Annotated in this window: 97 protein-coding genes, 1 tRNA gene, 1 pseudogene and 1 riboswitch (1 of these 100 only partly in view); of the genes and pseudogenes, 36 read left to right on the top strand and 63 right to left on the bottom strand. The window is 36.6% G+C overall.

What is annotated here, in order from left to right:
* From ULVI_RS13675 to ULVI_RS13650, 6 genes are all read left to right on the top strand, one after another.
* On the top strand, positions 1–1,987 hold the 3' portion of the coding sequence (locus tag ULVI_RS13675; RefSeq protein ID WP_068593486.1) for a polyribonucleotide nucleotidyltransferase. It extends 236 nt beyond the left edge of the window; the window shows 1,987 of its 2,223 coding nt (coding positions 237–2,223); its start codon lies beyond the left edge, outside the window; it ends in the stop codon at positions 1,985–1,987.
* A gap of 183 nt (positions 1,988–2,170) precedes the next feature.
* Complete coding sequence (locus ULVI_RS13670) at positions 2,171–4,900, top strand: ATP-binding protein (RefSeq protein ID WP_068593358.1); 2,730 nt, start codon at positions 2,171–2,173, stop codon at positions 4,898–4,900.
* A gap of 283 nt (positions 4,901–5,183) precedes the next feature.
* Entirely contained in the window at positions 5,184–6,047 is an 864-nt protein-coding gene (locus ULVI_RS13665) for a sigma-70 family RNA polymerase sigma factor (protein ID WP_068593357.1), read from the top strand.
* A 169-nt stretch (positions 6,048–6,216) separates the two neighbouring features.
* Entirely contained in the window at positions 6,217–6,615 is a 399-nt protein-coding gene (locus ULVI_RS13660; protein ID WP_068593356.1) for a BLUF domain-containing protein, read from the top strand.
* Between the two features lie 3 nt (positions 6,616–6,618).
* Positions 6,619–7,275 (top strand): ribulose-phosphate 3-epimerase, encoded by a 657-nt coding sequence (rpe, locus tag ULVI_RS13655; RefSeq protein ID WP_068593355.1) that lies wholly within the window; start codon positions 6,619–6,621, stop codon positions 7,273–7,275.
* Between the two features lie 65 nt (positions 7,276–7,340).
* Positions 7,341–8,333, top strand: a complete 993-nt coding sequence (locus ULVI_RS13650) for a YpdA family putative bacillithiol disulfide reductase (RefSeq protein WP_068593354.1) — start codon at positions 7,341–7,343, stop codon at positions 8,331–8,333.
* Here ULVI_RS13650 and ULVI_RS13645 read toward each other — a convergent pair.
* From ULVI_RS13645 to ULVI_RS13635, 3 genes are all read right to left on the bottom strand, one after another.
* Positions 8,330–9,163 (bottom strand): zinc-dependent peptidase, encoded by an 834-nt coding sequence (locus ULVI_RS13645; RefSeq protein WP_068593353.1) that lies wholly within the window; start codon positions 9,161–9,163, stop codon positions 8,330–8,332. The genes ULVI_RS13650 and ULVI_RS13645 overlap by 4 nt on opposite strands.
* Positions 9,164–9,264: 101 nt before the next feature.
* Positions 9,265–9,975 carry a Bax inhibitor-1/YccA family protein gene (locus ULVI_RS13640; protein ID WP_068593352.1) on the bottom strand — a complete coding sequence of 237 codons (711 nt, stop codon included), beginning with the start codon at positions 9,973–9,975 and terminating at the stop codon, positions 9,265–9,267.
* A gap of 50 nt (positions 9,976–10,025) precedes the next feature.
* Positions 10,026–10,556, bottom strand: coding sequence for a hypothetical protein (locus tag ULVI_RS13635; RefSeq protein WP_068593351.1), 531 nt, complete (start codon positions 10,554–10,556; stop codon positions 10,026–10,028).
* A gap of 352 nt (positions 10,557–10,908) precedes the next feature.
* On the opposite strand from ULVI_RS13635, the gene ULVI_RS13630 reads away from it, so the two are divergent.
* The 4 genes from ULVI_RS13630 (at position 10,909) to ULVI_RS13615 (ending at position 20,079) form a co-directional block, all read left to right on the top strand.
* Positions 10,909–14,124, top strand: coding sequence for a SusC/RagA family TonB-linked outer membrane protein (locus ULVI_RS13630; RefSeq protein WP_068593350.1), 3,216 nt, complete (start codon positions 10,909–10,911; stop codon positions 14,122–14,124).
* Positions 14,125–14,128: 4 nt separating this feature from the next.
* Positions 14,129–15,694, top strand: a complete 1,566-nt coding sequence (locus tag ULVI_RS13625; RefSeq protein ID WP_068593349.1) for a SusD/RagB family nutrient-binding outer membrane lipoprotein — start codon at positions 14,129–14,131, stop codon at positions 15,692–15,694.
* Positions 15,695–15,825: 131 nt separating this feature from the next.
* Positions 15,826–18,831, top strand: coding sequence for a PEP/pyruvate-binding domain-containing protein (locus tag ULVI_RS13620; RefSeq protein ID WP_317039844.1), 3,006 nt, complete (start codon positions 15,826–15,828; stop codon positions 18,829–18,831).
* A 3-nt stretch (positions 18,832–18,834) separates the two neighbouring features.
* Positions 18,835–20,079, top strand: coding sequence for a serine hydrolase (locus ULVI_RS13615; RefSeq protein ID WP_068593347.1), 1,245 nt, complete (start codon positions 18,835–18,837; stop codon positions 20,077–20,079).
* Here the strand turns inward: ULVI_RS13615 and ULVI_RS13610 are convergent.
* Positions 20,066–22,912, bottom strand: a complete 2,847-nt coding sequence (locus ULVI_RS13610) for an Npt1/Npt2 family nucleotide transporter (protein ID WP_068593346.1) — start codon at positions 22,910–22,912, stop codon at positions 20,066–20,068. The two genes, ULVI_RS13615 and ULVI_RS13610, sit on opposite strands and share 14 nt — an antisense overlap.
* A 20-nt stretch (positions 22,913–22,932) precedes the next feature.
* A complete protein-coding gene (locus ULVI_RS13605) occupies positions 22,933–23,826 on the bottom strand; it encodes a serine hydrolase (RefSeq protein ID WP_241780996.1) in 894 nt (297 codons plus the stop codon).
* 359 nt (positions 23,827–24,185) lie between these two features.
* Between ULVI_RS13605 and ULVI_RS13600 the strand changes: the two genes are divergently transcribed.
* From ULVI_RS13600 to ULVI_RS13560, 10 genes are all read left to right on the top strand, one after another.
* Positions 24,186–24,644, top strand: coding sequence for a GbsR/MarR family transcriptional regulator (locus ULVI_RS13600; RefSeq protein ID WP_068593344.1), 459 nt, complete (start codon positions 24,186–24,188; stop codon positions 24,642–24,644).
* A 68-nt stretch (positions 24,645–24,712) separates the two neighbouring features.
* Positions 24,713–26,083 (top strand): TolC family protein, encoded by a 1,371-nt coding sequence (locus ULVI_RS13595; protein ID WP_068593343.1) that lies wholly within the window; start codon positions 24,713–24,715, stop codon positions 26,081–26,083.
* A 72-nt stretch (positions 26,084–26,155) separates the two neighbouring features.
* A complete protein-coding gene (locus ULVI_RS13590; protein WP_068593342.1) occupies positions 26,156–27,223 on the top strand; it encodes an efflux RND transporter periplasmic adaptor subunit in 1,068 nt (355 codons plus the stop codon).
* Positions 27,224–27,227: 4 nt separating this feature from the next.
* Complete coding sequence (locus ULVI_RS13585) at positions 27,228–30,359, top strand: efflux RND transporter permease subunit (protein WP_068593341.1); 3,132 nt, start codon at positions 27,228–27,230, stop codon at positions 30,357–30,359.
* 86 nt (positions 30,360–30,445) lie between these two features.
* Positions 30,446–30,811, top strand: coding sequence for a DUF805 domain-containing protein (locus ULVI_RS13580; RefSeq protein WP_068593340.1), 366 nt, complete (start codon positions 30,446–30,448; stop codon positions 30,809–30,811).
* A 31-nt stretch (positions 30,812–30,842) separates the two neighbouring features.
* Positions 30,843–31,076, top strand: coding sequence for a hypothetical protein (locus ULVI_RS13575; RefSeq protein ID WP_068593339.1), 234 nt, complete (start codon positions 30,843–30,845; stop codon positions 31,074–31,076).
* Entirely contained in the window at positions 31,076–32,242 is a 1,167-nt protein-coding gene (locus ULVI_RS13570; RefSeq protein WP_068593338.1) for a mechanosensitive ion channel family protein, read from the top strand. Before ULVI_RS13575 ends, ULVI_RS13570 begins: the two co-directional genes overlap by 1 nt.
* Positions 32,243–32,347: 105 nt before the next feature.
* Complete coding sequence (locus ULVI_RS15465; protein ID WP_157632633.1) at positions 32,348–32,518, top strand: hypothetical protein; 171 nt, start codon at positions 32,348–32,350, stop codon at positions 32,516–32,518.
* Positions 32,490–32,861 carry a SpoIIAA family protein gene (locus ULVI_RS13565; RefSeq protein WP_068593337.1) on the top strand — a complete coding sequence of 124 codons (372 nt, stop codon included), beginning with the start codon at positions 32,490–32,492 and terminating at the stop codon, positions 32,859–32,861. The genes ULVI_RS15465 and ULVI_RS13565 overlap by 29 nt, the downstream gene beginning before the upstream one ends.
* A gap of 20 nt (positions 32,862–32,881) precedes the next feature.
* Positions 32,882–33,868, top strand: coding sequence for a C2 domain-containing protein (locus tag ULVI_RS13560; RefSeq protein WP_068593336.1), 987 nt, complete (start codon positions 32,882–32,884; stop codon positions 33,866–33,868).
* Positions 33,869–33,968: 100 nt separating this feature from the next.
* Here ULVI_RS13560 and ULVI_RS13555 read toward each other — a convergent pair whose 3' ends face one another.
* A complete protein-coding gene (locus ULVI_RS13555) occupies positions 33,969–37,226 on the bottom strand; it encodes a CHAT domain-containing protein (RefSeq protein ID WP_068593335.1) in 3,258 nt (1,085 codons plus the stop codon).
* A gap of 57 nt (positions 37,227–37,283) precedes the next feature.
* On the opposite strand from ULVI_RS13555, the gene ULVI_RS13550 reads away from it, so the two are divergent.
* Both ULVI_RS13550 and ULVI_RS13545 read left to right on the top strand, forming a co-directional pair.
* Positions 37,284–38,060, top strand: coding sequence for a hypothetical protein (locus ULVI_RS13550; RefSeq protein WP_068593334.1), 777 nt, complete (start codon positions 37,284–37,286; stop codon positions 38,058–38,060).
* Entirely contained in the window at positions 38,047–39,228 is a 1,182-nt protein-coding gene (locus tag ULVI_RS13545; RefSeq protein WP_068593333.1) for a hypothetical protein, read from the top strand. The genes ULVI_RS13550 and ULVI_RS13545 overlap by 14 nt, the downstream gene beginning before the upstream one ends.
* Before the next feature lie 26 nt (positions 39,229–39,254).
* Here ULVI_RS13545 and ULVI_RS13540 read toward each other — a convergent pair whose 3' ends face one another.
* The gene (locus ULVI_RS13540) at positions 39,255–40,133 is read right to left on the bottom strand and encodes a hypothetical protein (RefSeq protein WP_068593332.1); all 879 of its coding nucleotides are present in this window, start codon (positions 40,131–40,133) and stop codon (positions 39,255–39,257) included.
* 307 nt (positions 40,134–40,440) lie between these two features.
* On the opposite strand from ULVI_RS13540, the gene ULVI_RS15460 reads away from it, so the two are divergent.
* From ULVI_RS15460 to ULVI_RS13515, 6 genes are all read left to right on the top strand, one after another.
* A complete protein-coding gene (locus ULVI_RS15460) occupies positions 40,441–40,587 on the top strand; it encodes a hypothetical protein (RefSeq protein WP_157632632.1) in 147 nt (48 codons plus the stop codon).
* A gap of 186 nt (positions 40,588–40,773) precedes the next feature.
* A complete protein-coding gene (locus tag ULVI_RS13535) occupies positions 40,774–42,678 on the top strand; it encodes a tetratricopeptide repeat-containing sensor histidine kinase (protein WP_068593331.1) in 1,905 nt (634 codons plus the stop codon).
* Positions 42,679–42,688: 10 nt separating this feature from the next.
* Positions 42,689–43,357 (top strand): response regulator transcription factor, encoded by a 669-nt coding sequence (locus ULVI_RS13530; RefSeq protein ID WP_068593330.1) that lies wholly within the window; start codon positions 42,689–42,691, stop codon positions 43,355–43,357.
* A 237-nt stretch (positions 43,358–43,594) separates the two neighbouring features.
* Positions 43,595–44,173: a DUF6252 family protein gene (locus tag ULVI_RS13525; RefSeq protein ID WP_157632631.1), complete on the top strand. Its 579-nt coding sequence runs from the start codon at positions 43,595–43,597 to the stop codon at positions 44,171–44,173.
* A 35-nt stretch (positions 44,174–44,208) separates the two neighbouring features.
* The gene (locus ULVI_RS13520; RefSeq protein WP_068593328.1) at positions 44,209–44,637 is read left to right on the top strand and encodes a hypothetical protein; all 429 of its coding nucleotides are present in this window, start codon (positions 44,209–44,211) and stop codon (positions 44,635–44,637) included.
* 18 nt (positions 44,638–44,655) lie between these two features.
* Complete coding sequence (locus ULVI_RS13515) at positions 44,656–45,570, top strand: tetratricopeptide repeat protein (protein WP_068593327.1); 915 nt, start codon at positions 44,656–44,658, stop codon at positions 45,568–45,570.
* Between the two features lie 203 nt (positions 45,571–45,773).
* Here ULVI_RS13515 and ULVI_RS13510 read toward each other — a convergent pair whose 3' ends face one another.
* The 17 genes from ULVI_RS13510 to mraZ all read right to left on the bottom strand — a co-directional run bounded on the left by ULVI_RS13510 (position 45,774) and on the right by mraZ (position 63,006).
* The gene (locus ULVI_RS13510; RefSeq protein WP_068593326.1) at positions 45,774–46,034 is read right to left on the bottom strand and encodes a GIY-YIG nuclease family protein; all 261 of its coding nucleotides are present in this window, start codon (positions 46,032–46,034) and stop codon (positions 45,774–45,776) included.
* A gap of 38 nt (positions 46,035–46,072) precedes the next feature.
* Positions 46,073–46,146: transfer RNA gene (locus ULVI_RS13505), tRNA-Arg, on the bottom strand.
* Positions 46,147–46,168: 22 nt separating this feature from the next.
* Positions 46,169–46,621, bottom strand: a complete 453-nt coding sequence (locus ULVI_RS13500) for a GatB/YqeY domain-containing protein (RefSeq protein ID WP_068593325.1) — start codon at positions 46,619–46,621, stop codon at positions 46,169–46,171.
* A 149-nt stretch (positions 46,622–46,770) separates the two neighbouring features.
* On the bottom strand, positions 46,771–48,906 hold the full coding sequence (ftsZ, locus tag ULVI_RS13495; RefSeq protein WP_068593324.1) for a cell division protein FtsZ: 2,136 nt from the start codon (positions 48,904–48,906) through the stop codon (positions 46,771–46,773).
* A 93-nt stretch (positions 48,907–48,999) separates the two neighbouring features.
* On the bottom strand, positions 49,000–50,355 hold the full coding sequence (ftsA, locus tag ULVI_RS13490) for a cell division protein FtsA (RefSeq protein ID WP_068593323.1): 1,356 nt from the start codon (positions 50,353–50,355) through the stop codon (positions 49,000–49,002).
* Positions 50,356–50,359: 4 nt separating this feature from the next.
* The gene (locus ULVI_RS13485) at positions 50,360–51,076 is read right to left on the bottom strand and encodes a cell division protein FtsQ/DivIB (protein ID WP_068593322.1); all 717 of its coding nucleotides are present in this window, start codon (positions 51,074–51,076) and stop codon (positions 50,360–50,362) included.
* A complete protein-coding gene (gene murC / locus ULVI_RS13480; protein ID WP_082830878.1) occupies positions 51,073–52,437 on the bottom strand; it encodes a UDP-N-acetylmuramate--L-alanine ligase in 1,365 nt (454 codons plus the stop codon). Before murC ends, ULVI_RS13485 begins: the two co-directional genes overlap by 4 nt.
* The gene (gene murG, locus ULVI_RS13475) at positions 52,434–53,531 is read right to left on the bottom strand and encodes an undecaprenyldiphospho-muramoylpentapeptide beta-N-acetylglucosaminyltransferase (protein WP_068593321.1); all 1,098 of its coding nucleotides are present in this window, start codon (positions 53,529–53,531) and stop codon (positions 52,434–52,436) included. The genes murC and murG overlap by 4 nt, the downstream gene beginning before the upstream one ends.
* A 31-nt stretch (positions 53,532–53,562) precedes the next feature.
* A complete protein-coding gene (locus tag ULVI_RS13470; protein WP_068593320.1) occupies positions 53,563–54,753 on the bottom strand; it encodes an FtsW/RodA/SpoVE family cell cycle protein in 1,191 nt (396 codons plus the stop codon).
* A gap of 73 nt (positions 54,754–54,826) precedes the next feature.
* On the bottom strand, positions 54,827–56,200 hold the full coding sequence (gene murD, locus ULVI_RS13465; protein WP_068593319.1) for a UDP-N-acetylmuramoyl-L-alanine--D-glutamate ligase: 1,374 nt from the start codon (positions 56,198–56,200) through the stop codon (positions 54,827–54,829).
* Positions 56,201–56,214: 14 nt separating this feature from the next.
* The gene (locus ULVI_RS13460; protein ID WP_068593318.1) at positions 56,215–56,574 is read right to left on the bottom strand and encodes a four helix bundle protein; all 360 of its coding nucleotides are present in this window, start codon (positions 56,572–56,574) and stop codon (positions 56,215–56,217) included.
* A 55-nt stretch (positions 56,575–56,629) separates the two neighbouring features.
* On the bottom strand, positions 56,630–57,862 hold the full coding sequence (gene mraY, locus ULVI_RS13455; protein WP_068593317.1) for a phospho-N-acetylmuramoyl-pentapeptide-transferase: 1,233 nt from the start codon (positions 57,860–57,862) through the stop codon (positions 56,630–56,632).
* A gap of 3 nt (positions 57,863–57,865) precedes the next feature.
* Positions 57,866–59,329, bottom strand: a complete 1,464-nt coding sequence (locus ULVI_RS13450; protein ID WP_068593316.1) for a UDP-N-acetylmuramoyl-L-alanyl-D-glutamate--2,6-diaminopimelate ligase — start codon at positions 59,327–59,329, stop codon at positions 57,866–57,868.
* Positions 59,326–61,326, bottom strand: coding sequence for a penicillin-binding protein (locus tag ULVI_RS13445; protein WP_068593315.1), 2,001 nt, complete (start codon positions 61,324–61,326; stop codon positions 59,326–59,328). Before ULVI_RS13445 ends, ULVI_RS13450 begins: the two co-directional genes overlap by 4 nt.
* Positions 61,327–61,328: 2 nt before the next feature.
* The gene (locus ULVI_RS13440; RefSeq protein ID WP_068593314.1) at positions 61,329–61,649 is read right to left on the bottom strand and encodes an FtsL-like putative cell division protein; all 321 of its coding nucleotides are present in this window, start codon (positions 61,647–61,649) and stop codon (positions 61,329–61,331) included.
* Entirely contained in the window at positions 61,650–62,546 is an 897-nt protein-coding gene (gene rsmH, locus ULVI_RS13435) for a 16S rRNA (cytosine(1402)-N(4))-methyltransferase RsmH (protein ID WP_068593313.1), read from the bottom strand.
* A complete protein-coding gene (gene mraZ, locus ULVI_RS13430) occupies positions 62,533–63,006 on the bottom strand; it encodes a division/cell wall cluster transcriptional repressor MraZ (RefSeq protein ID WP_068593484.1) in 474 nt (157 codons plus the stop codon). The genes rsmH and mraZ overlap by 14 nt, the downstream gene beginning before the upstream one ends.
* 280 nt (positions 63,007–63,286) lie before the next feature.
* On the opposite strand from mraZ, the gene ULVI_RS13425 reads away from it, so the two are divergent.
* Positions 63,287–64,054: an alpha/beta fold hydrolase gene (locus tag ULVI_RS13425; RefSeq protein ID WP_068593312.1), complete on the top strand. Its 768-nt coding sequence runs from the start codon at positions 63,287–63,289 to the stop codon at positions 64,052–64,054.
* Positions 64,055–64,134: 80 nt separating this feature from the next.
* Positions 64,135–64,749 (top strand): ribosome biogenesis GTP-binding protein YihA/YsxC, encoded by a 615-nt coding sequence (gene yihA / locus ULVI_RS13420; protein ID WP_068593311.1) that lies wholly within the window; start codon positions 64,135–64,137, stop codon positions 64,747–64,749.
* A gap of 9 nt (positions 64,750–64,758) precedes the next feature.
* Here the strand turns inward: yihA and gldC are convergent, their stop codons facing one another.
* Positions 64,759–65,094, bottom strand: a complete 336-nt coding sequence (gene gldC, locus ULVI_RS13415; RefSeq protein ID WP_068593310.1) for a gliding motility protein GldC — start codon at positions 65,092–65,094, stop codon at positions 64,759–64,761.
* Entirely contained in the window at positions 65,087–66,049 is a 963-nt protein-coding gene (gene gldB / locus ULVI_RS13410; protein WP_068593309.1) for a gliding motility lipoprotein GldB, read from the bottom strand. Before gldB ends, gldC begins: the two co-directional genes overlap by 8 nt.
* Before the next feature lie 162 nt (positions 66,050–66,211).
* Here gldB and nadE point away from each other — a divergent pair, with 162 nt between their 5' ends.
* Positions 66,212–67,000, top strand: a complete 789-nt coding sequence (nadE, locus tag ULVI_RS13405; protein WP_068593308.1) for an NAD(+) synthase — start codon at positions 66,212–66,214, stop codon at positions 66,998–67,000.
* A 155-nt stretch (positions 67,001–67,155) separates the two neighbouring features.
* On the top strand, positions 67,156–67,788 hold the full coding sequence (locus ULVI_RS13400) for a response regulator (RefSeq protein WP_068593307.1): 633 nt from the start codon (positions 67,156–67,158) through the stop codon (positions 67,786–67,788).
* A 91-nt stretch (positions 67,789–67,879) separates the two neighbouring features.
* On the opposite strand, the gene dnaG is transcribed toward ULVI_RS13400, so the two are convergent.
* From dnaG to ULVI_RS13375, 5 genes are all read right to left on the bottom strand, one after another.
* Positions 67,880–69,841, bottom strand: a complete 1,962-nt coding sequence (gene dnaG, locus ULVI_RS13395) for a DNA primase (protein ID WP_068593306.1) — start codon at positions 69,839–69,841, stop codon at positions 67,880–67,882.
* Positions 69,842–70,029: 188 nt separating this feature from the next.
* Complete coding sequence (locus ULVI_RS13390; protein WP_068593305.1) at positions 70,030–71,094, bottom strand: hypothetical protein; 1,065 nt, start codon at positions 71,092–71,094, stop codon at positions 70,030–70,032.
* A gap of 74 nt (positions 71,095–71,168) precedes the next feature.
* Positions 71,169–71,987: a hypothetical protein gene (locus tag ULVI_RS13385; protein WP_068593304.1), complete on the bottom strand. Its 819-nt coding sequence runs from the start codon at positions 71,985–71,987 to the stop codon at positions 71,169–71,171.
* Positions 71,974–72,540 carry an RNA polymerase sigma factor gene (locus tag ULVI_RS13380; RefSeq protein ID WP_068593303.1) on the bottom strand — a complete coding sequence of 189 codons (567 nt, stop codon included), beginning with the start codon at positions 72,538–72,540 and terminating at the stop codon, positions 71,974–71,976. Before ULVI_RS13380 ends, ULVI_RS13385 begins: the two co-directional genes overlap by 14 nt.
* Positions 72,541–72,682: 142 nt before the next feature.
* Entirely contained in the window at positions 72,683–73,660 is a 978-nt protein-coding gene (locus ULVI_RS13375; RefSeq protein ID WP_068593302.1) for a polyprenyl synthetase family protein, read from the bottom strand.
* Between the two features lie 97 nt (positions 73,661–73,757).
* Here ULVI_RS13375 and ULVI_RS13370 point away from each other — a divergent pair, with 97 nt between their 5' ends.
* Positions 73,758–74,567 (top strand): T9SS-dependent choice-of-anchor J family protein, encoded by an 810-nt coding sequence (locus ULVI_RS13370; protein WP_068593301.1) that lies wholly within the window; start codon positions 73,758–73,760, stop codon positions 74,565–74,567.
* 93 nt (positions 74,568–74,660) lie between these two features.
* Here ULVI_RS13370 and rlmN read toward each other — a convergent pair whose 3' ends face one another.
* The 13 genes from rlmN to ULVI_RS13305 form a co-directional block, all read right to left on the bottom strand.
* On the bottom strand, positions 74,661–75,701 hold the full coding sequence (gene rlmN, locus ULVI_RS13365; RefSeq protein WP_068593483.1) for a 23S rRNA (adenine(2503)-C(2))-methyltransferase RlmN: 1,041 nt from the start codon (positions 75,699–75,701) through the stop codon (positions 74,661–74,663).
* Positions 75,702–75,780: 79 nt separating this feature from the next.
* Positions 75,781–77,436 (bottom strand): T9SS type A sorting domain-containing protein, encoded by a 1,656-nt coding sequence (locus tag ULVI_RS13360; RefSeq protein WP_157632630.1) that lies wholly within the window; start codon positions 77,434–77,436, stop codon positions 75,781–75,783.
* Between the two features lie 115 nt (positions 77,437–77,551).
* Positions 77,552–78,601 (bottom strand): tRNA preQ1(34) S-adenosylmethionine ribosyltransferase-isomerase QueA, encoded by a 1,050-nt coding sequence (queA, locus tag ULVI_RS13355; RefSeq protein WP_068593482.1) that lies wholly within the window; start codon positions 78,599–78,601, stop codon positions 77,552–77,554.
* Positions 78,602–78,746: 145 nt separating this feature from the next.
* Positions 78,747–79,982 (bottom strand): 3-phosphoshikimate 1-carboxyvinyltransferase, encoded by a 1,236-nt coding sequence (locus tag ULVI_RS13350; protein WP_068593299.1) that lies wholly within the window; start codon positions 79,980–79,982, stop codon positions 78,747–78,749.
* The gene (locus tag ULVI_RS13345; protein WP_068593298.1) at positions 79,979–80,221 is read right to left on the bottom strand and encodes a hypothetical protein; all 243 of its coding nucleotides are present in this window, start codon (positions 80,219–80,221) and stop codon (positions 79,979–79,981) included. Before ULVI_RS13345 ends, ULVI_RS13350 begins: the two co-directional genes overlap by 4 nt.
* Positions 80,221–80,547, bottom strand: a complete 327-nt coding sequence (locus ULVI_RS13340; protein ID WP_068593297.1) for a nucleotide pyrophosphohydrolase — start codon at positions 80,545–80,547, stop codon at positions 80,221–80,223. The genes ULVI_RS13345 and ULVI_RS13340 overlap by 1 nt, the downstream gene beginning before the upstream one ends.
* Before the next feature lie 5 nt (positions 80,548–80,552).
* Positions 80,553–82,604 (bottom strand): DUF3857 domain-containing protein, encoded by a 2,052-nt coding sequence (locus ULVI_RS13335; protein WP_068593296.1) that lies wholly within the window; start codon positions 82,602–82,604, stop codon positions 80,553–80,555.
* Between the two features lie 17 nt (positions 82,605–82,621).
* On the bottom strand, positions 82,622–84,646 hold the full coding sequence (locus ULVI_RS13330; RefSeq protein ID WP_068593295.1) for a transglutaminase domain-containing protein: 2,025 nt from the start codon (positions 84,644–84,646) through the stop codon (positions 82,622–82,624).
* A gap of 5 nt (positions 84,647–84,651) precedes the next feature.
* Complete coding sequence (locus ULVI_RS13325) at positions 84,652–86,553, bottom strand: DUF3857 domain-containing protein (protein ID WP_068593294.1); 1,902 nt, start codon at positions 86,551–86,553, stop codon at positions 84,652–84,654.
* Between the two features lie 64 nt (positions 86,554–86,617).
* A complete protein-coding gene (gene dtd / locus ULVI_RS13320; RefSeq protein ID WP_068593293.1) occupies positions 86,618–87,070 on the bottom strand; it encodes a D-aminoacyl-tRNA deacylase in 453 nt (150 codons plus the stop codon).
* A gap of 20 nt (positions 87,071–87,090) precedes the next feature.
* Positions 87,091–88,038, bottom strand: coding sequence for a ribosome small subunit-dependent GTPase A (rsgA, locus tag ULVI_RS13315; protein ID WP_068593292.1), 948 nt, complete (start codon positions 88,036–88,038; stop codon positions 87,091–87,093).
* Positions 88,039–88,076: 38 nt separating this feature from the next.
* Positions 88,077–89,162: a bifunctional 3-deoxy-7-phosphoheptulonate synthase/chorismate mutase type II gene (locus ULVI_RS13310; RefSeq protein ID WP_068593291.1), complete on the bottom strand. Its 1,086-nt coding sequence runs from the start codon at positions 89,160–89,162 to the stop codon at positions 88,077–88,079.
* Positions 89,152–90,024 (bottom strand): prephenate dehydratase, encoded by an 873-nt coding sequence (locus tag ULVI_RS13305; RefSeq protein WP_068593290.1) that lies wholly within the window; start codon positions 90,022–90,024, stop codon positions 89,152–89,154. Before ULVI_RS13305 ends, ULVI_RS13310 begins: the two co-directional genes overlap by 11 nt.
* A 239-nt stretch (positions 90,025–90,263) precedes the next feature.
* Here ULVI_RS13305 and gldA point away from each other — a divergent pair, with 239 nt between their 5' ends.
* Complete coding sequence (gldA, locus tag ULVI_RS13300; RefSeq protein ID WP_068593289.1) at positions 90,264–91,163, top strand: gliding motility-associated ABC transporter ATP-binding subunit GldA; 900 nt, start codon at positions 90,264–90,266, stop codon at positions 91,161–91,163.
* On the opposite strand, the gene ULVI_RS13295 is transcribed toward gldA, so the two are convergent.
* The 11 genes and pseudogenes from ULVI_RS13295 to ULVI_RS13245 form a co-directional block, all read right to left on the bottom strand.
* On the bottom strand, positions 91,150–91,908 hold the full coding sequence (locus ULVI_RS13295) for a head GIN domain-containing protein (RefSeq protein ID WP_068593288.1): 759 nt from the start codon (positions 91,906–91,908) through the stop codon (positions 91,150–91,152). The two genes, gldA and ULVI_RS13295, sit on opposite strands and share 14 nt — an antisense overlap.
* A 6-nt stretch (positions 91,909–91,914) precedes the next feature.
* On the bottom strand, positions 91,915–93,027 hold the full coding sequence (locus ULVI_RS13290) for an acyloxyacyl hydrolase (RefSeq protein WP_068593287.1): 1,113 nt from the start codon (positions 93,025–93,027) through the stop codon (positions 91,915–91,917).
* 27 nt (positions 93,028–93,054) lie between these two features.
* Positions 93,055–93,807, bottom strand: coding sequence for a head GIN domain-containing protein (locus ULVI_RS13285; RefSeq protein ID WP_068593481.1), 753 nt, complete (start codon positions 93,805–93,807; stop codon positions 93,055–93,057).
* 4 nt (positions 93,808–93,811) lie between these two features.
* Complete coding sequence (locus ULVI_RS13280) at positions 93,812–94,903, bottom strand: acyloxyacyl hydrolase (protein WP_068593286.1); 1,092 nt, start codon at positions 94,901–94,903, stop codon at positions 93,812–93,814.
* A 28-nt stretch (positions 94,904–94,931) separates the two neighbouring features.
* Positions 94,932–95,882 (bottom strand): pyridoxal-phosphate dependent enzyme, encoded by a 951-nt coding sequence (locus ULVI_RS13275; RefSeq protein ID WP_394330943.1) that lies wholly within the window; start codon positions 95,880–95,882, stop codon positions 94,932–94,934.
* 33 nt (positions 95,883–95,915) lie between these two features.
* A complete protein-coding gene (locus ULVI_RS13270; protein WP_082830877.1) occupies positions 95,916–96,554 on the bottom strand; it encodes a phosphoadenosine phosphosulfate reductase domain-containing protein in 639 nt (212 codons plus the stop codon).
* Positions 96,555–96,616: 62 nt separating this feature from the next.
* The gene (locus ULVI_RS13265; protein WP_068593284.1) at positions 96,617–97,039 is read right to left on the bottom strand and encodes an RrF2 family transcriptional regulator; all 423 of its coding nucleotides are present in this window, start codon (positions 97,037–97,039) and stop codon (positions 96,617–96,619) included.
* 192 nt (positions 97,040–97,231) lie between these two features.
* Complete coding sequence (locus tag ULVI_RS13260; RefSeq protein WP_068593283.1) at positions 97,232–97,651, bottom strand: OsmC family protein; 420 nt, start codon at positions 97,649–97,651, stop codon at positions 97,232–97,234.
* A gap of 5 nt (positions 97,652–97,656) precedes the next feature.
* Positions 97,657–98,742 (bottom strand): annotated as a pseudogene (locus tag ULVI_RS15770) (aspartate kinase); the annotation flags it as partial.
* 16 nt (positions 98,743–98,758) lie between these two features.
* Positions 98,759–99,781, bottom strand: coding sequence for an alpha/beta fold hydrolase (locus ULVI_RS15765; RefSeq protein WP_068593281.1), 1,023 nt, complete (start codon positions 99,779–99,781; stop codon positions 98,759–98,761).
* A 64-nt stretch (positions 99,782–99,845) separates the two neighbouring features.
* Positions 99,846–101,138, bottom strand: coding sequence for an O-acetylhomoserine aminocarboxypropyltransferase/cysteine synthase family protein (locus ULVI_RS13245; RefSeq protein WP_068593280.1), 1,293 nt, complete (start codon positions 101,136–101,138; stop codon positions 99,846–99,848).
* 129 nt (positions 101,139–101,267) lie between these two features.
* A riboswitch (SAM riboswitch) is annotated at positions 101,268–101,380 on the bottom strand.
* 287 nt (positions 101,381–101,667) lie between these two features.
* On the opposite strand from ULVI_RS13245, the gene metK reads away from it, so the two are divergent.
* Both metK and ULVI_RS13235 read left to right on the top strand, forming a co-directional pair.
* Positions 101,668–102,921 carry a methionine adenosyltransferase gene (gene metK, locus ULVI_RS13240; RefSeq protein WP_068593279.1) on the top strand — a complete coding sequence of 418 codons (1,254 nt, stop codon included), beginning with the start codon at positions 101,668–101,670 and terminating at the stop codon, positions 102,919–102,921.
* Between the two features lie 84 nt (positions 102,922–103,005).
* On the top strand, positions 103,006–104,676 hold the full coding sequence (locus tag ULVI_RS13235) for an amidase family protein (RefSeq protein WP_068593278.1): 1,671 nt from the start codon (positions 103,006–103,008) through the stop codon (positions 104,674–104,676).
* On the opposite strand, the gene ULVI_RS13230 is transcribed toward ULVI_RS13235, so the two are convergent.
* The 8 genes from ULVI_RS13230 to alaS form a co-directional block, all read right to left on the bottom strand.
* Complete coding sequence (locus tag ULVI_RS13230) at positions 104,673–105,581, bottom strand: DUF302 domain-containing protein (protein WP_068593277.1); 909 nt, start codon at positions 105,579–105,581, stop codon at positions 104,673–104,675. The two genes, ULVI_RS13235 and ULVI_RS13230, sit on opposite strands and share 4 nt — an antisense overlap.
* Positions 105,582–105,704: 123 nt before the next feature.
* Positions 105,705–106,358, bottom strand: coding sequence for a response regulator (locus ULVI_RS13225; RefSeq protein WP_068593276.1), 654 nt, complete (start codon positions 106,356–106,358; stop codon positions 105,705–105,707).
* Between the two features lie 111 nt (positions 106,359–106,469).
* On the bottom strand, positions 106,470–106,721 hold the full coding sequence (locus ULVI_RS13220; protein ID WP_068593275.1) for a hypothetical protein: 252 nt from the start codon (positions 106,719–106,721) through the stop codon (positions 106,470–106,472).
* A gap of 68 nt (positions 106,722–106,789) precedes the next feature.
* Positions 106,790–108,733 (bottom strand): tetratricopeptide repeat-containing sensor histidine kinase, encoded by a 1,944-nt coding sequence (locus tag ULVI_RS13215; protein ID WP_197463516.1) that lies wholly within the window; start codon positions 108,731–108,733, stop codon positions 106,790–106,792.
* A gap of 116 nt (positions 108,734–108,849) precedes the next feature.
* Positions 108,850–110,721, bottom strand: coding sequence for an outer membrane protein assembly factor BamB family protein (locus tag ULVI_RS13210; RefSeq protein ID WP_068593273.1), 1,872 nt, complete (start codon positions 110,719–110,721; stop codon positions 108,850–108,852).
* Between the two features lie 170 nt (positions 110,722–110,891).
* Complete coding sequence (locus ULVI_RS13205; RefSeq protein WP_068593272.1) at positions 110,892–111,413, bottom strand: DUF6252 family protein; 522 nt, start codon at positions 111,411–111,413, stop codon at positions 110,892–110,894.
* Between the two features lie 122 nt (positions 111,414–111,535).
* A complete protein-coding gene (locus tag ULVI_RS13200) occupies positions 111,536–112,501 on the bottom strand; it encodes a GSCFA domain-containing protein (protein ID WP_068593271.1) in 966 nt (321 codons plus the stop codon).
* A 160-nt stretch (positions 112,502–112,661) separates the two neighbouring features.
* Positions 112,662–115,274, bottom strand: coding sequence for an alanine--tRNA ligase (alaS, locus tag ULVI_RS13195; protein ID WP_068593270.1), 2,613 nt, complete (start codon positions 115,272–115,274; stop codon positions 112,662–112,664).
* Positions 115,275–115,343: the final 69 nt, after the last annotated feature.

Here is a 115,343-nt window from a genome sequence, read left to right as displayed (position 1 = left end):
TAAAAGAGAAGCACGGCCAAGTGACGGTGAAGTATTAACCATGCGTTTAGTAGACCGTGTGTTACGTCCATTGTTCCCTAAAGATTATCACGCTGAAACACAAGTGATGATTCAATTAATGTCTCACGATGATGATGTAATGCCAGATGCAATGGCAGGACTTGCCGCTTCTGCAGCAATTCAACTTTCCGACTTTCCTTTTGAATGCGCTATTTCTGAAGCACGAGTAGGACGCGTAAATGGTGAATTTATTATAAATCCTACAAGAGCACAATTAGAAGAAAGTGACATCGATATGATGATTGGTGCTTCCGCTGATTCTGTTATGATGGTGGAAGGTGAAATGGACGAGATTTCTGAAGAAGAAATGACAGAAGCCATTAAATTTGCACACGAGGCTATTAAAGTACAATGCGCAGCTCAAATTCGTTTAGCCGAAGCCTTCGGAAAAAAAGAAGTACGTGAATATCCAGCTGAAAGAGAAGATGAAGAGTTAGCTAAGAAAGTGCACGATATGGCATACGATAAAGTATACGCCATTGCTCAAGCAGGATCTGCAAAGCATGAACGTAGTGCTGCTTTCAGTCAAATTAAAGAAGATATTAAAGCTACTTTTTCTGAAGAAGAACTAGAAGATTTTGGAGATCTAGTTTCTAAATACTACCGCAAAGCTGAAAAAGCAGCCATTAGAAATTTAACCCTAAATGAAGGTTTGCGTCTAGATGGTCGTAAAACAGTCGATATTCGCCCAATTTGGTGCGAAACAGATTACCTTCCTTCCGTTCATGGTTCTGCTATCTTTACACGTGGAGAAACTCAAGCACTGGCTACAGTAACTTTAGGAACTTCAAGAGAAGCAAATAAAATTGACATGCCTTCGTACGAAGGTGAAGAAACTTTCTATCTTCACTACAACTTCCCTCCTTTTTGTACGGGTGAAGCTAGACCTATTCGTGGAACGTCACGTCGTGAGGTTGGGCATGGTAATTTAGCGCAACGCGCACTTAAAGGTATGGTACCAGCAGATTGTCCATACACCGTTCGTGTAGTGAGTGAAGTACTTGAATCTAATGGTTCTTCATCTATGGCAACTGTGTGTGCCGGAACTATGGCAATGATGGATGCAGGAGTACAAATGACCAAACCAGTTTCTGGAATTGCAATGGGATTAATTTCCGACGGTGAATCTGGAAAGTACGCAGTATTGTCCGACATTTTAGGTGATGAAGATCACTTGGGAGATATGGACTTTAAAGTAACAGGTACAGCAGACGGAATCACTGCCTGCCAAATGGATATTAAAGTAAAAGGATTAAGCTACGAAATTCTTGTAAATGCCTTAAAACAAGCAAGGGACGGTCGTTTACATATTCTTGACAAATTAACAGAAACTATTGCCGCTCCTAGAGAAGACGTTAAGTCTTACGCGCCTAAAATGGTTACTACTAGAATTGCTAATGAATATATTGGTGCATTAATAGGACCAGGAGGTAAAGTAATTCAAGAGCTTCAAAAAGAAACAGGATGTACAATTGTTATTAACGAAGATCCTGTAACTGAAGAAGGTATTGTTGAAATCTTAGGAACAGGTCAAGAAGGAATCGATACGGTATTAGCGAAGATCGACTCTATTACTTTTAAACCAGAAGTTGGAAGCGTATACGAAGTGAAAGTAATCAAAATGCTAGATTTTGGTGCTGTTGTTGAATATATGGATGCTCCTGGTAATGAAGTATTATTACATGTGTCTGAATTGGCATGGGAACGTACCGAAAATGTTAGCGATGTGGTAAACATGGGTGACGTATTCGATGTAAAATATTTCGGATTAGATAAGCGTACTAGAAAAGACAAAGTATCTAGAAAAGCTTTACTACCAAAACCTGAAGGATTCAAAGAGAGACCTCCAAGAACCGATAGAAATGATAGAAACGATAGAGGACGCGATAACCGTGGACGTGATAGTCGTGACAAAAAAAGAGATTAATTCTCTTAATAACTAATGTGAAAAAGCCTTCTTTATAAGAGGGCTTTTTTTATACTAAGTGTTTACACGTATTTTTGCAACGTATTTAATCGCAGGCCTCTAGAACGTTAGGAATAATCAAAAAAAAATGTAAATTCGTTTCTTGAAAGAAATTTCTTTCAAAATTAGATAGCCCCTTATTCTATGAACACACTTATGAATCGTTTTTTTTCGAAAGCCGAAGCACCGGTTCTAGAAAAGAAAACCTTAAAGGATCAGCGACATCAGATACTAAATTTTTTAATTGAAAAAGGAACTTCATCTCAAAAACTGAAAGACCTTATCGATGAAATATCTAGGCTGAATTTTCCAGAGAATTCATTCAAAGCAGATCTTCTGTTAGTGCAATGGTATCTTAAACTTGAAACCTACCTTCTACGCCACGATTCTAAATATATTAATACACCTGAAAAACTTAGAAACGAAGTAAAAAGTAAATTTACCGAACTTACAAGTAATACTATATTCGCTGCTTTGATACTGGCTGAGCCACAGCAAGAACTTGCTATTGCTTTAAACTTTATAACTTATTTCGAGCAAAGGCTTACTGAAGAAGCTAAAGAAAGAAAAATTCCAGCACCACCGCGAAGAATAGGATTTTTAAAAAATAAAGTTTCAGAAAATCTCTCTATGATCGAAAGGATTAATAGAAAGAGAAAAATACGGGAGTTTTTTGAGTCCATGTATGCACAATATACAGATGTAAGTGGAGAAGAATTCACTCAAACTGTCTACACAAGTACTTTTAAAATATTTTACGAAGCCTATAGCGAACTAAAAACTGTACAAATATTAAAGGAATTTACTCCTCAAAAATCTATAAATAATAAGCTTTCATCTCCACCTATTGCATCACCAAAGAAAGATATCACCGCAATAACACCAAAAGCATTATCTAACGTTTCTAACAGCAACACTTTAATGAGCGATGTTTTAGAAAATATGTTAGATGGTATTATTATATGCAATCGAAATGGAGATATAATTGCTAGCAACTCAAATGCAGTTTTAGTTTTTGGGTTAACAAAGAAAGTGCTTGCAGAAAAAACCATACATTCTTTAGTGCCACAAGAGCTCTCTCAAGCACTACAGAACGATTTAGCTATCAGAGACCCCTTAATAAAAAAACATGTTGTAGGCACACGTTTTGAAAGCGAAATCACTACAGCTAACGGCAATACTCAAGAGTATGAAATTAGTATTACAAATAATTACACAGAAGGGGATGATACGTTTACATTAGTATTTAAAGATATTACAGGTAAGAAAGAGACCCTTCAATCCATTCAGGATGCGAAGAAAAATGCCGAGAGAATGGCGAATGCTAAGTCTACATTTCTCTCTAATATGAGCCATGAAATACGCACTCCGTTAAATGTCATTTTAGGTCTTTCGGAAATAATTTCAAAGAAAGATATTTCGGATCCCGAAATGCTTCAAAAAAATGTTGAAGGAATAGATTTTTCTGCAAAAAACTTACTTTCAATTGTCAATGATATTTTAGATTTCAGTAAAATTGAAGCTGGAAAACTTACCATTCAAGCAATCGATTTTAATCTTGGAAAAGTTGTAAATAGCCTGGCAAACGGCTTTGAAATTAAAGCAAGAGAAAAAGGCGTTGAGCTGGAAGCGACAATAGATAAGGACATCCCAAACATTATTATTGGCGATCAATACCGGCTTAATCAGATTTTAAATAATTTAATCGGAAATGCTATTAAATTTACGCAAAATGGTAAAATTTCTATTTTGGTTCATAAAGAACATTCAGAAAAAAGTGGAGAAGTTGCAGTACAATTTAAAGTAAAAGATACCGGAATTGGAATTCCAAAAGATAAACTTCAAAACATTTTTGAAAGCTTTTATCAAGTAGACAGTCCCGAAAGTGCTAAAATTACAGGAACCGGATTAGGACTCGCAATTACCAAAGAATTAATCGAATTGCAACATGGTACATTAATAGCTGATAGCGAGGTGGGTGTAGGGTCTGAATTTCAATTTACCCTTCCTTTTAAAATTAGTAAACTTACTTCCTTAGTACAAACTGAACTTACGATAGAGTGCCGCGATGAAAAACTCGCAGGACTTCAAGTTTTAGTTGCTGAAGACAATAAGATGAATCAATTCTATATAAAGCAACTTCTTGGCAGCTTAAAAGTAGAAGTGGATATTGCTGAAAATGGAAAAGAAGCTATTGAGATTTTTGAAACATCAAAAGACAAATATGACCTTATTTTAATGGACATGCACATGCCCATTATGGACGGTCTTGAAGCGATCAAGATTATTAGAAAGTCGAATAAAAATTCATTTAAAAAAGTGCCCATTGTAGCCTGTTCTGCCGATGTTTTTCCTGAGTCTAGAAAAAATGCCATTAAGGCGGGTATCGATTTTTATCTTACCAAACCTCTTAATGAAGATGCTGTAAAAGAAGTATTGTATTGGTTGGTTTCAGACAATGAATTAAATCCGTCGACAGAATTAAAAAACGACACTAATAGCACGTCGGAAGTGACGCATTCTAGTCATGTAAATGTAAATAAGTTACGTGAAACTTTCGATAATGATGATGAATTTATCATCTCATTATTGGAGATATTTATTAAAGAAACCCCTGAGGATTATAAAAGCTTACGTGCCTGCATCGAACGTGAATTTTATGCTAGAGCAAGTAGTTTAGCTCATAAAATGAAGTCTAGTTTTATGAATTTAGGAATGACGCTTCAAGGTTATTATCTTCAACAAATCGAAAGCCAGCTTATTAAATCTGATGGGCTTGAAGATGGAAAAAAACACATGACAGCTTTTAGCAACCTTTATCATAAAACACTACTAGAGGTTAATATCCTTCTAATTGAATTGAAACAAGGGTAAAGAATCTATTTTATATTTCTTTATAAAGTATTTATATTAGAAAATACATTAATTATACGATAGTTAGCTTTTTCTAATGCGATAACGATAGTAATGGAAAGCTTTTTGCTAGCGGTCGCTACCGAGCAAAAACTTGTAATGCATAGCGTGGTTTTGGGTTGCTTTTCGCTATCCAAAAATTGCCCTAAAAAAAAAAATAAATTTTATGTAACCTTTTTTGTTGTTTCTACGTATAAATAGATGCAGCCCCCAAGTTGCAACGTAATAATCCCAATGTACTTACATGAGACAACTTAAAATTACAAAACAGGTTACCAATAGGGAAACCGCATCTTTAGACAAATACCTTCAAGAAATTGGTAAAGTAGACCTTATTACTGCCGACGAAGAAGTTGAACTGGCACAAAAAATTAAGGCAGGTGATCATCTGGCTTTAGAGAAACTAACCAAAGCGAATCTACGATTTGTAGTATCTGTAGCAAAACAGTATCAAAACCAAGGACTCACCCTACCCGACCTTATTAACGAAGGAAACCTAGGTCTTATTAAAGCGGCACAACGTTTTGACGAGACTAGAGGATTTAAGTTCATTTCGTATGCAGTTTGGTGGATCCGGCAGTCGATTCTTCAGGCACTGGCAGAGCAATCGCGTATTGTTCGTTTACCTCTTAACAAAATTGGTAGTATTAATAAAATAAATAAAACGTTCGCATTTTTAGAACAATCACATGAGCGTCCTCCTTCTGCAGAAGAAATTGCAAAAGAGTTAGATATGACGATCAACGATGTGAAAGAGTCGATGAAAAATTCGGGACGTCACGTATCGATGGATGCGCCACTTATTGAAGGGGAAGATTCTAATTTGTACGATGTGCTACGCAGTGGTGAGTCACCAAACCCCGACCGTGCACTGTTGCACGAATCTTTACGAACCGAAATCGAACGAGCTTTAGAAACCTTGACGCCTAGAGAAGCAGATGTAATTAGATTGTACTTTGGTCTTGCAGATCAACACCCCATGACACTCGAAGAAATTGGTGAAACTTTTGATCTTACGCGCGAGCGTGTAAGACAAATTAAAGAAAAAGCAATTCGTAGATTAAAGCATACTTCACGAAGCAAAATCTTAAAAACATATTTAGGGTAGTGAACCTTCCCTTGTAAGGCAACTTACAGTATGAGATATTTACTTTTGTAAATATTAAAACTGTTCGTTTTTTGATTGATGAATGAATCTCCGGCTGATTACCGGAGATTTTTTTTATCTTCAATTAAAAGGATACCGTATCTTTACTCATTAATCTTAAAAAGCACGCATGTCTTATACTATATGCTACTTTAGTAATTCCACTATACCTCTTGAAAAAAAAGCATTAGAACAGTTATTTACAACAACAGTTCACAACAATACCCAACTAGATATTACAGGGATATTGTTGTACGAATCGGGGAATTTTTTTCAGATCCTTGAAGGAGACAAAGAAGCTTTAAAAACGTTATACACAAAAATTAAAATAGACGATCGTCATAATAGTATATTTATTATACTAGATAAAAAGATCGAAAAACGTACTTTTGCAGAATATAAATCAGGTTTTAGTATCGTACAGAATTCAGAGGACCTTAACAATGTTGAACGTTATTTAGAAGCTTCTAAAAACTCGCTTCCAGACTCTGAAATTATTTTGGGATTACTTAAACCATTTTTAATGTAAACTATGAGCACTCTTATTGCCCCTTCTATTCTTGCAGCCGATTTTGCAAATTTACAACGCGATATCGAAATGGTTAATAACAGTGAGGCTGATTGGTTTCACATTGATATCATGGACGGTGTTTTTGTGCCGAATATTTCCTTTGGAATGCCTGTCTTGAAAGCTATTTCTAAACATGCAACTAAAACGGTCGATGTACATCTTATGATTGTTGATCCCGACAGGTATATTAAAACATTTGCTGGTCTAGGAGCCAACATTCTTACCGTACATTATGAGGCATGCACTCATTTACACCGTACCTTACAGGCCATTAAAGCAGAAGGAATGCAAGCTGGTGTTGCTTTAAATCCGCACACTAATATTTCGTTACTTGAAGATACAATACAAGACATAGATCTCGTATGTTTAATGAGTGTGAACCCTGGGTTTGGTGGACAAAGTTTTATAGAGAATACGTACCATAAAGTACGGCAACTAAAAGCACTTATCGATTCTAAAGGAGCTACTACAAAAATTGAAATTGATGGCGGAGTTACTAATAAAAATGCTAAAGATCTCAAAGAAGCTGGTGCCGATGTTTTAGTTGCAGGAAGTTATGTTTTTGGCGCTAAAGATCCAGTAGAGACAATACAAAATTTAAAAGAGATCGTCTCTTAAATAGCTGTTTAAACGGATGCATATCCGTTCTTAAATTCCCTTCTCGTTTTCGTATCTTTACGACTATGAATATTCAAAAAGATGTGCTTATTATTGGCGCAGGACCTATAGGCATAGCCTGTGCTTTAGCTTGCAAAAAAAAGAGGCTAACGTATGTGGTAATTGAAAAAGGTGCACTTACCAATTCACTTTATAATTATCCATTAAACATGCGGTTTTTCTCTACTTCGGAAAAGCTCGAAATAGACCATATTCCTTTTATTAGCAACCAACCTAAGCCAGATCGTGACGAGGCATTAGAGTATTACCGAAGAGTTGCCACTAACAACGAACTTACCATAAGACTTTATGAAAAAGTAATCTCTTTAGAAAAAAAAGAAGCTCATTTTTTTGCAACTACAAAGACCCAAAATAGCGCCGGTACTTTACATACATATTCCGCCAAAAATATCGTTGTTAGTACAGGCTTTTATGATCTTCCGAAGCAACTTAACGTTCCTGGAGAATCGTTACCAAAAGTAACTCACTACTATAAAGAAGCACACCCATATATTCTTCAGAAGGTCGCTGTAATTGGCGCTAGTAATTCGGCTGTAGATGCGGCTCTAGAAATCTGGAGAAAAGGAGGTGATGTTACTATGATTGTTCGGGGTGATTCTATTGGGGATCGTGTAAAATACTGGGTAAAACCCGATATCGAAAATCGGATTGAAGAAGGGAGTATTAAGGCGTATTTTAACACAACAGTTTCAGAAATTACGGAAAACGAAATTACACTTACTTCTTCAGAAAAATCTTTCAGTATTAAAAATGATTTCGTGATTGCTCTTACAGGATATCAACCTAATTTCTCGTTTTTAGAGTCTATTGGAATCGAGCTTTCTAATGACGGAAAAAAAATTCCGAAGTACAATCCAAAAACCATGGAATCGAATGTAAAAGGAATCTATCTTGCTGGTGTAATTTGCGGAGGAATGGAAACCCATAAATGGTTTATCGAAAATTCAACAATACACGCAGATATTATTGCTTCAGACATTGCCAAAAAAGAAAATTAATACCCCGCAAAACGGAAATTTAGCAAATCTTGGGTGTGTGTGTATAATTTCGGAAAATGTGTTTTAAAATCTTGAGGTGACTCAATAAAATATTCTGCGAGAACTGCCATAAATTCATACTGATTGGTAAATGCATACGCTCTAAAATATCGCGTTTCATCCAACTTATCTTTTACATCTTGATCGGTTAATTGTTTTAGAATGTTGTGAAATTGTTTTATAAAACGCGCCGAGTCGGGATCTCCACTTTGCCGCGCTTCTAATTGCATGGCGTGCATAAATTCATGAATACCTAAATTATAATTATCGTTTGAAATTTTATACCCATCTTCGAAGTGTTTCCAAGAAAGCACTAATGACTTTTCTTTGGGATTGAACTCGCCTTTGTGATACGAATCGTTTGCTGCACTATAAAATTTGTCAGGATATATTAGAATAGTTTCAATTAGTGAGTACTCGTAATTTTGTCTACCGAAGCTAAGCATACAACCTGCGGCAGCGATAAGAACTTTCATTTCTTCTGAAGTCTCCACTCCTTCTCTACCAACAAATTTTTTTCGATTTAAAAATGAAGCTACCCGATGCTGAAATTGGCGCTGGTATTTTTTTGAAAGCATCCCGTAGAAAGAAAAGTTATTCTTCAGAATTTCTACCTGTTCCTTATTTAATTTTTTATGAACAAGATAATGTCGGAACAGCGGACGGTTGTAATTTTCAGCATACAAACTTTCAAACACTCTAAAAAAAACGAAAGCAAAGCCTATAATTACAATAGTGTAAGCATAAGGTGCCAACCAAGCTATATTTTCGTCCGGTGATTGTACTAGCATTTTCAGTATTTGGGATTGTTAAGATAGCAATAATTTTAGAACAATCTTTATGCGCTGAACAATAACGAATTAGCCTGTTATTTAGTATGCTCTAGATCATATTAATCTCGGGAAAGTATACTTAAAATATACCAGAACAATAACATGAGTGACGCAAACAATCCTAATGAAGCTGCTACGTATTGATCTTCGCTGTATTTATGTACCATATTCGAGGTTTGATACAGAATGGATCCGGATGCAAGAATGACCATTCCCACGCTAAACCACAATCCTAAATTAAAACCAAATAGAACTCCTGCAACAATAAGTCCCAAGGCAATGAAAAAACCAATTGCAAGTATTGATTTTAAAAATGAAAAATCTTTCTTGGTTAATAAAACTACAGCTGATAATCCTGAAAATAGCGAAAGAGTTAAAATAGCAGCTTGATTAAGAATCTCTAATCCACCATCTTCGGCCATGATCATCGCCATAAAGATTAACGGAATAAATATAAATGCTTCAGCAACTACGTATAGGAGCAATGCTAGATACTGCTTATTTGTATCGTGGCTTTGAAGTGCCATTTTCTCAGCGTAATTTGTAATTAACATAAATCCTCCTAGCATGAGCAACCACAACCAACCATCGGTAAGTGAAAGTGCAAACTCCAAAACCCAAGGAATTTGAAAGAACATCGTTTCAACCAAAATAAAAAGCAATACTGCCAATGCCAGATGTGTATACGTTTTACGGTAAAACGCAACTCTTTTTTCATCTGTAAGTAAAGAGACTGCTAATGGTTGCGATGGTGATTGTAATTCTTCCATTTTTAAAAAAATATTTGGTGCTAAATAATAAGGTATAGATTTTAAAGATATTATTTACTAGAATCCCCCTTAAAATTTTGAGAATTGTTTTTAAACAACACATTAAAGGTAGTAAGGCTTCCGTAACAACGAGTAATATATTGTTGAAGCTCTATTTTATCTTGATCTTCTAATTTTTTGTTGCTATTTATTTTTTGTTCCATTACCCGAAGCCGGTCGCGCAACATCACAATTTTATGAAAAAATGTATTTATGGGAATTTCTTTAGAAGACAATGAAACATCTTTCGGCTGAAGCGTAAGAGTACCGCCTCTATATTTCTCTGCGATAGGAACAATTTCACTAACATCACTCCATCTTTTTAAAATTTCCCGAAGACTCTTTTCAACTTCATAGAAACTCACAGTATCTACATCGTCCTCTGCAGCTTCGATAATTTCAAAATCAGAATCTATTTCGATAGTTTCAAGTCCGTTTTCTATAAAAGTTACCCAATACATTGTTGCGGTAACATTTGTAATTACTCCTTTACCATACTCGGGGTGATTAATTCTGGAGCTAATTCCTAAAATTTTATTCATTATATATTGATTTAAAATCATGTAATATAAACACTCCAGTTTACCTTAATTAAAAACTAATAGAAACGTTAATTAGACCCTATAATGTTAAAACATGGAAATTATACGCTTTCAATCAGAACAAACGATAAACTAAGGAATATTTTTTGTCAACTCATGCCAGTATTGTGAAGTTAATTATTTACTTTTGAAATACTTCAATACTTTCAAATAAAATTAACAGTAATTTATTAAAATAGCAATTAACATGTTGCGTTTATTTTAACATAATGTTAACAAATAGAATCTGCTAAAACTTTTAATTAACTCATTTATTTGAATAGATTTGTAAAACTTAACAAAAATAATATTTATGAGACAAAAACTTAAACTTCTGCTTGTAGTGTTGTGTTTGACTTTAGTTCAAACGGCATTTGCGCAGGAAAAGGCAATCACAGGAACGGTAACAGATAACTCTGGAATACCGTTACTTGGAGTAAACATCATCGTTAAAGGAACCAGTAATGGAACTCAGACAGACTTTGATGGTAATTATAGTATCACTGCATCTGTAGGTGAAACTTTAGCATATAGCTATATTGGCTATTCTTCACAAGAAGCAGTAGTTGGTGCAAGCAATGTTATGGACATCACCTTGGAAGAAGGAGAAGCACTTAATGAAGTTGTAATTACTGCACTTGGTGTTTCTAGAGAGAAAAAATCTCTTGGTTATGCAACTCAGCAAGTTGACAGTGAAGAATTAAATGTTACTCGTCCACAAAATGCTATTAGCTCACTTTCTGGAAAAGTTGCGGGTGTTCAAGTAACTAACAATTCAAGTAACCTCGGTGGGTCTACACGTATCCTTATTAGAGGTGCGAGTTCGGTAACTCAAGACAACCGTCCTTTAATTGTTGTTGATGGTATCCCAATTCGAAACGATAACGTAAACAGCACTACTACTCAAGTAGGAAGTGGTGGTCGTGATTATGGTGATTCAAGTTTTGACATTAACCCAGATGATATCGAAAGTGTAAACGTACTTAAAGGTGGATCTGCAGCAGCGCTGTATGGTAACCGTGGTATTAATGGTGTTATTTTAATTACTACTAAAAAAGGTAAAAAAGGAAAAGGTCAAGTAACCGTAAATTCTGGTGTATCTTTTGAAACAATCAACATTCTTCCTTCTGTACAGAAGAAGTATGGTGGTGGAGGTGGTGACCCTGGTACTATTGGACAGGTTGATTTTGCTACTGCAAACATTGGCGGTACAGATTACAACATTGTTGATTATGGTACTGATGAATCTTGGGGACCTCGTTATGCAGGACAACAAGTACTTCACTGGGATGCTTTCGATCCAGAATTTCCAGAAGATTTCTTAACTCCAAGAGAATGGAAATATCCTGAAAATGACGCTTCTACATTCTTTAATACTGGTATAGCATTGAATAACGGTATTGCTTTCACACAAGGTACTGAAGATTCTCAAATGCGTTTATCTGTAAACAATACACAGATTCAAGGTATTGTACCTAACTCAGAGTTAGATAAAAACACGGTTAACTTCCAAGGAAGTTCTCAAATTACAGATCGTATTAAAATTGATGCTGGTGTAAACTTTACCATTACTGACGGTTTTAACAGACCAGAAACTGGATACGGTTCTAACAGTGTAATACTTCAATTTTACCAATTTGGTCAAACATCATTAGATTACGACCGATTGAAGAATTTCGTATTACCTGATGGTACGCAAAGAACATGGAACAGAGATGCTTTCGATGATCCACGTGCAAGATATACTGACAACCCCTACTGGATTGTTAATAGAAACATTGCAACAGACAAGAGAACTCGTTGGTTTGGTAATGTTGGTTTAAAGTATGATATTAGTGATAAGTTATATGCAACTGGAAAGATTTACGCAGATACTTATAACTTACGTATTAATAACAATATTGTTATTAGTGAAATATCTACACAACAATCTCAACATACTGAAAACGCTCGACAAGTTCAAGAGATTAACTACGAAGCTCGTTTACACTATGATGATACGTTCTTAGATGATAAATTTAGTTTAAATGCTTTCGTGGGAACCAATAGAAGAAATGATGAAACTCATATTCTAGCTGCAACTACACAAGGTGGATTAGTAGTGCCAGGAATTTACAACTTAGGAAACTCTGTGAATGACGCTACTGTTACTGAATTCGATTCTAAGAAACGAGTAAACAGTGTATTTGGTTCTGCATCATTTGGTTTTAACAACTTTGTATACTTAGGTGTTACTGCTAGAAATGACTGGTCTTCAGCTTTACCTGAAGAAAACAACAGCTTCTTTTATCCTTCTGCTAACTTAAGTTTTGTATTCTCATCTTTAATTGATGCAGACTGGTTATCATTTGGTAAATTACGTGGAGGTTATGCTGAGGTTGGTAATGATTTAGGACCTTACAACTTAATTAACTCTTTCGGAGCAAATACTTCTTTTAATGGTGTAATTCGATTCAGTAATCCAAATACAAACAAAAACCAATTTCTTCAACCTGAAAACAAAAGAACTTATGAAATAGGTTTGGAAATGTCTTTCTTTAAAAGAAGATTCAGTTTTGATGTAACGTATTATGATGAACTTACTGAAGATCTTATTACTCCAGTAGATGTAGATCCTTCATCAGGATTTAATGCAACTTTCGCAAATGCAGGAAGTTTATCTAACAAAGGTATCGAGGCTCTTGTTAATATTACTCCAATTCAAACGGAAGACTTTAACTGGGACATCACTTGGAACTTTGCAAAGAATGAGAATGAGCTTCTTAGCTTACTTCCAGGAGTATCTTCATTAAACATTGCTAACTATACTTTTAACGGAGTATCATTAAACGCAGTAGTTGGAGAACCTTACGGAGTAATTAGAGGAACAAACTTTGTATTTGATGACAATGGAAATAGAGTTGTTGATGCTGCCACAGGAACATACCTTTCTACTGTAGAACAGGAAGATCTTGGAACAGTAACTCCAGATTACAACATGGGTATCCGAAATACATTCTCTTACAAAGGAATTAATTTAGGAGTACTTGTAGATATTCAAAAAGGTGGAGCTTACCGTTCACTTACTAACTTCTGGGGACACTCTTCAGGTATTTTAGAAGCTACAGCAGCTGGAAATATTCGTGAAGAAGGTATCGTATTAGACGGTGTGACTGCAGATGTTACTTTTAACGACGACGGAACATATACAGTTGAAAATACACAAGCTAACACACAGGTTGTTTCTGCACAATCTCACTTTCAAACATATGGTTTCGGTGGTATTGACGCCTTTAACGTATTTGACGCTAGTTATGTAAAACTTCGTGAAGTTACATTAGGTTATACTCTTCCTGCTAAATGGTTCAATGATCAATTAGATTCAGTTAGAATTAATGCTTTTGGTCGTAACTTAGCTGTTTGGGGTCTTGACAATGACGATTTCGATCCTGAAGTTGCTAGTTCTGGTAGTGGAAATATTCAAGGAGCTGAAGGTGGATCATTACCTTCAACTAGAACAATAGGATTTAATGTAGAATTAAAATTTTAAAATAATGAAAAAGAACATAATAATTGCTAGTTTAATGTTTGCAATTGCATCCTGCTTTATGTCATGCAGCGACGGAATTGAAGATATTAACACTAACCCGAACGAGCCAGAGGTGGTTCCTACAAATACCGTTTTCAATTCTGCAACAAAGCAGTATATGGACAATATGCGTAGTTCATTTAACAATGGACGTATGTCTTTAGACTGGGTAGAATATTGGGGACAAACTGCATACGGAGACGAAGATCGATATGCATTTAGAGAAGCTACAGCAGAGAACATTTATACAGTGTCTTATCTTGTTGGAACCGATTTAAAGTCTATCATCGAAATTAATGCAGATGAAACTACAGCAGGTGATGCATCGGCTGTCGGAAATAACAATAACCAAATTGCTGCTTGTAGAATTATGCTAGCGTACTTATTTCACCGTTTAACAGACACGTATGGAGATGTACCTTACTACTCTTACGGTTCACCTGAAAACGCTGAGTTTCAAGCACTTAATGCAAGTGAATTTTTATCACCTGTTTTCGCAACACAAGAAGCGATTTACACTGACATCTTAAAAGAGTTACGTGAATCAGCAGACATGATTGTTGAAAGCGCTCCAGTTTTCACAAGTGGTGATAACATCTTTAATGGTGATGCTACGAAATGGAAGAAATTCGCTAACTCATTAATATTACGTATTGCTACTCGTAGTGGTAATACTGCTGCAATTAATGCTGCAATTAGTGATGGTGTAATGACTTCTAACGACGATAATGCTGCTCACTTCTATGAAGACAATGATTTAAATGGGTCACCTTGGTGGGTTGCATATATCAGTAGAACAGATTTCGCTGTAGCTGCACCATTCGTAGATTTATTACAAGGAGAAACAGGAAACTTCTCTCCAGATCCTAGATTATTTGAAATGGCAGCACCTATTAGTGCAAGTATCAATCAAGTTAAAAATGATACTTACGAAGCAAGTACAAATTTCGATGATTATGAAGGAGTGCCTTACGCATGTCAATTCTTAAATCAGATTCCTAATAGTACGTATTCATATCCTAGTTCAAAGATCATAACTCCAACATACCAAGAAGTATTAATGGAATATGCGGAAGTTGCCTTCCTTTTATCTGAGAACAACGGATTTAGTCAATCAGAATACGAAAATGGAGTAAGAGCTTCTATGCAAAAATGGGGTGTGGCTTCTGCTGACATCGATGCTTTCGTAGGGTCTCTTCCTGGTGCTAACCAAGAAAACGTACTAACACAAAAGTATGTTGCTCTTTATATGCAAGGACACGAAGCTTGGGCTGAGTACAGAAGAACTGGTTTCCCTAACGATGATATTTTATTATTGCCAGGAGAAACTTTCCCTCTTCCACCAAACCAACAGCCAGCGGGAATTACAAGCTATACATTTAATGCATTATTAAATGCTACAGACCTTCCTTTTAGAATTACTTATCCAGTATTCTTACAGAACCTTAATGCTGCTAACAGACAAGCTGCTGTTTCAGGTTTAAGTGATGGAGATACTATTAAAAGTAAATTATTCTGGGATAATAACTAGTAATTAATACAAACTCTTATTCGTATTAAAACTTATTTGAGTTAGCCAAGAAAACCGTCTTAATGAAAATTAAGACGGTTTTTTTATTCCTTTTATTTAAATTTTGTTGAATAAAGATAATGACGTCTCATTTGAGTTCAATTTTTATTTCAAACAGTCCTCTATTTACAGAGAATAAGTTACATTTAGTGACACCTATAACATCATTACTACTAATGTATTTACAACGTATCATCCCTATTATAATATTTGGAAGTTTAACACTATTTCCTTTGCGGTTAATTGCACAAGAACTACCAATTAATGCAATTAAAAAACAAATTGAACAGTATAAAGAAGAGCCACGAGGTCCTTACAAAAGTATTAATTGGTTTTGTAAAGATGGAGAAGTACGCGATGCACGAGACCCATGTCCAGAAGATAAAGACGATGCTGTACAACACGCAAGCTATCGGGATGACACAAAATTATTAGCTAGAAAACACCACCTATTTTTTGGTGAAATTCTTGCCAGTACAGACCGAACAGAATTTTGGGATGAGGCTAATAATCATAGTCGAATTAAACAATATCAACTTAATCGATATTTGGAAAGTGTCGATAACGGATGGATACAAAGAAAATCACAGTTTTACCGTGGTGCGATTCAAATTGAAGACGAACAAAAGTGGGGTGTTGAATTTTATCAAAAGTTCCTTCCGAGAGACTCCCGTACTACCAATCAATTTTTCTTTCTTAGGCAATCTTTAAGAGACATTCCACATGACGGAGATACAAATTTAGCACAGCTCATGCGTGCTCAGTCAAAAACCATAGCAGATGCATTTCCTAAATTTATGGATGCTAGAATAAAAATTCATGGTAATCCTACAATAGAGGATATTGTAATGGTTCAAGAATTCGAGAAAAAACACAAAGAAAAACTCCCAAAAAAAGTACAAGAAGACCTTACAGAATTGCAGCAAACAATGGCCGAGGTTTATGCTCCTTTAAATGTCACTTCTATTAAAGACCAAGTACTAAAAATTTCTAATAATAATAAAACCAAAGCCCGACTTTTACAATTTCTAGAAGCTTACGACGATACAGCTGCACCAGAACATAATGTTCCCGATTTAGCAGATATATTATGCGTTATTAGAACCGAAATAACAGATGACACCAATGGGAATGATCGTCTGCTCTTATTAGATCTCTCAAATTCTTTTGAAGATGTATTGCTAAAAAAAACTCAAGAATGGCAACCTGAGGACCTAATGGGGCTTATGGAAAAAATTAGACATTTAAGCCTTGCAGCAGCAGGGACTGGACTAATCGAACTATGGGAATGGGAAAAAATAAAGCCACAACTCGAATTACATTTAACCCAAGAGGATCTCACGCTCGCAGATCTTAACCAATTCTTAAAAACCGCTCGAGGTGTTGTAGAATGGAGTGCTGCAATGGTAAAAGCAACCTACGAAGATGACGTAGCTATCTATACCGAGTTTGAACCATTAACTTACGCATTCATAGACGACAGAATTAGATCTTCTGTAGCACTAGACTTAGGCGAATCTGTAAGTAGATTGGGAAGTATTATCGCTGCAACCTCTAACATTGAAAATAATGCTCTTAACATATCTAATCAGAGTAGCATTCGAGGACTTAATCCGGGATATGCCTTCGGAGAACTTGTGATTATTGAAGGCTCTCCTGAAAATGTAGAAATCGACACCGATAAAATATATATTTTTCAGAAACCTCCCTCCGACCTTAAACCGGTGGCGGGAATTATGACAGTTTCAGAAGGAAATCTAGTATCCCACGTACAGCTATTAGCGCGAAATCTAGGAATTCCAAATGCAGCATTATCGGGTGATAACTTAAAAGCTCTTTCAAAGTTCGACGGTGAAAAAGTATTTTATGCCGTTTCAGAAAAAGGAAATGTTATTCTTAAAAAAGAGAAAGACATGACAAATGCTGAAGAAGAACTTTTTAAAAAACAAGAACGTTCTTCAGAAAAAATAGAAATACCAGTCGGACAGATTCGGTTAGACGTTTGCGAAGTTTTAAATATGGGAAATGTTAATGCTTCCGATAGTGGTAAACTATGTGGTCCAAAAGCAGCTAATTTAGGACAACTAAAATCGATGTTTCCAAAAAATGTTGTCGACGGAATTGTGATTCCCTTCGGAATATTTAGAGAACACATGGATCAAGAAATGCCTGGTCAAAATATGAGTTACTGGACGTTTTTAAATAATACCTTTTCTGAAGCTGAAATTCAACGTCGTGCAGATATCGATGAAAAAGAAGTAGAAACCTTTCAGTTAGAACGGTTAACAACACTTCGTAATGCTATCGAAGGTATGGAGTTGTCTAATGAGTTCGTTACAGATCTAAAACAAAACTTTCAGAACGCTTTTGGGAATTCTATTGGTAATGTACCCGTATTTCTTAGAAGCGATACGAACATGGAGGACCTTAAAGAATTTACTGGTGCCGGACTCAACTTGACATTGTTTAATATACTTTCCGAAGAAAATATAACCGAGGGAATTAAAAAAGTTTGGGCATCTCCCTATACCGAAAGAAGTTTTAAATGGCGACAAAAATATTTATTAAACCCCGAAAATGTATATCCGTCTATTCTTATTATTCCTAGTGTAGATGTAGAATATTCTGGCGTACTTATTACAAAAGGGATTAATTCTGGAAACGACGAAGATCTCACCGTAGCTTTTAGTCGTGGTGCCGGTGGCGCAGTAGACGGGCAATCTGCAGAAACCCGACTTATTACTGAAAGCACAGACATGTTATTGGCTCCAGCTCGAGAAGAGGGTTTTCTTAGACTTCCAAAAACAGGAGGAACTACAAAAAACACGACAACGTTCCAAAACCCTATTCTTAATCAAACGAACATTCAAACCATTCGAGAGATTGCTGAGCAAATTCGCACTACGATTCCCAACGAGACTGGATCTGATTACAAAGGAGCTTGGGACGTGGAACTTGGTTTTGAAAATGATAAACTTTGGCTTTTTCAAATTCGACCTTTCGTTGAAAACAAACGAGCTAAAAGCTCAGAATACCTTCAATCGATAACTCCTGTCATCGATTATACTCAAAAGATTGATCTTACTACAAAATTATAAAACATGAAAAATTTAATTGCTATTGCTATTGTCTTCGGAATTGTGCTTTCATTCGGCTTCTACCCTATCGATGGGTATGAACGAACGCGTATTGAACGTCTTTTAGATATTAAGAACACATTGGACAAAGGTGAAAAATATACACGTATTCCAGCGGGTGCTTTTGGAAAAATGGAAGATATTAAATTGAACCTTCCAGATATAGCTTCAAAAAATATAGATACTTTACTTAAAGAGAATGACGCTTTTTCAAAAAAAATGAATCGTTTATTTCCTGGAAGTGGTTACTCGGCAACTGTATTAGACATGACCGATCCTGAAAATTTAAAATATGCAGCGTACCGTGAAAATGTAGGATACCAACCGGGAAGTGTTGGTAAAATAGCCGTACTTAATGCATTATTTGCGGAACTTGCCAAAATATACCCCGACGAATTTGAGGCACGAATTGCTTTGTTGTGCAACAAACGAGTACGCTCAGGCATTTGGGGTACGGGAGATCACCACACAATTCCGGTATATAATTCAGAAAAAAAATCGTTGGTTAAACGCCAGGTTGTTGCTAGCGACGAATTTACTCTATTCGAATGGTTAGACCATATGGTATCGGTTAGTAACAATGGTGCTGCAAGTGTTGTATATCGTGAAGCAATGCTCATGGCTGCCTTTGGATTAGATTATTCTAGACTGAGTAATGAAGAGGCTGAGACCTATTTTAAAGATACTCCTCGAGATACACTCACTTTATTAGCAAATAAAGTTGTAAACGATCCACTTCGAGAAATTGGAATTACAGAAGATGATTGGCGTCTTGGTGGCGTATTTACAAATGGTCCCAGCAAATATGTTGGAAGAATGGGTGGAAGTATTGGTACTCCAAAAGGGTTAATGAAGTATATGGTACAATTAGAACAAGGAAAAGTAGTAGATTCTGCTTCAAGCTTAGAAATGAAACGCTTACTATACAGTACAGACCGTCGCATTAGATATGCAAGATCACCTCGATTAGATAGTGCTCGCGTATACTTTAAATCGGGAAGCTTTTATAGCTGTGACAAATCAAAATCAACGCCCTGTGGTGAATATGCAGGTAATAGATTTAATTATATGAACTCGGTAATTACAGTAGAACACCCAGGTGGGAAAAAATATATCGTTTGTTTAATGACGAATGTATTAAGTAAAAACTCAGCCGGAGCTCATATGTACCTAGCAAGTGAAATCGATAAAATTATTACTGAAGAATAATCGCTTCTCGTTTTAATGATTGTAACGTATGCATTGCACTGCGACGTACTTTCTTATTTTTATGTTTGGATAATACTCGTAGTTGTTTTGTAAACGTTCTATCCTTTTTCTGAAGGATAAGGTTGATAACTGCGAGTTTTGTATTTACACCACGATTTTTTAATAATAGAAGCATACATTTCGTTTCAGACATTTCTGAAAGCTCTAACGGTGAAACTCCATATTCGTTGGTTTCAATAATATGATATTCTATTAAAGGAAGCATGTTATTTTTTAATCGAGACTTTAGTACATTATCGAGAAACTCTACAGCATTAATTTTGGTTTCTTTTACATCGCTTTTAAGTCCGAAATATGCCACATCGATATCTGCCTGATCATATTTTAAACTCAATAACTTAAAGATACACTCTAAACTTTGATCAAGTTGATAATTAAGAATCTGTAATATATTTTCACGGGCAATTTGCAGTTCTGTTTCTATATCGGTGTCTTCAAGGGGATGTAAAGAACTTTCATTCTCCGCTTTCTTTATGGTTGCAATGGCACTTAAAGAATTTTTATAATAATTGGTTTCTTTTAATAGAATTCGGGTTAGCTGGCGTTGATCTACTGGTAAGTTAGAATTCTTTTCCTTAATCAAAGAAAGAGATTTTGCTGCTTCAGAACGAATTATAAAATCTTTACTACGCAATAAACGCATTAACACCCGTACAGAATCTTTAGTTCCAAACGACTCTATAACCCTAGGAATGTGCTCCCTAACTGGCTCTTTTATATTTTCAGCAAGATCGAGTTTGAGAATGGTTCGTGTAATTTGAACCCCATAACTACGAAGTGCTTTCGTTGCAGTTTTTCTAAAATATTTTTCTGCTAAAAAATCTAGTAATGGTGCAATAAAACTTTCTTTTGAAGTAATTCCCGCAGCTTTAATAGCATGCTTTACTACAAAAGGATCAATATTATTAAAGTGTGCAGAAATGTAAGAATAGTATTTCTCTTCACCTGTATGTGCAATGGCAATTAGCAGCTCCGCGACTTCTTCACTTCTTGTTTCACTTTCGTGAGAGTTAAATTCTCTAATCTTTTTTTCTATTCTTGAATTAAGTCCATATTTAAGTCCTAATTTCTTATTATTTGTAGACTCTTTTGCCAGACATAACAACGCAGCATTCGATATATAGTCGCTGGGGCTATTTAAAAAAGATTCGTAAATTTTGTAATCATTTAAATCGGTATGCTGTAGAAGGTATTCCATGGCGACATATACCAAAGTATCATCCTCTTCATTAATAAGCTCCCTTATTTTAAAAATCGCTGTTCCTTTCTTATAAAGATAAAGTTGCTGAATAGCTGCAATTTTCACAGTATTTGAAGGATGAGATAACAATCCAACAATATGCGATTCTAAGGTGTTTAACCTGAAATCCTTCAGTCGATCTAATAAAGTTAATATCTCTACTTCATCTCCACTTTTTAATATTTCTATAGTAGACTTTACAGTTCTTTCAGAAGAAAGCTTTTTAGTGACCACGCTATTTGAGGCTAATGAATTTTGAATGTTTTTTCTAAAAGATTCAAAATACGCTTCTCTTAATTTATAAATAAGCAGAACCCAAATAAATAGAAAAAGTAAAATTATCACGGTTATATAAGAAGAACTAAGATCCAACTTTCGAATTAAAAAGATTAACATTAATCCGGCTAGACCTGTCGCAACACTATCCACGACCACATCGATATACGATTTTGCTTCATTTTTTATATGATAAGGAATGGGAAGGATAGATAATTCGATTCCAGCTTTATTTACCGACTGTTTAAAACTTCCATCAACTCCCTTAATTATAATAAGGACCCATAACTCTGGAAAGGTTAGAAAGAGTAAACAACCAATAGCAATACAAAGTGGTAATATTAATAAATTGGTAGTAACTCCCAACCAAGCCATTAAGCGGTTGGTTAAGAACAATTGTATGGCAAGTGCCACCACATTAAATGTAGAGAACCAAAAACCAAAGAATGAAGCTAACTCGTCACTATCGGGAATGGCGCGATTGGCAAAATCACTAAATTGAAAATCTACAAGTTTCGCCATAACCACCCCCACTCCAACAATGGCTGCTAAATAGGTAAGATGTTTCGATTGAATTATTAATCGAAATGGAGCTACATCTGATGACTGATCTCTCGTTTTTCTCTGAATCCTAATATAAGAGTTTAGCTTCCTAATGCGCAGTTTCCATACAATTTGTAGAATAGGAATACATAATAAAATAATAATTCCTGCAATTAAAATAACAATTCTATTTCCAAACGAGGATGCAATTAAAGTAGTTAGATATCCTCCAAAAATTCCTCCCGCGATCGCCCCTGCTCCAATAAATCCGAACAATCGTTTTGCTTCTCTGGCATTATAAACCATATTTGCGATAATCCAAAATTGGGATGTCACCAAAACAGCGAATAAAGAGACACTTAAATAATAGAAATAAAGTACCCAATTATTTAAAATGCCAGTATGCATTATAAAACTTAGCACTAAAAAACTAATGCTAAATAAAACAAGTGTACTAATTGTAATGACTCGTAGTGAAAATCGCTTTACTGCCTTATTATAAAAGAACATTGTTACCACAGCAATAGCTGCAACAAGGATATAACCATATGGTAACTGTTCTGCTCCTAAGTTAGATAAAAATAATGCGTTTATGGTTGGTTTTACCATAAGCAAGACAGTGATTAGCAGAAAGATATATAACTGCATAAAAAAAGAGATGCGGAGTTCCCCATCTCTTATATCAAAAGCCTTTCTAAAAAATATTCGAAGCATTTATACCGTTTTGGGACGGATTATAATGTACGAGATTTTTTCATAACTTTTTCCAAAGGCATTACTAAATCTCTAATTATTTGTTCTCCTAAATCGTTATCGATAAGCGCTACTAAAATGTATTTTCTATCGGGTCCCCATACCAATACAGAATCTGAATGAAAATTTTTCCATGAACCAGATTTTCTAAAAAGGCGAGCATTTGGAGCAATCTTATCTAGGGTATTTACAAATTTATGATGTAACGCAGGTTTCTCCATAATATTCAACATTTGCTCAGAGCGAAGCTCATTAACCAAATTACCCATTGCTAATTGATAGTAAAAACTACAAACCTGTTTTGTAGTCGCAGCATGACTCAATCCCTTCATAGGTTCCGGATACCTTCTTCCTCCGGCAGCATATCGCTTTCCTACCCAAAGACCACCACCAACCTCTTCATTGTACAGTTTATGCTTAGGCATACGTAAAACCTCTTCAATTTTCTCGTACCCTACTCTATCGATCATTCTCGTGGTTGCGGCATTATTAGATTTACTAATCATTGCCCGCATATCTTTTTGAATTGCTTTCGAGTTACGCAACTGCCCCTTATCTATTGCGTCCATTGCTGCTAGTAGAACAGCTATCTTCGGAAGACTTGCTGCATACATCATATTTTCATCATTAATACCAGCATATTGAATGTCGCTGAGATTACTTAAATCGACAATTCCAATAGACATCATTTTTCTATCAACTAAATTTTTCCAAGTTTTATTTTTAAAAATTTCAGTTTCTAGATTAGCTTGTAAATTCTCACATTGCAGTGACCCTATTTCATCAACATCACCATTGTTATGAATTGGTAAGTCTTGTGAAATTCCGTTAAAGGAAAATAGTAAAAGACATCCCAACACTAAAAAATTCTTCATTTTTATCATTTAATTAAAATATGTGTTTAAATTACTGAAAACAAGTAAATTATCATAAAGGTTTACAAAAGTATTTTAAAATTGAATTCCCTCAACATAGGTTCTGTTAAAATGTTGATAATATTTGGAACTCACTAAACTAGCAACGCATTTTTACCTATTACATTGTATGAAAATTAATTTTTTATAATTGACCTTTTTCTTTAATAAAGAATCAAAGATTTTTTTTAATTAGAGCTTAGTTAACTAAATATTGTATACGTTTAGATGATAAAATTCTCAACTGTAAAATAAAAAAATAAAAATAAATGAAGTTCTTCTAGAAGAGAACCAGAAAAACCAACTATATTTGTAATCAGATGGAAAATAAACTTACAGACAAACAAAAGGAACTTATTGAAAGTTTTGGCGTAATTCAAGAAGGAATGGGACTTTCGCCTGCTTCTGCTAGAGTTGATGCTTTACTTACTGTTGCAGATAAAGTTGAATTAACATTTGATCAAATAAGAGATGCGTTACAATTAAGCAAAAGCGCGACCAGTAATGCCATTAACAATTTGTTAATGATGAAGCGAATTGGATATAAAACAAAACCAGGAGATCGTAAACGCTATTTCCACACTCGTTTAGGGCAATGGAAAAATGTGTTCTTAGAAAGCATTAATGGGCTTTCCGCTTATAATGAAAGTATTAAAGAAATTTTACAGAATCGAACTGAAGAAACGACCGAATTTAATGATCAATTAAAAGATTTTTCTGAATTCCTTGAATACTATCAACGAGAGAGTATAAAGTTAATAGAAAATTGGAAAAAATAATTTACTATTTTTTTATCCTATATAGTTCTTTTAATTCAGAACTAACATAAAAAACAAAACAAAAAGAAATGAACAACCTTAGTATCTGGATTTTAACGATCACACTATGCCTTATATCTTCTTTCATAGTGGCACAAGAAAATCCTATCGTTTTTAACACTGTTGAAGAAACTATTTATTATGCTATTAAAAATAACAACAACCTCGAGAGTGCACAGATCGATCAAGAAATTATTCAGGCTCAGATAGCAGAAGTAAAAGGACGTGCCTTACCTCAAGTTACAGGGAATGCAGGTTTTTCAGATAATTTTTCGCTACAGGAACAACGACTTCCCGCAGAAATATTTGGAGGGGAACCAGGTACTACCATTGGTGTCGCTTTTGGAAACCGATATCAATATACCGCAGGCGTGAATGTTCAGCAACAGCTACTTAATTTTCAGTTATTCAGTTCTGTTAAAAGCACCAGTGCTCTGGCAGAATTGCGAAAGCTACAAACACTTATAACTACTCAAGACCTAATTGTAAACGTGATTCAGACATATATTCAGATTCAGGTATTTAATAAGCAAATAGAATTATTGCAACAAAATTATGACCGCACCGATAACCTCATCGAACTATCGGAAGCAAAGTTTCGGGAGGGAATTATTCGAAAACTGGATCTCAATCAACTATTGGTAAACCGATCGAATCTAAAAACCCAAATCGAAGACGCACAGTTTGGTAAAAACCAACAGTTACGCTTATTTAAAGTTTTCCTAAACATTTCGATGGATAAAGAAGTCGTTCTTAATGAAAAACTTGAAGACCGTGATCCTTATCCCTTAGGTTCCGAACTACTGTTAGAAGAAAATCTGGAATATCAGCAACTAGATCAATCGGTTAAACTTTCCATAATCGATCAAAAACTTGTTAAATCAGAATACTTACCTACCCTAAGTGCCAACTTTGGTTACAATTACCTCGGACAGTCTAATGAAGCCGTAGATTTTGATCCCGAAGTATATCAAGGTCAGTGGAGTGGTACTTGGGGGCTTTCAGCAAACATTCCTGTTTTTGATGGGTTTCAGCGAAGAAACCGTTTAAAGCAAAAAGAATTCGCTACCAAACAACTAGAACTGGACCGTGAAACGTTACGCCTCAATATTGAAAAAGAATATGGAGATGCACTAGAGCAGTTAACACTAAGCAACTCTCAGATCCAAAGCCAGAAAACCAATATGGACCTTGCTCAGGAAAATTACGATGGTATAAAAACGTCCTACAACGAAGGGGTGGCTAATCTTACCGAATTATTAGATTCTGAGTTTGCATTACGCCAAGCACAATCCAATTACCTCAACGCACTTTTACAGGCTAAAGTGGCAGAGGTTACCTTATTAAAATCCAGTGGTACCCTTTCAAAACTTATTGCAAATCCAACAACAGATAATTAAGCGCATCATTCAGTACAAACTTTAAGCAACCTATTCACGCCATGTTAACATGCGGGAGGAAATTAAAAAATTATGAAAACAAAAAACATTAGTATCATCGTAGTAGTCATCCTCATCGGAATCGTTGGTTACACCTTGTTCAGTAATAAAAAAGAAATGAATGAAAAAGCTGCTGCGGTTCCGGAAGAGTTCGCTATTCCTGTACAAACAGCAACTGTAGGTGCCAAAACAATTTCTAATGGCCTAGTAGCAACAGGTGAATTTGCAGGCTGGGAAGAAGTTACTTTAGTGGCAGAATCTCAGGGAAGCATTCAATACTTAAAAGTAGAAGAAGGACAAAAAATTAAAAAAGGACAAGTAATCGCAAAGGTGGACGCTGTCTCCTTAAGCTCTCAATTATCGAGTGCCCAGTCTGCGTACTCAAAGGCTGAGAAAGATGTTGCCAGATACGAACGCTTACTCGAAGTAGGTGCGGTATCCCAAAGTGCCTTGGAAGATATTCGTATTCAAAAGGAAAATGCCCAGGCTAACATTGCACAGATCAACCAACAATTAAGTTTTACTACTGTAAAATCACCCATAGACGGAGTAGTAAATAAATTAATGGTGGAAGAAACGAGTTTCGTAATGCCTGGCAATAACATCGCAGAAATTGTACAGATAGATCGCCTAAAAATTATTGTGAATGTTGCAGAAGATAATCTTTCTAAACTTAGAGAAGGTCAGGAGGTTTCCATAAAATCAGATGTATATCCACTGAAGACTTTTAAAGGAAAAGTAAGCACAATAAGTGTAAAAGCAGATGCATCCAGAAAATTTCAAGTTACGATCGAAGTAGCTAATACAGAAGACAATCTATTGCGTGCAGGACTGTTCGCTGAAGTTAATTTCGATGCCTTAAAAACAAACGAACAGGAAGCTATGGTTATTCCAAGGGAAGCTATTGTGGGGAGTCTTCAAAACCCGTCAGTATACTTGGTGAATAATGATAGTACGGTAAGCCTTCAGAAAATAAAAGCCGGTGCAGTAATTAACGGGGATGTGATCGTTCTTAGTGGATTGCAAAACGGACAACAGATCGTGACCAAAGGAATAATAAATCTTACCAATGACACGAAGGTAAAAATCACAAATAACTAGCCCTATGACTATCACAGAACTATCTGTAAAAAGACCTACGTTAGCCGTAGTTGTTTTTACCATTGTCGCCCTTTTGGGAATTATAAGTTACTCGGGCTTAGGATACGAATTATTGCCTAAAATTACTTCTCCACAAATTTCGATCAGCACTACCTATCCTGGTGCTTCTCCTTCTGAAGTGGAAAATTCGGTCACCACTAATATAGAGGATGCGGTAAGTGCCCTAGAAGGTGTAAAAAGTATTACGTCTACTTCTCAAGAAGGTATTTCTATTGTAAATGTAGAATTAACCTATAACGCAGATGTAGATAAAACCCTACAGGATGCCCAACGTAAAGTAAACAACATTGTAGGGCAGTTACCCGATCAAGTGGTACAACCAAGTGTAGATCAGTTTTCGTTCGATGATCTTCCTATAATGCGTCTTGGGGTTTCTTCGGAAATGGATGTAACCGAATTCAACGATCTGGTTGAAAATGATATAAAAGAAACATTATCTCGAATTGAAGGGGTTGCACGAGTTCAGGTGATTGGTGGTAATGAACGTGAAATACGCATAAATGTAGACCGTGATAAACTGAAGGGGTACGGATTAAGTATTCTTCAAGTAACACAAGCTATTAGTGCTGCAAATCTTGATTTTCCAACAGGGAATATCAAAGATGATAAGCAACAGGTAACCGTTCGTCTTTCAGGAAAATTTAAGGATGTAAACGACATCAAAGGATTGGAAATAACCAACGGTAATGGTTCGAGTGTACGTGTTGAAGATATTGCAGAAGTGTATGACACCACTAAAGACGTAACAACTATTTCGCGAATTGACGGGATTAGTTCCATTGGATTAACCATTTCAAAACAAAGCGATGGAAATACCGTACAGGTAGCCGAAGATATTAAAACTGAAATTCTTAAAATTGAAGAAGAATATGCTGACAAAAATTTAAAGATCGCTGTAGCTCAAGACAGTTCTGTGTTTACACTCGAAGCAGCCGACGCAGTAATATTTGACCTGATGCTAGCTGTTGGACTGGTAGCGATTATCATGTTATTCTTTTTACGAAGCTGGAAAGATTCAATTATTGTTATGGTATCTATTCCGGTATCGATCGTTGCCACATTTATTGCTATGAACCAATTAGGTTATACGCTTAATTTAATGACGTTATTAGGATTATCACTGGTGGTAGGGATTCTGGTCGATGATAGTATTGTAGTATTGGAACAAATTCACTCCGAAATGGAGAAAGGAAAGTCCCGACGAGAAGCCGCCATGGAAAGTTGGAAGAAAATCGGACTTTCAGTAATGTCGATCACCTTGGTACTTATCGCCGTATTTCTCCCAATCACTTTTGTAACGGGACTTATAGCAGATTTACTGAAACAGTTTGCTGTAGTTGTGGCATTTGCAACTGGAATATCGCTAATCGTTTCCTTTACATTAACCCCTTTATTATCGTCTCGTTTTTCTGAAGTAATTACGCTAGACAGAAAAAAAATGTTACACAGACCTTTAATTGCTTTTGAAAGTTTTCTAACCGGGGTCAACAATGTTTACAAAGACATTTTACAATGGACACTTTCCAGAAAACGTATTACAGCCTTCACCTTATTAGGATTAGTGATTGCGTCCCTCTTATTGCTCGTTTTCGGATTTATTGGAAGTGAGTTTGTAAAAAACGGAGACAACGGTGAATTTATCGTAGAACTCGAACTACCCAAAGAAAGTACTATTGAAGAAACCAACCTTGCGACGCTTGCCGTAGAAGATATTCTTTTACACGATGCTATTGTTGCTTCTGTATTCTCTACCGTTGGAACAGGAACTGGTGGCGGTGGAAACTCTTCGAATCTGGCCCAGATAAATGCTAAGATGATAAGCCCAGATGACAGAACGATTACTTCGGAACAATACGCGCGGGACATTAAAATAAAACTCACTAAAAACATTCCAGGTGTCAAGTTTAAAACTGCAGCAGTCGGTATGGTTGGTGGAAGTACTGCCGGCCCTATTCAAGTATTGCTAACCGGAAGCGACATCGATCAATTAATGGAAACCGCGGAAGAAGTAAAAAAAACGATTCAATCTGTAAATAGTACGCGGGAAGTTGAACTTTCAGTAGAAGGCGGAAATCCTGAGGTAGCAATTAACGTAGATCGTGATAAAATGGCAGCGCTCAACCTAACGATGAGCACAGTGGGTACTACTATGCAAAATGCATTTGCCGGAAATACACAATATAAATTTCGTGATGGCGAGAATGAATATGATATTAATGTAAAACTGGATCAGTTTGATCGGCAGAACATAGATGATATAAAGAAAGTAACCTTTTTAAACACAACTGGTGAACTTATCGAACTCCAACAATTCGCCTCAGTGGAACAATCTACTGGGCCTTCAAAACTACAAAGGGATAATAAAAGAAGCAGTGTGAGTATTGGCGCACAAGTGGTAGGTCGCCCCGTTGGAACCGTTTCAACAGAAGTTCAAACCGCAATAGAACAAATGAAAATGCCCGATGGTGTCGAGTTTGAAATGGGTGGTGATTTAGAAAGTCAGACAGAAGCCTTTGCGAGTTTAGGACTTGCTTTATTAATGTCGATCGTACTTGTTTACCTCATCATGGTAGCACTCTACGAAAGTTATGCCTATCCTCTCGTTGTAATGTTTTCTGTTCCAACTGCAATGATTGGAGCCTTTTTAATTCTAGCCTTATTTCAGGAAAGTCTGGGTGTATTTACCTTTTTAGGGTTGATCATGTTGGTTGGTCTAGTAATAAAAAATGCCATTTTAATTGTCGATGCTGCTAATCAGTTTAAACAAGAAGGAATGAAAAGCGTAGAGGCAGTTGTAAATGCAGGGCTTTCAAGACTTCGTCCTATTTTAATGACAACGCTTGCTATGGTGATCGCTATGATTCCTATTGCTTTTGCAGCTGGAGCTGGTGCAGAATGGAAAAACGGACTTGCCATGGTGTTGATAGGCGGACTTACCAGTTCGTTGATTTTTACGGTTATCATTGTCCCTGTTATGTATATCGTAATCGATATCTGGAAAGGAGACATAAAACGAAAAGTTGCAAAAGAAAATGCCGGTAAAATATCGGAATTAGAAGTTGCTAAAACCCATTAAAAACAAGTGGTTCTTGACCTTTCAGTTGTTGGTTTAAACATAATACGTTTTTCTGAAAGGTTTGGGAACCCTACTAAAAAGGTTACATGAAGTGGTTTAAAATAGTGATTGAACGATTTGGTGAATTTAAAGGCAGATCTCGTCGCAAAGAGTTTTGGATGTTTTTCTTATTTGCTGGAATAATTGGAGCTGTAATTTCTCTAGTAGAAATATACCTGCTGAAATGGCAAGTCCCTTTCTGGGATCAGGGACCTTTAGAAACTATTTTCGGCCTTTTTATTTTTATTCCATTTTTGGGTGTTTTAGTACGACGTCTTCATGATATAGGTAAAAAATGGACGTGGCTATTTATTGCTTTCATTCCCATTGCAGGACAAATAATGATTATTTATCTCTTGAGCAAAAAAGGAATGGTAGGGAAAAACAAATATGGAGAAGATCCAAAAGGTTAAAAAATATAGGTTGAATTTAAAAATGTAAAATATGTTCTATTACATCGCAAGCAAAAAACCAAGACTAGAAGTGAACATTGTTGAGAATTATTCCGAAGAAGATTTAGAGAGAATATTTCTTTACATAGAAGCATTATTGGATAATCCTAAAATGAATGTCACTTTTAAAGTTCTCCCTTCGATAAAAGAACAATTTAAACAGACCCTTTCTTCTAGACGTTGGAATCCTTTCTACGCATATAACATACAAGAAAACGTAACGTAATGACAGAATTCTGGAATACATATCAAGATAATATAATTTGGTCTGCCATTGTAATTATCACGGTTTTGGTACTGCGATTTCTAACAAAGAAATTACACGATTGGCTGGAGCGACGAAGCATTAAAAAATTTCCGGGGGAAGAACCTACCACCATTCATCTTACCCAAAAGATTCTAAATGCGCTATGGATCGTTTTGGGGATTATGGCCATATCCTGGAATTTTATGGATGAGGCACGGGTGAAAGAAGTAGCGGTAGGAAATTTCGGCTTGGTCCTTTATTTGGGAATTATCGCCGTTGTAACCTTGGTAACAGCCTCACTCGTACAAACTTGGTTTAAAAGAACCATAAAGGAACGAACTATCACCAATCAGGATACCACTAGTTATAAATTTCTAAGGTACATCGCCATCTTCGGGGTGTATTTTATAGGCGGACTATTAATCTTAATAGCCTTTGAGTCCATGCGGAGTTTTGCAGCAACGGCTTTGGGCGGCGCGGGTGTCTTAGCTGTCGTGGCTGGTGTAGCGTCTCAAGAAGCACTTTCAAACCTTGTAGGAGGGCTTTTTATTATCGCATTTAAACCGTTTAAACTTGGAGATATTATTAAAGTAGACGAGTCTATGGTCGGTACTGTTTCAGATATTACCCTACGGCATACTGTTATTCGAAATTACGAGAACAAGATGATTGTTATCCCAAACTCCATTATCAATAAAGAAAAACTAATTAATTATGATCTTGGGGAACGCATGTGCTGCCAATGGGTAGAAGTAGGAATTTCATACGATAGCGACATTGATCTTGCAAAACATATTATGCGGGAAGAATGTGAAGACCACCCAAATTTAGTTGATAACAGATCTGAACTCGACAAATACAACAATGTGAAAAAGGTGGTAGTTCGTGTAATAAGTCTAGACGATTCTTCAATAACCTTAAGAGCATGGGCTTGGGCAAGTAATTTCGGAGCTGCTTTTGAAATGAAATGCGATCTCTACGAAAGCATCAAAAAACGGTTTGACAAAGAAGGTATTTCGATCCCTTTCCCACACCGAACAATGGTTTTTAAAGAAGAGCAATTTAACGTTCTTAAATATACTTTTTCAAATTCAGAAAAAACCAATCATATACAGAAAGATAAAACTGAAACTAAAGATGAATAATAACGAACCTCACATACTTTTTACATCGGGATTAATACTCTTAGGAATAGCCTGTGTTTTACTAATTTATAAAATTTATAAAAGTAGAGACAAACCTAATTTGAAATGAACACACTACTAATAGTTATTTCAATAGGTATTGTTGCCGTCATTGGTTTCTTAATGATCTCTCCAATTATAAGGTCGAATAAGAAACTGAAAAATAAATACCTCAAAGACAAAGAACAACATAGAAAAAAGAAGAAAAATGATAAAAATAGAACAGATACAAAATAAGAATATCTACCTATTCAAGGTAACCGACGCTATTGACCAAGCAGGTGTTGAGACATTTATAACCTTTCTAGAAACCAAAGCTGATAACAATGAGAAAATAAAAGTGATAGGTGTGATGGAAAGTTTACCAGGCTTTGAAAATTTTAAAACCTTTGTCGAGATGGTGAAACTAAAATCAAAAGCTATTACTGTTATCGAAAAATATGCTGTATTGACTAATAAGGATTGGATTGAAAAAATTATACCCATAGGAAATTTTATGACCCCCGGAATTCCTGTTAAGCATTTTGCAATAAATGAACGCGAGGCTGCTATTGAATGGCTCGAACAAATCCAAAATTAAGAACAATCTAAAAAAACAGAATGAACAAACTTTTTACAGTTACAGCAATACTATTCATTTCCACTTTTGCTACAGCACAGCAAACTACAGATTCATTGCAACAAAAAGCAACGCAAAGCATCAAGGAGAAATTTCCAAGAGCTCGTGTTTTAAATTTTGAGTATGGTCAAAGTTTAAGCCGTGAGTTCGACTCAGAATTTTTTGATGAAAAATTTCAGGAAGGTGAAATAAAATCGCAACGCACTTTCAATGCATCTGCAAATATTCCTATTTATAAAACTAGGAAGTGGGGATTAACTGGTTCGGTAAATTATCAATTTAATGAATTTGAATTCAATAATATTGAAACAACAGATATTACTGTATTTGAACAAAATGGAACTGTAAACTTTCATAACTTTTCGACTGCAGTAAGCTCAACCTACTTCTCTACACTGTTTAAAAAACCAGTGATTTATAATGCTTCTTTAATAGTAGATGGAAATGATGAAGGGCTGGAACGTGTAAAAGGATTGGTTGGTCTTTCTTTTATTCTGAAAAGAACAGCGCGAACCACAATGACCCTAGGAGCAATTGTATTTATTGACCCTACCTCGCAGTTACCTTTCTTCCCAACGTTTTCTTACAATCACCGATTCAAAAATTCAAAATGGGAAGTGGATTTCATTCTTCCACAACGGCTATTATTAAGAAGAATGGTAGGTGAAAACGGTCGTTTTTCTATTGGAAGCAGCTTTGGCTCTACCGGGTTCTATGTAAATGTTGACAATCCCAATTTTGCAGAAACTTTTGAGTACAGCCAACTAGAAATTAAATCCGGAATTATTTACGAACACCGTTTCAGCGATTATTTAATTGGGACATTCCAAGGTGGTTTGCAAAACTTTATCAGCAACCGTTTAACAGAAAAAGGAGAGCCAACCAACGATTTTATTTACAAGAACAATCAAGATCCAACCGGATATTTTCAAGTAGGAATTTCCATAGACCCTTTTACAAAGAAGTAAACCAACTAACGAATAAATTAATCTATAAACGCCCGGTATACCTATCGGGCGTTTTTTTCTATTGAACTTATAAAAGTGGAATCTTACTCTAACTACTTTTTTATTGTATTAAAATAAAAGCAGCCCAATAATAAGGATCCGGATGTAGCTTTTGCATTTGATTTCGGCTAGTAATAAAGGCTTCAGCCAAAGTTCCTTTTTGTTCAATTAAATTGGAATAGAAGGTTTTCATAAATTCTGCCGTTTTAAGATCATCCACCTTCCAAAGGGAAACAATTAAATTTTTAGCGCCTGCTAATTTTAAGCCACGTTGTATTCCGTAGATGCCTTCATTACCCTGTGAGTTTCCTAATGCTGTTTCACAAGCAGACAGTATTACTAAGTTTGTTTTACTTAAATCTAATGAGGCAAGTTCGTTTGCGGTTACAATTCCGTCCTCCGTTTGAGACGTTATTCTTTTCCCCGTTTTCCAAAAGTAATTTGCACCTGTAAATACCAATCCTGCAGTATTCATGGGATCCTGCTCTTCAAAATATTTCGCCCGTCCCTTAAAACTATAATCTACAGGTTGAAAACTCATAATCCCTTTCGGGCGTTCGTAAAAAGCATGGGTTGCAACATGCACTATGTCTGGCTGGTTTTTAATAGCGTGGTAAAAATTCTCTTCCAATGCATTATTTTCAATAAACGTTTGTGTACGTATTCCGTGTCTTGTTAATAATGCCTCCAGCGTAGCTACTTCATTTTTGGTTCCATCGAGTGATTTCCAAAAAGCCCCTCCTCGATTCTTATCTTGGTCAGGTACTTCTGAAAGTAGTGCTTCCAAATTTTCATTTTCATTATAATTAATAGCTCCAAAAACAGCTGCACTTGAATAGCTAAAATGCTTTTTAACCTGAGGTATGTTCTGCGTGGTACTTACCTGATGCAACGTATATTTTTCATTTAAAAACGCACCTTCGTTATTTCTCCTTAACGCAGCAAATGCAACGGTATGAAGCATTCCCGACGGAGCATAAAAAACCGTTGTCGTACCTGTTAAATAAGGTTCGATTTTATTCCAAATAAGCGCATACGCCTGAAAAGAATTTTTGTTATAAGTTGTATTAATAGTTGCTTTTTCGCTCGTGGAATTCGCCATATCCTTTGGATTAAAAATAGCTTTAAGAGTGGCTTCTTTACATAATTCAATAAAAACAGGATAGGTCATGGAAGGGGTAAGCACAAATGCACCGTACATTCTTTCACTTTTCTCCTCGTTGAGATAGTTTGATTTGTAACTCACAAATTCAATAGCTGCTTCTGAAGGTTGTAACTGCTCTTGAATGTCTTTCCACGTGAATTTAGTAACTTCCACCTGCTGAGCTACATTTTTAGTAGTTTCAGACATAAGTTGCTTTTGAAAAAGGGTTGCATAATCTTGAATGGAATCTCTGTTTTTATAATTAATATCTGAAGCTTTTTCCCTTGCTTCAATCCATTTCATATACAGAGCATCCCCGTTTGTATCTTTTACATTCGACCCTGTAAAGGCTGCTTTTCGCTCCAGATTAACCGTTAACTCCTTATAAAATAAAATACTGTTATACCCCATAGCTACCATGGCATCCTCATTTCGATTTCTAACAGATAAATAATACATGGCTACATCGGTATAGGGAACATACAATTGAGATAGGTCGTTATTCTTTTGAGTGGGAAGCACAAAGTTTTGTGCCAGATTTCCCATATTTTGTATCCACGGAATCGTATTCATATTCTTCAAAAAAGATTCCATTTTGTGATCTGCAGCAGTCATATCACCTAACTCAAAACTTGCCAATCCTGAATATATATTCATTTTATTTAGAATTGAATGCAGAAAGTGTTGATCGCTTTTATTTCTTGAAGAAAGTTGTTCTACTTCTTTTTTAGTTTCCATTTCTAACGCCAATGCTTCTTTATATTTTTTTTGACCCATAAGTGCTTCCATATAATATAATTTTGAAAGAAGGTACATAGGTACATTCTCTTTCTTGAAGATATCTTTAGAGGTATTTTGCACTGCCTGATTGTATTCTTCTTCAACAGAACGATATGTATGTAAAGCCAAATGAGTAGCAATGAGTGCCGGAAAGGTTGAAAATTCATTTCCTTTCTCACTCCTAATTTTTTCAGCGAAAGGCAATGCTTCGGTATAGTGCTCTTTTGTAAATAAAGCTGCCCAGATCATAAAATCCAATTGGGATTCTAAATTCATATCTGAAGCATCCATTTGTAACGCTGCATCGGCCCTAGCTATATCTTTCTTTATTTTGGGGTACAGTCCGAGTAAGCTGTCGGTTTCTAAATTTATCGCCAAGGTTTGAACCTGAAACAAAGTCTCCATTCCCAAAGCAATAGGATCATTTTCATGCGATGTTTTTAAACTTTCCATCCCTTCTTGCGATCTACGTAACATTTGGTTTTGCATTACCGTATCTAACCGACCGGCAACCTCAAGGGGTTTTTCTAGGGTTTGAATTTGAGACATCACCTTATCCATTTCGTCGCCTTCTAAACCAGACATCTGGGCTACCGATGTCATGATTTCCTGAATATTCTCAAGTTTAACGCCATCTTCCGGAAGTATTTGTCCCATGAGTTGTTGGGTAAGTGCTGCTTCCATTTCACTAGAAAGGTTCTTGGTCATATTTTCTATTGAAGCATTAACCGAATTGGTATTCGCATGCATTTGTTTCCTATCAATGTCAATTTCCACACCATCGGTATTCATTTTTTCTGTGATCTTTTTTAACATTTCTTCTTGAAGATTCCCATATTCTGCCATCTTTTTCAGGGCGTCAGCTTTCATAACCTCTTCCATTCTAGAGCGTAAAACCTCAACATATTCGGTGAGTTGCAAACGGGCATTTACTTCCTCCTTTGGAATCGTATATTCTAAAATTGAGTAGGTCTGAATTGCCTTTAAAAGTTGGGCGGTGTCGGTGGAAAAACGTTGGGTGGCTTCAATTATATGTTGTATGTGATTCTGAAGAGTATTATTGCCACTTTCTTTAAAAGACTGAAGCACTTCTTTGGTGGAAAGATCTGCAAGTTGAAGGGTTTTTGAATACTCGTTTTTAGCTTTTAATACGTTAAAATGAAGCCGAAGTAGTTCACTGTAAAGAGCATAATGCGCTGCTGACTTTTTTTCTTCGGAAGCAACTAGTTGTAAACGTAAGGTCTCACAGATACGTTCACTATCTGCTAATCGCCTTTGTTGAAATGCTGTTTTAGCCTCAACTACTTCTTTTTTAATACGCTCAATATCTGTATCTTGTGCGTAGATCCCCTGTACAAACAGAAAAATCGTGAACAGTAGTAATCTATTTCTCATAGCAGTGATTTTATACGGGATGCAATTGATTTTATCTTTTAAATGTAATTATTAATTATGGTAGCATTGCGATTTTTTTTGTTTTATCTCGCTGTATTTCAAAGCATAGCACAAAATTCTTCAGAAACAATTACTGTTATTGCTACACACGGTCATAATATTACCTACGGAATAAATAAGCAACCGCTAACGAGAGGAACAACGTTAAAACATACTACTACACTTTATTTTACCGATCCTTCCAGTGAAGTGGCACTTTGGTCTCCAAGCACGAATGAATTTTTTATAAAGCCAGACACTTCTTCAGAAAACACTGAAAAAATAAAAGGGACTGACAATAAGAATTGGTTGGTACGTTTGGTTAGTGATTTTTTTACGGAAGAAAAGAAATCCGGCTCTATGCGTGGTGAAGATTACGGCACATTCATAATTTATAATAAAGAGCAACCTCTTGAAAAAGTAATGATTCGCTTACACCCTGACCTTCCTCCTCATTTACATTATACCCTTGAAATAGAAGCGGCGAATAAAGGAAGCCAAATAAGAATACATCCCGATAAAAAAGGAATGGTCGATCTTACTTCCTATATCCCAGCTCACAGTTCTATTGCAAAACTTGGACTTTACGATACCATTAAAAACCACACGACCTATTTTAATGAAGCTGTTTATTACCTTAAACAGAAAGAAACAATTCGAGAAGAACTTAAATTATTAACATCCTTGTACCTACAAAAAGGACTGTCTGAAGAAGAAACGCGGGATGCACTTAACACTTTTTTAGAAAACACATACGACCATAAAATTCAATTAGAGGCCTTTGAATCGTTTTAGATTTTTAAACCAGAAAGTCGTACTGCTATGTGTATTAAATACCATTGTTGGTTTGTTGGTTTTTTTTCTGCTTCAGAAGAACCACATACTTCCCGGTGATAATAGTACAGTATTTCATCTTGGACCAAAAGTTAAAGCTTGGTTTGCTTCAGAAAAACCTGCGTTGGACGGAGCCCGGTTTCTTATCATCGACACCAGTAAAGATTACATGGTCGTGGATAATGCTCGCGGAGATCTTTCAGAAGATATAACAAATGGAGTTGCTGTGGTGCATCGTGGCTTGTTATTACGTTTCATGGATCTTTTAAACAAAACGAAAGACTACAATTATGTAATGTGTAATATTCTTTTCGATTATGCTTCGCCGAAATATGATAGAGAATTAGTGCACGAAATGAGCTCCTTGCCTAGGTTTTCAATTTCTTCGGGATTAGGAAAAGAGATGCTTCACGCTCCTTACAGAGACTTACCTATGGCTGATGCTTCGGTGTACATGCCCGGTGGCACCATGACAAAATATCGCCTGTACGATTTGTATAAGCAGGACACCCTTCGGTCTTTTCCTCTTGATATGTATACCGCTATTCACGAGACCCGATTTAAGCACGGTATGTTTTATAGTTCTCTTGGGGCAAAAAAGGTTTTTAACGATTTTCAACTTGAAAAATTTATAGATCGTGACCACATTCAAACACTATCATTGGGGGAAATATGTAGCTTAGACGTCACCTCATTTAAAGCTGCCACCAAAAACAAAATCATTATCATTGATAATATAGAAGCGAACCTCAAGAAAACGATCTATGGAGATGCTATTTCAATGCCAGTAATTACTGCCAATGCCTATCTGGCACTTATAAAAGGAGATACTGTTATAACCTGGTATTTTATTACTTTTCTTACGTTGTGCTGTTTATTTTTCTCATACCTGATCTCGCTACCGCAAGGCCGATTATATCCTACCATTTTCGACAAGCCCGTTATAGGAATATTACGCGGCGGAATCTGGTATATTCCGTTTTTTGCACTTCTTTCTGTATTTGTTTATTTCGTGTTCGGGAATAACTTGAACTTAACTTATCTAGGAGGTTTCTTTTATATGGAGAATCTGTTTTTTAACTGGAAGTATCATTGGAAACGAGTTAAAAGAAAAATGAATTTTAATTAATTACATTCTAGTATCTCTTCCTTTCATTAATCGAAATCATCTTCCATATCCATATCGTCTTCATCACCGTCGTAGTCGTCATCGTCCTCTGCGAGTGAAAAATCTATGGTGTCCATTCCCATATCTTCTAGTTCGTAGCAGAATTCTTTAAAAACTATTTCTTTTAACGTATCGCTGTTAGGCAAAGGGGATACATACAACAAAAGATTGCCCAACTTGTTCTTCTGTCCCTCTATCTTTTTAAGTTTATCCCAGTATTTATCAAGTTCTTTAACAAGTACCTCTTCTAGAATGGGGCGAAGATTATAATCAGCCCAATGGGTTATTACTTTACTGAAATGCTTATTAATTAAAGATCCAAAAAACGTATTTAGATCTTCCTCTTTCATTCGGTCTGAAAAATCCAGTAGCTGCTGAATTATTTGAAGAAATTCGTTCGTTCGTTTATCTTCATTATACTTTGCTAGCTTTTGGGGTACTGCTTCTTTAATTCCGGCAGGAATTGTAGAAAGAGCATCGTTTTTTAATTGTTTCTGAAATATCCCAAAAGGTCTGGGCTCAAAATCCAGCAACCACGCCAACAGATCTAACTTATAGGGTCTGGAGCGTATCGTTCTACTTTTTAAAAAGTTTTCTAACGATTTAAATGCCCCCACCTCCATTTCCTCTAGATCTTGCACTTTAACGGGTCGCTGTATGTTTACAAAATACTGGATAATTTTCTCGTCAGTTTCAGAAATTCCACCGTTCTCTTTTTCTTTACTGAATTTCAACAGCGTCGCTTTTCTAAGGTTGGTTCTCGTAGCATTGTGTTGTAGAAATTTTTCAATAATATCTGTATTGCCTGAATCTACTCTGGCTAACAGCTCCTGTATATAATTTTCTAATGCGTCTTTACTTTTCAAAAATGAGCTCTTTTTAATTCATTGCATTTGGAAGTTTTGGAATTCTCCCGGAACCTTTGGAAGTTTTATTATCGTTTCCTAGTTCCTAAACTATCTTTAAACTATCGAAATAAATAGGTAAAGCTACCCTATTCTTTTCTAACTGTTGTCTGTTTTTAATTCACATTGCCTTTATGGGAAGAGGCAGTAAAAGTACATTAAGAACTGCAACAGTGCCTCCCAAACATTCTATGCATAAATATAGGGTTTTCCAGAACGTCAGGGAAAACCCGCTCACTGGCGATTACTTAATTCTAAATACATATCTATGAAAAATTATGTATTGGCAGGACTTCTCATGGTACTTTTTTTAGCATCATGCGTTCCTGAAGCCATAGAGGAAACAACGGGGTTTGTGCAATTGGAACCCGTAGATAATGAAGGGTCGGGCACCACACCTCCCCCCGAAGATTGATTGAAACATACGTATTCAATATCTGTTTCAGTGAAAACAGAATGACTTATGAAAGTGATGGTCACTAAGACGATCACTTTCATTTTTTCTTCAAAAAAATACTCCCCTTAAATTATACTATCTTAGTAGGTCAAGAAATACTTGGTCTCCCCACATTTTACGAACCTCTGTTAATAAACATCTTAGATGAACCAATCTCTATTCGCACTTCTTTTTTGGGTATGTAGTCCGATTTTTTCTCAAGGAATTTTTACTTCGGAAGAAATTGCAACAACTCCAATCGCTTTATATGAAAAAGGGAAGAACAGCTCGAATTCAGACACAGCACGAATGCATTATTTGAATGAAGCACTCAAAACCATGGAAGAACACGATACGTTACAATCGTATATTTTATATGCTAAATGCAACTTACATTATAGACTGGGACAAATAGATAGTTTAAATTACTTCGGAAAAAAATTAAAAAGGCTTTCAGAAAAAAATGAAAATAAGATCAATCTTGCTAAATACTGGTATCTGAAAGCATATTACTTTGAAAACACCAATCCAATTATAGACAGTGCGTATTTTTATTACCACCGTGCTAAAATCGTATTCATTGAATCTTCACAGCCTGAAAAAGCGGGTAATTGCGCGTTTAGAATGGGTGCCATTCAAAGAATTAAAAACGACTTTTTTGGAGCAAAAGAAACATTAATAGAATCGCTGAAATATCTTCAAAATAAAAACTATAGAGCAAGTACGTATAATGAATTGGGTATTGTGCACAGAAATTTGAATAACGAAGAAAATGCCGTAAAAAATTACCAGAAAGCTATACAAACCACCGAGAATAAGAGGGACCGACTCATATTTCGAAATAATCTTGCCTACGATCTATACTTTTTTGAACGATATGAAGAAGCAAAACCAATTTATGAAACCATTCTTGCAGATCCCGTTTTAAAAAAAGATTCCATCTCGTACGCCCGGACGCTTCATAATTTTGCACTCCTACAATGGAAAATGAAAATCAGTACCCATGAGCAAATTTTGCAAAAACTAAATCTTGCAAAACAGATTAGAAAAAATACACACCACACCTTAGGAATACTTACCAGTTATACGGATATCGCTTCGTATTACAGCACTAAAAACCCAACCCTAGCAAAAAAATTTGCAGATTCTGCCATACAGCTTGGAAGAAAAATGAACCTTCCCAGTGCAGAAAAGGAGGCATTGGCAGTTCTTATGAAACTAGACAAAAACAATGTTTCTCTTAGAGACAGGTATGTAATTTTAACCGATAGTTTGCATACAAATGAATTAAAAGTAAAAACACAGTTTGCACAAATGAAATATGAAGATGAACTTGAAAAAGTAAAACTTTTACATTTAGAATCGGAAGCAATTCAGAAACGGGCTGAAGCTGCAGAACAAAAAAATCAAAAAATAGTTTTTATCAGTTTAAGTATTTTTCTTTTCCTTGGTGGACTTGCCCTTTACTTTTTATTAAAACAACGACACAAACGAAAAGAACTGGAAAAGGTTTACGCCACAGAAAGACACATCAGCAAACAATTACACGACGGACTTGGAAATGATATTTTTGGATTAATGACTGCAATACAGAATACATATAAGCCCCCTTCAATTCTCGACAATTTGGAACAATTATATCAAAAAACCAGAGATCTTTCACATTCGTATGCGGCTATTTCGGGTGGAAAAGAATTTATTAATGAAATTGAATTTTTACTTACGCCCTATCAGAATACTACTACCAATATTATCCTGCAGGGACACGAGAGTATTGCATGGGAAATGCTAAAGGATTACAAGTGTGTTACTATCTACAGAGCATTGCAGGAACTTTTGGTAAATATGGCAAAACACAGCAATGCTTCATTGGTTTTTATAAAATTTCAACAACAACAAAATAACATTCACGTAACCTATAAAGATAATGGTGTGGGTGGTTCCATACATCCAAAAAAAGGCACAGGATTAGCTAATACGGCTTCCCGTATTGAGAATTGCAACGGAACATTTAATTTTAACCCAACACTTGGTAAAGGAGTTGAAGTGAACATCACGATACCTTTATAATTAAAAAAATATGTGTAAAAAAGTACTCGTAATAGAAGATCTTGATGTAATAGGAAGTGGAATACTAAAAAAATTAGATGCCATTGATTATATTGAAGAAGTCCTATTTTCTCAATATTGCGACGAAGCGTTATTAAAATTTCTACAAGCGCATAAGGAAGGAGTGCCTTTTCATTTAATAATAACCGACTTATCCTTCCATAAAGATCACCGCCCGAGCACACTACACTCTGGCATCGATTTTATAAGTAAATTAAAAGCATTGGGATACAGCACCCCTATTATTGTTTTTTCAGTAGAAGACCGTCCCAATCAAATCAAAATTTTAAAAGAGAATTTAGGTGTTTCCGGCTATGTACTTAAAGACAGGAATGGTTTAGAAGAACTTACCAAAGCAATTCATGCCGTGGCTAAAGGAGAAAGCTATGTCTCTTCGAAACTAGCAGGTGCCGCTAGAATAACAAATAATCTTACCATTACCAACTTCGACATTCAGTTATTAAACTTATTGGCTTCGGGCAAAAGTCAGATTGAAATTTCCACCTATTTAGCAAAAAGCAATATATCTCCCAACAGTTTAAGTTCTATAGAAAAACACCTAGGGAATTTAAAAGATGCTTTAAAAGCAAGAAACATAACCCAATTGGTTGCGCACGCTAAAGATCTTGGTGTAATTTAATATTGATAACTTTCACTCCTTTGCATTCTTATTTTCCGAAGAAATAATTTTAACAAATTCTTCTTCTCGATCATAATTATTAAAAAAACAGTTAGCTATTACGGCATCCCGTAACCATTGATTGTCAATACACTGTAGCTTTGATGTATAGAAACATGAAGCAGTTTCATGTTTCTTAAAAATTATAGCACATACTAATTCATACCTAATAAATAATAACCTTAAAATCTCACAATTATGATCTCTATTAAACACCTATCATTATACTGCCTGTTATTGTTGTTTCTTGGATCCTGTGGTACAGATGATGATCAAAGCACAACCAACGACGATGTGGCAGATGATGATACAGATGCTAAAATTACTGCTGTCGTAGAAGGCCAACAATTCACCTCTTTTGATCTTGATGAAGCCATTGAAGCGCAAATGGTACTTATTGAACTGAATGGAAAACAAGCCTATTTTTTAACCATAGCAGGAGTGGATCTTGATGGAACCTCAGTAAAGGCTATTGGAATTTCTTTCGGAGATGGGGATTTTACCCAACTCGCAGCTGGAAAAGAACATTCAGGAATTCCTAATGATATGGGAATTGAGTACGCTTTGGGGACCTATCAACATGAAAATGGGGATGAGACTTTGGTTAATGCGACTTCAGAAGATTCTGAAAATGCTTCTGTAACTGTTACAGCAATTAATAAAGAAGACAAAGTTGTGTCTGGTGTGTTCACCTTCACTGCAATCGATCCAGATACCGGAGATAGCTTTGAGGTTACTGAAGGAAAATTCACTAACATTCAATACGAAGTGCTTTAGGCGCATTTTTTACAATCTATTTTAAAAGCACTATTATGAAAAATAAGATTCAAATTTTAATCCTGTTTCTGTTAATTTTCTTTACAGGCATCTTCACCATCACAGCACAAACTACACGCATGTATCCCCCGAAAAAGGACTCGAAGATAGAAAGCGTTAATCAATTTGTAGACCACAGTTTCGACCTGTACAATAAAGTATTTGTATATGATAGCCTTACTCAAAAAGGAGTAGAAATTCCACCTGAATATGAAGATATTATTATAGAAGATTTAGAACGAAATGCAGACAGTCTGTATCAAATTTTTCCGGTGGTTCTGGACGAAATGAACGGAGAAAAATTATGGGTAAAAGCAAAAGCGATATTAAATCTTAACAAGGCTAGAAATGCTTTAACGTATTCGATAAAAACAGCAAAAAAATACACATTGGGCGAAGCAACCGAACCTGAAGAAGAGGAATAAGAAATTAAAAACAGTATTATGAAATTTAATTACCTATTATTCGGTTGCTTTTTACTTTTAATTAAAACGGGAGTTGCACAGGAATACAAAACCCCCTTTAAACAGGAGGTTTGTAGTTGTATGGAAGAAAAATCAGCCAATAATCCGGCTTATAGTGCTATGCTAGAAGTTGCTTTAATGCAATGTTACAAAGAAATCCTTCCACAGTTTGCCGAGCAAATCGATGCAACTATTACTACTAATGATACCAACGCAAAATACCGTGAAGGACAACAGTTAAGACAGACTGTACTAGCAGATTTTAGGCACGAATTGGTACTTTCCTGTGATTATTATTTTGAAAAAATTGAAAGTGCCTTACACATGCAATCAACTTTATTAAAGCAACAAGCCACAGAATATACATTAAAGCAGGCAAATCAGGAGGTAGCCATGCATCCCAAGGCAGAATCGTTTATGAAACGTGGCAATCTTTACATTTTAACAGAAAATTATCCACTTGGTATTTCAGATTTACGAAAAGCAGTATCACTTTCAAATAATGGCTATACTGCGCGTTTTCAATTAGCTTCCGGATTAATAAGCGCAGGTAATTATAATGACGCAATTGCAATACTGGATGAATTAATTTCAGAAAAAAACAATCCTAATGCACTTGTTACAAGAGCCTATGCACTTCGCAAATCGGGAGTGCGGACTTATCCTAAAAAAATGATAGAACCAACTAAAGATGTAACGATAAAAAAACAAAGTCCGAAAGAGGTATTAAAAAATCCTAAAAGTCGTAACTCGCGTCGTGGTTCTCCAAAAAGAACTTCAAATAGCACAAGAAACAGACGAAACGGGTCTTCTAAGTCACAAGAAGCTACAAAAAAACCGGTGGATACAACGCATCAAAAATTAAATCGTTTGTTTAAAATAGACAATCATTAGTTAAATACTCATTCGTAGTGTGCCCATTAAAACGCGTTCGTTTTTACAAATAAAAACTTCAATATCTTAGTATTTGGAGAAGTCCTAAAAAACAAAAGAATTAGTGGGGCAATCTTTTATTCTGAAAAGAACAGACCGCGGAGGGATTCAAACCCCCAACCCTCAGAGCCGAAACCTGCCTGCCGGCAGGCAGGTCTGATGCGTTAATCATTAAAAGTACCTTTATCATAAAGAGCACGCAAAAATTCCCGACCAGATCCAGACTTGAAATACTTTTCTCGAGAACGCGCTTCAACTCGTGTTTCAAAAATTTCATAATGGTATAATTCCCATGGAATAAAGCCTTTCGTAGATTTGTTCTCTCCATTGTTATCTTGAGAGATCCTTTTTATCAAATCTTGAGTAAGGCCTTTATAGAGCCTTCCACCTTTCTTACTCTTTAAAACGTACACGTAATATCTCATAAAACAAAAAAAGGTCTAGCAAAGCTAAACCTTTTTTGTGACCGCGGAGGGATTCAAACCCCCAACCCTCAGAGCCGAAATCTGATGCGCTATTCAGTTGCGCCACGCGGCCTTAAATCTCTAAAAGAGAATTATTATGAATTCAATCGTTTTTTTACAATCATCGAAATAGTTTTTCCATCAGCTCTTCCCGCTACTTTACCATTCACCATTCCCATTACTTTTCCCATATCTGCCATAGAAGTTGCACCCGTTTGAGTAATTGCTTCATCTACAATTTCGATCAGTTTTTCTTCACTTAATTGTTCTGGCAAAAATTGTTCTATTACAGCAGCTTCCGCAAGTTCAGGTTCTGCAAGATCTGCCCTCCCCTGTTCTGTATAAATTGCAGCACTGTCTTTACGCTGTTTTACTAATTTCTGAAGCATCTTTAATTCTTCCGCTTCACTAATATCTTCTTTAGCTCCACTTTCAGTCTGCGCTAGCAATAAAGCAGATTTAACTGCCCTTAAAGCCTGCAATGCTTGAGTGTCTTTCGATTTCATTGCGACTTTCATCGCATCCATTACTTGTTTTTGTAAGCTCATCTTCTTTTAAATCGGACTGCGAAGATACTATAATTACTACATACTTTAAAAAAGGAATGCACTAAAAAATAAAAATCCGATAACGCATTTTCACGTATCGGATCTTTACCTATAATGAAATGCTACATAGCGCAGCATTGCTACAATTATTAATCTACATTATCGTGCAGAAAAGAATTATTAGAACGCAATTCAATATCATCATCGTCTGTATTTACAGAGGTTCTAGACATAGAACTATCATCTGTTCTCTTGTTCTCAAGCTCGATTCCCATTCGCTTATATGCAGGTTGTTTCTCAATATCCTCAATATGCGAAGCACTATTTCTAAATTTATAATTAAACTCCTTCATTTTCCTTTTTCGCTCCTCGGTACGTTCTCTTAATAATTTATTAATCGGTGTATTCATAGGATCGATGGTCTCATCTTCCTGTGCTGTTTCTATCTCTTCGGAAGGGGCTACCGTTTTCTTCTCAAAAACGATTTCTTCTTCAGCTGCTTTGGAAGGTTTTGCATTGGTTAATTTATCTTCCATTTCTTGATAGTCATCTAAACTGTATCGCTTTACCCCACGATCTGAAAGCTCAGTAACGGGTACTACCTCGACATGATCATTCACTTCAATGTCTTCAATATCTGAAGTTAGTGTTTCACGTTCTTCTTCAAACTGCTTATTTTGTGACGCTGATTCGCGCGTATTTAATGTGTTTTCTGAAGGTTTTTTTTCTGAAATATTAATCGGAAGATCGAACATTAGTATTTGATCTTCTGTTTCTGAAATTTCAGTAAAATCGACATTTTCATCTTTCAGAACATGGGTTTTCTTTACCTCTTTTTCTTCAGAAATGTCTCTTTTTTCTGAAACCACTTCCGAAGTAATTTGACTTTTTTGTTCTGTTTTAGCAGTTGGAGAAATAATCTGATAATCGTTTACATCGATCTCATTAATTACTAATTGTTCAAACTCTGCAATGTGATGAATATTAATTTCTTCAAAAGAAATATCTAGATTTCGCAACAACTCTGACGTTTCAACATATCCTTCAAACGGTACCTTTGGCGTCGTTACTACCGATGCCTTAGGTGTTTTCACTGGAGGTGTTTCTTCAACCTCTTCGAACAAAGTGTGCTTAATTACGGGTGCTTTCGCTGGAGCTGCTGTTTCATTAGAATTAGATTTTGGCAGCTGTACCGAAGTTCCTGAAGTAGCTTTCACAGAAAGATCTTGTTCTGCACGTTGCTCTTCTTCTAGCGTATGAATAATTTTCTTTGCTTCGGTATTTACAATTTCGTTTTGTTGCTCCATATTAAATCCAGTAGCAATCACGGTAATTGAAATTGCTCCTTCAAGGGATTCGTCCTCACCTACTCCCATGATAATATTAGCACTGTGTCCTGCTTCATTCTGAATGTGATCACTAATCTCTCCTATTTCATCGATGGTGATCTCCTCATTTCCTGAAACGATAAGTAGCAATACATTCTTTGCTCCTTTAATTTTATTATCGTTTAGCAAAGGAGAATCTAATGACTTAGTAATTGCCTCATGTGCTCGTTGTCCTCCCGATGCACTAGCACTACCCATAATAGCAGTTCCACTATTAGCAAGAACGGTCTTCGCATCACGCAAGTCAATGTTTTGAGTGTAATGATGGGTAATAACTTCAGCTATTCCACGAGCAGCGGTGGCTAATACTTCATCAGCTTTCGAAAAACCGGCTTTAAAACCAAGATTTCCGTACACTTCACGAAGTTTGTTATTATCGATCACAATTAAAGAGTCACAATTCTGACGAAGATTTTCCACCCCGATATGTGCCTGTTCATTTCGCATCTTTCCCTCAAACTGAAACGGTATCGTAACAATACCCACCGTTAAAATATCGAGGTCTTTAGCCATTTGTGCAATTATTGGTGCAGCACCGGTACCGGTACCTCCACCCATCCCTGCAGTGATAAAGATCATTTTAGTGTTGGTTGTTAGCATACCTTTAATCTCCTCAAGACTTTCCACGGCAGATTGCTCACCAATCTTAGGATTTGCACCTGCTCCCAAACCTTCTGTGAGAGAAACTCCCAATTGGATTTTAATTGGCACTGGGCTGTTTTCTAATGCTTGAGAATCGGTGTTGCAAATAACAAAGTCCACTCCCTTTATGCCTTGACTAAACATATGGTTAATGGCATTACTACCACCTCCTCCTACGCCAATAACCTTAATCACATTGGATTGGTTCTTTGGCAGATCGAACGAAATGTTATCAAATTCTGTGTTGCTGCTCATAATATATATTCTTTTTGTGAGGTTCTTTTTCTTTTATTTTTTTTCTAAATGGATAGTCGCAATTAACAATCCACAATTTTCTTTTTCTACTTCTTATTCGGCATTGTCTAAAAATTCTTTAAACTTTTCTGCCCATTTATCAAAGAACCGTTTTCTTTCTTTCGGTTCTTTTTCAATTACTTCTTCCTGTTTAACTTCTTCTTCGGGTTCATCGGCTAATACTGAATTATCAGTACTTTTTTTCGTCTCTTCAGATGCACCAAATCTTTTCAGTTCTGTACCTCTTTCTTTAGTATCTAGACTATTCATTACCAGTCCTACAGCCGTCGCATACAAAGGACTCGTAGTTTCACTATCACTGTCTCCGGCTAGGTGCTCGTTAGGATATCCAATACGGGTATCCATTCCGGTAATATATTCTACTAATTGTTTTAAATGCTGTAATTGCGCTCCCCCACCGGTTAATACAATCCCTGCAATTAATTTTTTCTTTTGTTCTTCGTGACCGTAGTTTTTAATTTCTAGATATACCTGCTCAATAATCTCCACCACTCTAGCGTGAATGATCTTTGAAAGATTTTTAAGGGTAATCTCTTTAGGTTCTCTGCCACGCAGTCCAGGGATCGAAACGATCTCGTTGTCTTTATTTTCACCTGGCCATGCCGAACCAAATTTTATCTTTAACAATTCTGCCTGCTTCTCAATGATCGAGCAGCCTTCTTTTATGTCTTCAGTAATTACATTTCCACCAAAAGGGATCACGGCAGTATGCCGAATAATTCCATCTTTAAAAATGGCAAGATCTGTGGTTCCACCTCCTATATCGATGAGTGCTACTCCCGCTTCTTTTTCTTCTTGACTAAGCACTGCATTAGCAGACGCCAACGGTTCTAACGTAATTCCCGAAAGTTCGAGTCCGGAGCTTTTTACGCAACGGCCAATATTTCGTATTGAGGACACTTGTCCTACTACCACATGAAAATTAGCCTCTAACCGTCCTCCGTACATTCCGATAGGCTCTTTAATTTCCCCTTGCCCATCTACTTTAAAATCTTGTGGCAAAACATGAATAATCTCCTCACCGGGAAGCATTACTAGTTTATGCACTTGATTACAAAGTCTATCTATATCTGCTTCATCAATTACTTCGTCACTGTTATTACGAGTAATGTAATCGCTGTGTTGTAAGCTTCTTATATGTTGTCCTGCAATACCTACCACTACATCCTCGATCTTTAACCCTGAAGAAGTTTCTGCGTCTTGAACGGCCTGTTGTATTGACTGAATAGTTTGTGTAATGTTATTCACCACGCCACGATGCACCCCAAGACTTTTAGACCTCCCAATTCCAAGTACCTCCATCTTACCATACTCGTTTTTCTTTCCGATCATGGCCACGATCTTGGTGGTTCCAATGTCTAATCCTACCGCTATATTTTCGTTTTCCATGCCTTTATTTTTTTGTGGCTACTACTTGATTTCCAAATCTTAGATCTATCAATTCGTAGCTATAAAGCGTACTATCCTGTTTTGTTTTCTGATAAAAAGCCTTAAAATTCTGAAACTTCTTTTTAATCTCTTCAGGCTTTCCAAAGCGTACTATAAAATTGTGTTTTCTTACTTTTAACGTGATCTCACCATCCTTTTCTACATTCAACCCTACCACACTACGTTGCATAAATACATCTTCGTTAATCGCTAAAAGCAGAGGAGTTACTTCGGCAAAATATGTATTCGATGTTCCTGTCATTAAAGGCACTCTCGCAGTATAAACTGGTGAAAGTGGCATCTTTGTACCGTCCGCATCTAAATAAAAATCTGGTGACCCAGTGACACGTGCAATCGGATTACGTTGTTCGATCCTCGCGCCCAATACACCATTCACAGTGACAAACACCTGAGCATCACGCACCATAGGGTTTTCCTGTAGGCGTAGCTCCATTTCACTCAAAACTAAAGTTTCTTTAGCCATGTTTGTAACGTTCTCTTCATTTTGTATCAACAATTTATTAACTTTATTAAGCGTGATAAACGGACTGTTTTCATCGATAAATTCCACGTCAATTGCTGTTATTTTACGCTGCTTATTTCTGTTTTTTGTAAAACTAAAAAGCACCCCTACCAAAATAGTAAGCAACACTAATTTTATAAGTCCGATATTAATTTTCATTGCAATGCGTTTGTTATTTTTTGTACTTCAGCACCAATATCTCCAGCACCAACTAGTAACCTTACTCTACTTTTAGAAACGCTAACTGCTTCCGTTAATTCTGTCTTATTTTTTATAGTGGCTTTAGATTGTATTTCAGTTCGTAAATCATTAATCTTTTCTAGCAACCATTCCGAAGTAACCCCTTCAATAGCTTCTTCTCTTGCGGGATAAATATCTAATAGAACAACTTCATCGAATTTCGACAGACTTTCAGCAAAACCATCAACAAAATCTCTTGTACGACTGTATAAATGTGGCTGAAAAACAATTAGTTTCCTGTCTTCAGGATACATTTCGTTCACCGCCTGAAGCAATGCATTTAATTCGGTAGGATGATGCGCATAATCATCGATTAACACCAGATCATCCCGTTTAATTTTATATGAAAATCGCCGCTGTACTCCTTTAAATTCGGACAACGCTTTTGGCAGGCAATCGGTTGGGGAACCTGCTAGAATTGCCATGCCCAAAGCTGTGACCGCATTGTGTAGGTTATGTTGACCAGGGAGATAAAATTGTAGGTCTTTAATACGCAAATTAGGTGTTTTGAGATCGAAAAGATAGCCTCCGTTTTTTATGCGAACATTTTGTGCTTCAAAATCGGCAGACTCTTCAATAGCGACAGATCTACCCACTAATGGAAGTCCTTTTCGGAATAACAAATTCTCTTTCTTCGGAAGCAATGCCACGAAATCTGTAAATGCCGCTTCAATTTCTGAAGCTTCTCCGTAAATATCTAAATGGTCGGCATCCATGGACGTAACACAGGCGATATCTGGACTTAATGTTAAAAAAGACCGATCGAATTCGTCGGCTTCCACCACGGTAATTTCGGTTCCATTACCAATATAATTCGACTGATAATTTTCTGCAATTCCGCCTAGAAAAGCAGTTACAGGCATATCACAAGCCGCTAAAAGATGTCCTAGAATCGCAGAGGTGGTCGTTTTTCCATGCGTTCCAGCCACAGCCAGACAAAGCGTGTTTTTGGTAACCTCCCCTAATAATCCCGCACGTTTAAGTAAAAAATAGCCTTCGTTTCTGAAATGATTTAAAATAGAATTCTGCTTCGGAATTGCCGGTGTATGCACGATAAGCACCTCCGATTTATCTTTAAAAATAGCTGGTATTTCTGAAACCGAATCTTTAAACGTGATCGTGATACCTTCAGAAATTAAAGCAGTAGTAAGGTCACTAGGTGTTTTATCGTATCCATAAACTTGCTTGCCCATTCCGTTAAAATACCGCGCCAGGGCACTCATGCCAATGCCGCCGATGCCCACAAAATAAAAAGCTTGTATGTTAGTTATATTATTCACTTTTTTTGCTTCAATAATTTTTCGATCTCGTCTACAATCTCTTTTGTAGCGTTGGGTTTTGCAAGTTGTTTGATGCTTTTTGAAAGTTCTTTTTGTTTTTCTTCGGAAGCAATTAATGCTTGAAATTCACTTTCGAAATGGGTTTGCAATTCACTTTCTTTGATCACGATAGCTGCGTCCTTTTCTGAAAGCGCCAATGCATTTTTTGTTTGATGGTCTTCTGCTACATTTGGTGAAGGAATAAAAATCACCGGTTTTCCTACCAAGCATAATTCAGAAACCGACAACGCTCCTGCTCTAGAAACAATGACATCTGCCGCAGCATAGGCAAGGTCCATGTTATTAAGAAACGTGTGTACTTGTACGCATGCTGTCCCTTTATTTTTATATGTTTCCTCATAATAACTTCCACATTGCCAGATCACTTGAACCTCTTGTTTTTCAAAGAAATCGAGTTCCCTTGCAATTAGCTCATTTATCTTACCTGCACCCAGACTTCCGCCGAGCACTAAGATTGTTTTCTTATCGGACTTCAATCCGAAGAACTTCTGTGCTTCAGCTCGTTTCGAATTTATCTCTAACAAGTCCTGACGCACCGGATTTCCAGTAAGTTGTAATTTTTCAGAAGGAAAAAATTGATCCATTCCTTCGTATGCCACACAGATCTTCTGCACCTTTCCACTAAGCCATTTATTGGTGATTCCCGCATGACTGTTCTGCTCTTGAATTAAACATGGAATTCCTTTACTAGAAGCCACTCGAAGCAAGGGCGCACTTGCATAACCACCCGTACCGATTGCAGCATCGGGTTGTACTTTTTTTATAATCGCACGTGAACGCATAAGACTTGAAATAAGCTTAAAGGGAAACATGAGATTTTTAATTTTTAGGCTTCGTTGCAAACCTGAGATCCAAAGCCCTTCTATTGTATATCCTGCCTGTGGAACTTTTTGCATTTCCATTCGGTCTTTGGCTCCCACAAATAAAAATTCAGCATCGGGAAAGCGCGACTTTAATTCGTCTGCAATCGCAATGGCCGGGTAAATATGACCTCCGGTTCCGCCTCCACTTATGATGAATTTATATGGTTTCAAAATTGTTTTCTTAATTTTTAGTATTTGATCATTAAATTGTTTGTGATAATATATCCAACGGATTTTGCTCTTCTTCTTCTTTTTTTAATATTTCTCTTTTAGCACTTACACTTAATACCATTCCCAACGCAAGGCATGTCATCCAAATGGAGGTTCCCCCGCTACTTACTAAAGGAAGGGTTTGCCCCGTTACAGGGAATAATTCTACTGCAACTGCCATATTAATTAATGCTTGAAATACGATGGGTAAGCCCACGCCGATGACTAATAATTTTCCGAACATAGAGTTCGATTTATGAGCCACGACCACCAACCTGAACAATAATAACAGATAAAGAAACATTAAAAATAATCCGCCAATCATCCCAAATTCCTCCACGATAATCGCATAAATAAAGTCGGATGAGGATTGTGGTAATACATTTTTCTGAACACTTTTACCTGGTCCTAACCCTGTAATTCCTCCTGAGGCGATAGCAATTTTTGCATTTTCAATTTGATAATCACCCTCGGTATCTTCCTTGTCTGTGAAATTTTCGATTCTACTCATCCATGTATCCACTCGATTTGGAAACATACCTGGAAATGCTTTTGCAGTAAGAATGAACAATGTTAAACATACCAACCCTACACCTAAGATAATTCCTAGATATCGTAACGGATATCCACCCACAAAAACCAATAAAACAACCATTGCAAAAATAATTGCTGTGGTAGAAAAGTTTGCAGGTAATATAAGTGCTAGAATCGCAAATACAGGCAACCATAGTGGCACCAACGTTTCTTTAAACGTAACCACTTTGTCTTTAATTCTTGACAAATACCTTGCTACATATGTCATTAAAACTACTGCTGCAAGTGTGGAGGTTTGAAACGTAACACCCACAAAGGGTAGCCGAATCCATCGACTTGCATTGGCACCATCGATTGTAGTACCTTCAGCCATAGTGATAAGCAACAAAATAAAAGCCAAAGGCAATGCAATAATAGAAAGCCCTCGGAAATAATGATATGGAATTTTATGTACACCGTATAAAATAGCAAACCCTAAGATGAGATGCGCAAAATGCTTGAGCAAATAAGGGAGCGTATTTCCTTCACCGTATAAATAAGCAAGATTACTACTCGCACTGTACACTGGCAAAAATGAGAATATTGCCAATAGCAGTGCTACCGCCCATATGGCTCTATCTCCACTTATATATTTAAAAATATTTCGCACAATTAAATTCTAATAACCTTTAAAATACTGGAACATCCAATTATAGAATATTCCCATTAACTTATTTATCCTTCTATAAATGTCTTACCGCTTCCTTAAACTGTCTTCCTCTATCCTCATAACTCTCAAATAAATCGAAACTTGCACATGCGGGAGATAATAACACACTATCGCCTTTTTCAGCAATTCGATATGCCACTTGAATTGCTTGTTCCATTGATTGAGTCTCTACCATCATGTCCACAACATTCCCAAAAGCTTGTGTGATCTTCGAATTATCGATCCCCAGGCAAATAATTGCTTTTACTTTCTCATTGACTAAAGGCAGTAATTCTGCGTAATTATTTCCCTTGTCCACTCCACCAACAATCCAAACAGTAGGAGTCGACATACTATCTAAAGCATAGAATGTAGCATTCACGTTGGTAGCCTTAGAGTCGTTGATATACATCACATTATTAATTTTCAACACTTTTTCAAGTCGGTGTTCAACCCCTTGAAAATGTTCTAAAGATTCGCGTATTGTCGCCTTTCGAATCTTTAAAAGTGTTGCGACCGTAGAAGCCGCCATTGCATTTTTAGTATTATGTTTTCCCTGTAATCCGAGTGTTGCGATTGGCATAGTATGCGTTGTATTATCTGTTATTATATGTATCTGTTCGTTTTCTATATAAGCTCCTTTTTCAACTTTATTCACTAATGAAAAAGGTAATTTTTGAGATCGTATGGTATTTTCTGAAAGCCATTTCTGAATTTCAACATCATCTCCATCGTAGATGAAATAATCATCTTCTGTTTGATTCATTACGATTCTGAATTTTGAAGCGATGTACTTCGAATATTCATACTCGTAACGATCTAGATGGTCGGGGCTCAAATTAGTGAGTACCGCAATATGAGGTTTAAAGGTTTCAATTCCGTCTAACTGAAAACTGCTTAATTCTAATACAGAATAATCGTATTTAGTTTCAGCTATTTGTTGCGCAAAACTTTTCCCAATGTTCCCTCCTAAAGCAACATGTAACCCTCCTTGCTTCAGTAATTCGTAAGTGAGGGTTGCTGTGGTCGTTTTTCCATTGCTTCCGGTAATCCCAATAATTGTTGCATCTGTATACTGTGATGCGAATTCAATTTCAGAAACAACCTTTACATTATTTGCTTTCAGTTTTACTATGATGGAAGCTGTATCGGGAATTCCTGGACTTTTCATTACTACATCTGCCGAAAGTATTTTTTCTTCAGAATGACCTTTTTCCTCCCATTCAATCTCATGATGTATAAGAACTTGTTTGTATGTTTCTTTTATTTTTCCGAAGTCAGAAACAAAGACTTCATAATTTTTTTGTATTCCTAAAATAGCGGTTCCCACACCACTTTCACCGGCTCCTAAAATGACCAACCGATGTTTTATTTCTGAATTACGATTGGCGATGTTCGATTCTTTCATTTTAGATTGATGATTTATTTATTTTTCAATCTTTTTCTTACTGTAATTATCGAAGCGACTGCAATCGATATAAGTTCGTTGGCTTCTTTATACAATCGTTTCATTTTAGCATTCTCAATACCTTTCATTTCTTTCAAAACATCTAACCACAACATACTTTCATCAGCCTCTTCTTCTACAATTTTCAGTTTATATATAAAATCTCTATCAGATTTTGCTCTGCAAGCTGCTCTATAATTTGCTCCCACTGAGCTTGAACTTCGAATTAATTGATTGCAATAAGCATTGTATTCTCTAGATTTAGGAAATGTTGCGCACAATTTTCCGCAATCCACTGCAAATCGAAACATTCGTTTTTTAAGTTCTTCTTTCATTCTTAACTTTCTTCATCAATCATTCATTCTACATTCGTAAATCTGGCATTCATCGTTATCTAATTTTCAAGGTTACGATTGTTAGTATCGCTAGAAAAATTCCGACAATCCAGAACCGTGTTACAATCTTACTTTCGTGAAATCCTTTTACTTGATAGTGATGGTGTAAGGGAGACATTCTAAAAATTCGTCTTCCTTCTCCAAACTTTTTTCTGGTATACTTAAACCAGCTCACTTGCATTACCACCGAAAGATTTTCCATTAAGAAAACTCCACATAAAATGGGAATTAACAACTCTTTACGGGTTGCAATGGCAATAACAGCGATGATTCCACCAATGGTTAAACTTCCGGTATCCCCCATAAACACCTGTGCGGGATATGCATTGTACCAAAGAAAACCAATAAGTGCCCCCACAAAAGCGGTAATAAAAATGGTCATCTCTCCCGTATTCGGGATGTACATTATGTTGAGATAATCTGAAAACACCACATTCCCCGAGACCCATGCAAACAGTGCCAATGTAAGCGCAATAATCGCAGAAGATCCGGCAGCAAGCCCATCTATACCATCGGTTAAATTTGCACCATTTGACACAGCGGTAATAATAAATATCACAATAGGGATAAATATGAGCCAGATATAATCTTTGTAAGAATCTCCGGCCCAGCTAATTAAATTTTCGTAATTAAATTCGTTTTTCTTTACGAAAGGGATGGTTGTTAAAAGCGTTTTTTCGGATGGATAAAACTCTCTCGGGGAATTTTGGGTGATCTTTTCGGTTGAATTTACAGGGTTAATAATTTCTCTTTTTACGGTAATATCGGGATGCATGTACATGGTCGCTCCAATAAAAATACCCAGTACCACTTGGCCTACTACCTTATATCTTCCTGCTAATCCTTCTTTATTATTCTTAAATTTCTTAATGTAATCGTCAATAAAGCCAATTGCACCCATCCAAAGGGTTGTAACAATTAGCATAATCACATAGATATTATCCAATTTTGCAAAAAGAAGCACTGGAATAAGCGTAGCTATTATGATGATGATTCCCCCCATAGTTGGAGTACCCGCTTTTTCATTTTGTCCTTGCAAACCAAGGTCACGTACTGTTTCGCCTATTTGCTGCTTCCGTAGATAATTAATCATCTTTTTTCCATACACCGTAGCGACAAATAAAGAAAGTATGACTGCCAACGCAGCTCGAAACGTAATAAACTCGAATAGGCTAGCTCCAGGAAACTGATACTCTTTCTCTAAATATTCGAACAAATAATACAGCATATCTTATTTATTTAGGGCATTTAAAATTTCCGCGACTATTTTAAAATCATCAAAATCGGTACGTTTTCCGTTAACTTCTTGATAGGTTTCATGACCTTTTCCTGCCACGAGAATTATATCGTTTTCCTGTGCCATTTGGCATGCCGTTTTAATCGCCTGCTTTCTATCGGTGATCGACAACGTTCTTTTATAATGTTCTGGCGAAACTCCCTTTTCAATGGCTTCAATGATAGCGTCTGGATTTTCGGAACGTGGATTATCGCTCGTAAAAATCACTTTCGTACTTAAAGAAGCTGCAATCTTCCCCATCTTAGGGCGTTTAGCACTATCACGATCTCCGCCACACCCAACAACGGTTATTAATTCTTCATTTCCAGTACGAATGGCATTTATAGTTTCTAACACATTTTTCAAAGCATCTGGAGTGTGCGCATAATCTACAATTGCAGTAATCTTTCCAGGAGAAATAAGATATTGAAAACGTCCATCAACACTCTCTAGCGTACTCATTAGCTGGAGCGTTTCAATCGTTTCGAGACCTAGTAAATCTGCTGTAGCGTAGATTGCCAATAAATTATATGCATTAAAGTTTCCTATAAGTCGCGTCCATAATTCTTGATTATTTATTTTCAGAAGCAATCCCGAAAACTGATTCTCAAGGATCTGAACTTTATAATCCGCATACGATTTTACAGCATACGTCACTTTTTTTGCTTTGGTATTTTGAAGCATTACCTCCCCATTTTTATCATCCACATTCACCAAAGCGAAGGCATTTTTAGGAAGTTCATCAAAAAACTTTTTCTTTACATCCCGATACTCCTTAAAATCTTTATGATAATCTAAATGATCATGCGATAGATTAGTAAAAATACCCCCCGTAAAATGAAGTCCCTCTGTTCTTTTTTGATGAATGCCATGCGAACTCACTTCCATAAAACAATATTCCACACCTGCTTCCACCATTTCCTGTAAATAGCGATTTATAGTTAACGAGTCTGGCGTAGTGTGCGATGTTTCATATTGCTTGTTTCCCACCATTATTTTTACTGTAGATAGCAATCCAGTTTCAAAACCAGCAGCTTTAAACAGCTCGTATAATAATGAAGAAATTGTTGTTTTTCCGTTGGTCCCAGTTACCCCTATCAATTTAATTGCTTCGGAAGGGTTTCCGTAAAAATTAGACGCCATTATAGCCAACGCTTGTTGCGAATCTGCTACCTGTACATAGGTAATACCATTCACTACTTCTGAAGGAATTTCTTCACAAATTACGGCGATTGCCCCTTGATTTACAGCTTTCTTAATGTAGTTATGACCATCACTAAGAGTACCCCGAATAGCCACAAAAACATCATCTAACCCCACTTTTCTAGAATCAAAATGAAGTTCTCGCAATGCGACAGACGTATTGCCCACCACTTTCTCTAAGGTTACCTTATACAATATGTCTTTTAATATGCTCACGATAAGTTAAGAGTTATTTGTTGGCCTTTTTCAAGTGGTATTCCGCTTTTTATAGACTGCTCTTTTACAGTACCATTTCCAATTACTCGAACTTTTAAACCTAAATTCTCTAATAAGGAAACAGCATCCATTCCCGCCATACCTGTAACATTTGGAATTTTTTGATACCTAGTTTGAACTTTCTTATAATATGTTTCGAAATCTTTTGCTACAGAAGGATCTTGCGCATTTATCGAACTCACTTCTGCTATTAAAGGAGAATCTGTAAAAATCTTCTGAGCAATTCTTTTAAACACGGGCCCAGTAACATCTGCTCCATAGTATCCTTTTTTAGTACTTGGTTTGTGAATCACAACGATACACGAGTACTTAGGGTTCACCGCAGGAAAATATCCTGCAAACGAAGAAATATAGCGGCGATTTTGTGACCAGTCTTTTTCTCCATATTCGGTTCTTGCAGTTCCTGTTTTTCCGGCCATAGAGAAATAATCTGAGTACAAGCTTTTTCCAGTTCCACGCTTCACGATATTCTCAAGAATGGCTTGTATCTCATTAATTGTTTTTTCTGAAGCGATCTTATCGATCATCACTTCCGTTTCGAAATGCTCTACAGGTTTGTTCCAAGCTCGAATCTCTTTTATAAATCGAGGTTTAACCATTGTACCATTGTTCGCAATAGCATTATAAAAGGTAAGAGTTTGTAAAGGCGTTAACTGAAGATTATAACCATAAGCCATAGAGGGTAGCGCGTTTCTACTCCAAATTTCATCTCCAGGCTCTGGAATAATAGGTCTTCCCTCTCCCTTTATTGGAATTCCGATTCGATCGTTTAATTTCCAAGATTTAATACGATCGGTAAACTTTTTAGGATCGTCTTTATAATTATCGTCTATTAAGGAAGCCAAACCAATATTTGAAGAAACCTCAAGTGCTTTGGCGGCAGATATCTCCCCATAACCACCTCGTCTTGAATCGTTAATTCTTCTTCCGTAGAAAGCTTTCGAACCTTGTTTTGTATCGACTATTGTAGCTGTATCGATTACCTTATCTTCTAACGCAACCATCATAGCCATTACTTTAAAAGTAGAACCAGGTTCATGAGACTCCCCTACTGCATAGTTTAGTTTTTCGTAATACCCTCCATTTTTAGCGCGTCCAAGATTAGATACCGCTTTAATCTCGCCCGTTTTAACATCCATTACGATTACACTTCCGTGTTCGGCCTCGTAATGCTCCATTTGTTTTAACAACGCATGGTGCGCAATATCTTGAATATTTACATTGATTGTGGATATCACGTCATACCCATCTTGTGGCTCTACTTCATTATCATCATACACGGGTTTCCATTGTCCTTTAGCAATTTTCTGCTTTAAACGATGTCCTTCTTTTCCCCGTAGTTCTTTATTAAAAGCACCCTCCAGACCTACCGCATAATAGCCAGGATTATTTCGATCTTCATTCCCCACCATACGTTCAGCAATTTTCCCTATGGGATGCTCCCGAATGGTTCTTTGCTCAACAATAATTCCACCTTTATAGGGACCTAGTTTAAAAAGAGGCATGCTTTTTACTCGGATATAATCTGAATACCCTAAATTCTTTACGACAAGTAAATACCGATTTTTATTAGCACGCGCTTTACGAAATACATTTTGATAATACGACGCTGGACGACCAAACATATCACTAAGTTCCTTCGACAATGGAACTAAATGTTCTTTAAAATTTTCTGGAGACACCGTCATCGCATCAAACCGAATGTCATACTTAGGTACTGAGGTTGCAAGCAAGCTACCATCATCGGCATACACATTTCCACGATTTGCAGGAATCACAAAATTTCGAGTGGTATTTTTTTGCGCAAGTTCACGGTATTTATCCCCTTCAAGAAATTGGATATCCACAAGTTTCAACGCAATTAATATCGCAAAGATGAACATACATCCAGCGACAAAATACAAGCGGTTTAATATGTTCTTTTCTGCTCCCGCCACTTTTACTCTTTTAATTTTACAATTTTAATTTTTTGAGGTGGTGTCACCGAAGGCTGCAATCCTCGTTTTGCCATCGCAGCTATAACTTCGCTTTCCATTTTTGTCTGCATCAGCTTCATTCGTATATCGACATACTCACTTTTAAGTTCCTTTACATCTTTACTTAACCGCGAGATCTTATGTACTTTTTTATCTGCTGTGTGCGAACTTGCGATCATAATTAGCGCAAGTACTGAGAGAAATAATATGAAACGCCAGTTTTTCAGCGAATCATCATTCACTAAAAATGTTCCTTTTACGATATTGTAAAAACTGTCTTTCATTTATATTTTTTTGGCAACCCTTAGCTTGGCACTTCTAGCCCTATTATTTAGCTTTATTTCTTTTTCTGACGGAATAATAAACTTCCCTACAGGTTTCATAGGAACCTCTACCCTTCCGAAGACATCTTTTTCTGGTTCTCCTTCAAACAATCCATTCCGCATAAATCGTTTCACCAATCGATCTTCTAAAGAATGATAACTAATAAGACTTAACCTTCCCTGAGGTTTTAGAACCTCCACAGATTGTTGCAAAAATTCTTTTAACGCATCCAACTCTTGGTTTACTTCAATACGAATTGCTTGATAAATCTGCGCTAAAATTTTATTTTCTCTATGCTTCGGAAGAAACCTTCCCAATGCTGCTTTTAACTGGTCACTTGTAATGATTTCTTGATGCTTACGTTCTTCACAAATAATACGAGCCATTCCAGCTGAAGCCCTTAGCTCACCGTATTGAGACAACACACTTTTAAGCTGTGATTCTTCATATTTATTAATCACGTCATAAGCAGAGAAAGGACTTTCTTGATTCATTCTCATATCTAAATCCGCTTGAAACCGAGTAGAAAATCCTCGATCTGCTTCATCAAATTGATGTGAAGAAACTCCAAAATCACCTAAAATTCCATCTACCTCACGATAGCCATGAAATCGCAAAAAACGCTTTATAAATCTAAAATTCTCATGAATCAACAAAAAGCGAGGATCGTCGATCGCATTTTTAATAGCATCTTTATCTTGATCGAAGGCAATAAGTCTTCCCTTATTACCAAGTCGACTAAGAATTTCCCGAGAATGCCCACCCCCGCCAAACGTAACATCCACATAAACACCATCTGGCTGAATGTTAAGTCCGTCAACAGTTTCTTTTAATAATACTGGGTTATGATATTCCATTAATTGCATCGCTTGCATCTCCCATCACTTCCTCTGCCAGATCTGCAAAATCACTAGCAGCATCGTCAATGGCTTGTTCATATTTATCTTTATCCCAAATCTCAACGATATTAATCGCTGAAGAAATCACCAATTCTTTTTTAATTCCTGCAAAAGACGCAAGATCTTTCGGGATTAATAATCTACCTGTCGTATCCAGCTCTACTGTTTTTACACCTGCCGTAAAACGACGAATAAAATCGTTATTCTTTCGATTGAATCGATTTAGCTTTCCCATTTTATCCATTAGAGCATTCCACTCTTCCATTGGATATAATTCAAGACATGGCTGAAACACAGCTCGCTTAATAACAAACCCATCAGGCATAGCAGGAGCAAGTTGTTTTTTCAAAGGAGCAGGCACCATAACCCGTCCTTTGACGTCTGCTTTGCATTCGTATGTCCCTATTAGATTGAGCATCAACGCCTCTGTTTTGGTAAATTTTAAAACCAAATATAACAATGTTTTACCACTTTTTACCACAATTTACCACATTGTTGATAAGTTTTACCACTCCTATAATTAGCTTTCACTAAAAGTATTGATTTACAGACCGTAAGATCTTTTCTTATTGCTCATTATAAATGGAGACTCAAGCAATGGATTACAATGCTATTTTTTACTTTAGCTTAATTGTGTGTTGCAGATAAAGTTTAACTATATTTGATTACTTTTGTTACTGTTAACGGAACTAACCTCCATGGCGAATCAGCTTAAAAAAGAAAGAAAATTTACGTATTTAGAATTGGGAGAAGGCACCCCCATCATTATTCTTCACGGGCTAATGGGTGGCCTCAGTAATTTCGATGGAGTTACAGATTTTTTCCCAGAAAAAGGATATAAAATCCTTATTCCAATGCTTCCTATATACGATATGCCAGTCTTAAAAACCAATGTAAAAAACTTTGCAAAATACGTGAAGAGTTTTATAGACCACAAAGAGCTTGACGAGGTGATACTTCTCGGTAATTCTCTTGGTGGACATATTGGTTTACTTTGCACAAAAATGTATCCAGAACTTATAAAAGCGCTAATAATTACTGGTAGTTCTGGCTTGTATGAAAGTGCTATGGGAGAAAGTTACCCAAAGCGCGGCGACAGGGATTATATTCAGAAAAAAGCAGAGAATGTTTTCTATGACCCCAAAGTTGCCACCAAAGAAATTGTTGACGAAGTTTATGAAACTGTAAATGATCGCGCTAAACTATTACGCACGCTTGCCATTGCTAAAAGTGCTATTCGTCACAACATGGGCAAAGACCTTCCTGAAATGGACACACCCACGTGCATTATTTGGGGTCGAAACGACAACGTAACACCGCCACAAGTGGCCGATGAGTTTCATGAAAAGCTTCCAGACTCGGATCTTTATTGGATCGATAAATGCGGACATGCAGCGATGATGGAGCACCCTAAAGAATTCAATGAAATTTTATACGCTTGGCTAAATAAAAGGGGTTTTAAATAACCTCGAATAAAGAATTTCCTAAATTTTAGGTACATCAAATCTCTGAATCTTCAAGAGGTTTAGAATTTTAAAAAATACAGATGCAAATAAAGTCGGCTGAATTTACTATGAGCAACAGTGATGTTGCAAAATGTCCTAAAAATCCGTTACCAGAATACGCTTTTATTGGCCGTTCTAATGTAGGGAAATCCTCGTTGATCAATATGCTGATGCAACGAAAAAGCCTTGCCAAAACAAGCGGACGTCCAGGAAAAACACAGCTAATTAATCATTTTACTATTAATAAAAATTGGTTTTTAGTCGATCTTCCAGGATATGGGTATGCTAGAGTTTCTAAAAGCGCAAAGAAAGTTTTTCAGAAATTTATTACCCAGTATTTTGAAAAAAGACAACAACTAGTATTGGCCTTTGTCTTAGTAGATTGCCGACACGAACCGCAACCAATCGACCTAGAATTTATGCAGTATTTAGGGGAAAGTGGCGTGCCATTTTCAATTATATTTACCAAAGCCGACAAGCTAAAACCAAATGCATTAAAACGCAATATCGAAGCGTACGAAAAGAAAATGCTAGAAACATGGGAAGAAATGCCTTCTCATTTTGTTTCCTCTTCAAGCAACAGCACCGGTCGTGATGAACTCTTAAATTATATAGAGCAAATTAACAACGAGATGAATATGGAAGAAACGATTTAAATCTTTAAATTATTTCTTTTTCAACTCCAGTTTTTCAGCAAAATAATCACAAAAATCGCGCATTGTCGCCGCCATTTTCTCATCGTTAGTTGCACGTTGAAAGGTATCTGCCATTGCACTTAAAGTTTGATGGAAAAAGATTTGCATCTCATCTAAAGGCATATCCTTTGTCCAAAGATCGATACGCAATGCTTCTTTCTTTTTATGATCCCAAACCGACAGAAAAATTGCTTTCGATTCTTCATTAGAAATTCCTCCATCGTCTGCAGACCATCGTAATTTTTCAGGAATTTTATTTTCGTCCAGTCCAACCTGTATTTTAATTTCAGATGTATGCTTACTCATTTTTTTTGGGTTTGTATTTCGATTTATTGAAAAGGACATTTGCATCCATTTGCAATAATTCATTAATTTCAATTGTATTATTTTCCATATATGCCCGTACGATTTTCCATCCTAAATAACGCCCTATCATTCCCGGCGATTCGTTGTCTATTTCAAGATAGAATTTAGAAAAAGGTGCTTTTGCTATAAAACGCGCTGAAAGCTTCGGGTCGGTACTATATAAATACTCATTCTCTATAAAATTACGCCAGATCTCTGTCTCATTTTCTTCTGCCCATTTCCATTGAGCTTCTGTGTAGCCTATTTTTTCAGCGTCGCTTACCTCAGGCAACCAAAGATCTTTAAGATAAAGTTGTTTCCCGAAGTACATCACCTCTTCTAAAAAGGCACGACCTTTAGGCCTTGGAATTAATTGATAAGCATAGGCACTCGCAACATCGGGACCAATTTGAGAAGGTTTCATGTTTTGAGAGATATATTCTTGAACTCCTGCATAAAACGGGTGTTCACTCCCTAAATAGGTATCTAGCGCGATAATTAAAGAAGTATCTGCCACAATAACTTTATTTCGGTAATCTACATCTGAGGTTGTAGTTACCACTGTGGGGGCTCGAAACTTCGGAAAATAATATTTTATATGCTGAAATAGAGAGTGTAATTCATTTTGAAGCTTTTCTCCATTTGGAAACTGCTTCAGTACTTCGGCTTCAAGTTGCTTCTGAAGCGTATCGTTTATTTTTCGAACCCAGATGCTGTCGGGTATTTGCTTCGGAAAAAATACTGGATATTCTTTCTTTAATGCCGGAAGCGTTTCCGAAGTAGTTTCAGAAAAAGCCCTGTCGAAACGAATAATAGAAACTGAAATAGGAATAGTATCGATTTCCTTTTCTATTTTACTCTCAGAATTACAGCCGAAAATAAATAAACCCAAACAAATGCTAAGAAAATATCTCATGCTTAAAACTTTAGAAACTGTTTAACGCTCGTCTCTTTTTTTAATTTTACAATTAGTTTATTTTTGTGTGCAAAGGTATTTTTTTTAGCTCAGAGTTTTTATCATTTAACGACCGACTTTAAAAAACCTTTAAAAATGATTCCATAATTTAAGAACACTTACATGAAAACTGAACAAGTAGTAGATCACATTGTAAACTGGTTAAAAGAATATGCAATGAATGCTAAAATGGACGGATTTGTGTTGGGCATTAGTGGTGGGATCGATTCAGCCGTTACTTCTGCTTTGTGTGCAAAGACAGGAATAAGAACATTATGTGTTGAAATGCCGATACATCAAGCGGAAAGCCAAGTAACTCGTGCAGAAGAACACATTGCGCAACTTAAACAACGATTTGCCAATGTAAGTGACGTTCGCGTAGATCTCACACCTGTTTTTGAAGCTTTTAAAGTTCAAACTCCTCAAACCACAGACGATACGCATTTAGATCTCGCACTTGCCAATACGCGAGCCAGATTACGCATGACGACACTCTATTATTTTGCAGGTTTGCATCGATATTTGGTAGCAGGAACGGGAAATAAGGTAGAAGATTTCGGTGTAGGATTTTTCACTAAATATGGTGATGGTGGTGTAGATCTAAGTCCGATTGCAGATCTTTTAAAGAGTGAGGTATATGAACTAGGAGCGTATTTAAAAGTACCCGATTCTATTTTAAAAGCTGCTCCTACCGACGGTCTTTTCGGCGACAGTCGTACAGATGAAGACCAAATTGGCGCCAGTTACGACGAATTAGAAATGGCGATGGAACTACAGAACGAAGGGGTTGCTATTCAGGATCTTAGCGGAAGAACACGCGAGGTTTATGAAATATATACTCGTTTAAATCGTGCAAACCAACATAAGATGAATCCTATTCCTGTATGTAAAATTCCTCCTACACTTAAATAATAATGATTTTAACGAGTATTCTTGAAGTTCGACGAAATTAATCTAATTGAACCTTTCTTTTTTTTAGTTTTGATTTGTAGTATTAGTATTACAAAAAATCTCACACTTAATTTCATCTACTGCTTTTAAGTGTCTTTGTTATAAAAAGACCTAAAATGAAGAAAATTTTTATTGCAGATCATCATCCTGTTGTCCGAAAGGGAATTAGTTGTATGCTGAAAAAAAACGATAATTATGATATTGTCGGGAAAGCAACTAACGGGAACGAATTATATAAAAACTTACGGGAATTAAAACCAGATATCCTTATTATGGAGATCGACATGCCACATATAAATGGCATTAATGCACTTCGAAGCATTAAAACCGAATTCCCCGATATGCGTGTTCTTATCTTCTCGGTTCACCCGGAAGAAATTTATGCACTGCGTTCTATTAAATCTGGTGCTGCTGGGTATGTTCCTAAAACAGCTTCTACAAAACAATTTTTAAAGGCATTAAAACAAATTGCAAAAGGAGGTATTTTCTTGAATGAAGAACTAACCTCTACGTTTACCAGCAGGAATGTTGGCGAAACAAGTGCGATTAGTCGTTATAAAAAATTATCTTCCCGAGAGATTGAAGTATTAAATTTACTTTCGAGCGGAAAAAGAAATAAAGACATTGCAAACGCCTTAAATATTAATGAAAAAACCGTTAGCACCTATAAGACACGTCTTTTAAAGAAATTAAAAGTTGACAATCTTGCAGATCTTATTCATCAGTCAAGAATGTTTCAGTTTGGATAATAGGAAGCATTAGTTTAGTCACACTAAAAAATAGAAATCCACGAATAGTATCATACTTATTCGTGGATTTTTAGTTTAAACAAAGACGGTTTTATAAAACGCGGTTCAATTTTTCTGAGAGCACTTTTTTTAAGGTAATATAATCCACAATATCCTGTAAACTATTCTCTTTTTGTTCACTAGTCTGTTCTCTAATAGTTTCAGACAACTCGTTTATTTTCTGTGAAACAAGATGTCGACGAAGGTTTAATATTGTTTCTGAAACAATTTGAGCGATGGTCATACCTTTATGTTTTACATAAATTTCTTTTCCCTCCCAATTGTGAAGCGTATATTTTTCTTCATCCATTAGAATATCGGTAACAGCAGACACCTTCTCTGCATCCAAAGTATTTACAAAATTATTTAACTGAAACTCCTGTTCTTGATTTAAAGTAGTAATAATTTCATAATACACCGATTTAAATCCATCGTTAGCAAATTCAATTTCATCATCCTGTAAATCGAGATAAATCTTTTCAAATACCCGAGAGGTAACTTTTTCTGGTTTAAGCGCAATTTCGCCTTTCTCATCTGTTTCAAGAATAAGGTCTTCAAATTCTTCTTCTTCGTTTCCGTATAGCAAAAGCAATTCAATAATCTTCCGTTCTAATTCGTACAAAGCATCTACTTTTGTAACAGAAGTTTTTTCCTTCGGAATTACATCGAAAGGTTGTGGTGTCTCTTTTGGTTTTTTAGCAGCTTCTTTTCGATCTTTTTGAAGCAGTTGTGCCAAGGTGTTAAATAGAACCTCTTCAGAAATATCCATTATCCTAGAACACTCTTGCAGATATACTTCCCTTTGAATCACATCGGGAATTTTAGAAATACTCACCACCATATCCCGAATGGTATCTGCCTTTTTAACAGGATCATTTTTTGCTTCAGAAGCTAATAAAGAAGCCTTAAAATTGATGAAATCCTGTGCATTTTCTTCCAAAAATGAACTGAGTTCTTCCAACGAATTTTTACGTGCAAAGCTATCGGGATCCTCTCCTTCGGGAAAGGTACAGATCTTTACATTCATGCCTTGCTCCAGAATTAGATCGACACCACGTAACGAGGCTCTTAATCCGGCAGCATCCCCATCGAAAAGCACGGTAATATTTTTGGTTAACCTGTTAATAAGGCGAATCTGTTCGGGTGTTAACGCCGTCCCCGAAGATGAAACAACATTCTGGATCCCAGTTTGATGAAACTGAATCACATCGGTATATCCTTCAACCAAATAACAGTTATCCTCTTTTGCGATGCTTTGTTTTGCATGGAAAATCCCGTAAAGTACCTTACTTTTATGGTAGATATCGCTTTCGGGAGAGTTTAAGTATTTAGCCGCTTTCTTTTCACTACTTAAAATACGCCCCCCAAAGCCAAGCGTTCTTCCGCTCATGCTTAAAATAGGAAACATCACCCTCCCTTTAAAGCGGTCGAATTGCTTTTCTTCTTTTACAATACTAAGTCCGGTTTTCTCCAGATAATCGAGACTGTATCCTTTTTTAATTGCGTGTGCTGTAAACGAATCCCATTGATCGGGGGAATACCCTAACTCGAATTTTTTAATGGTTTCTTCCGTAAAGCCACGCTCTTTAAAATAGCTTAACCCAATAGCCTTACCTTGTTCGGTTTTAAGCAAGGTGCTATGAAAGTAGTCTTTCGCAAATTCACTTACCAAATACAAACTTTCACGTTCGTTCGCTTGCTCTTTTTGTTCGTTGGTTTGCTCGGTTTCTTCCACTTCAATACCGTACCGTTTCGCCAAATACTTGATAGCTTCCGGATAGGTAAAATGCTCATGCTCCATAAGAAAAGCCACTACATTCCCTCCTTTGCCACTCGAAAAATCTTTCCAGATCTGTTTTACTGGAGATACCATAAAGCTGGGAGTACGCTCATCACTAAACGGACTTAATCCTTTAAAGTTACTTCCCGATTTCTTCAGTTGTACGAAATCACCAATGACCTCTTCAACTCGGGCGGTTTCAAATACATTATCTATGGTGGTTCTTGAGATCAATATTTATTGTTTTTCTATTGTTTTCTTCCGAAGAAAAGATACGCAAATGTATGGTTTTTCTTGAACGCTAGCGTTACTAATTATCGCTCATCTACCTATAAATATTTTAAAAATTATAGAAGAAATAAAAAAATAAAAAAGGCTGCTTCCGAAGAAACAACCTATATTAATTAACATAAACAACAGTATTAATCTAAATCGAACCGGAGCCCTAAAGACACATTGCGCTGGTCCACCGGATTGTCTTTAAAGATCGTATTTAGATCGTATTTTAAATACAGAGCGGTTTCTCTCCATCCTATATACGTACTTAAACCGTACACAAAATTATTGGTATTGTAATCGCCTTTTAATTTTTGCTTTACGTCGTCTCCGTCTTCTTCGAACTTCAATTTTTGACGCACACCTAGATTGAATCCAGCATAAGCACCTATTCCGAATTTAATTTTATTATACGTATTATATCTAAAATAGTCTTCTTTCTCAATTTTTTCTGAAGGTCCTATTTCAAAATGTACTGGAAAAACTAGGTTGTCCATTCGGAACTTCGATTTGTCGAGATTCACAGGAAATTCCTGCAATTCGGTTTGCGCTCCAGTATCTACATAATAGCGGTTCCCAGTTGGTTTTAATCCGTTGAACTGAAATGAAAATCCGTACTTTATTCGAAGCCAATTACTTTCTTTAAAAACACGTGTTTTCCACGCCCAACCTAATTCGGCAAATTTACTTCCACCAGTTTTAAAATCGGAATCTTCCAAGGATTCTCCTTCTGTGATGACATTATTTAATCCAACGGCGAACACAAAGTCTGATGATGTTCTAAGATCGTATTCTCGTGGCTTATTTTTTCTTCCCACATACCAAAAAGAATCGTTCTGGTTGTCATCACGACCTATTCTTAACACCAGTCTGTCGGTATCATCGCCCATTACATTGTCTCCTTCATTTCGTTCTGCTAACGCAATTTTATTATCGATAATCGCCACTCTGTTTTCTATATTCAATGCGCGCTTCTCAGCCGCTTTTTGTTTTAACTCCTCTGCCTCGGCAGCTGTAATGTTATCATTTTCTAGGCGTTGCGTAATACTTTCAACTTCATTTTTTAAGGCATCTTTTTCTTCCTGAATAACCTGTTCTTTTAAATTTTCAAGAATTTTTATATCCTTTTCTAGTGTAGTCTCCTGTGCTTGTGATGCGGCAATAGCGAGCAGCCACAGCACGATCGCTGTGCAAATAGTAGTCGTTTTCATGTGATTTTGATTTTTAATGCTTTGGTGGTTCCGCCGATGATCGACGGAACACTCAAAGCGTGATTGATGAATGATTATTGATTTCTGTCTACAACGGCGGTTCGAATTTTTTGAAATCCTTCCCCCAATGCTTCGAAGACCCGTTCCCTAAAATTTTGCTCCAGTTCCATCTCAACATCTTCAAGCAATGCTGCAGCATCTACTTTTGGTTGACGTAGAATTCTTTGGGTGGCAATTTCCCGTTGTGCACTGGCCAGTAGCACATCGATCTCCTCGGCGGTAACCATTGTATTATTTTCCTGTAGTTGCTGTACTTGTGCAACTACTTGAGACACTTTATTCTTTATAAATAAGGTGTTATTCGTTTCTTTAGACTCCTGTTTCCCTGATTCGATGTGCTGTTCGGTTACCGATGCGATACTACTTTTTGCAGCGGATTGGTTTTGTACAAACGGTTTAGTTTCAGTAGGTGCTGCTTCAGTCTTTTCTTTTCTATTGTGCGTTGCATAACGTTGCTGAGATCTTACAGTTGCTTTTACCTCTTGAACTTTTTCCGTAGTAATTGTTTCAGTTTCAACCTTATTATTTTTGTTTACTTCGGAAACTATTTCAGTCTTATTTTCAACCTTATCTATGGTGTTATTCGTTTCTGAAGGATTTGTCTCCACAACAGAATTATTATTTATTCCTGAAGCATCTTTCGTAAAAAACACGGTGCTTACAATAAGTATTCCTATAAATCCGGCTGCAATAGCCCACCAGTATCCTTTTATGTTCGATTTCTTCTCTTCGCCTAATTGAGCTTCGAGTTTGCTCCAAGCGTCTTTTGAAGGTTGAATTTCCCGTTCTTCCAGCTTCTCCCGTAGGTGATCTTCAAATTTAATGGGTTCCATAATTCGTTTTATTTTGTTGATTAACTAAAAGCTGCAACGCCTTCCTTGCTTTTGAAAGTTGTGATTTTGAGGTACCTTCACTAATATCGAGCAACTCAGCAATTTCGCTGTGTTTGTATCCTTCAATCGCATAGAGCACAAACACTGTTTTATATCCTTCCGGTAAGGTGTCGATACTTTTTTGAATGTCTGCCACTTCTAGTTCACTTTCTATATAGGTAACATGTTCGATCGAATTTTCAAGTGTTTTTGAGGTATTAAATTGGAGTTTTTTTTCTTTCCGAAGTTGTGATATCGATTCGTGTACCATAATTCGGCGAATCCATCCTTCGAAACTACCTTCTCCTTTATACGTCTTTAAATGCGTAAACACTTTTAAAAATCCGCTGAGCATTACTTCTTCAGCAATCGTGTTACTTTTTACATACTGTCTGCAAATACTAAGCATTTTAGGAGCGAAAAGCTCGAACATCTGGTGTTGTGCTTTGCGGTTTCCTTTGGCCGCTTTTTTAATGAGCGGCGCATATTTTTTATGTAATGATATTACTTTCAAAATTGCGTTACGTATTGGCTTCTACTTTATAGACGCAGAATTTTTAAATAGGGTTGCCTGCAGGTTAAAATAAATTGTAAAAATTCAAGAATGAGTAATGAAAATTAACGTATTTGCTTCTCGGAAGTATTGAATTTAAATTTTATTTCTTTCGGTCGATCACGTAGTTCACCATGAGTTCAAGCGATTGTTTATACGGAGAGTCTGGATAATGTTGTATTAAGTCGAGTGCATTTTGCTGCAATTGTTTCATTTTCTGAATTGCATAGTCGAGTCCACCGGCATCTTTCACAAATTGTATGACTTCTTTTACACGCTTTTTATTGGTATTGTGATTTTTTACTGAATTTATTACCCAGCGTTTCTCCTTTTCTGAAGCATTATTTAGAGCATAAATTAATGGAAGCGTCATTTTTTGTTCTTTAATATCAATTCCCGTTGGTTTCCCGATAGCTTCTTCTCCATAATCGAACAAATCGTCTTTTATTTGAAATGCCGTACCTATAAGAGCTCCAAAATTTCTCATATTTTCAACTTCTTGTGACGAAGCATTTACAGACTGAGCTCCCATGGCGCAACAGGCAGCAATGAGGGTTGCTGTCTTTTGGCGGATAATGTCAAAATAGACATCTTCTGTTATATCTAGTTTTCTGGCTTTTTCAATTTGCAGCAATTCACCTTCACTCATTTCCCGAACCGCTACCGAAATAATTTTAAGCAGATCGAAATCGTCATTATCTATTGATAGCAATAAACCTTTCGATAACAAGTAATCCCCAACGAGTACCGCGATTTTGTTTTTCCACAGCGCATTAATTGAGAAGAAACCCCGGCGTCGATCGCTATCGTCCACTACATCATCGTGCACTAATGTTGCTGTATGGATAAGCTCTATCACAGAAGCACCCCGATACGTACGCTCATTAACGACACCTCCACCTGTCATCTTTGCAATTAGAAATACAAACATGGGTCGCATTTGTTTCCCTTTTCTATTTACTACGTAATGGGTGATTTTATTGAGCAGCGCAACTTTAGAAGACATGGATGTGGAGAACTTTTTTTCGAAAAGCTCCATTTCTTTTTCTATCGGAAGTTTTATTTGAGATACTATCTTCATTATTTAATCAAAAATAGGTAATTACTACGATTTTAATTGTTTTATACTTTTGATTTAATATATTTGCTATACACATATTAAACTAAAAATTATTATTATGAAAAAAATTACTTTTTTTGCAGCTGCAATGTTTGCTGCTTTTACTCTGAATGCACAAGAAGTCCTTTTTGAGGATAATTTTGATGACGAAGATATTTCTGATTGGACTCTTTATGATGAAGATGGTGATGGAAATCAGTTTGGAGATCAGTTTGTTATTACTGATGCAGATTCGAATCCTGTTACACCTGTATCTTTAATTTCAAGATCTTGGATTGGTTCACCTCTTTTCCCGGACAACTGGGCTGTATCTCCAGGATTCGACATTCCTGAAGGTAGTGGTGCTCTTGTTACTTGGGTAGTTCAATGTGCTGCGGCAGAATGGGACAACGAAAAGTATAGTGTATATGTAGGTACTAGTAGCGATATCGCTGATTTAGTAAATTCTGAAACTGTATTTACTGAAACTTATGACGATCCTAATGATGCTGGAACTGTATATGAAAGAGAATTAGAAATTCAAGATTTCGCAGGTGAAACTGTATATTTAGCTTTCAGACATTACGATTCTACAGACGAAGATTTCATTTCAATTGATGATCTTCTTGTAACTTCAGCTACATTAAGTGTTGAAGACCAAACATTCGCAAACTTTAGCCACTTCCTATCTAATGGAAACTTATCTTTAAGAGCTGGTACTGCAATGGATAATGTACAATTGCACAACATTCTTGGTCAACAAGTTATCTCTAAAGAATTAAACAACTCTAACGAAACTGTAAACATTTCTTCTTTGAAGTCTGGTGTTTATATCGCTACAGTTACAATCGAAGGAGCTAAGAAATCTTTCAAAATTGTAAAGAACTAAGTATTACACTTTAGTCTTATATTTAAAAAGCGGCCATTGGCCGCTTTTTTTTATTTTATAAGTATTCTTCTTTTTCGAGGTACCTCAGAGACTCTACTGTTTATTAGCCAATTGCCCACAAGCAGCATCTATATCTTTTCCGCGACTTCTTCGAACCGTTACAGGAATGCGATTACGTTCAAGGGCATTTATATAAGTATCGGTAGCTGTTTCAGAAGCTTTTTGAAACTCACCATCATCTATGGGATTGTATTCTATTAAATTGACTTTACAAGGAACATATTTACAGAATTGTACCAATGCGTCGATATCTTCCTTTTTATCGTTAATACCTTTCCAGACGATGTATTCGTAGGTGATCTTTCTTTCGGTTTTTTCATACCAATATTCAAGGGATTCCCGTAGGTCTTCTAAAACAAAACTTTTTGCAAACGGCATGATCTGCTCTCGTGTTTCTTGAATGGCAGAATGTAAAGAAACTGCTAGGTGAAATTTTACTTCATCATCTGCCAATTTCTTAATCATTTTTGGCACACCACTGGTGGATACTGTAATTCGTTTTGGAGACATCCCTAATCCTTCTTCCGAAGTAATCTTTTCTATAGAAAGAAGTACATTCTTATAATTCATTAAAGGTTCGCCCATCCCCATAAATACAATATTCGACAAGGGGCGATCGTGATATAATCTACTCTCATTATCGATTGCCACAACTTGATCGTAAATTTCATCGGGATTTAAATTACGCATCCGTTTTAATCGGGATGTAGCACAAAACTTACAGTCAAGACTACATCCTACTTGAGATGAAACACAAGCTGTTGTACGTTTAGCAGTAGGAATTAAAACCGATTCTACAATTAACCCATCATGAAGCTTTACTGCATTTTTAATGGTTCCATCGGAACTCTTTTGTAAGCTATCTACTTCAATGTGATTGATGACAAAATTTGTTTCAAGATGTGCTCTTGTTTCTTTAGAGATATTCGTCATTTCTTCGAACGTATGCGCTCCTTTACTCCACAACCATTCGTAGACCTGATTGCCTCGAAATGCTTTGTCTCCTATACTTTCGAAAAAAGTTCTTAATTCTTCTTTAGAAAGTGCGCGTATATCTTTTTTATCTACTTTCATTGCATGCAAAAATAACACAATTATACGGCATTGACGATGTAGCCTTCAATGGGTTTGAAATTTTATAAAATGAGAAAAATTAACGATCTACTAAGATCTTCTTAGTTATTCTAGAATCGGTATCACCATCTATTAAATGTAGAAAATAAACCCCCTCTGCAAGATCGACTACAGAGAGCGTATTAATAGTATTTGCCATACTTCCAGCATGAAGTTCCTGTCCAAGTATATTATAAAATTGGTATGTTAAATTAGGATACCTATTATTCATAACGAGTAACGTATTAGACACAGGGTTTGGATAAATTTCTAATGAACCTTCTATGGAAACCTCGGGTATGTTCAAAATATTTTGCAGACTTCCCAATTCTGACACTCCTATATTTAAAGGATCTAACCAATCTTTTAAGCGAGTTTCTGGGGTGTCACCAAAATCCCATGAAACTCCTAGTCTTCCGTAAATATCGTAATCTGAATTACTTTCTAATCCGTCACAATGGGATTGCCCAGCATATAATTGTCCAATTACTTTACCATTTTCATTAAATAATGGAGAACCCGAAGAACCGCTTTCGGTTGTTCCAATCTCCCATCCATCTCCTTCTCCTACCGAGACACCACCAATTAACCAAACTTGTGTTCCATTGGCATCTTCCTTTACAGCTCCAGAATCGTCTCGACAAATTTTCATGATATCACCATTTGGATGGTGAATTCCTACTTCAAATAAAGGATCCAAGTCTGAATTATCCCAACCTGCAAATACAATATCCCATGAATCTGGCACTTGAGAATGTAATTCCACTAAGGCAAAATCACTTTCAGAATTACTAGAGCGTAATGTAGCTCCGCTCATGGTAAAATTAGTTAGTAAATCTGCACTCTCATCCCCAGTAGCACATACAGGGTTAGGGCTCATCCAATTAAATCGGATTGTCCAAAGTGAAGGATCGCTATTTTCAAGACAATGGTTTGCAGTAAGAAGAAATGGAGTTTTATCTGCATTCGTATTGTTTAATAAAACAGCGCTACAAAGGTATCCATTTCCAAGAGTTAGCATAGCTACTGCTTTCTTTAAAATATCTTTCTGAGAATCGAAATCATCTCCAATTGGACAATTTACGTCGTAATTACAATCACCAGAATCATTAAGCCCACGATTCATATCTGCAATACTTTCTAACGCATCCATCCTATATCCATGAACAACACTTTCAATTTCTAGTTGAACAGGAGCATCGACGTTGGCAGGTTCATAATACTCCACCCATAGTGTCTCACCTGCAACAAACCAAGTGGCTAATTTATCATTATCACGGTTCTGAAGTTTCGAAAATGTAATCGTACGATCTGTATGTTCTGTATTGTAAAAATGAAGCGTCGCCCCTTTAGGTAAGTGAAATTTTGAAAGTACTGCACTTAAGTTCTTAGCGCCAGGAGATGTGATTGCTGCCCGCCATATTTTACCGCCATTTTCTAAACTACTCCAAACTCCATCATGATGAATTGAAATTACTACAGGCCTTGAAATACCATAGCGATAGGGTTGACTTTTGTCACGATCATTAATACGGTCTTCTTCATATATTTCCTCAAGATCTAATGCTTCAAGGTAAAGAGGATCTACCTCTTCCTGAAGTGTCAAAGACCAACTTAAGGGCTCATCATTAATTGACTCTTGTGCACAAACACTGAAAAAGAATAAAGATAGAAAAAGAAGTAATAGTTTTTTCACATTCAAGAGGTTAGCTTTACTACACTATTACTAAAATAGACATTTTTTCACGAAGTACCCTCTTTCTAGTCTTAAAATAAAAAATCCTGATGAAACATCAGGATTTTATTAGCTTTTAGATAATTAACATCGCATCGCCGTAGGTATAAAAACGATATTTTTCTTTAATCGCTTCAGCATAAGCTTCCTTTATAAAATCATGTCCTGCAAAAGCAGAGATCATCATTAATAAAGTAGATTTTGGTGTATGAAAGTTTGTTACCATCGCATTTGCAATGCTAAAATCGTAAGGAGGAAATATAAATTTATTGGTCCATCCTGAATAGGGATTCAGCATGTGATCTGAAGAAACAGAGCTCTCTAGTGCGCGCATCGCCGTAGTTCCTACTGCGCAAACCCGCTTTTTTCTATTAATCCCAGTGTTTATAATTTCGGCAGCAGCGTCGTTAACGCTCATTTCTTCCGAATCCATTTTATGCTTAGAAAGATCTTCTACTTCCACAGGGCTAAAAGTTCCTAGGCCAACATGTAATGTAACTTCTGCAAAATTAACACCTTTAATCTCAAGACGTTTTAACAAGTGTTTCGAAAAATGCAATCCTGCCGTAGGTGCAGCTACTGCTCCTTCATTTTTAGCGAAAATAGTTTGATAGCGGTCGGCATCTTCAGGCTCTACTTCTCTTTTTATATACTTTGGAAGCGGCGTTTCTCCTAATTCAGTAAGTTTATTTCTAAATTCTTCGTACGAACCATCGAATAAAAAACGAAGGGTTCTTCCTCTCGAGGTTGTATTATCGATTACTTCTGCTACTAAAGATTCATCATCACCAAAATATAATTTATTCCCAATTCGAATTTTTCGTGCTGGATCTACCAATACATCCCATAGACGTGTTTCCGGATTTAATTCTCGTAATAAGAATACTTCAATACGAGCACCTGTTTTTTCTTTGTTTCCGAACAAACGCGCAGGAAATACTTTCGTGTTGTTTAAAACCAACACATCGTCTTCATTAAAATAGTCGATAAGATCCTTGAACATTTTGTGTTCGATGGTCTTTTCTTTTCTGTTTAAAACCATTAAACGCGCTTCGTCCCTGTTTGGAGCAGGATATTCGGCCAAAAGTTCTTCCGGAAGTTCAAAATTAAAATTAGAAAGTTTCATTCCCATTGCATATTCTGTTTAGTGTTGAAAAGCTGCAAATATACAACCTCAACATAGGGGTTGTCAAGTAAATGGACAAGTATTATTAAAATACATTGAAAATGAAAGACCAAACGCAATACATTATTTTAAGTAGAACGGATTATTACTCGAATTGCACCGAAAAACCAAGCGTTTCTAGTGCTTTGTAAAATGTTGGGAATGATTTAGACACTACCATCGAATCTTGAAGAATAAGTGGAACTTTTAATGCCAGTGGCGCAAATGCCATCGCCATTCTATGATCCTGATACGTTTTAATAGCGATGTGTTCTTTTATTTTTCCGTTAAAAGCCGCAAGTTCTAAACGATCGTCTGTAATATGGACCGTTGCCCCAAGTTTTTCTAACTCTGTTTTTAAAGCAACCAATCGATCGGTCTCTTTAATTTTAAGGGTATGTAGTCCTGTTAGTGTGCATCCAACTCCTAATCCGAAACACGATACGGCAATGGTTTGCGCAATATCTGGAGTGTCTGCCAAGTGCAACAGAAGGTGATTGGGCAATTCAGAGGTATTCTTTTGTAGTATAATTTTGTGCTCCGAAGCATTAAAAACAGTCGTAACACCAAGCGCTTCGTACATATCGGCAATGGCTCTATCTCCCTGTAAACTTTTTTCGGAATAATGTGTGAGTGTTACCGTAGCAGCTTCAGATAAAGCGACGATACTATAAAAATACGATGCTGAACTCCAATCTGATTCGACAGCTATTTTATTTTCTGAAATCGTTTCCGAAGCAGCTATTTCAATTTTGTTTTCTGAAAAGGATCCTTGTATCCCTACCTTCTGAAGCAATCCCAACGTCATTTTAATATACGGCACAGAAGTTACTTCTCCTTTTAACTGAATGGTTAGACCGCCTGGAAGCTTAGGCGCTATGAGCATTAAAGCAGAAATATATTGGCTACTTACATTTGCCAATAATGTAACTTGGTTCTTCTGAAGGATACTACCTTTTATCTGTAAAGGAGGAAATCCTTCTGTTTTAGTATAGGTAATCTCTGCACCCAAAGACCGAAGTGCCTCTACAAGTATTTTAACAGGTCGTTCTTGCATTCTTTTGCTCCCAGTGAGAACAACATCAATTCCTGGGGTGGAAGCAAAATAAGCTGTTAGAAACCGCATGGCAGTACCGGCATGATGAATATCAACAACTCCTTTTTTAAGTTTGAGCGCATTTGTTAAAGTTACGGTATCATCACTATCTGAAAGGTTTTCAATAGAAGGGTTGCTGTATTGTTCCTTAAGAATAAGCAATCGGTTTGATTCACTTTTAGATCCCGAAACATTTAAATCTGCGTGTAAAGCAGCGTCTTTTTTATGTGTTAAAAACACCTTCATTTCTTGTATTGATCACTTTTAAGTTTTCCCCAAAATTTAGCATAGCTAACTGAAAATCCGCATACAAAAGCACCCGCTACAAAAACAAGACACAATCGGAGTACTCCGATCGTTTCAAAAAAATGTAATGAAAATCCAGTAAATGCCCATTGAATCACTACTAATATGGACATATATACGACCCCTAAAATAAAGACAGATCTCCAAAATCCTTTATGTGAAATGACCTGTTTAAACACTAGCGAAGTTTTTTATTGTTATGGTGTCGATCATGATCCCGTTTTGTTTTAAGGTCCAGCTTTTTATCGAATGCTTCCTGAAGGTTCACACCTGTTTGATTCGCAAGACACAATACAACAAACATAACATCGGCAAGTTCTTCACCAAGATCTTTATTCTTGTCGCTTTCTTTTTCGCTTTGTTCGCCGTAACGACGTGCAATAATACGAGCCACCTCACCTACTTCTTCGGTGAGTTGTGCCATATTGGTGAGTTCATTAAAATATCGAACCCCGTGTTCTTTAATCCATGCATCTACTTCGAGTTGGGCATTTTTTATATCCATCGCGTTTAAGCTTTAGACAAAACTACCTTTTCATTTTCTTTATCGATAAGTAATTGGAAGAATTTTTTCAAGTTCGCATAATCTGACGCTGGGATAACAGGTTCTTTTATTGAATATTCTACCGAAAGTTGAAGCGTGTTTTGATTTTGGTTTACACGATAGGCAAAATTTCCTATATTTTCTCCAAATGTAAAAGCAGAACTTTCGGGAAGACGCTCCACTTGGTATCCTTCAGGTATATCAATATTTAATATATACCGATCTTTTTTTGCATAATTAAAATCAACTGGATACTTCCGATCTTCATTTATAAATGGATTTTCACTTAAAGCAAGAAAAAGCAACGGAGAAAAATAAATTTTTTCGCCAACTATTTCAGCAGCATCACTCATTTCAAAAGCATATTCTAATGACACAGGTTTATTGGATTCTTTCAGGTTCTTAAACGTTATTTCTGAAAGCATTACATCTCCAAGAGAAGATTCCAGCTTGCTTTGAGTATCTATTTCACTCACACCTAAAAATGTCTTTCTTTTGTCCATGGCATAATGGCCTGTATAGCGTATTTTGGCATTGCCCTTAACATTTAAATCATCTGAAAGTGTGGCAGTAATCAGCATGCTTTCCGTTGCGGGATTTTTGGGATGCAATTCTACCCAAGTAGAACTACCATTATCACGTATTATTCTCCCCTGCCAATTCATTAATTTAGAAGGTAATACATCCACATCCCCTTCTTTATTTGTTGCGTCTAATAGTCGAACTGTATTATTACCTTCCACACCTGCTACGATATAATCAAATCCTTTGGTAGTAGGAAATAATGGAACTCCATTATTTTTAGAACTCACTAATACGGGGCTTGCATTTAAACCTGCATATCGAAGCATCGAGGTAAGCATTAAGTTAATATCTCCAACGTTTCCCACCCCATTTTTGTAAGCATTACGCACTCCTTTCATAGTCGATGCGCCTCTAAACTTATTCCATTTTACTTTATTTTTTACAAATGCATAAATAAGCCTCATTTTTTTATCATCATTCGTGACCCCTTCTATCAATGCATCAATATCTCTAGAAAAATAATCGGTTCGATTTAACTCGCCTCCGAAGGAAGCGTTTTTTAATATATTTTGCGAAACATCCTCCCATGTTGTAGTATATACCTTAGAAGGAGAATTGGGATATTTAACTAATGAAAGTTCGAAATTAACTGCCGATCCATAATTATTCACATTTCCCGAATACACTTCCTTTTTTAAAGCTGGCACGTCCTTTAGATCGATTTCATATATTTTTTCTTCAAAACTAAATTCCCGACTTTCGGATAAATTTGTAGTTCTTTTCGATAAATCATTGCTTCTTCCTCTATTACTATTCACCCCATAACTCAAACCAGGGTCGATATTTTGTCTAATCGTTTCTTTACGTGTACTAACGCTTTCATTAACATTTAGAGGCAACCAACCTTTTTGATGCATTTTATAGGTATAATATTCTGGAGCCGCAAACCTTAAATAGGCCCTATCTACAGGAATAATCTCTTGGAACGAAGATTCATCCAAATTATCTATATACGGTGATTTTATGCTGTATTGGTATTCTATTATACTCCCTTCTCGAATGTCTGGCATAGTAAACGATATGTCGGTATAGAATTCATTTCGCTCATTTTCAAAAATGCCATCTTTTTTAAGCTTTACCTCTTTAATTTTATTATCCTCGAGGTTATATACACGTCCTTTAATCTGCTCGATGGTTTCTCCAGATCCTCCTTTATAAAGCTCTACCTCATGTGTAGCCCAATCGAACCCATTCTTATTATAAATTTTTATACGTTCAAATACTTCATATACTCTATCAAATCCGCCGTCTACTGTATACTCAAAACTCGTTTTCATTTCCCGATATAAAATAGCAGCATTGGCATCTGGTTCTTTTGGATGCAGTTTTTGTTTGAGCTCTTCTTTAGAAACCTTACCAAAACGATACTCTTGAGCCTTTACAGTTTGAAATAAGCTAAATATTACAAAGCATGTAATTATGAGATTTTGCATAGTTTACTTTTTTTTAATTAAATTTTGGTTAAGACTACTTTTTCTTGTGTTTTATCTACAATTCGCTGAAAAAACTCTTTCAGCTCTTCATAACTTTCTGCGGGAAATAACGCTTTGTTAATTTCTTTTTCCATCGCCACTTGCAAAATATTCTCTGTCTGGGTAATTTGGTACGTAAAGGCACTTGATCCATCTGCAAGTTTTAAACTAACACTTTCGGGTAAAGTTTCTACACGGTATCCATCAGGCATACTAATATTTACTAAGTATCGATCTTTAATTGGAAATTCAAAATCGATGGGATAGTCTCTATGAGAACTTTTAAAGGGATTTTCTTTTTCAGAAAAAAACAATAATGGCGATACATAAATCTTATCTCCAATTTCTTCAATTGAATTAATCGATTCAAAGTCATAAGAGAGCGCTACAGGTTTATAATATGTTTTTAAGTTTTTAAAAGTAGCATTTGAAATTTCTGTCGCCTCGTTGTTCTTTTCCAAAGTTTTATTCACATCCTCTTTAGAAACATCAGTAAAAGCAACTCTATATGTTAGAGCTCGGTTTCCTGTAAAGCGATTTTGCGAAGTACCTGTGATTGTAAGATCTTCTTCTAATGCGGCAGTTACCAGTACACTGTGAAGTGCTGGCTTCATAATTTTAAGAGGGATCCAAATTGAATTCCCATCTTCACGAATTAATCGTCCTTGACCGTTTACTAAATTAGGGTTTAATAGATTAACTTCACCTTCTTTCAAAGTAGCATCCATTAACAGTGGTTTTCCCGAAATTTCTACCCCAGCAATAACATAATTAAATCCTTGCTTTGTAGGGAATAGTGCAACTCCATTTTTTTTTGTACTTACCAATACTGGATTTGCATTAAGACCTGCATATCTTAATATTGCTGTTAGCATAAGGTTAATGTCGGCTGCATTTCCAGTTTCCTTTTTAAAAGCATTCTTGGTTCCATTACTCGTATAAATACCTCCACTATTGTTCCAGTGCATTTTGTTTTTTACATAATCGAAAAGTATTTTCACTTTCTCTTGTTCGTCGGTAACTCCCGTTATAAGAGCATCTACAGCATCTTCGAAATATCCCGATCGATTTAACTCACCACCAAAAGAGGAAGATTCATAAATACTTTTGGACACAGCCTCCCATGAGGTCGTATAATAATCCATGGTGGAGTTTGGAAATTTAGTGTATTGAAGTTCCATAGTTAATGCGGATAAGTAACGATTTAAAGCACCCGAATACTTTTCCTTTTTCACTGCTGGTAAATCTTTAATCGTCACTTTATAAACATTTTCTTTAAAATCTACATTTGTAGTTCTTGTTTTCGGAGTTGCATTTCCTCCACCCATTCCCGGATCAGCTTGTTCGGTGTAGGTATAGGTCATCGTACGAAGATTTTTATCATTGTTTATTTGAAAAGGCACCCACCCTTTTTGATGCATTTTATACCCGAAATATTCAGGTACACTAAATCTAAAATCAATATTATTAACAGGTATTAATTCTTGAAAAACATAAGGGTCTATATACTCAACGAAAGGGGTTGTTTTTCTGTACTGTATTTCAAGCACACTCCCTTCTTTAACATTAGGAAGTGTAAATTGTTTTTTATCCCAATATTCACTTTCTTCTGTTTCAAAAATTCCATCGTTACGCAACTTATCTTTTTTTACTGAATTGCCATCTAAATTATAAGTCACCCCTTTGAGTCCAGAAACTAATTCTTTATTTCCAGTTCCCGAATGATACAACCTAATTGTATTTGTAGCGTAGTCGAAACCATTTTTTGAATAGATTTTTATGCGTTCGAAATAATTCGTTACCACTTGCCACCCTTTTGCTTCAGAATATTCAAAATCTGTATCATATTCTCGATAAAGTATGGCCGCATCGGCTTCAGGATCTTTAGGATGATGTTTTTCTGCCAATTCCTCTTTAGAGACCTTTCCAAAACGAAAGTCTTGTGCAATACTGGTTGAAACTCCAATACATAGGAGGGTGAAATAAAAAATAAATACTTTCATGCGATTTAAGGTTCTATGCGATTTATAAGAATTTTGGTCTGATCTAATTTGTAAATATTTTTTCTGAAATCGCGGTATTGTGAATATTTACTAGGTAGATATTCACCCTTTTTTAAGATAAATTCACGCGTGTATTTCAATTTATTTTCTGAAATTTTTTCAAAAGAAACCAAATAGCTTCCAAACTCGTTTTCAATTTTTTTGTTTTCAGGTAGTGCTTCTAATTTATATCCTGAGGGAATTACTATTTCTAGCGTATCTGTATCCTTAAAGTTCATTTTAAGATATAGTGATTGCTTTCTATTAATATTTCGGGGTGGAATATAATCTGACTGATTAAAAACATTAACGCAAAACAAAAAATCTTTTCCTATCCTACTGGCATATCTAGGAGCTTGAATATGTACGTTTTCGGTAAAAACAATATCTGTTTTATCGTCGTTAAGTGTCAGCGAGGGTATTGTAAACCCATTGATATGTCCCCATCTATTTTTGTAATATTCTTTCTGTTTTTTAACTGTAAGATCTGTGAGGCCGTGACGATTTCCGTATTGCAGCCCTTTCGATGTGCGCTCAAGGTCCGCCTTAATTGCTCCTTCTGCGTTGAGATGTATTGTTCCTTTGGTTACTTGGGTATTCTCTTCTACAGAATATTTCTTAGTATGTACAATTTCACCTCCATTAGGAGTTATAATAAGCACATCTCTATCATCATGACTGTTGCTCACATACCCAAAAGGGGAGCGTTGACTTGTACATTCTAGCCAAATCATTTCATCGTTATTAGGCACTCCTAAGAAAGCATGATTTCCTTGTATCGTTGGTACATCTTTGGTAATATCACGTTCATCTTCATCTAAATATAAAATAGTATAATAGGAAGGTACTCCAACAGCTTCAAGCAAAGCTTTTGTGTAATTTGTAAGGGCTTTACAATCTCCATAACTTAATCGATCAACTTCTGAAGCTAGCATGGGTTTCCAACCCCCTATCCCTATTTGAACACTAATATACCGCACTTTATTCTGAAGGTATTCGTAGATTTTTCGAGCTTTTCCTTCATTTGTAGTTTCATTTTTCACCAATTGTTTCGCTAAGGCAATTGTTGCTGGAGAAAGTTCTGTTGTGCCGTAAAGTAAAGATTGTTGCATCCAAGAACCAAAAGAATTCCAATCTTTACCTTGTCCCTCCATTCCTTTTAAATAAAATGAATCTTGTGTAAAGTATACTTTTGGCAATACATTAAAATACGGAGGCGCTTCTTCTTCATACCGAATTGCCTTCAGGTTTTTCGCTACACATGTTATCTGTCCAGGTGTTTCAGAAATAGAAATATCGTACCCTTCAACATGTTCTTTTTTATAATTGGGCTTGTTGTCTGAAGCATAGGTAATAGTAAGTTCATTATGTATGGTACTTGACACATAGCTATTAATTGGATACCATGTAGGAAGTACGGTAGAATTTCCTTCCACTTCAGAAATAAATCTAACAATATACGGATACACAGTGGGTGTATATTCTAAATGCAACTCTCGATTGTCTTCGTAAAGCGAAAAGCCACTAACAGCACTTACATCTTTAAAATCTCTTTGTTTGATATGCTTGAGCTCATTTCCATTTGCATCGTAAATAAAAGCTTCGACATCTCTTACCTTAGTATCATCATCGTAATGAGCATATGCATTAACATCGTTGTCACCTAATTTATTAAATACCGCAATAGTTCTGTTAATTTTCGAATTTGACTTTCCATTTCGGGAAATATCAATTACCTTTTTTTCATGGATGACAACACTATTAGCATTTTCTCGAAGTTCTTTCGGGATGTCTGCAATTGTATACGAAGTTTGCGCGAATAAGATTTGAGTACCAATAAAAAGAAGAAGCATTAATGCTTTAGTCATGGGGCTTTACCATTTTTTTTGGCAAAATATTAAAATTAAAATTCCTACAAAAGGGGAAAAACCCTTATTCCTTATTTTTAGAATCAATAAAAATAGTAACTGGACCGTCATTTACAAGGGCAATTTCCATCATCGCACCAAAAGTTCCGGTTTGCACACGAAGCTGAGTGGTGCGCTTAAGTTGATCTACAAATGCCTCGTAGTGTGGAATCGCAACTTCGGGACGGGCTGCTTTTATGAAAGAGGGACGGTTTCCTTTTTTGGTACTGGCATGTAGCGTAAACTGACTTACAACTAACAGCTCCCCTTTTATATCTAAAATAGAAAGATTCATAGCTCCAGTATCATCAGAAAAAACGCGCAGCCGGGATATCTTTCCACAAAGCCAATTTATATCCTCCTGAGAATCTTCATGTTCGATTCCTAAAAGAATGAGAAATCCTGTTTTTATTTCTGAAGTAATTTTTCCTTCTATTGCAACCGAAGCTTCCGAAACTCTTTGAATAACTACTCTCATATTTTAAAATTCAGAAACAATTAATTCCCGTGCTGTGTTTGCCGGTAATGTTCTTCTTCTCCCTCCATGATCTGAAGATAACTTTTATAACGGGACCAAGCGATCTCGTCGTTTTCTAACGCCTCCTTTACGGCACATTGAGGTTCTTCTCGATGCAAACAGTTGTTAAATTTACAATGCTCTTTTAAGGCAAAAAATTCTGGAAAATAATTTCCTAATTCTTCTTTGTTTACTTCAACAATTCCAAACCCTTTAATTCCGGGCGTATCGATAATTCTAGCATTAAAGGATAGGTCGAACATTTCTGCAAATGTCGTGGTATGTTGCCCCTGCATGTGCTGACTTGAAATTTTGGAGGTCTTTAATTGAAGCGTAGGCTCGATTGCATTTACCAGCGTAGATTTCCCCACACCACTATGTCCAGAAAACATACTCACTTTGCCTTCCATTAATGCCTTTACTTTCTCAACATTTTTTCCAGTGACTGCCGAAATTCCAATACATTCATACCCAATCTCTCGGTACATGGCTGCCAAATACTTAATCTCTAATAATTCCTCCTCATTGTAGGTATCGATCTTATTAAATAAAAGCACCGCATTAATATGATACGCTTCTGCAGTAACAAGAAAACGATCGATAAAAGTGGTAAAAGTAGGCGGATTATTTAGTGTCACTAATAAAAATGCCACATCTACATTTGCTGCAATAATGTGCGTCTGCTTGGAAAGGTTCACCGATTTACGGATGATGTAATTTTCTCGTTCTTCAATTTTGTTGATAATTCCAATGGTCTCATCTCCCTTAGTCTCCACTTCGAAAACAACATGATCCCCTACGGCTACAGGATTGGTACTTTTAATCCCTTGTATTCGGAATTTGCCCTTAATTCGGCATTCGTAAAACTCACCATTTTGTGATTTTACAGTGTACCAGCTTCCGGTAGATTTATAGACAATTCCTTTCATAGGGTTTCTTTACAGGGGCAAAGATACATCATACCGTTTTATTCTCCGCTAATCACTTTCTTTTGGTGATTGATCGATTCTTGATGAATTGCTTTATAAATCTTAAGCACGAATTCTTCACTTAATTTGTACTCTTCTCCTTCAAGAATCATTTTTCCTAATACTTCATTCCATCGTTTGGTTTGTAGTATAGCAACGTTTTGTTCTTTTTTAAGTGCCCCGATCTGGTCTGCGATCTTCATACGTTTTCCCAAGGTTTCAATTACTTGATGATCCATCACATCAATCTTGGTTCGCAATGTATTAAGTTTGTTCTTAAATTCTACTTCGTCTCCTTCTTCAACACGAATACGAAGATCCACCGTCATTTTATCTAAAGCCGCAGGGGTAATTTGCTGTGCCGCATCACTCCAAGCATTGTCGGGATCGTAATGAGTCTCTACCATGAGTCCGTCGTAATTAAGATCTAACGCGGTTTGACACAAGTCGAAAATTAAATCACGACGTCCCGCAATGTGCGAAGGGTCCAGAATAAGTGGAAGATCGGGAAATCGCGTTTGAAGATCGATAGGAATCTGCCATTCGGGATTGTTTCGGTATGTATTTTTTTCATAAGCAGAAAATCCTCTGTGAATCACCCCAAGATTTTTTACACCTGCTTCATAAAAACGCTCTACAGCTCCTAACCATAATGCAAGGTCGGGATTTACTGGGTTTTTAATAAGCACCACTTTATCTGTCCCATTCAAGGCATCAGCAATTTCCTGAACAATAAAAGGTGACACCGTAGTTCGAGCACCGATCCAAAGTATATCCACATCATGTTTTAACGCAAGGTCTACGTGGTTGGCATTGGCCACTTCGGTAGTGGTTAACATCCCGGTTTCTTCTTTTGCTTTTTGAAGCCATTTTAATCCTAAAGCCCCTACCCCTTCAAAGTTTCCTGGGCGAGTTCTTGGTTTCCAGATCCCGGCACGAAGTACTGTAGCATCTGTATCTTTTAACTGATGGGCTATTTTTAAAACCTGCGCTTCGGTCTCTGCACTGCATGGTCCAGCGATCACTAAAGGATGCGCCAACTTCATGTTATTCAACCAAGTGCGTAATTCTTTTTTATTTTCCATGAACTAATTGTCTGTTTAATTGACTGGGAGCATTGTTAAGATTTTGTTTGTAGGTTCCCAGCACCTTCAATTTTTTTACTGCTTTTTCTAATACGTTGGTTACTTCTGCAAATAACACTTGATCTTCATACAAAACATCTATAAAGAATGAATACTGCCAAGGACTACCTTCTATAGGAAAAGATTGTATTTTGGTTAAATTGATGCCAAAGGTACTCAACAATTGTAAAACACTTGCTAAACTTCCTACTTCATGTCCTAACTGAAATTTAAGGGTTGCTTTATTTCTTTCTGAAGCATTTTCCGCAGTTTCTCTTCCTATTACCACAAACCGAGTTTTATTATCTTTTATGGTCTGAATATTTTTATCGAGAATTTGAAGTCCGTACTTTTCAGCCACTTGCTTTCCGGCGATGGCAGCAACTCCTTTCAAACCATTTTCTTTTATTCTTTTTGCTTCTGAAGCAGTATCCTTTCCTTCAATAACCTTACAATGGGGTTGCAATCGCTGAAGGTATTCTTTGCACTGCTGGAGCGCCACTGGATGCGAATGTACCTCATCGATGCTATGGATAGTCTCACCCTGCAACGCCATAAGATACATTTCGATGGTTAGAAAAGTTTCATCAAGGATCTTTAAGTTTTTACTATCAATTAAATTATAATTTGGGAGAATAGACCCCGCAATTGTATTCTCTATTGCAATAACCCCTAAATCTGCACTAAAATCGGACAGGCTACCGGCGACATTATCGAACGAACTACAAGGGAGGAGTTCTACATTTTGATTGGGAAAAAGTTGTTGTACGGCCAGGTCGTGAAAAGAACTTTCTATTCCCTGAATGGCGATTTTTAGTGACATAGGTTTCAGTTTTAAACAAAAAAAATCCCGAACATTTTGTCCGGGATGAATATAATATATGTGGTAAATACCTACATAGCAATCCCGGTTCTATCTTTAAAATAGAAATACCAAAAATTGAAATAAGTACTTAAATGATTCATTATTCGTTTATATACTGCTAATGTAATTAAAACTTCGACGGCACAAAATATTTTACTTGCTTTTTTATTTATGTAGTTTTGTTTTTTCTGAAAAATATGTCGATACACGTTTCAAATATTTCTAAAATTTACGGCTCACAAAAGGCTCTAAACAATGTATCTTTTAAGATTGAGTCTGGTGAAATTGTAGGTTTTTTAGGCCCTAATGGTGCTGGAAAATCTACGATGATGAAAATTCTTACCACCTACATCGCTCCTACGGAAGGTACCGCCAAAATTAACTCATTTTCCCTTTCTGAAGCTCCTAAAAAAATTCAACAAACTATTGGCTATCTTCCAGAACACAATCCGTTATACCTAGATATGTATGTGCGGGAGTACCTTCAGTTTAATGCAGAACTATATAAAACGCCCACTTCCGAAGTAGAAAAAGTAATATCTCGAGTAGGTCTTACACAAGAAGCACATAAAAAAATCGGGCAGCTCTCTAAAGGATATCGTCAACGTGTGGGGCTTGCCAATGCACTCCTTCATGATCCCGACGTACTTATTCTCGATGAACCTACTACAGGACTCGATCCTAATCAGCTTATTGAAATCCGGGAACTTATTAAAAATATTGGAAGCACTAAAACAGTGTTGCTTTCTACGCATATTATGCAAGAAGTTGAGGCAATTTGCGATCGGGTGATCATTATTAATAAAGGAGAAATTGTTCTTGATAAAAAACTTTCGGAACTGTCGAATGAAAAACAACAAATTGTTGAAGTTGAATTCGATTATCGTGTGGAAGAAATTGCGCTTCAGAAATTAACGCACGTTACAAAAGTGGAGAACAGTGCTGGTTTTGTTTATCAGCTCTATTTTAATACACAGGAAGATATGCGATCAAGTGTGTTTGATTTTGCTCATGATAACGGACTAAAAATTCTTCAGTTACATCAAAAAAACACGACGCTCGAAAAGTTATTTGTTGAATTAACTACTCAAAAATAAGGCGCCCGCGGTATAGCTCTTCTACCTCAACGATTTCTAATGAATCTCGTGGTGTTTTTACGACTACATCACCAATACTAACAATCTTACCACGAATGCTCCTCGTCGGATTTACAATCATGACATTGGTACTGCGGTGAAAAAGATACATGCTTTCAACCGCTAGATTTGAAGCGTCTACACGGGTATCTCCAGAAAACAACTCGAATTTTGCTCTATTAGCAGTCCCGCTAAGATAAAACTTTGAAAGACCATTCGCTGTTATATTTAAATCTTCTACGTCTAGATTTAAATAAAAATCTCCGTCGATATGAAAGGCATCTTCTTCGATAGTATCTTCAGACAATAAAGTTAAACTAGGAAATTGAAGCGTTCCAATGCTCTCAACAGTTTGCCCCGTGCTGCTTCTTATTTCGGTAATGTTTGGAGCTGTGACGATCACTTTTGTAATTCCGTAATCACGAACTACATTACAACCATTTGTGTTTCGAATAATGAGTTGATCGTTATCTACACTTACTTCAACATCGTTCATAAGGTTTTCACCTGTTTCTACGACCACACTATATTCATCACCTTGCTGCACTAATAAAGTCGTACGCTCGAAAACCACAATACGATTAAATTCGGGTACAATTCTTTCTTGCTGAATAATATCACCTGCCGCTTGAAAGCAATTTAACCCCTTATCGGAATCACAACTAAAAAGAACAACAGCAATTACTATGTAAATTAATTTTTTCATAACTCGTTACAATCGTATACCAATTCCAAATTCTACTCCTTCTGCTTTCGCCCAATGTGCTTTTACCGTTACGGAAGCAAACACTTTATCTTCTAAAAAATACCGTTTCAACCCCAAACGATTGTACACTCTATTTTCAAAAGCATACGGCCAGTATACATAATATCCTAATTGTGAAACAAAAGCTACTTTGTTAAAACGTAATTCGTGACCAATAAATAATCCGACCCGTTTGTAATCTTCATCACCGCTTAGTCCATCTTCTGGATATGCGACCGACCTATAATAGATAAGTTCTTCTAGAAACTTCGAAAAGAACACATCGACACCTGCTTGTAAGGTACTTTTATAATTAATGCGTTTATCTGCAAATGCAGAGACCACATAGAAGGGGTATTGTCCCTGTCGGTTTACGTCACTTTCATTCCAACCAAACCGAAAGGCGACATTGTATTTAATTTTCTCTGCATGACTCGAGCTTGGTGTATCTTCTAAAGGAATGTATTCGGGAAATTCTTCATGATCGAACAAATAGCTCACTCCGGCATTGAACGCCCAGGTATTGGTACTGTTATTTGGAGCTCTTAAGTTGGCATTCGAATAGTGAATTATACCAAACCCAGCATGAAAACCAAAACCATTCCAAATGTTTTCTTTAACGTAATTCGCCTTCAGAAATGTGGTGCTTAAAAAACGAGTTCCGTAGGCATTATTAATAAAGTTAGTTTCATAATCGTACGGGTTCGATGCATATGCGATTCCCTGCCCTAAACGTATTACCAAACTTCGATTATAAAAATACCAGTTGTAGTGCCCATATACACTGTAATTTTCTCCCAAATAAGGATTCTTCATGTCTTGATACATAAAGGTAAAACCCCAATCTGGATATCGGTAGCGGCGTTCCCATTCGTTAAATCCGTATGTCTTGCGATTGTAGGTGAGCATTACCCCCGAAGGATGCCCAGTAATAAGGTGTGCAATATCAGGATTGTGTTCAAGAATGCTTCCGTAGAAATAATCGGCTTCGAGAGAAAAAGGTTTTTTTTCAACACCTTCCTGTGCCCAGAGACTTGTACAACAAGTTCCTAAAAATAATAACAAAATAAATTCTCTCATAGCTTATAAAAAGCAGTAAATATACACTTAATCTAAAAAGATAAGTCGTCCTGTAAATAATTCTTCAACATCTACCAATGGGGGCTCCTGAGAAGAAAGCACATCGCCCGTACCACGAATTACTCCTTTAATTTCCTGTAGCGGATTGACGATCATAACATTAGCACTTCGCTGTTGAACCACAAGATTTTGAATACTAAAATTTGTTCCTTCGAAACGGGGTTGTTCGTCACTAAAAACTAAAGTTGCGTCTTGTGTAGTTCCAGAAATATAGAAGATACTTTGTCCGTTTGCAGAGACAGAAAACGACTCACAATTTAAATTTAAATAAAAATCGCCTCCCTTATAAGTACCTTCCACATTCCCTGTAGTGTTGCTAACCAAAGAAAGTTCTGGGAAAGATAATTCACCTTGCCCGATCACGTCGTAGGAAGAGCTATTTCTAATTTCAGTAATGTTTGGAGTGGTAACATATGCTTTAGTGATTCCGTAATCACGAACAAAATTGCAACTGTTTTCATCACGAATCACTAAAGTTTCTCCTTCCATTCGCACCGAAACATCTGGCAGTAAATTCTCGCCAGTTTCGATACGTACACTTTGCTCATCACCTTGCGAAAGATACAGAGTAACTTCATCTTCAATTCGAATTTTAGAAAAATCTGAGACTTCAAATACCTGTTGAACAATAGTTCCTTCTTTCTGAAAACAATCGTTCGCGCTATCGCTATTACACGAAAGGCAACTTAATAATAAAATAAAGTACCAATAGTTTCTCATAGGATTATATTCTAATTCCAATTCCAAATTCTACTGCTTCAGCTTTAGCGCCATGCGACTTTAAAGTGGTCGACGCTACAATGTTTTTATGTAGTCTATAGGTGAGTCCGGCTCTAAAATACGTACGACCTTCAAAATCGTAAGGATAGTACACATAATAGCCTAACTGTGTTAAAACTCCTACTTTCCCAATGTGCAATTCATGCCCTGCAAAAACACCAGCTCGTTTGTAATCTTCATCCCCCTTTATACCATAACTTGGAAACGAGATCGAAATGTATTCAATCTGCCTTTTTAGGAAATAGGAGAAGAACATATCGGCCCCTATTTGGATAGAGCTTTTATAGCTTAATCGTTTATCTAAGAATGTGGACACTACTAAAAAAGGTTCTTGCCCTAAATTTAAATAATCACTTTCATTAACACCTGTGCGCAGCATCAAATTAAATTTAATAGGTTCCGAAAACTTTGTATATTCCTTAAAGCTATATTCTGAGGTCTCTTCACGATCTAAGTGATATTGAAGTCCAACATTAAATGTGAGACTATTGGTACTCGAATTAGGTGCTGTAACATTTGCATTAGAATAATGAATCACCGCCAATCCGGCCTGAATTCCAATGTTTTTAAAAAGATACTGCTTGTTGTAGTTCAACATAAGATAGGTAGAACTTAACAAACTGCTTCCGTACGCATTATTCTTTGGGTTTGATTCTAAATCAAATTTATTGGATGCATACGCAATCCCTTGCCCTATTCGCAATAACACATTTCGATTAAAAAAATAAGAATTATAATGAGCGTACACCCCATAGTTTGCTCCCAATATATCATACTGTGGATTATGATATACAAACGAAACGCCCCAATCTGGATAATTATACGCCTGCTGCCAGCGTTCTTCTCCAAATGTTTTCTTATTGTAACTAAGAATAAGTCCGTCGGGATGGCCTTTTATTAAATGAGCTATATCCTTATTATGACGAAGAATCGTTCCGTAGAAATAATTCGCATCGATAAACGAATCAACTTTTTCTTCTTGAGAAAAAAGAGTTGCCGTACCCAACAGTAAAACAAGAAATAGAAATTTCCTCATAGGCGCAAAGTAAATAAATTTGCCGATTTTAAAAGGGAAGATTTAATAAATCAACATTACCACCCGAAAGAACAATACCAACCTTCTCACCTTTAAAGCGATGTCTATCTCTAATTAATGCTGCTAATGGCACTGCGCTCGATGCTTCAGTAACTAGTTTTAAACGTTCCCAAAGCAACTGCATTGCTGCTTTAATTTCTGTTTCTTCGACTCGAATGATATCCGAAACCAATTGTTGAATAATAGGAAAATTAACATCCCCGAGATTCGTCTTCAGACCATCAGCAATGGTATTGGCAGTAGTATTAGTTTCAATTTTCCCCGATTGCAATGAACGAAATGCATCATCTGCCGCCATAGGTTCGCCACCAATTGTTCTACAATTTTTTCCGAAGTAATGTACCGATAACGCTGTTCCTGCAATTAAACCACCACCACCTACTGGCGTAAAAATCGCGTTTAAGTCTGAGTGTTTTTTAAGTAATTCGGATGCGGCAGTTCCTTGTCCTAAAATCACATCTAAATTATTGGAGGGGTGCAAAAATGTAGCTCCTTTTTCTCTTTCAATTTTAGACGCTGCTGCTTCTCGTGCTTGTAATGTTGGTTCCGATTCGGTGATTATTCCACCATATCCTTTCACCGCTTCTTTTTTAACTGTAGGTGCATTCGATGGCATTACAATGTATGCTTTTACGCCAAGATTTTTAGCTGCTAAAGAAAGTGCTTGAGCAAAGTTTCCCGAAGAGTGTGTTACAACTCCGGCTTTTTTTTGTGCTTCGGAAAGTTGTAAAATCGCATTAATGGCACCTCGCATTTTAAAAGCACCCATTTTCTGAAAGTTCTCACATTTAAACACAACCTCAGCACCTGTAAGTTTATTTATAAAAGAAGAAGTTATTACTGGAGTTTGATGCACATGAGGAGTCACTCTCGAGATCGTTTCAAGTAGTTTTGTTTCCGAAGGAAAAATCATATCCATACTTATATCTTGGTTATGATTTCGAAAATACGCTTAATTTTTTAAGTGAATACCACACTCTCTATTTTCTAGTGCTTTTACAGGATCGTAATAATCGAACTCGATAGGAAGTCGGTGTTTTTTAAGATAGGCAACGATTTCGGTATTTGAATAATAAAAGAAAGGGGCAACTTTTAATACCCCGTTAGATGTTAGTGTTAAGATATCAAGGTTGCTTCGGAAGGTGTTCTGGTCTTTTCGGAGGTTTGTGATCCAAACATCTGGATTGTGTTTTTTAAATGCTCTATTAAAAGGTTCTAATTTAACTTTTTCTGAAAATTCTGCATGCATTGGATTCGAAATTTCTGGAGTACCAATTGTGTGCTTTAAAAATGCGGTTGTTAACCTCGGAGTAAAAATATCTACAGAAAGAGAAAGTTTATCGATAAGTGTAAGCGCATGTTGATAAGTTGCATCGGTATTAAATCCCGTATCGCACCAAATTATAGGTATTTGCTTATTCACTTTTGTTGTAGCATGCAATACCGCTGCCGAATATGTCCCGAAGCTTGTTGTTACTACTGGTCGTTCCGCCAAATTTAAAACAAACGAAAGTATATCCGCAGGCGAATCGTATCGTAAGTTTTCGTTAAAAAGCGCTATGTTTTTGGATGTGATGTTCAATATATTCATATTACTCTATGGACTTACTAGAGTATGCAAAAGTAAACAATATTTAAGAAGGTACAAACGTGTTATATAATAGATTGAGAAACGAGGTCTGCTACAGAGGTGTTTTCGAATATTTTAAGGTTATTATCCCGAACACGAATCATTAAGTTATGAACGCTGCAGGCACTTTCTTCTGGGCAGTCATCACATTTCTCATAAAAATTAAGACTCACACATGGAACCATTGCAATGGGTCCCTCTAAAATTCGAAATACAGATGCTATTGTGATTTGATCGGCTTGCTTTAATAAATAATAACCACCACCTTTTCCTTTTTTAGAACCAAGAATTCCCGTCTTACGAAGTGTAAGTAAGATGCTTTCCAGAAATTTTTGAGAAATGTTTTCCGATTCCGAGATTACGGAAATCTGTACCGGCTCGTTGGTGTCTTGTTTGGCAAGATACGTTAGCGCTTTAATTCCGTATTTGGTTTTTCTGGATAACATAAGGTAAATCGTAAATAATCGTTATAAACTTACGCATATTTTAACAGATAGCTTAAAATAATTTTTGAAACCATTATCATCATCAAATAGCTTTTACCAATATATGAGAATAAAAAATTAATGTGATGGTTACAATTGTTTCCTTACGTTGACGAGCCTATTACTTACTTTACACTATTTAGATGTAATACGTTATAATTTAATGTTATTTAAAACAATTGTATAAGTAATAGCAACACACCCAGTTAGCGTAAGAGATACCGAACAGTATTTTTCAAAACTTAGCGCTGCAGCACGCTTCGCCTTTGCTTCGGCTATATCCCCTTCTAAGTATATAGTAAGGTGTACAGCTTCAAACGGTTTTGCATCGCCAGTATCTTTTCGTTTTCCTTCTACTTCGATCTTGTAAGAACGTACTTCCTGCCGTTGTTTTTTCAATATTGAAATAATATCGATCGCATTACAACCGCCTATCGCCATGAGCATTAATTCCATCGGACTCGCTCCTTTCGCAACTGCTTCGGTTTTATTATCGATCGAAACCGCCACATTATTGGGTCCTTTAGCTTCAAATAGATAATCTTGATTTAGTCGGTTTAAAGTTACTTTCATATAATTTAATTTAGTTTATTACTTAGTCGTAAAACATCTCCGAAGACGCCACGAGCTGTAACCTCTGCGCCTGCTCCAGCACCTTGAATTACAATAGGATTATCTCCATAACTTTCACTGTAAATTTCAAAAATAGAATCACTGCCTTTTAATTGTCCTAACATACTATTTCTAGGAACAGAAACCAACTTTACTTCTAAAATAGCACCATCATTTTTAGAGAGGTCTCCTCTAAGATCTCCAATATATCGAAGTACATGCCCTTTCTTCTGATTTTTTTTCTTTAGATGAAAAGGTACGTCGAAGTCTTTAAGCTGCAATAAAAAATCTTCTTTTGTTCCTTGTCGTAACTGTTTCGGAATTAAATTTTCAATCTGTATATCGGAAAACTCATTATGTAATTCTAGCTCTCTTGCGAGAATTAATAACTTTCTACCCACGTCGTTGCCACAAAGATCTTCTCTTGCGTCGGGTTCGGTATACCCCTTATTAATAGCATCTTGAAGTACTTCACTAAAGAGTTTGTTCCCTTCAGAAAACCGATTAAATAAATAACTTAATGATCCCGAAAAAACACCTTTAATACGAGTTATATTTTCTCCCGAAAGATGCAAAAGCTTAATGGTATCTACTAACGGAAGTCCGGCACCCACATTGGTTTCATATAAATATTCTTTTTTATGTTTTGAAAGTGTTTTCCGAAGATTTCTATAAAAATCTAAACCTATTGTATTTCCTATTTTATTGGAAGAAACCAAACTAAATCCACTCTTTACAAGCGGTTCGTAATTTAAAACAAATTCTACATCGGCCGTATTGTCTATGGCGATCAAATTATCGAATTCATTTTCTTGCGCATAAGTAAGAACATCTTGCAATGTATAACCAACCTTTTGTGCTATAATCGCATCTCTCCAGTTTTCGGAACACCCTTCTTTATCTAATAAAAGATGAGAAGAATTAGCAATTGCGAAAATTTTTAGATCTAAATCACGCCGTTCTAAAATTTCTCGATACGAAGCGTGGATCTGATCGATCAACCTTCCTCCTACATTTCCAACTCCAAATATCGCGATGTAAATAGTCTTCGTCTTTAGTTGTTCCAAATCAATTAATGAGACATTCGGATTTTTTATTTTTTCTACTAGTATTGAGTTCATTTGTTGTATTATTTATTTGAAAAACGGGTTGCAAAATCGCTGCTAATTGATCAAATTCCATTAAAAAAGCATCGTGACCATGAATAGATTCGATTGTTTTGTATTGAACGTTTTTCTTTATTGTTTTGTAACTATTATAGGTTTCTTCAATTTCTGAATTTGTAAAAAACAGGTCTGAATCTACTCCCACCAGCAATACATTTCCCTGTATCTTTTTAACTGAAGCTAAAAAGTCACCCGTATCTTTGGTGATATTTATGGTCGTGAGCAAATGGTTCATTAAGACATACGCACTAACTTTAAATCGTTTTTTTAACGCAGCACTATGATGCAGCAACCAGCTTTCTACATTAGGAATCTGCAACGTATCGTTGATACTTCTGTGAAATTTATGTGTAAGGGATTTCGGAGCACGATACAACGTCATAGCATGAATTCTCGCATCTCCCAACGGATCGCTAGAATGTTCTAAAATCTGCTTCTGGATTCTGCAATTTGCCAGCACCCAGTCGGTCGATTTCCAGTCGGTCGCAATAGGAATAATGTTCTCAAATAATTCTGGTCGTAGAGCTGCCATTTGCCAGGCAATACTCCCTCCTAACGAGCCTCCAATAACGGTATGAACCTTCTTTATGTTAAGACGCTCAATCCCCAACAGAAATATTTTGGAAACATCATACACCGTAAAGGCTTCAGGCGTGTCGATTTTAAAACCATCATATCCGTTTCCAGGAATGTTGAAAGCAAGGATCGTATATTTTTCAGTATCTATACATTTCCTTGCTCCAATTAATTGGTTCCACCAACCCAGCGCTCCGCAGACAGTACTATTCCCGGTAAGCGCATGATTTACTAGAACAACTGGAGCCGACCCTAAAGGCAAACCAAATAACTCATAGCTTAACGGAAGTATGCCCGAATACCCTTCATTACGGGTTGTATATGTAATATCGATTGAATGTAATTTCATAGTCTAAAAAATAGATTAAAACAGCGGTTTTTGTAAGCACCGCTGTTTTCTTAGTTCTCAATCATTATATAGTAACAACACTCTTTTCAAGTTGCAAGGCTTGTTTAAGATCTCCAATTAGATCGTCAAGATTTTCTAATCCTACCGAAAGTCTTATAAGCTCTTTCGTTACTCCAGTAGTTTCCTGCTGTTGTTCACTCAATTGTTGGTGCGTGGTACTTGCGGGGTGTATGATTAGTGATTTAGTATCTCCAATATTAGCAAGTAATGAAAAGAGTTTTGTTGCATCCACGAATTTTTTAGCCGCTTCGAATCCGTCTTTTAAACCAAACGTAACCAATCCACTTTGTCCTTTTGGAAGGTATTTTTGTGCCAAATCGTAATATGTGTCGTTTGCTAATCCGGGATAATGCACCCAGGCAACTTCTTCGCGATCCTGCAACCATTGCGCTACTTTCAAGGCATTTTTACTGTGCTTTTGAATACGGATCTCCAAAGTTTCTAGTCCTTGTAAAATTTGAAATGCATTAAACGGACTCAATGCTGCACCAAAGTCACGCAAACCTTCAATTCGTACTTTTGCTATAAACGCGGCTTCTTTTAATACTTCGGAATAAATCAACCCGTGATATCCTTCTGAAGGTTCGGTAAACTCGGGAAATTTGCCGTTGGTCCAGTCGAACGTTCCAGCATCGATAATCACGCCTCCTAAAGAAGTGCCGTTTCCATTGATGTATTTAGTAAGGGAATGAATTACAATATTTGCCCCATACGAAATCGGATTTAAAAGCGCTGGTGAGGCTACCGTATTATCAACAATTAGTGGAAGCTTATTCGCTTTTGCTTGTAGCGAAATCGCTTCAATGTCCAACACATCGAGTTTAGGGTTTCCTAACGATTCAATAAAAATTGCACGGGTGTTCTCTCGTACTGCATTTCCAAAATTTTCAGGATTTGAAGCATCTACAAAAGTGGTTTTAATGCCAAATCTTGGCAAGGTCACATTTAATAAATTGTAGGTGCCTCCATACAAACTGCTTGACGCCACAATATGATCTCCAGATCGTAACAGAGTGAGTAAAGTGGTTGCAATTGCCGAAGTTCCCGAGGCGGTAACTACTGCAGCAATACCACCTTCGAGTGCCGCGAGCCGTTGCTCGAGAATATCATTGGTAGGATTGTTAAGCCGGGTATAAATAAATCCCGGTTCGGAAAGATTAAAGAGATTGGCAGCATGATCACTGTCTTTAAAAACATAGCTGCTTGTTTGATAAATTGGCACCGCTCGGGTACCACCGTTTGCAGTCACATCGTAACCTGCGTGCAATGATTGGGTTGCAAATTGTTGTGTACTCATTTTTCTAATTTTTGAGTTAATAAATAATTAAAACAATTCCGACGATCGGAATAAACACGCCTCTTGGCGTACTTTAATAGAAAAATGTTATTAAGAATGACGCTGATCCTCAGAAAGAAAATCAGGTTGTCGTTATCTATCTCCGGTACAATACCGTTGTAGAATGTAGCACCTTCTTTATATAGAATAAAGGGTTGCTAAGGTTTCGTAGGGTCTAATCCCTCCACCTTTCTTGATAACATTTCAATAAAAGTTTGAACTTTACAGCCACAAAGATAAAGGCAAGAAATTTTAATATCCTAATTAATACCCAAAAATTCTTAAATTAATTTCTTTTCGTTTTAATTTTTTTACATTTGCCCCTTACATAAAAGAGGAAAGATTTGACTGATTGCAACCTCTTCCGATTTGGCACTGTCAATGAAGAAATCCTTATAGTTTCGAGGGTTAAAAAATGCTAAAGGCAGTAATAACTTCCTTAGACGCTTTCGTCAAATCGACCCCTATAATTAAGAATTAAAAATTAGCTATGGCCTATTTATTTACTTCAGAAAGTGTTTCTGAAGGACACCCAGATAAAGTTGCAGATCAAATTAGTGACGCCTTATTAGATCATTTTTTAGCCTTCGATCCCGAATCGAAAGTAGCATGTGAAACGCTAGTTACTACGGGTCAAGTGGTACTTGCTGGAGAAGTAAAGAGTGACACGTATCTCGATGTTCAAACCATCGCAAGAGATGTTGTTAACAAAATTGGATACACAAAAGGTGCCTATAAATTTAGTGGTGATTCTTGTGGTGTTATTTCGTTAATTCACGAACAATCTCAAGACATTAATCAAGGAGTAGATCGCGAAGATAAGGAAGAGCAAGGAGCAGGTGACCAAGGAATGATGTTTGGTTATGCAACCAAAGAAACCGAAAATTTCATGCCACTTGCCTTGGAGATTTCGCACACTATTTTAATAGAATTAGCCAAATTACGCAGAGCAGAGGATGAAATTCCATACCTACGCCCCGACTCTAAAAGTCAAGTAACCATTGAATACAGTGACGACAATATTCCTCAAAAAATTGTTTCGATCGTTTTGTCTACACAACACGACGAGTTCGATGAAGATGAGGCGATGCTTGCAAAAATTAAAAAAGACATCTTAGAGATTTTAATTCCGAAGGTAAAAGCACAACTTCCTGAGTATGTTCAAAAATTATTCACTAACGATATAGTATATCATATTAATCCCACTGGAAAATTCGTAATTGGTGGCCCTCACGGTGACACTGGACTTACCGGAAGAAAGATCATCGTAGATACTTACGGTGGAAAAGGCGCTCATGGTGGAGGTGCCTTTAGCGGAAAAGATCCTAGTAAAGTAGATCGCAGTGCCGCCTATGCTTCGAGACATATCGCAAAAAATTTAGTCGCAGCTGGTGTAGCAGACGAGATTCTTGTGCAAGTTTCGTACGCCATTGGAGTGGTAGAACCAACTTCAATTCTAGTAAACACACACGGAACTTCACACGTATCGCTTACCGATGGTGAAATTGCGAAGATTGTAGCGAAATTATTCGATATGCGTCCAGCAGCCATCGAAAAAAGATTGAAATTACGAAATCCAATCTATGTAGAAACTGCTGCCTACGGACACATGGGGCGAATTCCTGAAACGGTTACAAAAATCTTCGAAAGTCCATATAATGGGGTTATCGAAAGAGAAGTAGAACTGTTTACGTGGGAAAAATTGGATTATGTTGACAAAGTAAAAGAAGCCTTTAAATTGTAATTACATTTTCTACCCAAAATCTTATAGTAAAACCATTCTGAACTTTCGGAATGGTTTTTTTACTTTTATAGAAATTCAAATCGTATGAAGTCTAAGCACCCTTATCTCGTTTCACTTGTTTTACTATTTTTATTTTGTTCGTGTAATAATAATGCACAAGAAAAAGAAACAGCTGTGCTTTGGACACCTCAAGATGAAGTTTCAGAAATCGAAAAACAGCAAGAACACGAACTGGACCGCATGAAGTTTAAAGCTATTCAGTCTAAATTTTTAGATAAAAATAAAGTCTTTCAGAAATTAGCTTCCGAAGTACAAAATTTTTCTGAAGAACGCTACACCACCTTACGCCCTCTCATTCTAGAACAAAATATCCCAACACTTCAAAAACACATTACGGAAGGTGCATTTACCTACGAAGAACTTACACTATTTTTTCTGAAACGAATTTACCACTACGAACTCGATCCCGCTAAAACCCTACACACCATCGTTGCTTTAAATCCGAATATTTTGGAGGAAGCTAGAGAAAAAGACATCAATAAATCAAACAACATGCACCCCATTTACGGCATGCCGATCTTACTGAAGGATAACATTAATACATCGAACATGCGCACCACTGCCGGAGCTGTAGTGTTGCAAGAGAACCAGCCCAAAGAAGATGCCTTTTTGGTGCAACAATTAAAGAAAAACGGCGCCCTTATTTTAGGTAAAGTAAACCTCAGCGAATGGGCTTATTTCTTTTGCAATGGATGTCCCGTAGGCTATAGTGCTGTTGGAGGACAAACTCTTAATCCCTACGGAAGAAAAATATTTGAAACCGGCGGAAGCAGCTCGGGTAGTGGTACATCCATTGCTGCTAATTATGCGGTTGCTGCTATAGGTACAGAAACCTCTGGTTCTATTTTGTCGCCTTCGAGTCAGAACTCTTTGGTGGGCTTAAAACCTACTGTCGGACTGTTAAGTCGTTCGGGGATTGTTCCTATATCGCACACCCTCGACACGCCCGGCCCTATGACCCGAAATGTGGTTGATAATGCAATAGTTTTAGACGCCATGAAGGGAAACGATCCTGAAGACGCTTCAAGCAAAACTTCTAAAACACCCTATTCTAATGTTGCTGCTTTACAACAAGGCACATTAAAAGGAAAACGACTGGGAGTACTAAAAGGACTGCTTAGCGATTCGATCTACAACGCCACTGTAGAAAAAATAAAAGCGGCAGGTGCAGATGTGTTACTGTTCGATGCGGCTCAACTTCCTATGGATGGTTTTTTAACCTTGCTCAATTTGGAAATGAAAGAAGATCTTCCTGTTTATTTATCGAAATATGCTTCAGATAATGTGATAGTGAGTAATCTTTCAGAAGTGATGAAATTTAATAGCAAAGACAGTATTCGCTACATGCCATATAACCAAGGGATTTTCGATGGAATTATAAAAGATACCACCGCTAATGAAGACTTTCAGAAATTGAAACAGACGTTGCATGAGAACGGAACCAAATTTTTTCAAGAACCGATGGTGAAATACAACCTCGACGCTATCTTATCTATAAATAATTACCATGCAGGGTATGCAGCTGTTGGGTTGCACCCGTGTCTTACGGTACCGATGGGGTATAAAAAATCGGGAGAACCTATCTCGTTAACGTTGATAGGTACTCCCGATTCTGAATGGAATTTATTACAACTAGGATATGCTTTCGAAAAGGCGAATCCTGTGCGGAAAACTCCGAATGAATATAAGTATTAGTTGGCTGCGTCTACCGCTAAACCTGCTAAAGCGCTACTAATTGTAGCAACTACTTGCGATTGTCCTTGAATGTTATGACGTAATTCTAAATATTCTGGATCGTTGTAAGAAATATTTACCGTTCCGTCTTCTTCTTGCCACACTAACATTTTCTGCGGAAGATCTAATGCGGTAGTTTGTGATGCTTTCATTAAGGGTGTTCCTAAGTTAGGATTTCCAAAAATGATTACCCGAGTTGGATCTAATTCTTCTCCTACAGACTGTGCATTTAATTGGTGGTCTAGTTCGCGTACTAAGGTAAGATCTCCATTATCAACAATGGCATTACGAAGGTTGCTGTACGTTGTACTAAAATCGTTCTGACTTACAATGGTAACGGTACCTTGACGAAAAGTAATTCCGCTGCTTGAATTTTCAGAAACTATACCATTTGTAGCACTTCCCGCAAAATTGCTTAATGCAGTACTAATCTGCTGAAGTGTTGGAGCAGCTCCAACATTATATCGAGACGATAGGTAAGCTGTAGAATTATATCCAATAAAAACATTGTTCTGCGCATCTTGATACACCAACATTTTTTGTGGTAAGTCTAAACCTGCTAATTGATTTACCTGCATCAGCGATGTTCCCAAAGCTGGATTTCCAAAAAAGATAATGCGAGTATTGCGAAGATCGTCTCCTATGCTCTGTGCATTAGACTTATGATTTACTTCTGCAATAATTGAAATATTAGGATTACTTTGTAATGCACTACGTAATGTATTATAAGTTGTTGTAAAATCTTGGTCGCTTAGAGCATACGACATTCCAGCAGTTGTGGGTTCGTTTACAACAGGAGCTCCATCGTCATCACTTTTACAAGAGGTTACAATAATTAAAAGGGCAAATAGCCAGGTAAGTTTCATAGTTTATAATTTAAATTAATTCGTAAAATTAAGGCGTAGTTTTTCGGAATAGCAACTGTTTTAGAAGAGTTTAACAGTAAAGTCTATAGGTATAACGAAAAAGTGGGTAAGATATTGAAGCTACTAAATAATATTGTATCGTTTCGCTTTTTGAACCGCCTCAATCTTACTGTGTACTTGTAGCTTTTTATACGTGTTTTCAATATGTTTTCGAACTGTACTCGGCGAAATAAAAAGGTTCTCTGCAATAGCCGTATAAGGCAACCCTGTGCTTAATTGTTCTAAGACTTCCACTTCACGTTTCGATAAAGAAACGTCTTCTAGATCGTGATGGTGTTCGATCCCAATAGGATTGCGAAGTAATTTTAATGTTTTTAGAGCTATTGAAGGATTCATCGCTGCGCCTCCATGTAGTGTTTCCAAAATGCCTTGGTGTAATACTGGCGGATCAATCTCTTTAAGAAGGTATCCATCTGCTCCTGCCTTGATTGCATTAAAAATGTGTTCATCATTATCGAAAGCTGTAAGCATAATGATCTTAATTTGTGGAAACTTATGTTTTACAATCTGTGTTGTTTCAATGCCATTAAGTATGGGCATTTCAATATCCATTAAAATAAGGTCGATATGGTGACTTTCGGCTAATTTCGCTAATAATTCACTGCCATTTAATGAGGTATGCTTTACAGTAAGATCGTCAAAAAAGGAGAGTTTTTCTTTAATTGCCTGAATTAAAAAAGAATTATCATCTACAATGGCAATTTTAAACGGTGTCATAAAAGGTTGTTGCTAGTTCCCTTAAAAATAATCAAAATTAACGCAACAGCTATACGGCATATGTCGTATTCATTTTTAACTACGTTTCTAGGTACAAACATACCGACATTGTTACGTTTCATAAAGGCAATTAACCTCTTGTACTTGAAGTGCTTCAGACAAGTTGTGCTTTTGTAAATCGTACGTATTTAAGCCTAAATTCCGAATAGTGATCTGTTCTCGGTGCCTTGTGATTTCAGAATAAAGTAATTCTGTCACCTTTTGATGTTTCTTTTTATTCGTTTCAGAAATATTTCTGAAAACCCATACCAACAAAAAGGCTGTAATAAAAAAGATTCCTCCTATAGCTATATTAGTACTCATACGCATTCCTAAATAAACAAGGTACAACGGAAGCTTCGAAAAAAAAATAAGGCACTTGTCGTACTTCTTTAAAACTGAACTTTGAGTGTCGTCCCTTTTTCCTTTTCTGAAGCAATAGTAAAACTACCGCCTAATTCATTTACCCTTTTTCGAATATTATGCAGTCCGTTGCCATCTTCTTTAGCACTGGAAAAACCAATACCATCATCGGTAATTTTTAAAATATAGGTCTCATTTTCTTGAGTCAACGAGACCGAAATTTGTGTAGCATTTGCGTGTTTTAATGCATTGTTCACTCCTTCCTGAATAATTCGATACAGGTTCATTCCTTCTACCGAAGCAAAAGTAATTTCTTTATCATATTTAGTAAGCCCTTTAAATTGAAACGAAATATGCTGGGAGGCGTCCCGTGCATTGTCTATAAAATTTGAAATGCGCACTTGAAGATCTTCTAAAGCGATGGTGTTTTTATTCATCGCCCAAATGGTATCTCGCAATTCATAGATGGTACTTTTTGTGAATGCACTAATTCCCGATAACTTGGTAATGGTAGCTTCGGAAGCATCCTGCAATTTGTATTTTAAACTATCGATTGAAGAAATAATAAAAGTGAGTTGTGCCCCGATATTGTCATGAAGATCTCTGGAAATACGAAGGCGTTGTTCCTGTAATCTGTTTTGCGTTTCGATGCGTGCGAGCGCAGTTTTAAGTTCCGCTTCTTTCTGAAGCTGCCGATGCTTATTTTGTTGGTGCTTAAACAATAGATACCCCAATAACCCCAGCAGCATTAGTAATGCAATTCCTCCATAAATAAGTAGATTCTTATTACGCACTTGCAATTCACGCTCTGCAAGATTGGCTCTCGTTTCGGCCAACATCCGTTCTTTTTCTGAAAAATTAAATTTTGTCTCTAAAGTTGCAATGTTACTCGCATTTTCATGGGAAAAAATACTGTCTTTGGCCCTCAAAGTTTCAGAAAGATAGCGCGCTCCATTTTCAACATCGTTAAAAGCATAGTAGGCTTTAGCAGAAGCTTCGTAAAAATTTGCAGAAGCATTGGTGAGTTCCGGAAATTCGTTACGATAGGTTTCTCCCTCTTTAATATATTTAAAGGTATTTAATGCATCCCTTTCGTTTGTAAATATTTGAATTAGGTTTACAATGGCATGAAGATTAGCACGTCGATCAATATTATTCTTACTTCTTCCTTCGAATGATTCTTCTAAAATTGGAATGGCTTTCTGTGTCTGGTTGGTACGAACGTATACATTACTTAAGCTACTTAATAAATTGTAATAGACTCCGAGTTCATTGGCCTCTCTTGCTAATTCTATACCTTCATTCAGGGCTTTTTCTGCTTCTGTATACTTCTTTTTTTCAGTTAAATTTATACCTATATTATTTAACGATACGGGAATCTCTGAAACCGCATTATTCTTTCTACGGTTTGAGAGTGCCTTGTAATGATATTCGAGTGCTTTATCGGTAAGCCCCATTTCTTGATAGATAAGCCCTATGTTATTGAGATACGTACCATCTTTCCCAGCTTTGGACATCTCATTGTTCATTTTAAGTGCTTTAAAAAAATAATCGAGTGCTTCTTGGTACTGGCCCTTGTTCCAGTGAAACATCCCTAAATTATTAATTACCATCACCGTAATAATATCTTGATTGTTTCTAGCGCTTAAGTCATAGGCTTTTTCAAAATAATAACGTGCAGAATCCGATTGTCCTCTCACATCGTAATAGATTCCATACGTGTTTGTTAATTCCGCTTCCGAGAAATAGTTGTTTTGTAAAGCTGCTTCCTCAATTCCCTTCTCTAACAATTTTTTTGCCGTTTCAGGAGCATTAAAAATGTAGTAAAAGCTTACTTTATTATAAATTCGTAAGCGAGTAGAATCGTTGCTTTTTTCTGCCACTTGTAGCAAGCTATCGATCGACTTCTCTTTATTCTGCCCGAAGACAACAGAAGAAACAAATACCATAAAACAGAACAATACTAATCTCATAAGCATCTAGGATTGAGTAACGAATGTACTTAAAATAACAAAAACCCCATAGCCTAACTATAGGGTTTCAACTATGTAAACGCTCCTCACTTCATTTACATAGCATTCATTTAAATTTAATTGAGGTCGTAGGCAAAAATTGAATTGGCATCTGCTTTGTAATATAGAATTCCCCCTATTTCATCGACTTCATATTCTGGTTTTTTATCTTTTAAAACAATCTCTTTTTCCTTTGCACCTTGGTCTTTATTTATTTTTATTAATCCAACACCGTCATCCAACTTGGTAAGAATAAATTGTGAATTTTCGGTAGCGGCAGTCGCTTTAAATCGCCTTAGCATTTCAGAGATCGAGGCTCCTGTTGCAGCTGCCATTCCTACACCGAGATCTGCATAACGTTCTCCCCGATCGGTATAATTCCCCAATTTGTTTCGATTCTGGTTCGCAGCGTTAAAGGCGGCTGCCGATGTAGCTGCTGTCGCTACTGCCGATACTCCAGCGATAATAGCACCAAGGGCACTTTTACCCGGAGCACGGTAATACTCGTGCCATGTTTTATTCCCGGACCAATCAAGCATCATAAGGTTTTGGTCGCTGGTTAAAAGAATTCCATTTGTTCTTACCTCCACATGAGCAGGGTTTTCTTTTCCGTCAAATTTAGATTCGGCTAGTGTACTTACAACACCAGAAGTGGCATCTACAGTGAATAACTCGTCGTCAGCACTAATAAGATAGCGGTTGTTCGCTTTATCGAAAGCAGAACTCACAGCGGACGCTCTTCTATACTTTAGTGGTTTTTCCCATACTTGCTCTCCAGTCGACAGATTCACAATATTGGCATCTTCCGAAGTAATGTAAATAAGTCCTTGCGGAGTATTTGCCATAGTAAGAATATTTTCTCCAGTTTTTAGTGGTTTTTTAAATAGCGTTTCTCCACTAAATGAAATCTTATTAATTCCTCCTTGATAAATTCCAAAGAGAATTCCGTCATCCATAACATAAAAATGCTGTACATATCCTTTTGTTTTAGGAGCTTTGTCCCATAAGTCTTCTCCATTGGCCGCACTTAAAAAAGCAATGTTAGATTCATTTTTTGCCGCAAACACACTTCCGCTTCCTCCATCATCTGTATTGCTAACCACAGCAATCCCATTAGGAAGTATTTCGAAATTGGCAATGGTTCCTTTTACTTTATGATCGTCTTCCCATAATTCATTACCACTGGTTCCAATTTTGTGTATTCGCGTGTTTTTTCCTTGATTAACCGATTCGAATGCATACAATTCTTTTTCAGAGGCATCGGCAACCATCCAACTTACTCCTTTAATTTTATTCTCCCACAACACCTCTCCAGTTTGTGCTTTTTTAGCGATCATACCTTGGTTTGTAGGTACAATAAGATGCTCCTTTAGCAGCAACGGCCGTCCCGTTACCTCATATACTTTTGCGATGCCTACCCGATCTGGGTCTCCCAGGTTGAACCGGTAATCTTCCTTGCCTGTATTTAGATCATAGACAGCAACCTGAGTAGCATATTTTTCCTTAGAAGTTCGTTGACCACTTACCACAAGTTTGTTTTGAGGCATCATTACATCACAGGTGTAGGCAATTTTCCAGCCATTGCTTTCGGTATTAAAAAGAGTTTTCCCTGATATGTAGTCGATCACCGATTTCTTTGCGGTAAGATTAGCAAACCCACCTTGCGCTACAATTACATACGGAGCATTAGGAACATACGTAAGTTCTTCAGGTTTCACGCGGCCGTACTCTGTAAAATTAAATAACAACGTATTGGATCCAGGTTTAATTCCCACCAAACCGTCGTTGGTTGCAACAACCATTGTTCCGCCTTGCGTCAAGGTCATTTCATTAATTTTCGCTCCTACATCGTAACGAAAGTCGGGAGTTTCGGCTTTTTGTGCTGTAGTGCCATCCATTACCATACAGGTAACAACGAGTAGCAGAGATTTTAGGATGCTAGTTTTCATAAGTGTGTTGATTTATTTAGTTATATCAAAGTTGTAGGAAAATGAAACAACATTCAATACGACAGTTGACGTATTTAACTCCTTAGGATTCAAAAAAAACCGGCACCATGTATAAGAAGGTTCCGGTTTCGGTTAGTTAGTATTGATCTATTTGGTTGCTTGTATTGAGTTTATTGTTCCACTACCTGCATATTGAAAGAACCGTTAGTAACTGCAACCGTATCACTGGTATCGTCCAAATTGTACCCTGTAAAACTAAAGGTTCCCAGTACCCTATTTCCATCGAAACTAGAAATACTCACCTCTCCATTGCTGGCTTGCCCTTCTCCCACAGTGGTATAAACCACCACCGAATTAGGATCTGGATTTCCCGGATCGGGTAAATAGCTGTACGTTCCAATATTGGTTAAATTTAACTGGTAGGTACCTTCACCTTCGAACCCAATAATAATCATCTGAATGTTTTCTGAATCTAAGGTTCCTCCCGTAACAGCTAATGTTTGTACGCTGCTAGAGGTATTAAGTTCTGCACGAGAAGCCTCAGGGATCGATGTGTAGTTCTGTCCGTCAACCTGTGCTTCTAAAGTACCATTGCCAGCATTCCCGTCGTCTCCTCCATCATCATCACTTTTGCAAGATGCGAACGCCAGCGATATAAAAAGCACAAGGCCTATTGTTTTTAAATGTTTCATAATTGTTTGGTTTTAACTGTTTTGTTCCTACAAATATGATGCATTAAGGCAATAAAAATCAATACGACAACTGACGTATTCTAGAAAAAGACAGGGTAAACGTTGCGAGGTTTATATCGCTTTTAAGAAAAAGAGGTACCTTCAAAATTCGTGTAAGGCAATTGTTTCTGAAGGGTTTCTATTTTCTTCTGAAGGTTTTTCTGAAACTCTTGATGTGCCTTACTCTCAGGATGAAAGGGACGATGCGACAACCCATTTTGAATGGTTTCAATGTCTTTCTGAAAGTGTTTCGCTTCCGAAGACACCCAGGCTTCCGCAAATTTCTCCCAAACAATCTGTATGGCTGTGTTGTTGGGGTGAACTAAATCTTCAGTATAAAACCGGTAATCACGCAATTCATCCATCATCACCTCATACGAAGGGAAATAATGAACCCGATCCCGTGGCGAAATAACCTCGTGTATTCCTGCAATAAGATGCGCCTTGCTTCTGGTGTTTTCAACCATTCCATCCTTAACATGTCGAACGGGAGAAACGGTATGAATACACACCACATTCGGATTGCTACTTTTTATGAGTGTAATAGTATTGTCTATGGACGCGGCGATCTCTTCTACCGAAGCCAATTCTTTTAAAAATTGTTTCTGCGGAATTTTATGACAGTTCGCTACATACCTGTCGGTTTCAATAAAGCGATACACCCAAGCAGTTCCGTAGGTGAAAATAAAATGTGTGGCCGTTTCTATTTCTTTCTGAAATTGTTTTAATATGTTGTTTAGTTTCCGAAGTAATTCTTCCTTATTTGAAGCACTTAATGAAGAATGTACCTCGAAGCAATGCCATTGCTCATTATGAAAAACAAGATCTTTTTCAGTAAAAACCGTTTCGTTTATAGCGCGTGTTATTAATTGCTCTATAGCGAAGGGATGAAATAGAATTCCAAACGGATTAACAAAGTGCTGAAATTGATAATATAAAAATTTTGCTCCTACATTTTCAGAAAAACAAGACCCCAAAAGAACCACTTTCGAAGCATAATCGATGGGATTTCTTTCGGGATGAATGGGTATTTCTGTTTGTAGTTTCACTTTTAAATTATTTGAATTGTTTTAAAACCAAGCAACATTATTACTTTACAGATAAAACCAAGGGATAATTTCACCATTAGTCTAGTCTGTCGAAGACCAGCAACTTACACTTCGACAAGTTCATGTGACAGCATCTTTTTAATTTGCCTAAAACTTGGTGTTAGAGAACATATTCTTTTGCTGCCTGTAATGCTTTCTCAATACCCTCAGGATTTTTTCCTCCAGCAGTTGCGAAAAAGGGTTGTCCTCCGCCGCCTCCTTGAATGTGCTTTCCGAGTTCTCGAACAATTTGTCCAGCATTTAATTTTTTTTCATTTGCCAAATCTTTAGAAATATAACAGGTCAACAATGCTTTTCCGTCTTGATTAGACCCAAACAATAAAAACAAGTTGTCGATCTCTCCTCCCAATTCGAAAGCAAGGTCTTTCATACCTCCTGCGTCTAATTCGACGTGTTTGGCTAGAAAATTCACGCCATGAATTTGAGTGACCTCATTTCGAAGGTCGCCTTTCATATTTTGTGCTTTATCCTTCAGTAATTGCTGAATTTGTTTTTGCAACGCATTGTTTTCGTCTTGAAGATTTACCACAGCTTTCACGGGGTCTTGTACGTTATTTAACGCTTTTTGAACTTCCGCATATGAGTTACTTCGTTCGATATAATATTTCTTCGCTGCATCTCCAGTAATGGCTTCAATTCGGCGAATTCCACTTGCGACTGCCCCTTCCGAAGTAATAATAAAATGCCAAATATCAGCGGTATTTTCTACATGCGTACCACCACATAATTCCATCGATTTACCAAACTTAACGGCACGCACGCTATCTCCATATTTCTCGCCAAATAATGCGATAGCTCCTTCATCTAATGCCTGCTGATACGGTATTCCGCGGCGCTCTTCTAAGGCGATTCCTTCTTTAATTCTCGCATTCACAAAATCTTCAACTTCCCTAAGTTGCTCATCGGTCACTTTACTAAAATGTGAAAAATCGAATCTCAAATATCCACTGTGTACCATCGAACCTTTTTGAGCCACGTGGGTTCCCAGAATCTTTCGGAGTGCTTGATGTAATAAATGTGTTGCAGTATGATTAGATGCTGTTCTCGCTCGTTGTTTTTCATCCACTACCGCTTTAAACTCTCCTTCTACATGTCGTGGTAGGGTTTTAGTGAAATGAATAATTAGGTTGTTTTCTTTCTTGGTGTCTATAATATAAATTACTTCTCCATTTGAAGCTTCTAAGTATCCTTTATCACCAACTTGCCCTCCTCCTTCAGGATAAAAAGGCGTTAGATTAAACACCAATTGATATAGTTCTCCATCTTTCTTACTTTCCACTTTTCGATACCGCGTAATACGAATGTTTGTTTGTAATGTATCGTAGCCTACAAATTCTTCTTCATCATCTTCTTTTAATTCTACCCAATCGCTCGTAGCTACCTTTGTAGCCGCTCGGGAACGGTCTTTTTGTTTTTGAAGTTCTTTTTTAAACCCGGCTTCATCCATGGTATAGCCACGCTCACGCAAAATAAGAGCAGTTAAATCGTCGGGAAACCCAAAGGTATCGTATAATTCAAAAACTTTAGTTCCTGCTATTTCCTTAGAATCTGATTCTGCTATTACATTGTCTAATAATATCAAACCTTGATCTAACGTACGTAAAAAAGAAGCTTCTTCTTCCCGTACCACATTTGTGATTAAATTGTTTTCTTGCACTAACTCGGGGAACGCTTTGCCCATCTGCTTGGTAAGAGTATCTATTAATTTATAGATAAAGGGCTCTTTGGTATTTAGAAATGTGAATCCGTAGCGAATTGCTCTTCGCAAAATACGTCGAATTACATATCCAGCTCCTGTATTACTAGGGAGTTGCCCATCGGCAATAGAAAATGCAACGGCTCTTATATGATCTGCAATCACGCGAACTGCAATGTCTATTTTTTCGTCTTTCCCATACGTTACATCTGTAATAGCCTCTATCTCACGAATAAGAGGTGTGAAAACGTCGGTGTCGTAGTTACTTTTTTTGTTTTGAAGCACCATACACAGCCGTTCGAAACCCATTCCGGTATCTACGTGTTGAGCAGGTAATTTTTCGAGGCTTCCGTTAGCCTTTCTATTAAATTGCATAAAGACCAAATTCCAGATCTCTACAACTTGAGGGTGGTCTTTATTTACTAACTCGGCACCAGAAATTTTCGCTTTCTCTTCAGCAGAACGAATGTCTACATGTATTTCGCTGCACGGTCCGCAGGGTCCTTGCTCGCCCATTTCCCAAAAATTATCACTCTTATTTCCATTGATAATACGGTCTTCTGGAACCAACTTTTTCCATAGTTCGAACGCTTCTGTATCGCGTTCTAAACCTTCCGAAGAATCACCTTCAAAAATAGATACGTAGAGAATGTCTTTATCAATTTTTAAAACTTCGGTAAGCAATTCCCATGCCCACTCGATAGCTTCTTTTTTAAAATAATCGCCAAAACTCCAGTTGCCCAACATTTCAAACATAGTATGATGGTAGGTGTCCATTCCCACTTCTTCCAAGTCATTATGTTTTCCACTTACACGAAGACACTTTTGGGTATCGGTAACACGGGTATTTTTTGGATCGGTGTTTCCTAGGAAATATTCTTTAAATTGATTCATCCCCGCATTGGTAAACATGAGCGTAGGATCATTCTTTACTACCATTGGTGCTGAGGGTACAACGGCATGTTTTTTCGATTCAAAAAATTGTAAAAACTGTGAGCGGATTTCGCTGGACTTCATAGATAAAATTTTAGACTCCTTAGTTAGGGTTAGTGTACTACGCAAACAATTTCTATATTTGTGTTTCGT

Source organism: Cochleicola gelatinilyticus (assembly GCF_001637325.1).
GTDB lineage: Bacteria > Bacteroidota > Bacteroidia > Flavobacteriales > Flavobacteriaceae > Cochleicola > Cochleicola gelatinilyticus.
The sequence above is the reverse complement of the archived record's forward strand: the minus strand, read 5'-3'. Positions and strand labels throughout refer to the sequence as shown.

What these genes read in the sequence shown, in the direction of transcription:
- ULVI_RS13635 (WP_068593351.1), bottom strand. Translation starts at nt 10,556, where the DNA reads ATGAATAAAATTTTAGGAATTAGCTCCAGAATTAATCACCCCGAGTAT.
- ftsZ (WP_068593324.1), bottom strand. Translation starts at nt 48,906, where the DNA reads ATGAGCAGCAACACAGAATTTGATAACATTTCGTTCGATCTGCCAAAG.
- ULVI_RS13500 (WP_068593325.1), bottom strand. Translation starts at nt 46,621, where the DNA reads ATGAGCTTACAAAAACAAGTAATGGATGCGATGAAAGTCGCAATGAAA.
- ULVI_RS13335 (WP_068593296.1), bottom strand. Translation starts at nt 82,604, where the DNA reads ATGCAAAATCTCATAATTACATGCTTTGTAATATTTAGCTTATTTCAA.
- ULVI_RS13290 (WP_068593287.1), bottom strand. Translation starts at nt 93,027, where the DNA reads ATGAGAGAATTTATTTTGTTATTATTTTTAGGAACTTGTTGTACAAGT.
- rsmH (WP_068593313.1), bottom strand. Translation starts at nt 62,546, where the DNA reads ATGGAATATCATAACCCAGTATTATTAAAAGAAACTGTTGACGGACTT.
- ULVI_RS13565 (WP_068593337.1), top strand. Translation starts at nt 32,490, where the DNA reads ATGATAAAAATAGAACAGATACAAAATAAGAATATCTACCTATTCAAG.
- metK (WP_068593279.1), top strand. Translation starts at nt 101,668, where the DNA reads ATGGCCTATTTATTTACTTCAGAAAGTGTTTCTGAAGGACACCCAGAT.
- ULVI_RS13630 (WP_068593350.1), top strand. Translation starts at nt 10,909, where the DNA reads ATGAGACAAAAACTTAAACTTCTGCTTGTAGTGTTGTGTTTGACTTTA.
- ULVI_RS13615 (WP_068593347.1), top strand. Translation starts at nt 18,835, where the DNA reads ATGAAAAATTTAATTGCTATTGCTATTGTCTTCGGAATTGTGCTTTCA.
- ULVI_RS13400 (WP_068593307.1), top strand. Translation starts at nt 67,156, where the DNA reads ATGAAGAAAATTTTTATTGCAGATCATCATCCTGTTGTCCGAAAGGGA.
- murD (WP_068593319.1), bottom strand. Translation starts at nt 56,200, where the DNA reads ATGAAAGAATCGAACATCGCCAATCGTAATTCAGAAATAAAACATCGG.
- ULVI_RS13640 (WP_068593352.1), bottom strand. Translation starts at nt 9,975, where the DNA reads ATGGAAGAATTACAATCACCATCGCAACCATTAGCAGTCTCTTTACTT.
- ULVI_RS13515 (WP_068593327.1), top strand. Translation starts at nt 44,656, where the DNA reads ATGAAATTTAATTACCTATTATTCGGTTGCTTTTTACTTTTAATTAAA.
- ULVI_RS13340 (WP_068593297.1), bottom strand. Translation starts at nt 80,547, where the DNA reads ATGGATATAAAAAATGCCCAACTCGAAGTAGATGCATGGATTAAAGAA.
- rlmN (WP_068593483.1), bottom strand. Translation starts at nt 75,701, where the DNA reads ATGAAAGTAGATAAAAAAGATATACGCGCACTTTCTAAAGAAGAATTA.
- rpe (WP_068593355.1), top strand. Translation starts at nt 6,619, where the DNA reads ATGAGCACTCTTATTGCCCCTTCTATTCTTGCAGCCGATTTTGCAAAT.
- ftsA (WP_068593323.1), bottom strand. Translation starts at nt 50,355, where the DNA reads ATGGAAAACGAAAATATAGCGGTAGGATTAGACATTGGAACCACCAAG.
- ULVI_RS13370 (WP_068593301.1), top strand. Translation starts at nt 73,758, where the DNA reads ATGAAAAAAATTACTTTTTTTGCAGCTGCAATGTTTGCTGCTTTTACT.
- queA (WP_068593482.1), bottom strand. Translation starts at nt 78,601, where the DNA reads ATGAAACTTTCTAATTTTAATTTTGAACTTCCGGAAGAACTTTTGGCC.
- ULVI_RS13205 (WP_068593272.1), bottom strand. Translation starts at nt 111,413, where the DNA reads ATGAAACATTTAAAAACAATAGGCCTTGTGCTTTTTATATCGCTGGCG.
- ULVI_RS15460 (WP_157632632.1), top strand. Translation starts at nt 40,441, where the DNA reads ATGAAAAATTATGTATTGGCAGGACTTCTCATGGTACTTTTTTTAGCA.
- ULVI_RS13325 (WP_068593294.1), bottom strand. Translation starts at nt 86,553, where the DNA reads ATGACTAAAGCATTAATGCTTCTTCTTTTTATTGGTACTCAAATCTTA.
- ULVI_RS13645 (WP_068593353.1), bottom strand. Translation starts at nt 9,163, where the DNA reads ATGCTAGTACAATCACCGGACGAAAATATAGCTTGGTTGGCACCTTAT.
- ULVI_RS13560 (WP_068593336.1), top strand. Translation starts at nt 32,882, where the DNA reads ATGAACAAACTTTTTACAGTTACAGCAATACTATTCATTTCCACTTTT.
- ULVI_RS13390 (WP_068593305.1), bottom strand. Translation starts at nt 71,094, where the DNA reads ATGAAAACGACTACTATTTGCACAGCGATCGTGCTGTGGCTGCTCGCT.
- ULVI_RS13555 (WP_068593335.1), bottom strand. Translation starts at nt 37,226, where the DNA reads ATGAGAAATAGATTACTACTGTTCACGATTTTTCTGTTTGTACAGGGG.
- ULVI_RS13385 (WP_068593304.1), bottom strand. Translation starts at nt 71,987, where the DNA reads ATGGAACCCATTAAATTTGAAGATCACCTACGGGAGAAGCTGGAAGAA.
- dtd (WP_068593293.1), bottom strand. Translation starts at nt 87,070, where the DNA reads ATGAGAGTAGTTATTCAAAGAGTTTCGGAAGCTTCGGTTGCAATAGAA.
- ULVI_RS13280 (WP_068593286.1), bottom strand. Translation starts at nt 94,903, where the DNA reads ATGAGGAAATTTCTATTTCTTGTTTTACTGTTGGGTACGGCAACTCTT.
- ULVI_RS13590 (WP_068593342.1), top strand. Translation starts at nt 26,156, where the DNA reads ATGAAAACAAAAAACATTAGTATCATCGTAGTAGTCATCCTCATCGGA.
- ULVI_RS13275 (WP_394330943.1), bottom strand. Translation starts at nt 95,882, where the DNA reads ATGGATATGATTTTTCCTTCGGAAACAAAACTACTTGAAACGATCTCG.
- ULVI_RS13580 (WP_068593340.1), top strand. Translation starts at nt 30,446, where the DNA reads ATGAAGTGGTTTAAAATAGTGATTGAACGATTTGGTGAATTTAAAGGC.
- ULVI_RS13660 (WP_068593356.1), top strand. Translation starts at nt 6,217, where the DNA reads ATGTCTTATACTATATGCTACTTTAGTAATTCCACTATACCTCTTGAA.
- ULVI_RS13570 (WP_068593338.1), top strand. Translation starts at nt 31,076, where the DNA reads ATGACAGAATTCTGGAATACATATCAAGATAATATAATTTGGTCTGCC.
- alaS (WP_068593270.1), bottom strand. Translation starts at nt 115,274, where the DNA reads ATGAAGTCCAGCGAAATCCGCTCACAGTTTTTACAATTTTTTGAATCG.
- ULVI_RS13270 (WP_082830877.1), bottom strand. Translation starts at nt 96,554, where the DNA reads ATGAATATATTGAACATCACATCCAAAAACATAGCGCTTTTTAACGAA.
- ULVI_RS13510 (WP_068593326.1), bottom strand. Translation starts at nt 46,034, where the DNA reads ATGAGATATTACGTGTACGTTTTAAAGAGTAAGAAAGGTGGAAGGCTC.
- mraZ (WP_068593484.1), bottom strand. Translation starts at nt 63,006, where the DNA reads ATGCTCAATCTAATAGGGACATACGAATGCAAAGCAGACGTCAAAGGA.
- ULVI_RS13585 (WP_068593341.1), top strand. Translation starts at nt 27,228, where the DNA reads ATGACTATCACAGAACTATCTGTAAAAAGACCTACGTTAGCCGTAGTT.
- ULVI_RS13350 (WP_068593299.1), bottom strand. Translation starts at nt 79,982, where the DNA reads ATGAAGGTGTTTTTAACACATAAAAAAGACGCTGCTTTACACGCAGAT.
- ULVI_RS13265 (WP_068593284.1), bottom strand. Translation starts at nt 97,039, where the DNA reads ATGTTATCCAGAAAAACCAAATACGGAATTAAAGCGCTAACGTATCTT.
- ULVI_RS13595 (WP_068593343.1), top strand. Translation starts at nt 24,713, where the DNA reads ATGAACAACCTTAGTATCTGGATTTTAACGATCACACTATGCCTTATA.
- gldB (WP_068593309.1), bottom strand. Translation starts at nt 66,049, where the DNA reads ATGAGATATTTTCTTAGCATTTGTTTGGGTTTATTTATTTTCGGCTGT.
- ULVI_RS13625 (WP_068593349.1), top strand. Translation starts at nt 14,129, where the DNA reads ATGAAAAAGAACATAATAATTGCTAGTTTAATGTTTGCAATTGCATCC.
- ULVI_RS13460 (WP_068593318.1), bottom strand. Translation starts at nt 56,574, where the DNA reads ATGAAAGAAGAACTTAAAAAACGAATGTTTCGATTTGCAGTGGATTGC.
- ULVI_RS13310 (WP_068593291.1), bottom strand. Translation starts at nt 89,162, where the DNA reads ATGGAAAATAAAAAAGAATTACGCACTTGGTTGAATAACATGAAGTTG.
- ULVI_RS13210 (WP_068593273.1), bottom strand. Translation starts at nt 110,721, where the DNA reads ATGAAAACTAGCATCCTAAAATCTCTGCTACTCGTTGTTACCTGTATG.
- ULVI_RS13520 (WP_068593328.1), top strand. Translation starts at nt 44,209, where the DNA reads ATGAAAAATAAGATTCAAATTTTAATCCTGTTTCTGTTAATTTTCTTT.
- ULVI_RS13220 (WP_068593275.1), bottom strand. Translation starts at nt 106,721, where the DNA reads ATGAGTACTAATATAGCTATAGGAGGAATCTTTTTTATTACAGCCTTT.
- ULVI_RS13225 (WP_068593276.1), bottom strand. Translation starts at nt 106,358, where the DNA reads ATGACACCGTTTAAAATTGCCATTGTAGATGATAATTCTTTTTTAATT.
- ULVI_RS13575 (WP_068593339.1), top strand. Translation starts at nt 30,843, where the DNA reads ATGTTCTATTACATCGCAAGCAAAAAACCAAGACTAGAAGTGAACATT.
- ULVI_RS13260 (WP_068593283.1), bottom strand. Translation starts at nt 97,651, where the DNA reads ATGAAAGTAACTTTAAACCGACTAAATCAAGATTATCTATTTGAAGCT.
- ULVI_RS13610 (WP_068593346.1), bottom strand. Translation starts at nt 22,912, where the DNA reads ATGCTTCGAATATTTTTTAGAAAGGCTTTTGATATAAGAGATGGGGAA.
- ULVI_RS13525 (WP_157632631.1), top strand. Translation starts at nt 43,595, where the DNA reads ATGATCTCTATTAAACACCTATCATTATACTGCCTGTTATTGTTGTTT.
- ULVI_RS13550 (WP_068593334.1), top strand. Translation starts at nt 37,284, where the DNA reads ATGGTAGCATTGCGATTTTTTTTGTTTTATCTCGCTGTATTTCAAAGC.
- ULVI_RS13285 (WP_068593481.1), bottom strand. Translation starts at nt 93,807, where the DNA reads ATGAGAAACTATTGGTACTTTATTTTATTATTAAGTTGCCTTTCGTGT.
- gldC (WP_068593310.1), bottom strand. Translation starts at nt 65,094, where the DNA reads ATGAGTAAGCATACATCTGAAATTAAAATACAGGTTGGACTGGACGAA.
- yihA (WP_068593311.1), top strand. Translation starts at nt 64,135, where the DNA reads ATGCAAATAAAGTCGGCTGAATTTACTATGAGCAACAGTGATGTTGCA.
- rsgA (WP_068593292.1), bottom strand. Translation starts at nt 88,038, where the DNA reads ATGAAAGGAATTGTCTATAAATCTACCGGAAGCTGGTACACTGTAAAA.
- ULVI_RS13235 (WP_068593278.1), top strand. Translation starts at nt 103,006, where the DNA reads ATGAAGTCTAAGCACCCTTATCTCGTTTCACTTGTTTTACTATTTTTA.
- ULVI_RS13440 (WP_068593314.1), bottom strand. Translation starts at nt 61,649, where the DNA reads ATGAAAGACAGTTTTTACAATATCGTAAAAGGAACATTTTTAGTGAAT.
- ULVI_RS15765 (WP_068593281.1), bottom strand. Translation starts at nt 99,781, where the DNA reads ATGAAATTACATTCAATCGATATTACATATACAACCCGTAATGAAGGG.
- ULVI_RS13295 (WP_068593288.1), bottom strand. Translation starts at nt 91,908, where the DNA reads ATGAAAAAATTAATTTACATAGTAATTGCTGTTGTTCTTTTTAGTTGT.
- ULVI_RS13330 (WP_068593295.1), bottom strand. Translation starts at nt 84,646, where the DNA reads ATGAAAGTATTTATTTTTTATTTCACCCTCCTATGTATTGGAGTTTCA.
- ULVI_RS13605 (WP_241780996.1), bottom strand. Translation starts at nt 23,826, where the DNA reads ATGAAGAATTTTTTAGTGTTGGGATGTCTTTTACTATTTTCCTTTAAC.
- ULVI_RS13600 (WP_068593344.1), top strand. Translation starts at nt 24,186, where the DNA reads ATGGAAAATAAACTTACAGACAAACAAAAGGAACTTATTGAAAGTTTT.
- ULVI_RS13230 (WP_068593277.1), bottom strand. Translation starts at nt 105,581, where the DNA reads ATGAAACTTACCTGGCTATTTGCCCTTTTAATTATTGTAACCTCTTGT.
- ULVI_RS13530 (WP_068593330.1), top strand. Translation starts at nt 42,689, where the DNA reads ATGTGTAAAAAAGTACTCGTAATAGAAGATCTTGATGTAATAGGAAGT.
- nadE (WP_068593308.1), top strand. Translation starts at nt 66,212, where the DNA reads ATGAAAACTGAACAAGTAGTAGATCACATTGTAAACTGGTTAAAAGAA.
- ULVI_RS13650 (WP_068593354.1), top strand. Translation starts at nt 7,341, where the DNA reads ATGAATATTCAAAAAGATGTGCTTATTATTGGCGCAGGACCTATAGGC.
- ULVI_RS13425 (WP_068593312.1), top strand. Translation starts at nt 63,287, where the DNA reads ATGGCGAATCAGCTTAAAAAAGAAAGAAAATTTACGTATTTAGAATTG.
- ULVI_RS13305 (WP_068593290.1), bottom strand. Translation starts at nt 90,024, where the DNA reads ATGTCACTAAAAATCGCCATTCAGGGAATAGAAAGTTCTTTTCACGAC.
- ULVI_RS15465 (WP_157632633.1), top strand. Translation starts at nt 32,348, where the DNA reads ATGAACACACTACTAATAGTTATTTCAATAGGTATTGTTGCCGTCATT.
- ULVI_RS13215 (WP_197463516.1), bottom strand. Translation starts at nt 108,733, where the DNA reads ATGAGATTAGTATTGTTCTGTTTTATGGTATTTGTTTCTTCTGTTGTC.
- ULVI_RS13375 (WP_068593302.1), bottom strand. Translation starts at nt 73,660, where the DNA reads ATGAAGATAGTATCTCAAATAAAACTTCCGATAGAAAAAGAAATGGAG.
- ULVI_RS13535 (WP_068593331.1), top strand. Translation starts at nt 40,774, where the DNA reads ATGAACCAATCTCTATTCGCACTTCTTTTTTGGGTATGTAGTCCGATT.
- ULVI_RS13485 (WP_068593322.1), bottom strand. Translation starts at nt 51,076, where the DNA reads ATGAAAATTAATATCGGACTTATAAAATTAGTGTTGCTTACTATTTTG.
- ULVI_RS13670 (WP_068593358.1), top strand. Translation starts at nt 2,171, where the DNA reads ATGAACACACTTATGAATCGTTTTTTTTCGAAAGCCGAAGCACCGGTT.
- ULVI_RS13665 (WP_068593357.1), top strand. Translation starts at nt 5,184, where the DNA reads ATGAGACAACTTAAAATTACAAAACAGGTTACCAATAGGGAAACCGCA.
- gldA (WP_068593289.1), top strand. Translation starts at nt 90,264, where the DNA reads ATGTCGATACACGTTTCAAATATTTCTAAAATTTACGGCTCACAAAAG.
- mraY (WP_068593317.1), bottom strand. Translation starts at nt 57,862, where the DNA reads ATGCTGTATTATTTGTTCGAATATTTAGAGAAAGAGTATCAGTTTCCT.
- ULVI_RS13245 (WP_068593280.1), bottom strand. Translation starts at nt 101,138, where the DNA reads ATGAGTACACAACAATTTGCAACCCAATCATTGCACGCAGGTTACGAT.